Origin of the sequence: Pseudomonas sp. HD6515 (genome assembly GCF_024971855.1) — a bacterium.
Lineage (GTDB): Bacteria > Pseudomonadota > Gammaproteobacteria > Pseudomonadales > Pseudomonadaceae > Aquipseudomonas > Aquipseudomonas alloputida.
On record NZ_CP079827.1, the window covers coordinates 1 to 112,279 of the forward strand.

111 protein-coding genes are annotated in these 112,279 nt (G+C 61.5%); 58 read left to right on the forward strand and 53 right to left on the reverse strand.

The features are described 5' to 3' along the window. Genes dnaA through gyrB form a run of 4 tightly spaced genes read left to right on the forward strand, consistent with a single transcriptional unit; the run spans position 1 to position 6,206 of the window. A complete protein-coding gene (gene dnaA, locus KW568_RS00005) occupies positions 1–1,518 on the forward strand; it encodes a chromosomal replication initiator protein DnaA (RefSeq protein ID WP_003253158.1) in 1,518 nt (505 codons plus the stop codon). 40 nt (positions 1,519–1,558) lie between these two features. After that, complete coding sequence (dnaN, locus tag KW568_RS00010) at positions 1,559–2,662, forward strand: DNA polymerase III subunit beta (RefSeq protein ID WP_003253156.1); 1,104 nt, start codon at positions 1,559–1,561, stop codon at positions 2,660–2,662. A 15-nt stretch (positions 2,663–2,677) separates the two neighbouring features. Next, on the forward strand, positions 2,678–3,781 hold the full coding sequence (gene recF, locus KW568_RS00015) for a DNA replication/repair protein RecF (RefSeq protein WP_003253154.1): 1,104 nt from the start codon (positions 2,678–2,680) through the stop codon (positions 3,779–3,781). A gap of 4 nt (positions 3,782–3,785) precedes the next feature. After that, positions 3,786–6,206, forward strand: coding sequence for a DNA topoisomerase (ATP-hydrolyzing) subunit B (gene gyrB / locus KW568_RS00020; RefSeq protein WP_004575179.1), 2,421 nt, complete (start codon positions 3,786–3,788; stop codon positions 6,204–6,206). A gap of 64 nt (positions 6,207–6,270) precedes the next feature. Here gyrB and KW568_RS00025 read toward each other — a convergent pair whose 3' ends face one another. Then, entirely contained in the window at positions 6,271–6,678 is a 408-nt protein-coding gene (locus KW568_RS00025) for an RcnB family protein (RefSeq protein WP_003253149.1), read from the reverse strand. Positions 6,679–6,807: 129 nt separating this feature from the next. After that, positions 6,808–8,100 (reverse strand): sigma-54-dependent Fis family transcriptional regulator, encoded by a 1,293-nt coding sequence (locus KW568_RS00030; protein ID WP_004575178.1) that lies wholly within the window; start codon positions 8,098–8,100, stop codon positions 6,808–6,810. 222 nt (positions 8,101–8,322) lie between these two features. Here KW568_RS00030 and KW568_RS00035 point away from each other — a divergent pair, with 222 nt between their 5' ends. The 3 genes from KW568_RS00035 to KW568_RS00045 are packed head-to-tail and all read left to right on the forward strand — an operon-like array spanning position 8,323 to position 11,331. Beyond that, positions 8,323–9,207, forward strand: coding sequence for an MBL fold metallo-hydrolase (locus KW568_RS00035; RefSeq protein ID WP_003253146.1), 885 nt, complete (start codon positions 8,323–8,325; stop codon positions 9,205–9,207). Between the two features lie 40 nt (positions 9,208–9,247). Continuing rightward, positions 9,248–10,516, forward strand: coding sequence for an FAD/NAD(P)-binding oxidoreductase (locus KW568_RS00040; protein ID WP_004575177.1), 1,269 nt, complete (start codon positions 9,248–9,250; stop codon positions 10,514–10,516). Next, the gene (locus KW568_RS00045) at positions 10,513–11,331 is read left to right on the forward strand and encodes a sulfite exporter TauE/SafE family protein (protein ID WP_004575176.1); all 819 of its coding nucleotides are present in this window, start codon (positions 10,513–10,515) and stop codon (positions 11,329–11,331) included. Before KW568_RS00040 ends, KW568_RS00045 begins: the two co-directional genes overlap by 4 nt. On the opposite strand, the gene KW568_RS00050 is transcribed toward KW568_RS00045, so the two are convergent. After that, positions 11,320–12,207: a LysR family transcriptional regulator gene (locus KW568_RS00050; protein ID WP_003253138.1), complete on the reverse strand. Its 888-nt coding sequence runs from the start codon at positions 12,205–12,207 to the stop codon at positions 11,320–11,322. The genes KW568_RS00045 and KW568_RS00050 overlap by 12 nt on opposite strands. Before the next feature lie 234 nt (positions 12,208–12,441). Between KW568_RS00050 and KW568_RS00055 the strand changes: the two genes are divergently transcribed. Further along, positions 12,442–14,088 carry a GMC family oxidoreductase gene (locus KW568_RS00055; RefSeq protein ID WP_004575175.1) on the forward strand — a complete coding sequence of 549 codons (1,647 nt, stop codon included), beginning with the start codon at positions 12,442–12,444 and terminating at the stop codon, positions 14,086–14,088. Between the two features lie 97 nt (positions 14,089–14,185). Then, entirely contained in the window at positions 14,186–15,805 is a 1,620-nt protein-coding gene (locus tag KW568_RS00060; RefSeq protein ID WP_004575174.1) for an MFS transporter, read from the forward strand. Positions 15,806–15,979: 174 nt separating this feature from the next. On the opposite strand, the gene KW568_RS00065 is transcribed toward KW568_RS00060, so the two are convergent. Genes KW568_RS00065 through glyQ form a run of 4 tightly spaced genes read right to left on the reverse strand, consistent with a single transcriptional unit; the run spans position 15,980 to position 20,342 of the window. After that, on the reverse strand, positions 15,980–16,765 hold the full coding sequence (locus tag KW568_RS00065) for a 1-acyl-sn-glycerol-3-phosphate acyltransferase (RefSeq protein ID WP_010951467.1): 786 nt from the start codon (positions 16,763–16,765) through the stop codon (positions 15,980–15,982). A gap of 47 nt (positions 16,766–16,812) precedes the next feature. Beyond that, positions 16,813–17,340, reverse strand: coding sequence for a D-glycero-beta-D-manno-heptose 1,7-bisphosphate 7-phosphatase (gene gmhB, locus KW568_RS00070; RefSeq protein WP_003253129.1), 528 nt, complete (start codon positions 17,338–17,340; stop codon positions 16,813–16,815). 3 nt (positions 17,341–17,343) lie between these two features. Further along, positions 17,344–19,398, reverse strand: a complete 2,055-nt coding sequence (glyS, locus tag KW568_RS00075) for a glycine--tRNA ligase subunit beta (RefSeq protein WP_004575173.1) — start codon at positions 19,396–19,398, stop codon at positions 17,344–17,346. After that, positions 19,395–20,342, reverse strand: a complete 948-nt coding sequence (glyQ, locus tag KW568_RS00080) for a glycine--tRNA ligase subunit alpha (protein WP_003253126.1) — start codon at positions 20,340–20,342, stop codon at positions 19,395–19,397. Before glyQ ends, glyS begins: the two co-directional genes overlap by 4 nt. 83 nt (positions 20,343–20,425) lie before the next feature. Here glyQ and KW568_RS00085 point away from each other — a divergent pair, with 83 nt between their 5' ends. Both KW568_RS00085 and KW568_RS00090 read left to right on the forward strand, forming a co-directional pair. Further along, complete coding sequence (locus KW568_RS00085) at positions 20,426–20,977, forward strand: DNA-3-methyladenine glycosylase I (RefSeq protein ID WP_003253123.1); 552 nt, start codon at positions 20,426–20,428, stop codon at positions 20,975–20,977. Positions 20,978–21,018: 41 nt separating this feature from the next. After that, a complete protein-coding gene (locus tag KW568_RS00090) occupies positions 21,019–21,906 on the forward strand; it encodes a lysophospholipid acyltransferase (protein WP_003253121.1) in 888 nt (295 codons plus the stop codon). 97 nt (positions 21,907–22,003) lie between these two features. Here KW568_RS00090 and KW568_RS00095 read toward each other — a convergent pair whose 3' ends face one another. The 5 genes from KW568_RS00095 to def are packed head-to-tail and all read right to left on the reverse strand — an operon-like array spanning position 22,004 to position 26,533. Beyond that, positions 22,004–22,318 carry a tetratricopeptide repeat protein gene (locus tag KW568_RS00095; RefSeq protein WP_003253119.1) on the reverse strand — a complete coding sequence of 105 codons (315 nt, stop codon included), beginning with the start codon at positions 22,316–22,318 and terminating at the stop codon, positions 22,004–22,006. Between the two features lie 11 nt (positions 22,319–22,329). Then, positions 22,330–23,703, reverse strand: coding sequence for a Trk system potassium transporter TrkA (gene trkA, locus KW568_RS00100; RefSeq protein ID WP_003253117.1), 1,374 nt, complete (start codon positions 23,701–23,703; stop codon positions 22,330–22,332). 23 nt (positions 23,704–23,726) lie between these two features. After that, complete coding sequence (gene rsmB, locus KW568_RS00105) at positions 23,727–25,037, reverse strand: 16S rRNA (cytosine(967)-C(5))-methyltransferase RsmB (RefSeq protein ID WP_004575172.1); 1,311 nt, start codon at positions 25,035–25,037, stop codon at positions 23,727–23,729. Next, positions 25,034–25,966, reverse strand: a complete 933-nt coding sequence (fmt, locus tag KW568_RS00110) for a methionyl-tRNA formyltransferase (RefSeq protein ID WP_003253113.1) — start codon at positions 25,964–25,966, stop codon at positions 25,034–25,036. Before fmt ends, rsmB begins: the two co-directional genes overlap by 4 nt. Before the next feature lie 60 nt (positions 25,967–26,026). Continuing rightward, positions 26,027–26,533 (reverse strand): peptide deformylase, encoded by a 507-nt coding sequence (gene def, locus KW568_RS00115; protein ID WP_003253111.1) that lies wholly within the window; start codon positions 26,531–26,533, stop codon positions 26,027–26,029. A gap of 206 nt (positions 26,534–26,739) precedes the next feature. Between def and dprA the strand changes: the two genes are divergently transcribed. From dprA to KW568_RS00135, 4 genes are all read left to right on the forward strand, one after another. Next, a complete protein-coding gene (gene dprA, locus KW568_RS00120) occupies positions 26,740–27,837 on the forward strand; it encodes a DNA-processing protein DprA (RefSeq protein ID WP_004575171.1) in 1,098 nt (365 codons plus the stop codon). A 42-nt stretch (positions 27,838–27,879) separates the two neighbouring features. Next, the gene (locus KW568_RS00125) at positions 27,880–28,437 is read left to right on the forward strand and encodes an L-threonylcarbamoyladenylate synthase (protein WP_003253107.1); all 558 of its coding nucleotides are present in this window, start codon (positions 27,880–27,882) and stop codon (positions 28,435–28,437) included. A 133-nt stretch (positions 28,438–28,570) separates the two neighbouring features. After that, positions 28,571–28,771 (forward strand): hypothetical protein, encoded by a 201-nt coding sequence (locus tag KW568_RS00130; RefSeq protein WP_003253106.1) that lies wholly within the window; start codon positions 28,571–28,573, stop codon positions 28,769–28,771. A gap of 429 nt (positions 28,772–29,200) precedes the next feature. Beyond that, on the forward strand, positions 29,201–29,515 hold the full coding sequence (locus tag KW568_RS00135; protein WP_004575170.1) for a hypothetical protein: 315 nt from the start codon (positions 29,201–29,203) through the stop codon (positions 29,513–29,515). Positions 29,516–29,642: 127 nt separating this feature from the next. On the opposite strand, the gene KW568_RS00140 is transcribed toward KW568_RS00135, so the two are convergent. Further along, positions 29,643–30,620, reverse strand: coding sequence for an NADPH:quinone reductase (locus tag KW568_RS00140; protein ID WP_004574918.1), 978 nt, complete (start codon positions 30,618–30,620; stop codon positions 29,643–29,645). Between the two features lie 160 nt (positions 30,621–30,780). Here KW568_RS00140 and KW568_RS00145 point away from each other — a divergent pair, with 160 nt between their 5' ends. From KW568_RS00145 to aroE, 3 genes are all read left to right on the forward strand, one after another. Then, complete coding sequence (locus tag KW568_RS00145; RefSeq protein WP_004574917.1) at positions 30,781–31,014, forward strand: hypothetical protein; 234 nt, start codon at positions 30,781–30,783, stop codon at positions 31,012–31,014. Positions 31,015–31,449: 435 nt separating this feature from the next. Further along, a complete protein-coding gene (gene hemF / locus KW568_RS00150; RefSeq protein WP_003253100.1) occupies positions 31,450–32,361 on the forward strand; it encodes an oxygen-dependent coproporphyrinogen oxidase in 912 nt (303 codons plus the stop codon). A gap of 25 nt (positions 32,362–32,386) precedes the next feature. Next, a complete protein-coding gene (gene aroE, locus KW568_RS00155) occupies positions 32,387–33,211 on the forward strand; it encodes a shikimate dehydrogenase (RefSeq protein ID WP_004574916.1) in 825 nt (274 codons plus the stop codon). 128 nt (positions 33,212–33,339) lie between these two features. Here the strand turns inward: aroE and KW568_RS00160 are convergent, their stop codons facing one another. The 3 genes from KW568_RS00160 to betC all read right to left on the reverse strand — a co-directional run bounded on the left by KW568_RS00160 (position 33,340) and on the right by betC (position 37,489). Further along, positions 33,340–34,905, reverse strand: a complete 1,566-nt coding sequence (locus KW568_RS00160; protein WP_004574915.1) for a SulP family inorganic anion transporter — start codon at positions 34,903–34,905, stop codon at positions 33,340–33,342. Between the two features lie 128 nt (positions 34,906–35,033). Beyond that, positions 35,034–35,957: a choline ABC transporter substrate-binding protein gene (gene choX, locus KW568_RS00165; RefSeq protein WP_003253093.1), complete on the reverse strand. Its 924-nt coding sequence runs from the start codon at positions 35,955–35,957 to the stop codon at positions 35,034–35,036. A gap of 14 nt (positions 35,958–35,971) precedes the next feature. Further along, a complete protein-coding gene (betC, locus tag KW568_RS00170) occupies positions 35,972–37,489 on the reverse strand; it encodes a choline-sulfatase (RefSeq protein WP_004574914.1) in 1,518 nt (505 codons plus the stop codon). A gap of 108 nt (positions 37,490–37,597) precedes the next feature. On the opposite strand from betC, the gene KW568_RS00175 reads away from it, so the two are divergent. Beyond that, positions 37,598–38,497: a choline sulfate utilization transcriptional regulator gene (locus KW568_RS00175; RefSeq protein ID WP_003253089.1), complete on the forward strand. Its 900-nt coding sequence runs from the start codon at positions 37,598–37,600 to the stop codon at positions 38,495–38,497. A 121-nt stretch (positions 38,498–38,618) separates the two neighbouring features. Here the strand turns inward: KW568_RS00175 and KW568_RS00180 are convergent, their stop codons facing one another. Further along, the gene (locus KW568_RS00180) at positions 38,619–39,236 is read right to left on the reverse strand and encodes an NAD(P)H-binding protein (RefSeq protein ID WP_003253087.1); all 618 of its coding nucleotides are present in this window, start codon (positions 39,234–39,236) and stop codon (positions 38,619–38,621) included. Positions 39,237–39,288: 52 nt separating this feature from the next. Here KW568_RS00180 and KW568_RS00185 point away from each other — a divergent pair, with 52 nt between their 5' ends. Then, positions 39,289–39,621, forward strand: coding sequence for a DOPA 4,5-dioxygenase family protein (locus KW568_RS00185; RefSeq protein WP_003253084.1), 333 nt, complete (start codon positions 39,289–39,291; stop codon positions 39,619–39,621). 120 nt (positions 39,622–39,741) lie between these two features. Here KW568_RS00185 and trpA read toward each other — a convergent pair whose 3' ends face one another. Then, positions 39,742–40,551 carry a tryptophan synthase subunit alpha gene (gene trpA, locus KW568_RS00190; protein ID WP_004575269.1) on the reverse strand — a complete coding sequence of 270 codons (810 nt, stop codon included), beginning with the start codon at positions 40,549–40,551 and terminating at the stop codon, positions 39,742–39,744. After that, positions 40,548–41,765, reverse strand: a complete 1,218-nt coding sequence (trpB, locus tag KW568_RS00195; protein ID WP_004575268.1) for a tryptophan synthase subunit beta — start codon at positions 41,763–41,765, stop codon at positions 40,548–40,550. The genes trpA and trpB overlap by 4 nt, the downstream gene beginning before the upstream one ends. Positions 41,766–41,875: 110 nt before the next feature. On the opposite strand from trpB, the gene KW568_RS00200 reads away from it, so the two are divergent. Continuing rightward, positions 41,876–42,772, forward strand: coding sequence for a LysR family transcriptional regulator (locus tag KW568_RS00200; RefSeq protein ID WP_004575267.1), 897 nt, complete (start codon positions 41,876–41,878; stop codon positions 42,770–42,772). Here KW568_RS00200 and KW568_RS00205 read toward each other — a convergent pair. Further along, positions 42,769–43,092: a YqjD family protein gene (locus KW568_RS00205; RefSeq protein WP_004575266.1), complete on the reverse strand. Its 324-nt coding sequence runs from the start codon at positions 43,090–43,092 to the stop codon at positions 42,769–42,771. The genes KW568_RS00200 and KW568_RS00205 overlap by 4 nt on opposite strands. Positions 43,093–43,242: 150 nt before the next feature. Here KW568_RS00205 and KW568_RS00210 point away from each other — a divergent pair, with 150 nt between their 5' ends. Further along, on the forward strand, positions 43,243–43,458 hold the full coding sequence (locus KW568_RS00210) for a dodecin (protein WP_003253076.1): 216 nt from the start codon (positions 43,243–43,245) through the stop codon (positions 43,456–43,458). A gap of 100 nt (positions 43,459–43,558) precedes the next feature. After that, complete coding sequence (locus tag KW568_RS00215) at positions 43,559–43,780, forward strand: DUF1161 domain-containing protein (RefSeq protein ID WP_003253075.1); 222 nt, start codon at positions 43,559–43,561, stop codon at positions 43,778–43,780. A 72-nt stretch (positions 43,781–43,852) separates the two neighbouring features. Here KW568_RS00215 and KW568_RS00220 read toward each other — a convergent pair whose 3' ends face one another. Further along, positions 43,853–44,857, reverse strand: coding sequence for an LLM class flavin-dependent oxidoreductase (locus KW568_RS00220; RefSeq protein ID WP_003253072.1), 1,005 nt, complete (start codon positions 44,855–44,857; stop codon positions 43,853–43,855). Positions 44,858–45,009: 152 nt separating this feature from the next. Between KW568_RS00220 and KW568_RS00225 the strand changes: the two genes are divergently transcribed. Both KW568_RS00225 and KW568_RS00230 read left to right on the forward strand, forming a co-directional pair. After that, entirely contained in the window at positions 45,010–45,435 is a 426-nt protein-coding gene (locus tag KW568_RS00225; protein WP_003253070.1) for an OsmC family protein, read from the forward strand. Positions 45,436–45,510: 75 nt separating this feature from the next. Then, a complete protein-coding gene (locus tag KW568_RS00230; RefSeq protein WP_003253067.1) occupies positions 45,511–45,744 on the forward strand; it encodes a DUF1161 domain-containing protein in 234 nt (77 codons plus the stop codon). Between the two features lie 35 nt (positions 45,745–45,779). Here the strand turns inward: KW568_RS00230 and KW568_RS00235 are convergent, their stop codons facing one another. After that, a complete protein-coding gene (locus tag KW568_RS00235) occupies positions 45,780–46,193 on the reverse strand; it encodes a hypothetical protein (protein ID WP_003253065.1) in 414 nt (137 codons plus the stop codon). Between the two features lie 55 nt (positions 46,194–46,248). Then, positions 46,249–46,662 (reverse strand): hypothetical protein, encoded by a 414-nt coding sequence (locus KW568_RS00240; protein ID WP_003253063.1) that lies wholly within the window; start codon positions 46,660–46,662, stop codon positions 46,249–46,251. An 85-nt stretch (positions 46,663–46,747) separates the two neighbouring features. Here KW568_RS00240 and KW568_RS00245 point away from each other — a divergent pair, with 85 nt between their 5' ends. After that, positions 46,748–47,821 carry an aminopeptidase gene (locus KW568_RS00245; RefSeq protein WP_004575265.1) on the forward strand — a complete coding sequence of 358 codons (1,074 nt, stop codon included), beginning with the start codon at positions 46,748–46,750 and terminating at the stop codon, positions 47,819–47,821. Positions 47,822–47,926: 105 nt separating this feature from the next. On the opposite strand, the gene KW568_RS00250 is transcribed toward KW568_RS00245, so the two are convergent. Then, positions 47,927–48,577 (reverse strand): HAD family hydrolase, encoded by a 651-nt coding sequence (locus KW568_RS00250; RefSeq protein WP_004575264.1) that lies wholly within the window; start codon positions 48,575–48,577, stop codon positions 47,927–47,929. A 59-nt stretch (positions 48,578–48,636) separates the two neighbouring features. Further along, complete coding sequence (locus tag KW568_RS00255; protein ID WP_004575263.1) at positions 48,637–49,185, reverse strand: gamma carbonic anhydrase family protein; 549 nt, start codon at positions 49,183–49,185, stop codon at positions 48,637–48,639. A 66-nt stretch (positions 49,186–49,251) separates the two neighbouring features. Here KW568_RS00255 and prlC point away from each other — a divergent pair, with 66 nt between their 5' ends. The 6 genes from prlC to KW568_RS00285 all read left to right on the forward strand — a co-directional run bounded on the left by prlC (position 49,252) and on the right by KW568_RS00285 (position 57,613). After that, positions 49,252–51,339, forward strand: coding sequence for an oligopeptidase A (prlC, locus tag KW568_RS00260; protein WP_011953137.1), 2,088 nt, complete (start codon positions 49,252–49,254; stop codon positions 51,337–51,339). Continuing rightward, complete coding sequence (locus KW568_RS00265) at positions 51,336–51,617, forward strand: YheV family putative zinc ribbon protein (RefSeq protein WP_003253053.1); 282 nt, start codon at positions 51,336–51,338, stop codon at positions 51,615–51,617. The genes prlC and KW568_RS00265 overlap by 4 nt, the downstream gene beginning before the upstream one ends. Positions 51,618–51,741: 124 nt before the next feature. Continuing rightward, a complete protein-coding gene (locus KW568_RS00270) occupies positions 51,742–53,736 on the forward strand; it encodes a M3 family metallopeptidase (RefSeq protein WP_004575262.1) in 1,995 nt (664 codons plus the stop codon). 70 nt (positions 53,737–53,806) lie between these two features. After that, positions 53,807–54,865 (forward strand): PA0069 family radical SAM protein, encoded by a 1,059-nt coding sequence (locus KW568_RS00275; protein WP_003253048.1) that lies wholly within the window; start codon positions 53,807–53,809, stop codon positions 54,863–54,865. A 303-nt stretch (positions 54,866–55,168) separates the two neighbouring features. Next, positions 55,169–55,888, forward strand: coding sequence for a carbonic anhydrase (locus KW568_RS00280; RefSeq protein ID WP_003253046.1), 720 nt, complete (start codon positions 55,169–55,171; stop codon positions 55,886–55,888). Between the two features lie 192 nt (positions 55,889–56,080). Next, the gene (locus KW568_RS00285; protein ID WP_004575261.1) at positions 56,081–57,613 is read left to right on the forward strand and encodes a SulP family inorganic anion transporter; all 1,533 of its coding nucleotides are present in this window, start codon (positions 56,081–56,083) and stop codon (positions 57,611–57,613) included. Between the two features lie 147 nt (positions 57,614–57,760). Here KW568_RS00285 and KW568_RS00290 read toward each other — a convergent pair whose 3' ends face one another. Beyond that, positions 57,761–58,402 (reverse strand): hypothetical protein, encoded by a 642-nt coding sequence (locus KW568_RS00290; RefSeq protein WP_003253042.1) that lies wholly within the window; start codon positions 58,400–58,402, stop codon positions 57,761–57,763. A gap of 369 nt (positions 58,403–58,771) precedes the next feature. Here KW568_RS00290 and coxB point away from each other — a divergent pair, with 369 nt between their 5' ends. Genes coxB through KW568_RS00310 form a run of 4 tightly spaced genes read left to right on the forward strand, consistent with a single transcriptional unit; the run spans position 58,772 to position 63,012 of the window. Next, entirely contained in the window at positions 58,772–59,899 is a 1,128-nt protein-coding gene (coxB, locus tag KW568_RS00295; protein ID WP_003253039.1) for a cytochrome c oxidase subunit II, read from the forward strand. A gap of 43 nt (positions 59,900–59,942) precedes the next feature. Further along, the gene (gene ctaD, locus KW568_RS00300; protein ID WP_003253037.1) at positions 59,943–61,532 is read left to right on the forward strand and encodes a cytochrome c oxidase subunit I; all 1,590 of its coding nucleotides are present in this window, start codon (positions 59,943–59,945) and stop codon (positions 61,530–61,532) included. Between the two features lie 9 nt (positions 61,533–61,541). Next, entirely contained in the window at positions 61,542–62,108 is a 567-nt protein-coding gene (locus tag KW568_RS00305) for a cytochrome c oxidase assembly protein (RefSeq protein ID WP_003253035.1), read from the forward strand. 16 nt (positions 62,109–62,124) lie between these two features. Next, on the forward strand, positions 62,125–63,012 hold the full coding sequence (locus KW568_RS00310) for a cytochrome c oxidase subunit 3 (RefSeq protein ID WP_003253033.1): 888 nt from the start codon (positions 62,125–62,127) through the stop codon (positions 63,010–63,012). Between the two features lie 31 nt (positions 63,013–63,043). Here KW568_RS00310 and KW568_RS00315 read toward each other — a convergent pair whose 3' ends face one another. Beyond that, positions 63,044–63,247, reverse strand: coding sequence for a twin transmembrane helix small protein (locus KW568_RS00315; RefSeq protein ID WP_003253030.1), 204 nt, complete (start codon positions 63,245–63,247; stop codon positions 63,044–63,046). Positions 63,248–63,298: 51 nt separating this feature from the next. Between KW568_RS00315 and KW568_RS00320 the strand changes: the two genes are divergently transcribed. From KW568_RS00320 to KW568_RS00340, 5 genes are read left to right on the forward strand one after another with little or no spacing between them, the layout of a single operon-like run. Beyond that, positions 63,299–64,036 (forward strand): SURF1 family protein, encoded by a 738-nt coding sequence (locus tag KW568_RS00320; protein WP_003253028.1) that lies wholly within the window; start codon positions 63,299–63,301, stop codon positions 64,034–64,036. Then, a complete protein-coding gene (locus KW568_RS00325) occupies positions 64,005–64,586 on the forward strand; it encodes a hypothetical protein (RefSeq protein WP_003253026.1) in 582 nt (193 codons plus the stop codon). The genes KW568_RS00320 and KW568_RS00325 overlap by 32 nt, the downstream gene beginning before the upstream one ends. A 9-nt stretch (positions 64,587–64,595) precedes the next feature. Then, entirely contained in the window at positions 64,596–65,675 is a 1,080-nt protein-coding gene (locus tag KW568_RS00330; protein WP_004575260.1) for a heme A synthase, read from the forward strand. Beyond that, the gene (cyoE, locus tag KW568_RS00335; protein WP_004575259.1) at positions 65,660–66,553 is read left to right on the forward strand and encodes a heme o synthase; all 894 of its coding nucleotides are present in this window, start codon (positions 65,660–65,662) and stop codon (positions 66,551–66,553) included. Before KW568_RS00330 ends, cyoE begins: the two co-directional genes overlap by 16 nt. Next, positions 66,550–67,182, forward strand: a complete 633-nt coding sequence (locus tag KW568_RS00340) for an SCO family protein (RefSeq protein ID WP_004575258.1) — start codon at positions 66,550–66,552, stop codon at positions 67,180–67,182. Before cyoE ends, KW568_RS00340 begins: the two co-directional genes overlap by 4 nt. A 121-nt stretch (positions 67,183–67,303) precedes the next feature. Here the strand turns inward: KW568_RS00340 and KW568_RS00345 are convergent, their stop codons facing one another. The 3 genes from KW568_RS00345 to KW568_RS00355 form a co-directional block, all read right to left on the reverse strand. After that, the gene (locus tag KW568_RS00345) at positions 67,304–68,074 is read right to left on the reverse strand and encodes a MetQ/NlpA family ABC transporter substrate-binding protein (protein ID WP_003253017.1); all 771 of its coding nucleotides are present in this window, start codon (positions 68,072–68,074) and stop codon (positions 67,304–67,306) included. A 64-nt stretch (positions 68,075–68,138) separates the two neighbouring features. Beyond that, positions 68,139–68,810, reverse strand: a complete 672-nt coding sequence (locus tag KW568_RS00350; RefSeq protein WP_003253016.1) for a methionine ABC transporter permease — start codon at positions 68,808–68,810, stop codon at positions 68,139–68,141. Then, the gene (locus KW568_RS00355) at positions 68,810–69,817 is read right to left on the reverse strand and encodes a methionine ABC transporter ATP-binding protein (RefSeq protein WP_003253013.1); all 1,008 of its coding nucleotides are present in this window, start codon (positions 69,815–69,817) and stop codon (positions 68,810–68,812) included. Before KW568_RS00355 ends, KW568_RS00350 begins: the two co-directional genes overlap by 1 nt. Before the next feature lie 227 nt (positions 69,818–70,044). Here KW568_RS00355 and katE point away from each other — a divergent pair, with 227 nt between their 5' ends. Then, complete coding sequence (katE, locus tag KW568_RS00360; protein ID WP_004575257.1) at positions 70,045–72,180, forward strand: catalase HPII; 2,136 nt, start codon at positions 70,045–70,047, stop codon at positions 72,178–72,180. Positions 72,181–72,240: 60 nt separating this feature from the next. Here katE and KW568_RS00365 read toward each other — a convergent pair whose 3' ends face one another. The 4 genes from KW568_RS00365 to zur all read right to left on the reverse strand — a co-directional run bounded on the left by KW568_RS00365 (position 72,241) and on the right by zur (position 75,105). Further along, on the reverse strand, positions 72,241–72,948 hold the full coding sequence (locus tag KW568_RS00365) for a PA5502 family lipoprotein (RefSeq protein ID WP_004575256.1): 708 nt from the start codon (positions 72,946–72,948) through the stop codon (positions 72,241–72,243). Positions 72,949–73,074: 126 nt separating this feature from the next. Further along, positions 73,075–73,857 (reverse strand): zinc ABC transporter permease subunit ZnuB, encoded by a 783-nt coding sequence (gene znuB / locus KW568_RS00370; protein WP_004575255.1) that lies wholly within the window; start codon positions 73,855–73,857, stop codon positions 73,075–73,077. Beyond that, positions 73,850–74,623, reverse strand: a complete 774-nt coding sequence (znuC, locus tag KW568_RS00375) for a zinc ABC transporter ATP-binding protein ZnuC (protein ID WP_004575254.1) — start codon at positions 74,621–74,623, stop codon at positions 73,850–73,852. Before znuC ends, znuB begins: the two co-directional genes overlap by 8 nt. Beyond that, complete coding sequence (gene zur / locus KW568_RS00380) at positions 74,620–75,105, reverse strand: zinc uptake transcriptional repressor Zur (RefSeq protein ID WP_004575253.1); 486 nt, start codon at positions 75,103–75,105, stop codon at positions 74,620–74,622. The genes znuC and zur overlap by 4 nt, the downstream gene beginning before the upstream one ends. A 66-nt stretch (positions 75,106–75,171) precedes the next feature. Here zur and KW568_RS00385 point away from each other — a divergent pair, with 66 nt between their 5' ends. After that, positions 75,172–76,080, forward strand: coding sequence for a zinc ABC transporter substrate-binding protein (locus KW568_RS00385; RefSeq protein WP_003253000.1), 909 nt, complete (start codon positions 75,172–75,174; stop codon positions 76,078–76,080). A 111-nt stretch (positions 76,081–76,191) separates the two neighbouring features. On the opposite strand, the gene KW568_RS00390 is transcribed toward KW568_RS00385, so the two are convergent. Further along, positions 76,192–77,142 (reverse strand): homoserine kinase, encoded by a 951-nt coding sequence (locus tag KW568_RS00390; protein ID WP_003252998.1) that lies wholly within the window; start codon positions 77,140–77,142, stop codon positions 76,192–76,194. 69 nt (positions 77,143–77,211) lie between these two features. After that, a complete protein-coding gene (locus KW568_RS00395; protein WP_003252997.1) occupies positions 77,212–77,499 on the reverse strand; it encodes a DUF2782 domain-containing protein in 288 nt (95 codons plus the stop codon). 75 nt (positions 77,500–77,574) lie between these two features. Here KW568_RS00395 and polA point away from each other — a divergent pair, with 75 nt between their 5' ends. Then, entirely contained in the window at positions 77,575–80,322 is a 2,748-nt protein-coding gene (gene polA / locus KW568_RS00400) for a DNA polymerase I (protein ID WP_004575252.1), read from the forward strand. 545 nt (positions 80,323–80,867) lie between these two features. Here polA and yihA read toward each other — a convergent pair. Beyond that, positions 80,868–81,500, reverse strand: coding sequence for a ribosome biogenesis GTP-binding protein YihA/YsxC (gene yihA / locus KW568_RS00405; RefSeq protein ID WP_003252993.1), 633 nt, complete (start codon positions 81,498–81,500; stop codon positions 80,868–80,870). A gap of 201 nt (positions 81,501–81,701) precedes the next feature. Between yihA and KW568_RS00410 the strand changes: the two genes are divergently transcribed. The 7 genes from KW568_RS00410 to KW568_RS00440 all read left to right on the forward strand — a co-directional run bounded on the left by KW568_RS00410 (position 81,702) and on the right by KW568_RS00440 (position 88,933). Then, the gene (locus KW568_RS00410; protein WP_003252992.1) at positions 81,702–82,004 is read left to right on the forward strand and encodes a cytochrome c5 family protein; all 303 of its coding nucleotides are present in this window, start codon (positions 81,702–81,704) and stop codon (positions 82,002–82,004) included. 31 nt (positions 82,005–82,035) lie between these two features. Further along, positions 82,036–82,653, forward strand: coding sequence for a cytochrome c (locus tag KW568_RS00415; RefSeq protein WP_003252989.1), 618 nt, complete (start codon positions 82,036–82,038; stop codon positions 82,651–82,653). Positions 82,654–82,804: 151 nt separating this feature from the next. After that, entirely contained in the window at positions 82,805–83,437 is a 633-nt protein-coding gene (gene dsbA, locus KW568_RS00420; RefSeq protein WP_003252987.1) for a thiol:disulfide interchange protein DsbA, read from the forward strand. A gap of 12 nt (positions 83,438–83,449) precedes the next feature. Beyond that, a complete protein-coding gene (locus tag KW568_RS00425; protein ID WP_003252985.1) occupies positions 83,450–84,304 on the forward strand; it encodes an endonuclease/exonuclease/phosphatase family protein in 855 nt (284 codons plus the stop codon). Between the two features lie 27 nt (positions 84,305–84,331). Beyond that, a complete protein-coding gene (locus KW568_RS00430; RefSeq protein ID WP_003252982.1) occupies positions 84,332–86,269 on the forward strand; it encodes a GGDEF domain-containing protein in 1,938 nt (645 codons plus the stop codon). A 77-nt stretch (positions 86,270–86,346) separates the two neighbouring features. Next, positions 86,347–87,135 carry an N-acetylmuramoyl-L-alanine amidase gene (locus KW568_RS00435; RefSeq protein ID WP_014861523.1) on the forward strand — a complete coding sequence of 263 codons (789 nt, stop codon included), beginning with the start codon at positions 86,347–86,349 and terminating at the stop codon, positions 87,133–87,135. A 199-nt stretch (positions 87,136–87,334) separates the two neighbouring features. Then, positions 87,335–88,933, forward strand: a complete 1,599-nt coding sequence (locus KW568_RS00440) for an EAL domain-containing protein (protein WP_004575251.1) — start codon at positions 87,335–87,337, stop codon at positions 88,931–88,933. Between the two features lie 14 nt (positions 88,934–88,947). On the opposite strand, the gene KW568_RS00445 is transcribed toward KW568_RS00440, so the two are convergent. Beyond that, on the reverse strand, positions 88,948–90,729 hold the full coding sequence (locus KW568_RS00445; RefSeq protein WP_003252975.1) for a KinB sensor domain-containing domain: 1,782 nt from the start codon (positions 90,727–90,729) through the stop codon (positions 88,948–88,950). Continuing rightward, complete coding sequence (gene algB, locus KW568_RS00450; RefSeq protein ID WP_003252973.1) at positions 90,726–92,072, reverse strand: sigma-54-dependent response regulator transcription factor AlgB; 1,347 nt, start codon at positions 92,070–92,072, stop codon at positions 90,726–90,728. Before algB ends, KW568_RS00445 begins: the two co-directional genes overlap by 4 nt. A 210-nt stretch (positions 92,073–92,282) precedes the next feature. On the opposite strand from algB, the gene KW568_RS00455 reads away from it, so the two are divergent. The 6 genes from KW568_RS00455 to KW568_RS00480 all read left to right on the forward strand — a co-directional run bounded on the left by KW568_RS00455 (position 92,283) and on the right by KW568_RS00480 (position 97,694). Further along, entirely contained in the window at positions 92,283–93,104 is an 822-nt protein-coding gene (locus KW568_RS00455; protein WP_004575250.1) for a BON domain-containing protein, read from the forward strand. A 172-nt stretch (positions 93,105–93,276) separates the two neighbouring features. Continuing rightward, positions 93,277–93,567, forward strand: coding sequence for a hypothetical protein (locus KW568_RS00460; RefSeq protein ID WP_003252968.1), 291 nt, complete (start codon positions 93,277–93,279; stop codon positions 93,565–93,567). A gap of 43 nt (positions 93,568–93,610) precedes the next feature. Further along, positions 93,611–93,772, forward strand: coding sequence for a DUF1328 domain-containing protein (locus KW568_RS00465; protein ID WP_003252966.1), 162 nt, complete (start codon positions 93,611–93,613; stop codon positions 93,770–93,772). A 2-nt stretch (positions 93,773–93,774) separates the two neighbouring features. After that, positions 93,775–94,245, forward strand: coding sequence for an inhibitor of vertebrate lysozyme family protein (locus tag KW568_RS00470; protein ID WP_004575249.1), 471 nt, complete (start codon positions 93,775–93,777; stop codon positions 94,243–94,245). Between the two features lie 743 nt (positions 94,246–94,988). Then, positions 94,989–96,317, forward strand: coding sequence for a glutamate/aspartate:proton symporter GltP (gene gltP, locus KW568_RS00475; RefSeq protein ID WP_003252957.1), 1,329 nt, complete (start codon positions 94,989–94,991; stop codon positions 96,315–96,317). 147 nt (positions 96,318–96,464) lie between these two features. Further along, positions 96,465–97,694: a nucleoside recognition domain-containing protein gene (locus KW568_RS00480; protein WP_003252955.1), complete on the forward strand. Its 1,230-nt coding sequence runs from the start codon at positions 96,465–96,467 to the stop codon at positions 97,692–97,694. Here KW568_RS00480 and KW568_RS00485 read toward each other — a convergent pair. From KW568_RS00485 to KW568_RS00525, 9 genes are all read right to left on the reverse strand, one after another. Beyond that, positions 97,676–98,311 (reverse strand): ABC-type transport auxiliary lipoprotein family protein, encoded by a 636-nt coding sequence (locus tag KW568_RS00485; RefSeq protein WP_003252953.1) that lies wholly within the window; start codon positions 98,309–98,311, stop codon positions 97,676–97,678. The two genes, KW568_RS00480 and KW568_RS00485, sit on opposite strands and share 19 nt — an antisense overlap. Next, entirely contained in the window at positions 98,308–99,246 is a 939-nt protein-coding gene (locus KW568_RS00490; RefSeq protein ID WP_003252951.1) for an MlaD family protein, read from the reverse strand. Before KW568_RS00490 ends, KW568_RS00485 begins: the two co-directional genes overlap by 4 nt. A 3-nt stretch (positions 99,247–99,249) precedes the next feature. After that, a complete protein-coding gene (locus KW568_RS00495; protein WP_003252949.1) occupies positions 99,250–100,041 on the reverse strand; it encodes an ABC transporter ATP-binding protein in 792 nt (263 codons plus the stop codon). Next, positions 100,038–101,171: an ABC transporter permease gene (locus tag KW568_RS00500; protein ID WP_019750146.1), complete on the reverse strand. Its 1,134-nt coding sequence runs from the start codon at positions 101,169–101,171 to the stop codon at positions 100,038–100,040. Before KW568_RS00500 ends, KW568_RS00495 begins: the two co-directional genes overlap by 4 nt. Before the next feature lie 201 nt (positions 101,172–101,372). After that, complete coding sequence (locus tag KW568_RS00505) at positions 101,373–102,398, reverse strand: DUF5924 family protein (RefSeq protein WP_003252945.1); 1,026 nt, start codon at positions 102,396–102,398, stop codon at positions 101,373–101,375. Between the two features lie 93 nt (positions 102,399–102,491). Then, a complete protein-coding gene (locus KW568_RS00510; protein ID WP_004575248.1) occupies positions 102,492–103,898 on the reverse strand; it encodes a pitrilysin family protein in 1,407 nt (468 codons plus the stop codon). Between the two features lie 30 nt (positions 103,899–103,928). After that, a complete protein-coding gene (locus KW568_RS00515) occupies positions 103,929–105,587 on the reverse strand; it encodes a Na/Pi cotransporter family protein (RefSeq protein ID WP_003252941.1) in 1,659 nt (552 codons plus the stop codon). Positions 105,588–105,870: 283 nt separating this feature from the next. Continuing rightward, entirely contained in the window at positions 105,871–106,641 is a 771-nt protein-coding gene (locus tag KW568_RS00520) for a TerC family protein (RefSeq protein WP_003252940.1), read from the reverse strand. 69 nt (positions 106,642–106,710) lie between these two features. Continuing rightward, positions 106,711–108,018 (reverse strand): CitMHS family transporter, encoded by a 1,308-nt coding sequence (locus KW568_RS00525; protein ID WP_003252938.1) that lies wholly within the window; start codon positions 108,016–108,018, stop codon positions 106,711–106,713. Positions 108,019–108,285: 267 nt separating this feature from the next. Between KW568_RS00525 and KW568_RS00530 the strand changes: the two genes are divergently transcribed. After that, entirely contained in the window at positions 108,286–108,687 is a 402-nt protein-coding gene (locus KW568_RS00530) for a GFA family protein (RefSeq protein ID WP_004575247.1), read from the forward strand. A 43-nt stretch (positions 108,688–108,730) separates the two neighbouring features. Here KW568_RS00530 and KW568_RS00535 read toward each other — a convergent pair whose 3' ends face one another. From KW568_RS00535 to KW568_RS00555, 5 genes are all read right to left on the reverse strand, one after another. Beyond that, positions 108,731–110,686, reverse strand: coding sequence for a DUF4105 domain-containing protein (locus tag KW568_RS00535; RefSeq protein WP_004575246.1), 1,956 nt, complete (start codon positions 110,684–110,686; stop codon positions 108,731–108,733). Next, positions 110,683–111,003: a DUF2388 domain-containing protein gene (locus tag KW568_RS00540; RefSeq protein WP_003252932.1), complete on the reverse strand. Its 321-nt coding sequence runs from the start codon at positions 111,001–111,003 to the stop codon at positions 110,683–110,685. Before KW568_RS00540 ends, KW568_RS00535 begins: the two co-directional genes overlap by 4 nt. 36 nt (positions 111,004–111,039) lie before the next feature. Beyond that, positions 111,040–111,333, reverse strand: coding sequence for a DUF2388 domain-containing protein (locus tag KW568_RS00545; protein WP_003252930.1), 294 nt, complete (start codon positions 111,331–111,333; stop codon positions 111,040–111,042). Positions 111,334–111,422: 89 nt separating this feature from the next. After that, positions 111,423–111,740, reverse strand: a complete 318-nt coding sequence (locus KW568_RS00550) for a DUF2388 domain-containing protein (protein ID WP_003252928.1) — start codon at positions 111,738–111,740, stop codon at positions 111,423–111,425. 312 nt (positions 111,741–112,052) lie between these two features. Beyond that, entirely contained in the window at positions 112,053–112,268 is a 216-nt protein-coding gene (locus KW568_RS00555; RefSeq protein WP_003252924.1) for a DUF1127 domain-containing protein, read from the reverse strand. Positions 112,269–112,279: the final 11 nt, after the last annotated feature.

Consider the following 112,279-nt stretch of genomic DNA (forward strand, 5'->3'; position numbering starts at 1 on the left):
GTGTCAGTGGAACTTTGGCAGCAGTGCGTGGAGCTTCTGCGCGATGAACTGCCTGCCCAGCAATTCAACACCTGGATCCGTCCGCTACAGGTCGAAGCCGAAGGCGACGAGTTGCGCGTCTATGCGCCTAACCGTTTCGTTCTCGATTGGGTCAATGAAAAGTACCTGGGTCGTTTGCTCGAGCTGTTGGGTGAGAACGGTAGCGGCATTGCACCAGCCCTTTCCTTATTAATAGGTAGCCGCCGCAGCTCGGCCCCAAGGGCTGCGCCCAACGCGCCGGTCAGCGCTGCCGTTGCGGCTTCGCTGGCGCAGACTCAGGCGCACAAGACGGCCCCGGCAGCAGCGGTTGAACCCGTTGCCGTGGCCGCGGCCGAGCCTGTATTGGTCGAGACGTCTTCGCGTGACAGCTTTGATGCCATGGCCGAGCCTGCTGCTGCGCCGCCCAGTGGTGGCCGGGCTGAACAGCGCACCGTGCAGGTTGAAGGTGCGCTCAAGCACACCAGTTACCTGAACCGGACCTTTACCTTTGACACCTTCGTCGAAGGTAAGTCGAACCAGCTCGCCCGCGCGGCTGCCTGGCAGGTTGCGGACAACCCTAAGCATGGCTACAACCCACTGTTCCTTTATGGCGGTGTGGGTTTGGGTAAAACCCACCTTATGCATGCTGTGGGTAACCATCTGCTGAAGAAGAATCCGAACGCCAAGGTCGTGTACCTGCATTCGGAGCGTTTCGTCGCGGACATGGTCAAAGCGTTGCAACTCAACGCCATCAACGAATTCAAGCGCTTCTACCGCTCGGTGGACGCGTTGCTGATCGACGATATCCAGTTCTTCGCTCGCAAAGAGCGCTCGCAAGAAGAGTTTTTCCACACCTTCAACGCCTTGCTTGAGGGTGGCCAGCAGGTAATCCTTACCTCTGACCGCTATCCCAAGGAAATCGAAGGCCTGGAAGAGCGTCTGAAGTCGCGCTTTGGTTGGGGCCTGACGGTGGCTGTCGAGCCGCCAGAGCTGGAGACCCGCGTAGCGATCCTGATGAAGAAGGCCGACCAGGCCAAAGTCGAGCTCCCGCATGACGCAGCCTTTTTCATCGCTCAGCGCATTCGATCCAACGTCCGTGAGCTGGAAGGTGCACTGAAGCGGGTTATCGCTCACTCGCATTTCATGGGCCGTGACATCACCATCGAGCTGATTCGTGAATCGCTCAAGGATCTGTTGGCGCTGCAAGACAAACTGGTCAGTGTGGATAACATTCAGCGTACTGTCGCTGAGTACTACAAGATCAAGATCTCCGATCTGTTGTCCAAGCGTCGTTCGCGTTCTGTCGCGCGCCCGCGTCAGGTAGCCATGGCCCTGTCCAAGGAGTTGACCAACCACAGTCTGCCGGAAATCGGCGACATGTTCGGTGGTCGCGACCATACGACCGTGCTGCACGCCTGCCGCAAAATCAATGAACTGAAGGAATCCGACGCGGACATCCGCGAGGACTACAAGAACCTGCTGCGGACGCTGACGACCTGATGGCCGTCTGCGCAGCTAATTGAAGGCAAGGGACTAGACCATGCATTTCACCATTCAACGCGAAGCCCTGTTGAAACCCCTGCAACTGGTCGCCGGTGTCGTCGAGCGCCGTCAGACCTTGCCGGTCCTGTCCAACGTCTTGCTGGTCGTACAAGGCCAGCAACTGTCGTTGACCGGTACCGACCTGGAAGTCGAGCTGGTAGGCCGCGTGCAACTGGAAGAGCCGGCAGAGCCTGGCGAGATCACTGTTCCGGCGCGCAAGCTGATGGACATCTGCAAAAGCCTGCCTAACGACGCCCTGATCGATATCAAGGTCGATGAGCAGAAATTGTTGGTAAAGGCCGGCCGCAGCCGCTTCACCCTGTCGACCCTGCCTGCCAATGACTTCCCGACTGTGGAAGAAGGCCCGGGTTCGCTGACCTGCAACCTGGAGCAGAGCAAGCTGCGCCGCCTGATCGAGCGAACCAGCTTCGCCATGGCCCAGCAGGATGTGCGCTATTACCTCAATGGCATGCTGCTTGAGGTTTCCCGCAACACGTTGCGGGCCGTATCCACCGACGGTCACCGCCTGGCGCTTTGCTCGATGAGCGCGCCGATCGAGCAGGAGGATCGACACCAGGTCATCGTGCCGCGTAAAGGTATCCTGGAGTTGGCGCGCCTGCTGACCGATCCTGAAGGTATGGTCAGCATCGTGCTGGGCCAGCATCACATCCGCGCCACTACTGGCGAGTTCACCTTTACCTCCAAGCTGGTGGACGGCAAGTTCCCGGACTACGAGCGCGTACTGCCCAAAGGCGGTGACAAGCTGGTTGTCGGAGACCGCCAGGCGCTGCGTGAAGCTTTCAGCCGTACTGCGATTCTTTCCAACGAAAAGTACCGCGGTATTCGCCTGCAACTGGCTGCCGGTCAACTGAAGATCCAGGCTAACAACCCTGAGCAGGAAGAAGCTGAAGAAGAAATCAGCGTGGACTACGAAGGTAGCTCGCTGGAGATTGGTTTCAACGTCAGCTACTTGCTGGACGTGCTGGGCGTGATGACTACTGAGCAAGTTCGTCTGATCTTGTCCGATTCAAACAGCAGTGCGCTGCTGCAGGAAGCTGGCAATGACGATTCTTCCTACGTTGTCATGCCGATGCGCCTGTAACCTGTAGCAGGCGAAATGTCCCTTCGACGTATCATGGTCACCGCGGTGCGCAACTTGCACCCGGTGACACTCTTACCCTCCCCCCGCATCAACATCCTTTACGGCGCCAACGGCAGCGGCAAGACCAGCGTGCTAGAAGCCGTGCATTTGCTCGGGCTGGCCCGTTCATTTCGCAGCACCCGCCTGAATCCGGTTATTCAGTACGAACAGGCTGCCTGTACTGTGTTCGGCGAGGTTCAGCTGACGGAGGGTGGTACGAGTAACCTGGGTGTGTCCCGTGAGCGACAAGGGGAGTTTACTATCCGCATCGATGGGCAAAATGCGCGCAGCGCCGCGCAATTGGCTGAGTTACTGCCGCTTCAGCTCATCAACCCAGACAGTTTCCGGCTGCTTGAAGGCGCCCCCAAAATACGCCGCCAGTTTCTGGACTGGGGGGTGTTCCACGTGGAACCTCGTTTTCTGCCAGCCTGGCAACGCCTTCAGAAGGCGCTGCGGCAGCGGAACTCATGGTTGCGTCATGGTACACTTGACCCAGCTTCGCAAGCCGCCTGGGACCGGGAATTGTGCCTGGCTAGCGCGGAAATAGATGAATACCGTCGCAACTACATCAAGGCCTTGAAGCCCGTCTTCGAGCGAACCCTGAGCGAACTGGTCGAGCTGGACGGGTTGACCCTAAGCTACTACCGAGGCTGGGACAAGGACCGGGAACTGCAAGAAGTGCTCGCCTCCTCCCTCCTTCGCGATCAGCAGATGGGCCATACCCAAGCCGGTCCGCAGCGTGCTGATCTGCGTTTGCGGTTGGCTGGCAACAACGCAGCCGACATCCTGTCGCGTGGTCAGCAAAAGTTGGTGGTATGCGCATTGCGCATTGCCCAAGGCCACCTCGTTAGTCAGGCTCGCCGCGGTCACTGTATTTATCTCGTGGATGACTTGCCGTCCGAACTGGATGACCAGCATCGCCGCGCACTGTGCCGCTTGCTTGAAGAATTACGCTGCCAGGTGTTCATCACCTGTGTAGATCACGAATTACTGAGGGAAGGCTGGCAGACGGAAACGCCAGTTGCTTTGTTCCACGTGGAACAAGGCCGTATCACCCAGACCCACGACCATCGGGAGTGAAGGCATGAGCGAAAATCAAACGTACGACTCCTCCAGCATCAAGGTGCTGAAAGGTTTGGATGCCGTACGCAAGCGTCCCGGCATGTACATTGGCGACACCGATGATGGTAGTGGCCTGCACCACATGGTCTTCGAGGTGGTCGACAACTCGATCGACGAAGCCCTCGCCGGTCACTGCGATGACATCACTGTCATCATCCACCCGGACGAATCTATCAGTGTGCGCGACAACGGTCGCGGCATTCCGGTCGATGTGCATAAGGAAGAAGGCGTTTCCGCAGCCGAGGTCATCATGACTGTGCTGCACGCCGGCGGTAAGTTCGACGACAACTCCTACAAAGTATCCGGCGGTCTGCACGGTGTAGGTGTGTCGGTTGTGAACGCCCTGTCCGAGAAGCTGGTTCTGACCGTTCGCCGTAGCGGCAAGATCTGGGAACAGACTTACGTTCACGGTGTTCCACAAGCGCCTATGGCGGTTGTCGGTGACAGTGAAACCACGGGTACCCACATCCACTTCAAGCCATCGGCTGAAACCTTCAAGAACATTCACTTCAGCTGGGACATCCTGGCCAAGCGCATCCGCGAGCTGTCGTTCCTCAACTCGGGCGTTGGCATTCTGCTGAAGGACGAGCGCAGCGGTAAGGAAGAGTTCTTCAAGTACGAAGGCGGTCTGCGTGCGTTCGTCGAGTACTTGAACACCAACAAGACGCCGGTCAACTCCCAGGTGTTCCACTTCAACGTTCAGCGTGACGATGGCGTGGGTGTTGAAGTCGCCCTGCAATGGAACGACAGCTTCAACGAAAACCTGCTGTGCTTTACCAACAATATTCCGCAGCGTGATGGCGGTACCCACCTGGTGGGCTTCCGTTCCTCGCTGACCCGTAGCCTTAACAGCTACATCGAGCAGGAAGGCCTGGCCAAGAAGAACAAGGTGGCAACCACTGGCGACGACGCCCGTGAAGGCCTGACCGCAATCATCTCGGTGAAGGTACCGGACCCGAAGTTCAGCTCGCAGACCAAGGACAAGCTGGTCTCCTCGGAGGTGAAAACCGCCGTGGAACAGGAGATGAACAAGTACTTCGCCGATTTCCTCCTGGAAAACCCGAACGAGGCGAAGGCCGTCGTTGGCAAGATGATCGACGCGGCTCGCGCCCGTGAAGCCGCCCGTAAAGCCCGTGAGATGACCCGCCGTAAAGGTGCGCTGGATATCGCGGGTCTGCCGGGCAAGCTGGCCGACTGCCAAGAGAAGGATCCTGCTCTCTCCGAACTGTACCTGGTGGAGGGTGACTCTGCGGGTGGCTCGGCCAAGCAAGGCCGCAACCGTCGTACCCAGGCAATCTTGCCGCTGAAGGGTAAAATCCTCAACGTCGAGAAAGCGCGCTTCGACAAGATGATTTCGTCCCAGGAAGTGGGCACGCTGATCACTGCGCTGGGCTGTGGTATCGGCCGTGAAGAGTACAACATCGACAAACTGCGTTATCACAACATCATCATCATGACCGATGCTGACGTTGACGGTTCGCACATCCGTACGCTGCTGCTGACCTTCTTCTTCCGTCAGCTGCCGGAGCTGGTCGAGCGTGGCTACATCTATATTGCCCAGCCGCCGCTGTACAAGGTGAAACGAGGCAAGCAGGAGCAGTACATCAAGGACGATGAGGCCATGGAAGAGTACATGACCCAGTCGGCTCTGGAAGATGCCAGCCTGCACCTGGACGAATCGGCGCCAGCAGTTTCCGGCGTGCAGCTGGAAGCGCTGGTGAATGAGTTCCGTAGTGTCATGAAGACTCTCAAGCGCCTGTCGCGCTTGTACCCGGAAGAGCTGACCGAGCACTTCGTCTACCTGCCTGAGGTGACCCTGGAGCAGTTGGGTGACCACGCAGTGATGCAATCCTGGCTGGCCCAGTTCCAGGCGCGTCTGAACTCCAGCCAGAAGTCTGGCCTGGCTTACAACGCCAGCCTGCGTGAAGACAAAGAGCGCAACGTATGGCTGCCTGAAGTGGAAATTACCTCTCACGGTCTGGCCAGCTACATCACGTTCAACCGCGATTTCTTCGGCAGCAATGACTACCGTACCGTAGTCAACATTGGTGCCAAGCTTTCGAGCCTGTTGGGTGAAGGTGCGTACGTGCAGCGTGGTGAACGCCGCAAGGCAATCGTCGAGTTCAAAGAGGGCCTGGATTGGCTGATGAACGAGACCACCAAGCGCCATACGATTCAGCGATACAAAGGGCTGGGTGAGATGAACCCGGACCAACTGTGGGAAACCACCATGGACCCGACCGTTCGCCGTATGCTCAAGGTCACTATCGAAGATGCCATCGCCGCTGACCAGATCTTCAACACCCTGATGGGTGATGCAGTCGAGCCGCGTCGTGACTTCATCGAAAGTAACGCGCTGTCGGTGTCGAACCTGGACTTCTGATCAGGTGTAATTCGCCAGACACTAAAAAGCCCGCTGATGCGGGCTTTTTAGTGTCTGCAAACAATCAGTAGCCGGTGAGAATGTTCACGATCACACCGCTGGCAATGGCCACCAGCACATAGTCGCCATTCACATACAGCCAACGATGATCACGAGGTGGCGCATACAGGTGGCGCGCTTTCCAGTCAGTTACCCAGTAACGGTCACCACGGTAATGTGGATCAACGGCATGACCACGCTGCCACTGCTTATGAGGTATCGGCATGCCTTGTTGTGGGCGGAAGTTTGGATCACGGTAAGCAGGACCGCGGCCATTGTCATGTCGGCCCTGGTGCTGTGGTTGACCCTGTGGCGGGTTGCCTTGGTGCGATGGGCCGCCATCATGCCGATCAGGCGGGCCCGGTTGCGCGAAGCTTGCCAGCGGTGTGCTGAGCATGAGCGCGGCGCAGATCACGGTTAGGGTTTTCTTCATTTGATGCGGTCCTCTGCCTGTAATCGCCTGGCAAGTATTGATTGCCAGGTTCGGTTAACTGATCAGACCACGATTTTTCCCTTTCAATGTCAGGGCGCAGGTAAAGGTCCGGTAAAGTCTGGCGTTCTTTCAGTTCAGCCCGAGCGCTTTCAAGCGGCGATACAGCGTGCGTTCACTCATGCCAAGATGACTGGCCAGTTCACTGCGCGAGCCTTTGAACTGCTCCAGCGCCTGCGCCAGCTCACCCAGGTCATTGCGACGGCCGCTTCCTTTAGCCGCGCCAGCCAGCCCGGTGTCTTCCGGTAAATGCTCTGGCCTGATCAAACCGTCATCGGCAAACAAACGCGCGCGTTCCAGAATGTTGCGCAGTTCGCGGATATTGCCCGGAAACGGATGCAACGCAAGTTGCTGCAAGGCGTCTTCACTCAGCCTGGGCGTCGGCTGGCCGGCCATGCGCTGCAGCAGGCTCTGTGCGAGCAGCGGCAGATCTTCCACCCGTTCGCGCAATGCAGGCAGACGAATCGGGAAGCCGCTGATGCGGTAATACAGGTCTTCACGGAAGGAGCCATCCGCGACCATTTGTTTAAGTGGTTTATGGGTGGCCGATATCAGGCGGAAATCCGAATGCACAGTGCGCAGGCTGCCCACGGGACGGAAACTCCCGGACTCTATCAGGCGCAGCAACTTCACCTGCATCGCCAGCGGCACTTCACCAATTTCATCGAGGAACAGGGTGCCGCCATGCGCCGCCTCGGCCAAGCCGATCTTGCGCTGATTCGCCCCGGTGAACGCACCCTTCTCATAGCCGAACAGTTCACTCTCGAACAACGACTCGGTCAGGCCGGTGCAGTCGACCACCACCAGTGGGCCGTTGGCCCTGGGGCTGCCCATATGCACTGCGCGGGCGAACAGCTCTTTGCCGGTCCCCGACTCCCCCTGCAACAACACCGGGATCTGCGCCGGTGCCGCACGCTGCAGGCTGGCCAGCGCGGCCTTGAAGGTTGGCGCGCGGCCGACCAACCCTTGCTCCTGTGGCTGCGCCGAAGCGAGGGTGATGGTGGTGAGGCGTTCGACAAAGGCAACTACCTTGCCCTGCTCATCCAGGATCGGCCGCAACTCCACATCCACATGCTCCGGGCCGCGTGGTGTGTGATGAATGTGCAATACCCGCTCCGGTACCTTGCTGTCCCACGCCTTGCGCATCGGGCAATGTTCGCCAGCCTGGTCGCACGGCACAGCGTAGTGGTGCGAAACCCTGTGGCACTTCTCGCCCAGTGGGGCCTGATCATGCCGGCCAAACTGACGGCGATAGGCCGCATTGGCGGCGAGGATGTTGTAGTCGGTGTCCAACACGATGGTCGGAAGGGCATCGTGCTCGAGGTAGGAAACCAGAGCTAGGATGAGAGGATGGGCTTCAGGCATGTCGGCACCGTATGGATGACCGACGCAGGGTAACAAGGACTGCCAAACACTGCCATTGGCTGTCAGTCGACTGCCACCTGGGCTGCCAGTTTTGCCCGCAGCGGTCTGCAACTGGCCGGTTTTACTGGCCAGTGAGTGGCAAAAAGCCTGGCATGCATCTTGATAAAGCTCCTGTCACTGCCTACGCCTGTACAAGGCGGGGCGGATAAATTGGAGAACGTGATGATCATCGGCAACAACCTTCACGTGGACGCCTTCTATGACGAGGCGACCTCGACCATCAGCTACCTGGTCATGGACCGTGAAACCCGACAATGCGCATTGATCGACAGCGTGCTGGATTACGACCCCAAGTCCGGGCGCACCTGTAGCGCTTCGGCTGATCGCTTGGTCGAGCGTGTGAATGAACTGAATGCCAGCGTGCGGTGGGTGTTGGAAACCCATGTGCACGCTGACCACCTTTCAGCGGCTGCCTACCTGAAAGAAAAGCTGGGCGGCCATACCGCAATTGGCGCGCACATTACCCAGGTGCAGAAAGTGTTTGGCGCCTTGTTCAACGCAGAGCCCGGCTTCGCCCGTGATGGCAGCCAGTTCGATGTACTGCTCGAAGACGAGGAAGGTTTCCGTATTGGCAACCTGCAGGCCCGTGCGTTGCACACGCCTGGGCACACACCCGCGTGCATGAGTTTCATGATCGAAGATGCCGGCGAGATCGCGGTGTTCGTTGGAGACACCTTGTTCATGCCCGACTATGGCACCGCCCGCTGCGACTTCCCCGGGGCCGATGCCCGCACCTTGTACCGCTCAATCCGTCGCCTGCTGGCGTTTCCAGATCAGACTCGGTTGTTCATGTGCCACGACTACCTGCCGGGTGGCCGCGACATGCAGTACGTCACAACTGTCGCCGAGCAGCGCGCCAGCAACATTCACATCCATCAGGGTATCGATGAGGACAGCTTCGTTGCCATGCGCGAAGCCCGTGACAAGACGCTCGAAATGCCCGTACTGATCCTGCCTTCGGTGCAGGTGAACATGCGTAGCGGCCAGCTACCCCCTCCGGAGGCGAACGGCGTGAGCTATCTGAAGATCCCGCTGAACAAGCTGTAACCGCCCTGCCCCCATAATCAGATTTCCAGGATTTGCCGCCATGCCTGCCTTGTTGTCCCCTGCCAATACCGACCACCACAAGGTGGTCATCGTCGGTGCCGGTGCCGCCGGTATCGCCACTGCTTCCAGCCTGATCAGCCGCGACCCATCGTTGGACGTGGTCTTGATCGACCCTGCCGAAGTGCACTACTACCAACCCGGCTGGACCATGGTCGGTGCCGGTGTGTTCAAGGCACCCAGCACTGCTCGCACCATGGCGTCGACCATTCCTCGCGGTGTGCGCTGGGTCAAGGCGCGGGTAAAGGGATTCGACCCGTTGGGCCAGTTGGTCATCCTCGATGATGCTCGCGCCATCAGCTATGAACAGCTGATCGTCTGCCCCGGCCTCAAGCTGGACTGGGCGGCCATCGATGGGCTCAGCGAGACCCTGGGCCGCAACGGTGTCACCTCCAACTATCGCTACGACCTGGCGCCCTATACCTGGGAACTGGTGCAAAAGCTCAAGCAAGGACGCGCGCTGTTCAGCCAGCCGCCCATGCCGATCAAGTGCGCCGGTGCACCACAGAAGGCGCTGTATCTGTCTTGTGATCACTGGCTGCGCCATGGCCATTTGGGGGCGGTGAAAGCCAGCTTCTACAATGCGGGTGCCGTGCTGTTCGGTGTCGCGGACTACGTGCCCGCGCTGATGAAGTACATCGAAAAATACGCCGTCGATCTCAACTTCTCTCACAGGTTGGTTGCCGTAGACGGCCCGGGAAAGCGCGCTACATTCTTGCGTACCTTGCCCGATGGCAGCAGCGAGACGCGCATCGAGGTCTTCGACATGCTGCACGTGGTACCGCCACAGGTGGCGCCAGACTTCATTCGCGAAAGCCCCTTGGCTGATAGCTCCGGCTGGGTTGACGTCGATCCGCATACCCTGCGCCATCGCAAATACACTAACGTTCATGCCCTGGGTGACGTGGCTAACACCAGCAATGCCAAGACCGCCGCTGCGGCCCGCAAGCAGGCACCGGTGGTCGCCAACAATGTGCTGGTGGCGCTGGGCAGGCTGGCGACCCTGACCCAGTACGACGGCTATGGCTCGTGCCCGCTTACCGTCGAGCGCGGCAAGATTGTCCTGGCCGAGTTCACCTATGGCGGCAAGCTGGCACCTAGCTTCCCCAACTGGTTACTCGATGGCCGCAAGCCGACACGCCTGGCCTGGCTGCTCAAGGCACAGGCGCTGCCACCGTTGTACTGGCAAGGCATGCTCAAGGGGCGCGAGTGGTTGGCACGCCCGCAGCTGGTAGCCGAGGGTGGGCAGTGATCGAGCATCAACTGTTAGGGGCGGGCCTGGGCGCAATCATCGGCGCTGTGCTGGCGCTGACCGGAGCAGGCGGTGGCATTCTCGCTGTACCCTTACTGGTGTTCGGCCTGGGGTTATCGATGGTCGAAGCGGCACCGGTGGGCCTGTTGGCTGTAGGTTTGGCTGCAGCGGTTGGCGCAGTGCTGGGCTTGCGCCAAGGGCTGGTGCGTTATCGGGCTGCGCTGTTCATTGCGTTGGTTGGTGTGGCAGCAGCGCCGTTCGGGCTGATGCTGGCGCACCGCCTGCCGAATACACCGTTGCAGTTGGTATTCGCCGGCGTGCTGGTTTATGCCTGCCTGCGTATCTGGCGCAAGGCGGCCAAAGAACTGCGTGGCGAAGCCAATGAGGCTCATCGCTTTATCGAGCCGTGTGTGCTGAACCCGTTGCAGGGGCGTTTGCGCTGGACCCTGCCCTGCGCGCGCGCATTGGCATTCACGGGTGCCTTGTCCGGGTTGTTGTCCGGCCTGCTCGGCGTGGGTGGGGGGTTCGTCATCATCCCTGCCCTGAACCGCTACACCAACCTGCGCATGGCCAGCATCGTTTCCACTTCGCTGGCGGTGATTGCCTTGGTCTCTACCGGCAGTGTGGTCAGCGCCAGCCTTGCGGGCGTCATGCACTGGCAGGTTGGCGCCCCGTTTGCCGTCGGCGCGGTGCTTGGCCTGCTGCTGTCGCGACCCTTGGCAGCCAGGTTGGCCGGGCCGCGTCTGCAGCAGATGTTTGCCGTGGCAGGTTGGGCCGCTGCCCTGTTGTTGGCCGGCAAGGCACTACTCGGCTAGCAACTCGCTTTGTTCGGCCGCGCACAACGCCAGCAGGTAGTCCCACACCACCCGCAGGCGCACAGACTTGTGCAGCTCGCGGCGGGTGCAGATCCAGTAGCTGCGCTGGATGGTTTCTCCCGGCAGCACGCGCACCAGTGTCGGGTCGTGGCGGGCCATGTAGTTGGGCAGCACGGCGATGCCCAGCCCGGCGCGGGCGGCAGCTTGCTGGGCGATCACGCTCGTACTGCGAAACACCACGTTGGGTGCTCGGCAGAAACTGTTGAGAAACAGCAGTTCCTGGCTGAACAGCAAATCGTCGACGTAGCCGATCCAGCTGTGCCGGGCCAAGTCTTCGCGGTTGCGCAGTGGCGGTGCGCGGTCCAGGTAGTCCTGGCTGGCGTACAGTGCCAAGCGGTAGTCGGTGAGTTTGCGGGTGATCAGCAGATCGGCGTTGGGTCGCTCCAGATGGATGCTGATTTCTGCCTCGCGGTTGAGGATGCTGACGAAACGCGGCACCGCTACCAGTTCCACCTCCAGGCCGGGGTAGCGCTCGAACAACGCGTTCATGCGTGGGGTGAAGAACATGATGCCGATGCCTTCGGTTACCCCCAGGCGAATCTTGCCCAGTGGGGTGATGGCCTGGGTGATTTCCTCCTGTGCCAGCAAGGCGACGTTCTCCATGGCTTCGGCATGCTTGAGCAGGGCTTGGCCCGAGGGGGTCAGCTCGTAGCCCTGGGCATGCTGCACGAACAGCGCGGTCCCCAGGCTCTGCTCGATGCTCTCGATATGCCGGGCCACGGTGCTGTGGGTAGTGTTCAGGCGCTTGGCGGCGGTCAGCAGGCGGCCGCTGCGCTGCAACTCGAGGAAAAACCGCAGATCATTCCAGTCGAACATGCTTGTCCTTTATGGCAGTTCGTTCCGGCCTCTTCACGGGCATGCCCCACAGGTGCGGTGAACACCCTGAAGGTAACGTGATCCCTGAGGTGCGGGCGAGCCCGCGAAAAGGTCGGTACAGGCTTGCCACTGTGCTAAAACGCACAGCGGCTGCGCGAAATCTCGTGTTTCATCCACGAAATTACTCACTAAGATGGATCGGGACAAGAATAAAAAACAGGCGCGAGGTTGCACATGCCATCAGCCGATTCTGTCTTCGACTACGTGGTCGTAGGGGCCGGTCCTGCCGGATGCCTGCTGGCCAATCGTTTGTCCGCCGACCCTTCCTGCCGCGTGCTGCTGCTGGAGGCGGGTGGCCGCGACAATTATCCCTGGATCCACATCCCCGTCGGTTACCTCTACTGCATCGGCAACCCGCGCACAGACTGGTGCTTCAAGACCGAGGCACAGCCTGGCCTCGGCGGTCGCGCTTTGGGTTATCCAAGGGGCAAGGTGCTAGGTGGCTGTTCGTCGATCAACGGCATGATCTACATGCGGGGCCAAGCCGCCGACTATGACCATTGGGCCGCGCAAGGCAACGACGGCTGGGCGTGGAAAGATGTGTTACCGCTGTTCAAGGCCAGCGAAAACCACTTTGCCGGCGCCAGCGAGCACCACGGCGCGGAGGGCGAATGGCGGGTCGAGCGCCAACGCTACAGCTGGCCGATCCTTGATGCTTTCCGTGATGCCGCCGAGCAGAGTGGTATTGGCAAGATCGACGATTTCAACACCGGCGACAACCAGGGTTGTGGATATTTTCAGGTCAACCAGCGCAGTGGTGTGCGCTGGAACGCTTCCAAAGCTTTCCTGCGGCCGATCAAGGATCGCGCCAACCTCACTGTGCTGACCGGCGTGCAGGTTGACCAGGTACTGCTCGACAACACCCGCGCACGGGCGGTGAAGGCGCTCTGGCAAGGGACCTGGCATGAGTTTGCGGCGCGCCGCGAGATCATTCTCTGTGCTGGGGCGGTTGGTTCTCCGGGCATCCTCCAGCGCTCCGGCATCGGCCCGCGTCAGTTGCTGGAAAGCTTGGGTATTGGTGTTCGCCACGATATGCCAGGCGTTGGTGGCAACTTGCAGGACCACCTGCAACTGCGCCTGATTTACCAGATCCGTAACACCCGTACCTTGAACCAGATGGCCAACAGCCTGTGGGGCAAGATGGGCATGGGCCTGCGTTACCTCTACGACCGTAGCGGGCCGCTGGCCATGGCGCCGAGCCAGTTAGGCGCGTTCGTGCGTTCAAGCCCTGAACAGGCCACCGCCAACCTTCAGTATCACGTGCAGCCGCTGTCACTGGAACGCTTCGGTGAGCCGTTGCATCAGTTCCCGGCCTTTACGGCTTCGGTGTGCAACCTGCGCCCGGTCAGCCGCGGGCGCATCGACATCTGCAGCACCGACATGAACAGCACGCCGCTGATCGACCCCAATTACCTCAGTGCTCCGCAGGACTTGCGGGTTGCTGCCGATGCCATTCGCCTTACCCGGCGCATCGTCCAGGCCCCTGCCCTCGCCGCTTTCGAGCCCAAGGAATATTTGCCGGGCCCAGCGCTGCAAAGCGAGGAAGAACTGTTCGAGGCCGCTGGCAAGATCGGCACCACCATCTTCCACCCGGTCGGTACCTGTCGCATGGGCAACGGTGCCATGGACGTTGTGGATAACCAGCTGCGCGTGCATGGCATCCCCGGTCTTCGTGTGGCTGATGCTTCGATCATGCCGCAGATAACGTCCGGCAATACCTGTTCCCCCACCCTGATGATCGCCGAAAAGGCGGCGCAACTGATCCTCAAAGGAGCTGCTACCCAGACCTACCTGAACGAAGACGCGTTACCGACGCCCTGACCCGGGTGCGTGCAGTACCGGCGGCTTGCGGTCAGAAGTCGCCGACAGTGGAACAACAAGAATAATCACTGTGGCCTAAGGGCCGAGGACAGCAACGATGTCGGATTACATCCAAGAGCAGGGTGCGGCGGCCAGCAGCTCCAGCCGCCGTGAAGAACGCAAGATCATTTTCGCGTCATCCCTCGGGACGGTTTTCGAGTGGTATGACTTTTTTCTCTATGGTGCGCTGGCAGCGGTCATCAGCAAGCAGTTCTTCGCTGGCGTGAACGATACCACCGCTTTCATCTTCGCCCTGATGGCCTTTGCTGCGGGCTTTCTGGTGCGGCCGTTTGGCGCGCTGGTGTTCGGCCGCCTGGGTGACATGATCGGGCGCAAGTACACTTTCCTGGTCACCATCGTGCTGATGGGCCTGTCTACTTTCGCTGTGGGGTTGTTGCCCACCTACGCCAGCATCGGCATCGCCGCACCGATCATCCTGGTGATCCTGCGCATGCTTCAGGGGCTGGCGCTGGGCGGCGAGTATGGCGGTGCAGCCACTTACGTGGCCGAGCATGCGCCGCCCGGCAAGCGTGGCTTGCACACTGGTTTCATCCAGTCCACCGCAACGCTGGGCCTGTTGTTGTCGCTGTTGGTGGTGCTGGGTAGCCGGTATATCAGTGGCGACCAGTTCGAAACCTGGGGCTGGCGCTTGCCGTTCCTGCTGTCGATTGTGCTGCTGGCGATCTCCACCTGGATTCGCATGAGCATGCACGAGTCGCCGGCCTTTGTGAAAATGAAGGCTCAGGGCAAGGTCAGCAAGTCGCCCATCCGTGAGTCATTCACCTCCTGGTCAAACCTGAAAGTGGTGCTTACCGCCCTGTTCAGCATCAACGCGGGGCAGGCTGTGACCTTCTACACGGCGCAGTTCTACGTTCTGTTCTTCATGACACAGATGCTGAAAATGGACTCGGCTCAGGCCAACACCCTGCTCATCATCAGCGTTGTGATTGGCGCGCCGTTCTTCGTGTTTTTTGGCTGGTTGTCCGACCGTATCGGCCGCAAGCCGATCCTGATGCTCGGCCTGTTGCTGGCCACGGTACTGTACTTCCCACTGTTCAAGGCGCTGAGCCACTACGCCAACCCGCAGATCGACGCTGCCAGCCGTCAGGCGCCGATCGTGGTCACCGCCGACCCGCAAGGCTGCACATTCCAGTTCGACCCAGTGGGCAAGGCTCGTTTTGACAGCCCGTGCGACAAGGTCAAGACCTTCCTGGTCAAGCAGGGCCTGCCGTACAGCTCGGTTAGCGTGGCCGGCAGTGAAGTGGTGGTGAACATCGGTGACAAGACCATCAACGGCTTTGATGAAACCGCCATGCGCGCTGCAATCGAGCAGGCTGGTTACCCGGCCAAGGCCGACCCTGCGCAGGTCAACCAGGTAATGGTGGTGGTACTGATCGTGGCGATGATCCTGATCGCGACCATGACCTATGGTCCGTTGGCGGCGGTGATGGTCGAGCTGTTCCCGACCCGCATCCGCTACACCTCGATGTCGCTGCCCTACCACATTGGTAATGGCTGGTTCGGTGGTTTCCTGCCTACCGTATCGTTCGCGCTGGTGGTCTATACCGGGGATATCTTCTACGGGCTGTGGTACCCGGTGCTGGTGACCGGGATCAGCCTGGTGGTTGGGATCTTCTGTCTGAGAGAAACCAAGGATGTAGATATCGACAAAGTCTGATGTCCACATGCCATAAAAAAACCGGCTGTAAAAGCCGGTTTTCTTATGCTTCAAAAAAACTTATGCACGATTTTCAGAAAAAATTCATACAAAGAAATAACTAGAAAATTCATACACTTAGGTATCAATTAAAGCATTTAATCCAAAAACTGCACACAAGTTATCCACAGAAGGTCAAGCCATCTGCTCCTGAGGTTTTTCCGCAGCTGGCGGCAGCGATCCCATGGCCCGCTGGGTCGCTTCGTTCCAAGCTGCAGCGCGGTCGTTGAGTTCGGCAATGGCACGTGGCCCCGTGCCGTTGGCGTACATCGGCTCACCAATTACCACTTCGATTGTACCGGCACGCTTGCCCCAACCGGTCTTGGGCCAGAACTTCCCAGCGTTGTGGGCAATCGGCAGCACCGGCAGCCCGGCATTCACGGCCAGGGCGGTACCGCCGCGCGAGAACTTGCCGATGGTGCCGAACGGTACACGGGTGCCTTCTGGGAAAATCAGCACCCACGTCTTCTGCTTGAGCAGTTCGTCACCCTTGCTCGCCACCTGGCGCAACGCTTCCTTGGGGTTGTCGCGGTTGATCGCGATGGGCCGCAGCATGGCCATGGCCCAGCCGAAGAACGGTACATACAGCAGCTCGCGCTTGAGCACCTGGCTAAGCGGCGAGAAGTACTGGGACAGGAAGAAGGTTTCCCAGGTGCTCTGGTGATTGGACAGAATCACGCAAGGCTCAGCTGGCACGTTCTCGGCGCCAGTGATCTTGTAGTCGATGCCCAGGATGGTGCGCACCAGAAACAGCGCGCAGCGGCACCAGTACACGTTGATGAACTTGTAGCGCTTGGGGAACGACAGGAACGGCGCGACGAAGAAGCTCAGCGAGCACCACAGCAGCGAACTGGTGCCCAGCAGCAGGTAAAAAAGAAAGATTCTGATCGCCTGCAGGATCGACATAGTGGCTTGTACCATTGCGGGGCATGCCCGCCTGAAGAAAAATGCGCCAGAAGGCGCACTGTTTAAATTAGTTCTCTGGCGATAGCTGCCAGATCGTCGAAAATCAGTGTAGTTTCCGGGACGCCTTTTTCCAGGGTCCGCTCGCCCTTGCCGGTCTTCACCAGCACGGGTTGTGCACCGACGGCCAGGGCGGCCTCCAGGTCACCTTTGCTGTCGCCGACGAACCAGACGCCTTCAAGGCCGATCTGGTAATGCTCGGCGATCGCCCGCAGCATGCCGGGCTTGGGCTTGCGGCAATCGCACCCTTCGTCCGGCCCATGCGGGCAATACACGATGTGGCCCACCTCGCCGCCCTGCTCGGCCACCAGCGCGCGCAGGCGCGCGTGCATGGCCTCAAGGGTTGCCAGCGGGTAGTAGCCACGGGCAATGCCGGACTGGTTGGTGGCCACGGCCACCGTCCAGCCCGCCTTGCTCAACTGCGCGATCGCATCGACCGAACCGGGGATCGGCACCCATTCTTCCAGCGTCTTGATGTACGCATCGGAGTCGTAGTTGATCACCCCGTCACGGTCGAGAATCAGCAGTTTCAAGGCTTACCCCAGCAGCGAAATGTCAGCCACGCCCAGGAACAGGCCGCGCAGACGGCTGAGCAGGGCATAACGGTTGGCACGTACCTTGGCGTCTTCGGCGTTGACCATGACCGCCTCGAAGAAGGCATCGACCGGGTCACGCAGGGCCGCCAGGCGGGCCAGCGACTCGCTGTACTGACGTGCCGCAGCCATCGGTTGCACGGCCTGGTCGGCCTGCTGGATGGCCGAGTACAGGGAGAACTCGTTGGCATTGTCGAAGTACTTCGGCTCGACCTGCTCGGCGATGGCACCTTCGGCCTTGCTCAGCAGGTTCGACACGCGCTTGTTCACCGCAGCCAGGGCCTCGGCTTCCGGCAGTTTGCGGAACGCCTGCACGGCTTGTACGCGCTGGTCGAAGTCCAGGGCGGAGCCTGGCTGCAGTGCGCGTACCGACAGGTACGTGGCCACGTCGATGCCTTCGTCTTCGTAACGCGCGCGCAGGCGGTCGAAAATGAACTCCAGTACTTGCTCGGCCAGGCCGGGGGCCTTGACCTTGGCGCCGAACTGCTTGACCGCAAACTCGACTGCACCGGTCAGGTCCAGGTCCAGTTGCTTCTCGATCAGGATACGCAGCACGCCCAGAGCCGCACGGCGCAAGGCGTACGGGTCCTTGCTGCCGGTAGGCAGCATGCCGATGCCGAAGATACCCACCAGGGTGTCGAGCTTGTCGGCGATGGCCACGGCAGCACCGGTGAGGGTCTGCGGCAGCTCGGCGCCTGCACCGCGCGGCATGTACTGCTCGTTCAGGGCCAGGGCTACGTCTTCCGGCTCACCGTCGTTGAGCGCGTAGTAGTAACCGGCAACACCCTGCATTTCAGGGAATTCGCCGACCATCTCGGTGGCCAGGTCGCACTTCGACAGCAGGCCGGCACGGCCAGCGCGCTGGGCGTCGCCGCCGATCAGCGGAGCAATGAAGGCGGCCAGCCTGGAAACACGTTCGGCCTTGTCGTACACGGTGCCGAGCTGAGCCTGGAACACCACGTTCTTGAGGCGCTCGTTGAAGGTTTCCAGTGGCTGCTTCTTGTCCTGCTTGAAGAAGAACTCGGCGTCGGTCAGGCGCGGGCGCACGACTTTTTCGTTGCCTTGCACGATCTGCTTCGGGTCGCGGCTTTCGACGTTGGCCACGGTAATGAAGCGCGGCAGCAGCTTGCCTTCGCTGTCCAGCAGGCAGAAGTACTTCTGGTTGTCCTGCATGGTGGTGATCAGGGCTTCTTGCGGCACCTCAAGGAAACGCTCTTCGAACGAGCACACCAGCGGCACTGGCCATTCGACCAGAGCAGTCACTTCGTCCAGCAGCGCCGGCGGCACGATGGCCGTGCCTTCCTGCTGCATGGCAAGCTCAGCGGTACGCTTGCTGATCAGCTCGCGGCGTTCGGCGAAGTCGGCCAGCACGTGAGCTTTACGCAGGTCTTCGACATAGTTGGCCGGGGTAGTGATGACCACGGTTTCCGGATGATGGAAGCGGTGGCCACGGGATTCACGGCCGGCCTTCTGCGACAGAATGGTGCAGTCGACCACCTGGTCGCCCAGCAGCATTACCAGCCATTGGGTCGGGCGCACGAACTCTTCACGGCTGGCCGCCCAGCGCATGCGCTTGGGGATCGGCAGGTCGTTCAGCGAATCTTCGACGATGGTCGGCAGCAGGTCAGTGGTGGCCTTGCCCGGGATGTGCTGGGAGAAGCGCAGCTTGGGGCCGCTCTGGTCGATTTCGGCCAGTTCCACACCGCACTTCTTGGCGAAGCCCAGCGCAGCCTGGGTCGGCTCGCCTTCGGCGTTGAAGGCAGCCTGCAGGGGCGGGCCGTCGATGTTGATGCTGCGGTCAGGCTGCTGCACGTCCAGCTGGCGAATCAGCACGGCCAGACGACGCGGCGCGGCGTACACCTGCTTGCCGGCGTAGTTCAGGCCAGCAGCCTGCAGGCCTTTTTCGATACCGGCCAGGAAGGCGTCGCCGAGGCTGGCGAGGGCCTTGGGTGGCAGCTCTTCGGTGCCCAGTTCTACCAGAAAATCTTGAGCACTCATTGTGCAGCCTCCAGCTTAGCCAACACTTCGTCACGCAGTTCAGGGGTGGCCATCGGGAAGCCCAGGCGTGCGCGGGCTTGCAGATAGCTTTGCGCCACGTCCCGGGCCAGGGTACGTACACGCAGGATGTAACGCTGGCGCTCGGTTACCGAGATGGCGCGGCGGGCGTCCAGCAGGTTGAAGGTATGCGATGCCTTCAGGACCATTTCATAGGTCGGCAGCGGCAGCTCCAGCTTGATCAGGCGGTTGGCTTCGCTTTCGTAGAAATCGAACAGCTCGAACAGTTTGTCGACGTTTGCATGTTCAAAGTTGTAGGTCGACTGCTCCACCTCGTTCTGGTGGAACACGTCGCCATAGGTGACCTTGCCGAACGGGCCGTCGGCCCACACCAGGTCGTACACCGAATCGACGCCCTGGATGTACATGGCCAGGCGCTCCAGGCCGTAGGTGATTTCACCGGTGACCGGGTAGCACTCGATGCCGCCAACCTGCTGGAAGTAGGTGAACTGGGTCACTTCCATGCCGTTGAGCCAGATTTCCCAGCCCAGACCCCAGGCGCCGAGTGTCGGCGATTCCCAGTTGTCTTCGACGAAACGAATGTCGTGCACCAACGGATCCAGGCCGATGGCTTTCAGCGAGCCGAGGTACAGCTCCTGGAAGTTGGCCGGGTTCGGTTTGAGCACCACCTGGAACTGGTAGTAGTGCTGCAGGCGGTTGGGGTTTTCGCCATACCGCCCGTCGGCAGGACGACGGCTCGGCTGCACATAGGCGGCGTTCCAGGTTTCTGGACCCACGGCGCGCAGGAATGTAGCGGTGTGGAAAGTGCCGGCGCCTACTTCCATATCGTAGGGCTGAAGTACCACACAACCTTGAGCTGCCCAGTAGTTCTGCAGGGCGAGGATCAGGTCTTGGAAGGTACGCACGGCTGGCGTAGGCTGGCTCACGAAATTCACCTGTATCTGGGGATGCGGATGTAAAGAGCGGGAGTATAACCTGATTCGCCTCGCCCTCTACTCATTGGAGCCTTATGCCACGCTGCTTTTGGTGTACCGACGATCCGTTGTACCAGGCCTACCACGACCAGGAATGGGGGATGCCACAGCGCGACCCGGCGTTGCTCTTCGAGATGCTTTTGCTCGAAGGGTTCCAGGCAGGGCTTTCATGGATTACCGTTTTGCGCAAACGCGAGCGTTATCGCCAGGTGATGTACGGCTTCGACCCCGTAAAGCTGGCGGCCATGGGCGACGAACGCATCGAAGAATTGATGCAGGATGCAGGCATCATCCGCAATCGCCTCAAGCTCAAGGCTGCGCGGCGCAACGCCCAGGCCTGGCTGGCTGTGGATAACCCCGCCGAATGGCTGTGGTCGTTCGTCGGCGGCTCGCCAAAGATCAACCACTTCAAGGCGCGCGGCGACGTGCCAGCTGTTACCGATGAAGCCAAGGCAATGAGCAAGGCCTTGCAGAAAGCTGGCTTCACGTTCGTCGGTCCGACCATCTGCTACGCCTTCATGCAGGCCACCGGCATGGTCATGGACCACACCACCGACTGCGATCGCTACGCCGCCTTGTTGCGCTGAGGGGTTACAATGCGCGCCTTGCTGAAATAAGGAATTCGCCTGTGGAAAAGTTCAAGGGCGCCCTGATGGTCGGGGTGCTGCGCCTGTTTGCCAAGCTGCCCTGGGGCGCTGTGCAGCGTGTCGGCGCCGGTATTGGCTGGCTGATGTGGAAAATCCCCAACAGTTCGCGCAACGTGGTACGGATCAACCTGGCCAAGTGCTTCCCGGAGATGGACCCGGTTGCCCGTGAGCAACTGGTGGGCCAGGCGCTGCGGGATATCGGTAAATCCTTTGTCGAAAGTGCCTGTGCCTGGATCTGGCCGCCACAACGCTCGCTGGAGCTGGTCAAGGAAGTGCATGGCCTGGAAGTGCTGGAGCAGGCTTTGGCCTCAGGTAAAGGGGTGGTCGGCATCACCAGCCACCTGGGCAACTGGGAAGTGTTGAACCACTTCTACTGCAACCAGTGCAAACCGATCATCTTCTACCGCCCGCCGAAGCTGAAGGCGGTGGATGATCTGCTGCGCGAGCAGCGCGTGCAGATGGGCAATCGCGTGGCACCGTCGACCAAGGAAGGCATCCTCAGCGTGATCAAGGAAGTGCGCCGTGGTGGCCAGGTGGGTATTCCTGCCGACCCGGAGCCGGCGGAATCGGCGGGCGTGTTCGTGCCGTTCCTCGGCACCCAGGCGCTGACCAGCAAGTTCGTGCCGAACATGCTGGCCGGTGGCAAGGCGGTAGGTGTGTTCCTGCATGCGCTGCGGTTGCCGGATGGCTCGGGCTTCAAGGTGTTCCTGGAGGCGGCGCCAGAGGAGATGTACAGCACCGACGTGAATGTGTCGGCGGCGGCGATGAGCAAGGTGGTCGAGCGCTATGTACGCGAGTACCCCAGCCAGTACATGTGGAGCATGAAGCGCTTCAAGAAGCGCCCGGCTGGCGAGCCGCGCTGGTATTAAGCCATTCACCGTCCTCTGTAGGAACGGGTTTACCCGCGAATGCGATGTTGGATTCACCGACGCATTCGCGGGTAAACCCGCTCCTACAGGGGCCGCGTCAACCCGCTGCTCTGTTGAGCTTCTTCAGGAATACGGTCATTTCTTTTTCGGCCTGCTTGTCACCATGGGCCTGCGCCGCCACGATCCCGTCTTCCCACGCCTTGCGCGCCGCCGCCAGGTCGCCCTGCAACTGATAGGCCTTGCCCAGCAGCTTCCACGCTGCCGAGTATTTCGGATCCTGCTCTACACAGCGCGCCAGGTGCACCGCTGCTTCAGCGCCGTTGCCTTCATCCAGCCAGGCCTTGCCCAGGCCAAACCTCAGCAGCGGGTTATCCACACCTTTGGCCAGCATCTTCTCCAGCGATTCGCGCATGCCCTCTTCTCCTAGAAGAAACTCAAGCCGACGTGGAACAGCTTCTCCACATCACGAATGTGCTTTTTATCCACAACGAACAGGATCACATGGTCACCCGATTCGATCACGGTGTCGTCGTGGGCAATCATCACCTCTTCGTCACGGATGATCGCGCCGATGGTGGTTCCCGGTGGCAGGGCAATGTTCTCGATCGCCTTGCCGACCACCTTGCTCGACTTCGAATCGCCATGTGCCACCGCCTCGATCGCTTCGGCCGCACCGCGGCGCAGCGAGTGCACGCTGACAATGTCGCCCCGGCGCACGTGCGCCAGCAGGGTACCGATGGTGGCCAGCTGCGGGCTGATGGCAATGTCGATATCACCGCCCTGCACCAGGTCGACATAAGCCGGGTTGTTGATGATGGTCATCACCTTGCCTGCGCCCAGGCGCTTGGCCAGCAGCGACGACATGATGTTGGCTTCGTCATCGTTGGTCAGGGCCAGGAAAATATCGGCGTCGGCGATGTTCTCTTCGAGCATCAGGTCTTTGTCCGAAGCGCTGCCCTGCAGCACCACAGTGCTTTCGAGGGTATCGGAGAGGTGCCGACAACGCGCCGGGCTCATCTCGATGATCTTCACCTGATATCGGCTTTCGATGGCTTCCGCCAGGCGCTCGCCGATCTGCCCGCCGCCCGCGATGACAATGCGTTTATTGGTCTCGTCGATGCGGCGCAGTTCGCCCATCACCGCACGGATATCCTTTTTCGCGGCAATGAAGAACACCTCGTCGTCGGCTTCGATCACCGTGTCGCCACGCGGGGTGATCGGCCGGTCGCGACGGAAGATGGCTGCCACGCGGGTGTCGACGTTGGGCATATGCGCACGGATCTGGCGCAATTGCTGGCCGACCAGCGGGCCGCCATAGTAGGCCTTCACTGCCACGAGCTGGGCCTTGCCCTCGGCGAAGTCGATCACCTGCAGCGAGCCTGGGTGTTCGATCAGGCGCTTGATGTAATTGGTCACCACCTGCTCGGGGCTGATCAGAACGTCGACCGGGATATGGTCGTTGTCGAACAGCTCTTCGCGGGTCAGGTAGGACGATTCGCGCACCCGTGCAATCTTGGTCGGAGTATGGAACAGCGAATAGGCCACCTGGCAGGCAACCATGTTGGTCTCGTCACTGTTGGTTACCGCCACCAGCATGTCGGCGTCGTCGGCACCGGCCTGGCGCAGCACTGTCGGCAGTGAGCCGCGGCCCTGGACGGTGCGGATGTCCAGGCGGTCGCCGAGGTCGCGCAGGCGGTCGCCGTCGGTGTCGACCACGGTAATGTCGTTGGCTTCGCTGGCCAGGTGTTCAGCCAGCGTACCGCCTACCTGCCCTGCGCCGAGGATGATGATCTTCATGCGCTACTCCCTATCCTTTGTTCTTATCCGCGCGAGGCGGCGATCTTGATCAGCTTGGCATAGTAGAAACCGTCGTGGCCGCCTTCCTGGGCCAGCAGCTGACGGCCGTGGGGCTGGCGCAGGCCGGCTTCGGTCGCCAGGTCCAGCTCACGGGCGCCCGGGGTGCGGGCGAGGAAGGCTTTGATCACTTCAGTGTTTTCGGTCGGCAAGCTGGAGCAGGTGGCGTATAGCAGCATGCCGCCCACTTCCAAGGTCGGCCACAGGGCATCGAGCAGCTCGCCTTGCAGCGTGGCCAAAGCCGGGATGTCGTCGGCTTGGCGGGTCAGCTTGATGTCCGGGTGGCGGCGAATCACGCCGGTGGCCGAGCACGGCGCGTCGAGCAGAATGCGCTGGAATGGCTTGCCGTCCCACCAGCTGGCAGTGTCGCGGGCATCGCAGGCGATCAGCTCGGCGTCCAGCTGCAGGCGGTCGAGGTTTTCTCGCACGCGGGTCAGCCGCTTGGCTTCGAGATCGATGGCCACCATGTGCGCCAGGCCAGCCTCGGCCTCCAGCAGGTGGCAGGTTTTGCCGCCCGGTGCGCAGCAAGCATCGAGCACGCGTTGACCGGGGGCCAGTTCCAGCAGGTCGGCAGATAGCTGCGCAGCTTCGTCCTGGACGCTCACCCAGCCTTCGGCGAAGCCTGGCAGGCCGCGCACGTCGAAGGCTTCGGCCAGCACGATGCCATCCCGGCTGTACTGGCATGCGCTGGCGCCGATGCCGGCTTCGGCCAGCAGTGCCAGGTAGGCATCGCGGCTATGGTGACGGCGATTGACCCGCAGAATCATCGGTGGGTGGGCATTGTTGGCGGCGCAGATGGCTTCCCACTGCTCTGGCCAGAAAGCTTTCAGCGCTTTTTGCAGCCAGCGCGGGTGCGCGGTACGCACCACCGGGTCGCGCTCCATGCCGGCGAGCAGCTCCTCGCCTTCGCGCTGTGCACGGCGCAGTACGGCATTGAGCAGGCCCTTGGCCCACGGCTTCTTCAGTTTGTCGGCACAGCCCACGGTCTCGCCGATGGCGGCATGGGCCGGAATGCGCGTGTAGAACAGCTGGTACAGGCCGACCAGCAGCAGCGCCTGAACATCGGCATCGGCTGCTTTGAAGGGTTTTTGCAGCAGCTGTGCGGCCAGCAGGTCGAGGCGTGGCTGCCAGCGTGCGGTGCCGAACGCCAGGTCTTGGGTCAGGCCGCGGTCGCGTTCATCTACCTTGTCCAGTTGCGCCGGCAGCGAGCTGTTCAGCGAAGCCTTGCCGCTGAGCACAGCAGCAAGCGCACGGGCGGCGGCGAGGCGTGGGTTCATTGGCCCAGCACCTTGCCGGCGGCGAACTTCTCGCGGCGGCTGTTGAACAGGTCACTGAAGCTCAATGCCTTGCCGCCAGGCAGTTGCAGGCGGGTCAGGCTCAGGGCTTGGTCACCGCACGCAACTACGAGGCCGTCCTTGCTGGCGGAAAGTATCTCGCCCGGGGCGCCTTGGCCTGTGGACAGGTTGGCGGCCAGCACCTTGACGCTTTCACCGTCCAGCATGCTGTGGCACACCGGCCATGGGTTGAAGGCGCGGATCAGGCGTTCCAGCTCGACGGCCGGGCGGGTCCAGTCGATACGCGCTTCGTCCTTGTTCAGTTTGTGCGCGTAGGTGGCCAGCGCATCGTCCTGTATTTCGCCTTGCAGCGAACCGTCAGCCAGGCCGGCGATGGCCTGAACGACTGCGGGCGGGCCCATTTCGGCCAGGCGATCGTGCAAGGTGCCGCCGGTGTCCTCGGCGCTGATCGGGGTGACGACCTTGAGCAGCATCGGGCCGGTGTCCAGGCCGGCCTCCATGCGCATCACGGTCACGCCGCTTTCGGCGTCGCCGGCTTCCACGGCACGCTGGATCGGCGCGGCACCGCGCCAGCGTGGCAGCAGGGAAGCGTGGCTGTTGATGCAACCCAGGCGCGGGATATCCAGCACCACCTGCGGCAGGATCAGGCCGTAGGCGACCACTACCATCAGGTCTGGTTTGAGTGCGGCCAGTTCGGCCTGCGCATCGGCATTGCGCAGGGTCTGCGGCTGGAACACCGGGATGTCATGGGCCACGGCCAGTGCCTTGACCGCACTTGGCATCAGCTTTTGGCCACGGCCGGCCGGGCGGTCGGGCTGGGTGTAGACGGCCACGATCTCGTAGGGGCTGTCGAGCAGGGCCTTGAGGTGTTCGGCGGCAAACTCTGGAGTGCCTGCAAAGACGATGCGCATGGAGTTCTCGCTTCAAAAAAGAAAAAGGCTTGCCGGAGCAAGCCTTCAGGAAGGTGGGGATCAGGCTTGCTGGCGATGCTGCTTTTCCAGCTTCTTCTTGATCCGGTCGCGCTTGAGCTGCGACAGGTAGTCGACGAACAGCTTGCCGTTGAGGTGATCGAATTCGTGCTGTACGCACACCGCCAGCAGGCCTTCGCATTCCAGTTCGAACGGCTTGCCGTCGCGGTCCTGGGCCTTGACCCGGACACGCAGCGGACGGTCGACGTTCTCGTAGAAGCCCGGTACCGACAGGCAGCCCTCCTGGTACTGGCCCATGTCATGGGTCAGCTCTTCGACCGACGGGTTGATGAAGACGCGCGGTTCGCTGCGGTCTTCGCTGAGGTCCATGACCACAACCTGCTTGTGCACGTTCACCTGGGTAGCGGCCAGGCCGATGCCAGGGGCTTCGTACATGGTTTCAAACATGTCGTCGATCAGCTGACGCAGGGCGTCGTCGAACTCCGTCACCGGTTTGGCGAGGGTGCGCAGGCGCGGGTCCGGGAATTCGAGAATGTTCAAGATGGCCATAAGGTCAGGCAGTCACTGTGCGTTCGGTTGAAAACTGAGCACACATAATAAAGGGAAACGGGGATTTCGGCACCTGGCAAGCTCGTCTAGGGTGACTATGGGCTTGATAGCCCCCAATCAATGGACAGCTTTTCAAAGTGTTACTCACAGAGTTATCCACAGGTTGTGCCACGTAGATGGCCCTGTTTCGATCAAGGACGATCCCCATGCCCAGTTACCATTCGTCGCTCTGCCCGCCTGCTGAACTGGAGGCCCGATTACGCCTGCATCGCTTGCCCGAGACAGGATTGCGACGTTTTCGCACCTTGCTGGATGCGTTCGGCAGCGCCTCTAGTGCGCTTAGCGCTCCCGGTTCGGCCTGGCGAGCGTTGGGCATCCCCCAGGCTACCATCGATGCCCGGCGCAGTGCCGAGGTACGCGAGGGCGCGCTCGCCGCAATGGCCTGGTTAGAGCGCTCTGGCCAGCATTTGCTGATGTGGGACGGCCCAGACTACCCAGCCTTGCTGGCAGAAATCGACGATGCCCCGCCGCTGCTTTTTGTCGCTGGCGAACCTGCCTTGCTCGATCGTCCTCAGCTGGCGATCGTGGGCAGCAGACGTGCCACACCCCCGGCGCTCGACACCGCCCGGGCATTTTCCCGCTACCTCGCGCAGGCTGGTTTCACCATTACCAGCGGGCTGGCGGTAGGTGTCGACGGTGCCGCTCATCGGGCCGCGTTGCAGGCTGGCGGCGGCACGATTGCCGTGCTCGGTACGGGGTTGCAAAAACTTTATCCACAGCGCCATCGGGACCTTGCGCAGGCGATGATCGAAAACGGCAGCGCGCTGGTTTCCGAGTATCCCCTGGATGCCGGGCCGCTGCCTGGCAACTTCCCACGGCGCAACCGCATCATCAGTGGCCTGTCGCTAGGTGTACTGGTGGTTGAGGCGAGCCTCGCCAGCGGCTCGCTGATCACGGCGCGCCTGGCCGCAGAGCAAGGCCGTGAGGTGTACGCCATTCCGGGCTCCATTCATCACCCGGGGGCCAAGGGCTGCCACCAGCTGATTCGTGATGGGGCGCTGCTGGTGGAAACTGTGGAGCAGATCCTGGAAAGCTTGCAGGGTTGGCAGAACCTGCCGCCTGCGGTTGTGGACAGATTCGACCACCCCCTGCTCGCCCTGCTGCATGCCGCACCCCAGACCAGTGAAAGCCTGGCCCACTGCAGCGAGCAGCCGCTGGCCGACGTGCTGGCGCAGTTGACCGAGCTGGAGCTGGAAGGCCGGGTCAGCAATGAAGCCGGGCGTTGGTTTGCCCGCGCGGGCTAAGTACACTGCGCACAAGCAAGGTATTCAGGCGGAGAAACAGCAATGGTGAGCAGTTTTCGTGTGCAACAAGCCGCACGTGAGATCCGGGCAGGCGCGGTGATTGCCTACCCGACGGAAGCGGTCTGGGGCCTGGGCTGCGACCCATGGAACGAGGACGCGGTGTATCGCCTGCTGGCGCTGAAGTCGCGTCCTGTGGATAAAGGGCTGATTCTGATCGCTGACAACATCCGTCAGTTCGACTTCCTGTTCGAGGACTTCCCCGAGGACTGGATCGACCGCATGGGCAGCACCTGGCCGGGGCCGAACACCTGGCTGGTGCCGCACCAGGACCTGTTGCCCGAGTGGGTGACCGGGCAGCATGACACGGTGGCGCTGCGGGTCAGTGATCACCCGGTGGTGCGTGAGCTGTGCGCGCTGGTGGGGCCGCTGATTTCCACCTCGTGCAACCCCGGCGGGCGCCCAGCGGCGAAGACCCGCTTGCGGGTTGAGCAGTACTTCCATGGCCAGTTGGATCTGGTGCTTGGCGGTGCGCTGGGCGGGCGGAAAAACCCGAGTGTGATTCGCGACCTGGCAACCGGCGAAGTCGTTCGCCCGGGTTGATACCAATCCACAGGCCTGGCTAGGGTCTTGGGCCCCTGTGGGAGCGGGCGCGCCCGCGAAGAATACAACTCGGTGCCTGGCACGGGCTTCGCCCGTGTTCGTGGGCATGCCCGCTCCCGAAAGTGTCACGCACATGACTGCCCTTCGCAGCACGTTTGGTCGCGATGATGGCTATGGTAACGAGGTCTTCGATGAGGCGATTTTTGAACTGACGGCCCGCAAGCCCAAGGCAGAGCTCTATTCCATCATCCCGAAAGGGGATAGAAACAAGCCAAAAAATAAAGGCCGCTTAAGCGGCCTAAATGGCGGGGATGCACTCGCCCGGATAACTTGAAACTCAACCGGCGCACCAGCACTTCCTCAAGCAGAAATGCTACGTTTCCGAATCTGTACGGTCAAGCCGGGATCTTTTTCTCGCGTGCTGTAGATGGGCCTTCTGTGGCTTTCTAGGTGATCAGGGTTTTCTGATTATTGCCAAAATGTCTGTCCAGCTGGGCACTTCGGAAATATCCTACGACCCGCGTCCTCTGCCATCACCTTCTCAGTGGGAACCTCTGCCCCTAGGCTCAAACCGTCGCCGAACAACTTGGCGATCGGGTGTGGTAACCCGGGTTCTGGGTGATCTTGGCAGTCCATGGCGGCTGTTCGCAGGAGGCTTCGTGCCTGCTGGGTTTTAGATCTCCCACCCGGTTTACCACCCTGCGTACAGCTGCCACCCATTCGTGTGGTAACGACTGGGTGGGCCATGAAGCGAGATCTAGTGATGAAGAAGATTGTTCCTGATCCACCCCTACCCTGCACCTCCACCCGCCCCTTCGGCCGCTGCGATGCCGGCCACGATCCACTCTTCACCGTCAACCCAAACATTTCTGCCGAGGACGCTCTGGTCCACGTAGCCCTGTACCTGCGCAGCGCTTACGAAACCGGCTACAAAGCTTTGGACTACATGCGTGAAGAAGGCCGTGGCATGTTCTGGTCGAACCTGCATGCGATTGAGATGGCAGAGGGTGTGATCGAGGCGATACTCGATGGCATCGAGTCGACGCCATCGCCGTCACGCCCAGGCTCCAAGGCATAGTGCTGCTATCGAGGCCGACGCAGTACCTGTGGGAGCGGGCTTGCCCGCGAACACCGGCAAAGCCGGTGCCATCCATTGCGGTGGCTTCTTCGCGGGTAAACCCGCTCCTACAGGGAATGTGTGTGGCTCAGGGGATTAGTACAGTCGATCCTACAGTCCGCCGCGCCGACAGCTCTGCCTGCGCTTTGGCCGCCTCGCTCAGTGGATACCGCTGCTGGATATCCACAACCAGCTTCCCGCTCGCAATCATCGCAAACAGGTCATCGGCCATGGCCTGGGTGTTCTCGGCATTGTTGGCATAGGTGGCCAAGGTCGGCCGGGTGACATACAGCGAGCCCTTCTGCGCCAGGATCCCCAGGTTCACCCCGCTCACCGCACCGGAAGCGTTGCCAAAGCTCACCATCAACCCGCGCGGGCGCAGGCAGTCCAGCGAGGTCAGCCAGGTGTCGGCACCCACGCCGTCATACACCACCGGGCATTTCTTGCCGTCGGTCAGCTCCAGTACGCGCTTGGCCACATCTTCATGGCTGTAGTCGATGGTGGCCCAAGCCCCCAGCGCTTTAGCCCGTTCGGCCTTCTCGGCAGAGCTCACGGTGCCGATCAGCTTGGCGCCCAGGGCCTTGGCCCACTGGCACGCCAGCGAACCCACGCCGCCAGCCGCCGCGTGGAACAGAATCACATCACCCGGTTTCACCTCATAGGTCTGCTTCAGCAGATACTGCACGGTCAAACCCTTGAGCATCACCGCCGCCGCTTGCTCGAAACTGATGTTGTCGGGCAGCTTGACCAGGTTGGCCTCCGGCAGCGTATGCACTTCGCTGTACGCCCCCAGAGGGCCGCCGGCATGGGCCACGCGGTCGCCGACCTTGAGCCGGGTCACACCCTCGCCCACCGCCTCGACCACGCCCGCAGCTTCAGTACCCAGGCCAGAAGGCAGGGACGGCGGCGCATACAGCCCGCTGCGGAAGTAGGTATCGATGAAGTTCAAGCCGATTGCATGGTTACGCACACGCACCTGCTGTGGGCCGAGCGGGGTCGGGGCGAATTCCACCAGCTGCAATACTTCCGGGCCGCCATGCTGAGTGAACTGGATACGCTTTGCCATCACACGCTCCTTTAGTTGGATCGAAATCTGTAGATACTAAATAGTAGCCCCTTAACACAGCTGCTTGGTTGTAGTCAACTGAGTTTTCTGTCAGTTGTTATAAGAAAAATGAAGGTTCAAGATCTTATTCGCAAGACAACTAATTAAGAGGGAGTTGAAAATGGATATTGAGTATACTATGACTATGATCCTAGAAAGCGGTGAACCTGAGAGGGTGTACCTACCGCAAGAACAATTGAAATACATTTTTGAGCATATGGAAATAGGCACCCATGTTTGGACAACGAATAGTTATTATCAAACTGGAAAACTTATTTACAAGGATTTTCGTGGGGAGCAAGCTCATCTGCTGATTTCAGTTCCCGACCAAGATTCAAAAAAATCATATTTCTAAATCAACGGCTGTTTTTGCATTGATCTGGAAGTTTGGAAAGGCTACATCTTCTTAACTTCCAGATTTTTTTGTTAGATGCAATGTTTTTCGATATATTCACGGCGTTAGAAACTTTAGGCTCTGTACTAAACGCCTTTACACTTAGTCATGCTGTGTTGAAAATAGCTTAGGAATACTCATTTACTCCAGTAAAACTCCGCTTCCTCGGCTGTTTTCGCCATGCCTGAGCGGCCTCTCAAGACGTTTCATACAGAGCTTGGGTCGTAATGATCGGATCGGTAAGCATGTACCCATAAGCAAAATGACATCATTTTGAGTTTAGTGTGCCTCAAGATAACTCAATGCCCTCTTTGCTTGACCATCGTCAACTACGACGCGGCGTCGGCCGGTGTTATGCTACGTGGCGAATTTTCCTCGCTCCTTCCTGGTGACCCGATGACTAGCCGCACCGAGGCCGTGAAAGCCTACCTGCTCGACCTGCAAGACCGCATCTGCTCTGCCCTCGAAACAGAAGACGGCGGTGCCCGCTTCGTCGAGGACGCCTGGGTGCGCGAAGCCGGTGGCGGGGGCCGCACGCGGGTTATCGGTGAGGGCAACGTGATCGAAAAAGGCGGGGTCAACTTCTCCCATGTGTTTGGTGCCGGCCTGCCGCCGTCGGCCAGTGCCCACCGCCCCGAGCTGGCAGGCCGTGGCTTCGAAGCCTTGGGCGTGTCGCTGGTGATACACCCGCACAACCCGCATGTGCCGACTTCCCACGCCAACGTTCGCTTCTTCATCGCCGAAAAGGAAGGTGAAGAGGCCGTATGGTGGTTCGGCGGCGGCTTTGACCTGACGCCATACTATGGCAACGAAGAAGACTGCGTTCACTGGCACCGAGTGGCCGAGCAGGCCTGCGCGCCGTTTGGCGCCGATGTGTACCCACGCTACAAGGCCTGGTGCGACCGCTACTTCCACCTCAAGCACCGTGGTGAGCCACGTGGTATCGGCGGCTTGTTCTTCGATGACCTGAACGAGTGGGACTTCGACACGTGCTTCGCCTTCATCCGCGCCATCGGCGATGCCTACATCAACGCCTACCTGCCGATCGTCCAGCGCCGCAAAGACACGCCTTACACCCCGCAACAGCGCGAGTTCCAGGAATACCGCCGCGGCCGCTACGTGGAGTTCAATCTGGTCTACGACCGTGGCACCCTGTTCGGCCTGCAATCCGGTGGCCGCACCGAGTCCATCCTCATGTCGCTGCCGCCTCAGGTGCGCTGGGGCTACGACTGGAAGGCTGCACCCGGCAGCGAAGAAGCGCGCCTGACCGAGTATTTCCTGCAGGACCGCGACTGGCTCGGCCAGTAAGCCTGTGGATAACCAAGGAGCCGTCATGGACCAGTACGTCGTTTTTGGTAACCCCATTGGCCACAGCAAGTCGCCGCTGATCCACCGCCTGTTCGCCGAGCAGACCGGTCAGGACCTGGAATATGCCACTTTGCTGGCGCCGTTGGACGAGTTCAGCGACTGCGCGCGCGGCTTCTTCAAGCAAGGCAATGGCGGCAATGTCACCGTGCCGTTCAAGGAAGAGGCCTACCGCCTGTGCGACAGCCTGACCCCGCGTGCCCGGCGCGCAGGCGCAGTGAACACGCTGAGCAAGCTGGCTGATGGCACCCTGCAGGGCGATAACACCGACGGCGCTGGCCTGGTGCGCGACCTGACGGTGAATGCCGGGGTCGAGCTGGCGGGCAAGCGCATTCTCATCCTCGGTGCCGGTGGCGCCGTGCGCGGCGTGCTGGAGCCTATTCTGGCGCACAAGCCGCAGTCGCTGGTGATTGCCAACCGTACCGTGGAAAAGGCCGAGCAGCTGGCGCGCGAGTTCGATGAACTGGGGCCGGTGGTGGCCAGCGGGTTTGCCTGGTTGCAGGAGCCTGTGGATGTAATCATCAACGCCACCTCGGCGAGCCTGGCCGGGGAGTTGCCGCCTATTGCCGACAGTCTGGTCGAGGCGGGTCGTACGGTTTGCTACGACATGATGTATGGCAAGGAGCCGACGCCGTTTTGCCAGTGGGCTACCAAGCTGGGGGCTGCCAAGGTATTGGATGGGCTGGGGATGCTGGCTGAGCAGGCGGCTGAGGCCTTCTTTATCTGGCGTGGCGTGAGGCCGGATACGGCGCCGGTGTTGGCTGAACTGCGCCGGCAACTCGCTCGGGGCTGAGATGGCCGGGGCCGCTTTGCGGCCCTATCGCGACGCAAGGCCGCTCCCACAAAGTAAGTCGTACGCCGCTCTCTGTGGGAGCGGCCTTGCGTCGCGATAGGGCTGCAAAGCAGCCCCAGGACCCAACCTCATTCCTCAAACCGGATCGGGCACAACTCCACCCCTTCCAGCTTCTGCAACTCCTCGATCACTTGGGGCCTGGCCCGGTGCAAGGTCAAACTCCCCCCCAATCGCCGCAACCTTCGTGCCTCACGGTGCAACATATCCACACCCGAGTAATCGATGAAATTCACCTGCCGGGCATCGATCACTACATGCGGCCCTTGGCAGCGCTGCAAGCGCACCTGCAGGTAATGCGCCGCACCAAAGAAAATCGACCCACCTACCCGCAAGACATCCGCGTCCCCTTCACGGCTTTGTTGGATCCGTGGTCGTGAGGTGCGCTTCAAATAGAAGAACAGCGAAGCCAGCACCCCGGCATAGATGGCCGTCTGCAGCTCCAGCAGCAATGTCGCTGCAGCCGTCAGCGCCATCACCAGAAACTCCGAGCGGCTGACCCGGAACAATGCACGGATCCCTCGGTGGTCCACCAACCCCCAGCAGATCAGCAAAATGCTGCCGGCCATGGCCGGTATCGGCAGGTGCGCGATCAGGCCGGCGCCGGTCACGGCGAACAACGCCACCCACAGCGCAGAAAACACCCCGGCCATCGGTGAGCGGGCGCCCGCCTCGTAGCTCAGGCCCGAGCGGGTGAAGGAGCCGGCAGACAGGTAACCAGAGAAAAATGCACCGGCAATGTTCGACAGGCCCTGTGCGCGTATTTCCTGGTCCGGGTCGATCAGCTGTTCTGAACGTGCCGATAGCGAGCGGGCAATCGACAGGCTGGTGACCAACCCCAGCATGCCTACCGCAACGGCGCTGGGCAGCAGACGCAACATAAGCTCCACGTCTAGCAAAGGCAGCGGGCTGAAAGGCGGGAGTTGCCCGGTGAACGCTGCCACCCGCGGCACATGGCCAAAGAAGCCCGGCAACAGCCAGGGCAGCAAGCTGACCAGAATCAGGCTTATCAACAGGCTCGGCCAGCGTGGGCGCCAAAGCTTGAAGGCCACGCCGATCACTACGGTGGCCAGGCCCAGCAGCAAGGACGGCAGGTCGACCTCGCCTGCGTGGCTGGCCAGGTCTTGCACGGTCTTCAGCGCTGTGGCCTGGCTGGGCAGTGCCATGCCCAGCAGGTTGGGTAGCTGGCCCAAGGCAATGACGATGGCGGCACCCAGCGTGAAGCCGAGCACAACGGAATGGGAGACGAAGTTGACCAGCGCGCCGAAGCGCAACAGCCCGAGCAGCAGCTGGAAAATGCCGCCAAGGAAGGTCAGCAGCAACACCAGCGTGATGTAGTCAGCGCTACCGGCCACGGCCAGCGGGCTGATGCTGGCGTAGAGCACGATGGAAATGGCGGCTGTCGGGCCGCAGATCAGGTGCCAGGAAGAGCCCCACAGGCAGGCGATCAGTACCGGCACGATGGCGGCGTAAAGCCCGTATTCGGCGGGCAGGCCGGCGATCAGGGCGTAGGCGATGGATTGCGGCAGGGCGAGGATGGCGCCGCTCAGGCCTACCAGCAGGTCCTGGCGCAGGCTGCGGCCCGATTGGCGGGGAAGCCAGCTGAGGAAGGGCAGCAGGTGGATGATGCGATGCATGAGATATTCACATTTCCGAAGGTCCACTGTCCCCTTGTAGGCGCGGGTTTACCTGCGAATACGGCGGTACATTCACTGCAGCATTCGCGGGTAAACCCGCTCCTACAAGGGGCGCGTCGTGTCTGAGATTACAGTTTGGCTTTGACGGCCTCCAGGGCATCACCATCGGCCTTGGTGGTAACCCCGGCCAACCACCCATCCAACCGTTCAGGGTGCGCTTTCACCCAGGCCTTGGCCGCTTCATCGAAGCTGATCTTCTTGTCCACAACCTCTGCCATGATGCTGTTTTCCATGTCCAGTGTGAACTTGAGGTTACCTAGCAGCTTCGCCGCATTCGGGCAGGCTTGTGGATAACCCTTGCGGGTCAGCGTGTATACCTCGCCCTTGCTGCCGAACCATTTTTCACCACCGGTCAGGTAATGCATTTTCAGTTTCACGTTCATCGGGTGCGGGGTCCAGCCAAGGAAGGTGATGAATTGCTGCTTCTTCACCGCCCGGTCGACCTGGGCCAGCATCGCCTGCTCGCTGGACTCCACCAGCTTCCACTGGCCGAGGTTGAATTCATTCTTGTCGATGATTGCCTTGAGCGATAGGTTGGCCGGGGCGCCGGAGCCGATTCCGTACAGCTTTTTGTCGAACTGCCCGGCGTGTTTTTGCAGGTCAGCGAAGTCCTTCACCCCGGCATTCCACACATAGTCGGGCACTGCGAGGGTGAACTCGGTTCCCTCCAGGTTGCGCGACAGCTGCTGCACGTCGCCGTTGGCGATGAACTTGTCATGGAAGCCTTGCTGCGCCGGCATCCAGTTGCCGAGGAAGGCGTCAACCTGGCCGTCCTTGAGGCCGCCGTAGATGATCGGTACGGCCAGGCTGTCGATCTTCACCTGGTAACCCAGGCTTTCCAGTAACAGGCGTGCCACGGCATTGGTCGAGGCAATATCACTCCAGCCGGGGTCGGCCATTTTCACGGTACTGCATTGCGCATCGCTGTCTGCGGCGTGGGCCGTGGTGGCGCTCAGGGCCAGGACGAACACGGCGGCGGAGAACTTGTGCATGGCGGCCTCTCTTCTCAATCCAGGGGGGCGGGCTGTGGATAACGTGCCTTGCGCTCGAGGTCATCGAGATCGATGTGGTTGCGCATGTACTGTTGGCTGGCGTCCACCAGTGGTTGGTGATCCCAGCTTTTCAGCTTGCCGATGGCCAGCGCTTCGGCCACCAGCCGGCGGCGGCGCTGGCTGGCCAGCACCTGCTGGCGCAGGCTGGGGATGTCCCAGCGCTGTTGTGCTTCATCGACAAATGCCTGCAGCAGCACCTGGTGGTCCGGGCTGCCGGTGAGGTTCTCCCGCTCGTGCGGGTCGCGGCTCAGGTCATAGAGTAGGCATGGGTCGTCTTCGCTGTACACGAACTTGTAGGGCCCGCGGCGGATCATCATCAGCGGGCCGACGGTGCCTTCGGCCATATACTCGCCGATCACCTCGTCGTGACCGCCCTGCCCTTGCAGGTGGCCCAGCAGTGAGCGGCCGTCCAGCTGCAGGTCTTTATCCACAGCGCCGCCAGCCAGTTCGACCAAGGTTGGCAACAGGTCGCAGGTCGACACCGAGGCAGTGACCCGGCCCGCTGCGAAGCGCTTCGGCGAATGGATCAGCAGCGGCACCCGCGCCGACATTTCGAACCAGTGCATTTTGTACCAGAGGCCACGCTCGCCAAGCATGTCGCCGTGGTCGCCGGAAAACACGATCAGTGTGTCATCGGCCAGGTTGCATTCCTCCAGGGTCTGCAGCAATTGGCCAATATTGTCATCGATATAGCTGCAAGCGCCGAAGTAGGCGCGGCGGGCGTCGCGGACCTTGTCCACAGGCAGCGGCTTGTTCCACAGGTCGTAGACTTTCAGCAGGCGCTGGGAGTGCGGGTCGAGTGCTGCCTGGCTGAACTCGGCACGGGGCATGGGGATATCCACACCTTCGTAGCGGTCCCAGTAGCGTTTGGCAATGGTGTAGGGGTCGTGCGGGTGCGTCATCGAAACGGTCAGGCAAAATGGCCGGCCATCGTTTTCGCGCACATGGTCGTACAGGTACTGGCGCGCCTTGAACACCACCTCCTCGTCGAAATCCAGCTGATTGGTGCGCACGCACGGACCGGCCTGCAGCACCGAGGACATGTTGTGGTACCAGCTTGGACGCACATCGGGTTCGTCCCAGTTCACCGCCCAACCGTAGTCGGCCGGGTAGATGTCGCTGGTCAGGCGTTCTTCGTAGCCGTGCAACTGGTCCGGGCCGCAGAAGTGCATCTTGCCCGACAGCGCGGTGCGGTAGCCCAGGCGACGCAGGTAATGGGCGTAGGTCGGCACATCGGCAGGGAAGTCGGCCGCGTTGTCGTAGGCGCCAATGCGGCTGGGCAACTGACCGCTGACCAGGGTGAAGCGTGATGGCGCGCACAGTGGGCTGTTGCAGTAGGCCGAGTCGAACACCACGGCTTGCTCGGCCAGGCGGCCGAGGTGCGGCATCTGGATGGGCGAAGGGCCGTAGATGGGTAGCAAGGGCGCGGCCATCTGGTCGGCCATGATGAACAGGATATTCGGACGCGTCATGGTGGCTCCCATCGTTGAGGGTTATGCGAACTGCTTGCCTACCAAGATGCGACTGTGGATAACATGGGTAAAGCCCATGGCGGGCAATGACTGGGATTAGCCAAGCTTATGTTTGACCACCTTGCCGGATTGTCGCTGGATACCCTGCGCGTATTCGAGGCTGCTGCACGCCTGCGTGGCTTTACCGCTGCGGCGCTGGAGTTGGGTACCACGCAGCCGGCAGTGAGCCAGCAGGTGAAGCGCTTGGAGGCACAGTTGGGCACGCGCCTGTTTGACCGCATTTACCGGGGCATCGAGCTGACCGAGGCTGGCCAGGTGCTGTTCGAACAGGTGCATCAGGGGCTGCAGACCATGGATGACGGTATTGCCCAGGCCAGCGGGCGCGGCCAGCGCGAAGTGCTGCAGGTCGCCACCGACTTTGCCTTTGCGGCGTTCTGGCTGATGCCAAGGCTGCAGCGCTTTCATCAGGCTTATCCACAGGTGGATGTGAGCCTGGTGACGGGTGAGCGCAGCCAGGGCATGTTGCGCCCGGACATCGATGTGGCGGTGCTGTTTGGCGATGGACGCTTTCACCAAGGAGAAAGCCGCTGGCTATTCGATGAGGAAGTGTTCCCGGTGTGCAGCCCCCATTTGATTCATGGCAAAGCCTTGTCAGCTGTGGCTTTGCAACGATTGCCGCTGCTGCATCTGAAGGGCGAGCAGGCCAGCCGCTGGTTTGACTGGGCGGGGGTATTTCGTGGGTTTGGTGTGGACAGCCCACCGCCGGCGGGGCAGTTGCGGTTTGATAACTATACCTTGCTGATTCAGGCAGCGATTGCCGGGCAAGGGGTGGCGATTGGCTGGGCTCACCTGGTGGATGGATTGGTGGAGCAAGGGTTGCTGTGTCGGCCGCTGGAGGGGAGTTTGCGCTCGGAACGCGGCTATTACGCAGTTTTGCCGCCGCGCAAGCGGCGTGGGGCGTTGATCGAGCGGTTCGTGGATTGGTTGGAGCAGGAGCGCAGCCTTTGAGATTTTGGGGCCGCTTTGCGGCCCATCGCGACACAAGGCCGCTCCCAAAAAGACACTGCGCACGCCGGCCCATGTGGGAGCGGCCTTGCGTCGCGATGGGCTGCGCAGCCGCCCCGGCAATCTAGACCACGAAGTTCAGATGCTCGCCCCGGTGCAAGTCCAGCTCCAGCATGTCCACCATCCCCGCTGCGATCCTGGCCAAGCGCCGCAACGGCTCAGCCAGCCCAGGCTCCAGCGTCCCTTCGGTATTGCGAAAATGCTCCATGCCCAACCCGGCCAGTTCCTGCGGTGCATTGATCAGCGTCCAGTGCAATGCACTGCGCTGCAACCCATCAACCACTTGGGCCACGCAATCCCGTTCCATCTCGCTGTACTTGCTCGGCTCATCCAGCACATCGAAATCGCCCACAAGCAGCAGCCGGCGTATAGTCGTATGCGCAAGCCCCGCCACCAGCGCCTCGCTCAAGCGTGCCTGCCCCGGCAGGTCACCCGGCGCCAGCGCTGGTAACAGGGCGATCACCGCCGAGCCGCCCGCTGCGCCCTGCTCCGCCTGGTGGGCATCACCCAGCCCCCCTATCTTGAAGTGCAGGCCCGGGCGCGGTGAATGGCGGTTGAGGTCGTCCACCACGGCGATGACTTCGTGCTGGCGCGACAGCAGCTCGACCATCAGGGCATTGCCCAGGCTGCTTTCAGGCCCGAACAGGACCAGTTTGAACACTGGGGTTTCGGCGTTTTTCACTGCATCACTCCCGTTGCAGGTGGTGATGGTTGGACCGCAATCAGGAGTTATCGTGCAGAGGATCAAGGGTTACCACGCCCACGTTTATTACGACGCAGCCACCATGGAGCAGGCCCGGGAACTGTGCGAGGAGGCGGCGCGGCTGTTCCCCGTGACCATGGGGCGCATGCACCAGAAACCGGTTGGGCCGCATCCGGACTGGAGTTGCCAGCTGGCGTTCGGGCCCGAAGTGGTGGGGGTGGTATTGCCTTGGTTGGCGCTGTACCGCAAGGGCCTGGTGGTATTCATGCATCCGGAAACCGGGGATGAACTGGCGGATCACCGGGATCATGCGATCTGGATGGGGGCCGTGCGGCCCTTGAATCTGTCGATTTTTGGGGGCTAGGCGGGGGTAGCCTGTGCTGGCCTCTTCGCGGGTGAACCCGCTCCTACAACGATATCGCAGAGCCAGAGGGTGGCGCTGGCCCCGTAGGAGCGGGTTTACTCGCGAAGCAGACGACGCGGTTTAGCGGCGTGCGCCACGCACCCCTTCAGCCAATGCCGAGCACAGGCTCAATACATCGGTCACCGCCTGATCGGCGCTTTGGGCTTGGGCGATCTTGTCGACCAGTGCCGAGCCCACCACCACGCCATCGGCCAGGCGGGCAATGTTCGCAGCCTGTTCCGGCGTGCGAATGCCGAAGCCAACGCTGATCGGCAGATCGGTATGCCGGCGCAGGCGGGCAATGGCTTCGGTCACATGCTCGGTGGTCGCCGAACCTGCACCGGTTACACCAGCCACCGACACGTAGTAGACGAACCCGGAGCTGCGCTCCAGCACGCGCGGCAGGCGCGCGTCGTCGGTGGTCGGGGTGGTCAGGCGGATGAAGTCGATGCCTGCAGCCTGGGCCGGGGTAGCCAGTTCGGCGTCGTGCTCTGGCGGAAGGTCGACGATGATCAGGCCATCGACGCCCGCGGCCTTGGCTTCAGCCACGAACGTGTCCACACCAAAGCGGTGGATAGGGTTGTAGTAGCCCATCAGCACGATCGGCGTGGTCTGGTTATCCACACGGAATTCGCGAACCATCTGCAGGGTCTTGGCCAAGGTCTGACCAGCCTCAAGGGCGCGCAGGGTGGCCAGCTGGATGGCCACGCCATCGGCCATCGGGTCGGTGAACGGCATGCCCAGCTCGATCACGTCGGCGCCAGCAGCCGGCAGGCCCTTGAGGATCTGCAACGAGGCGTCGTAGCCCGGGTCGCCAGCTGTGACGAAGGTGACCAGTGCCGAGCGGCCTTCGGCCTTCAGCTCGGCGAAGCATTGTTCAAGACGGCTCATGCGTGTTTCTCCTGGGCGGCCATGTGGTTCATGACGGTTTGCATGTCTTTGTCGCCGCGGCCCGACAGGCACACGACCATCAGGTGGTCCTTGGGCAGCTTCGGTGCGCGCTTGATCGCTTCGGCCAAGGCGTGGGAGCTTTCCAGGGCTGGAATGATGCCTTCCAGACGGCAGGTTGCGTGGAATGCATCCAATGCTTCGTCATCGGTGATGCTGACGTACTCGACGCGCTTCACCTCATGCAGATAGGCGTGCTCCGGGCCGATGCCCGGGTAGTCCAGGCCTGCGGAAATCGAGTGGGCATCGGTGATCTGGCCGTCTTGGTCCTGCAGCAGGTAGGTGCGGTTGCCGTGCAATACGCCCGGTACGCCGCCGTTCAGGCTGGCGGCATGCTTGTCGGTGTGTACGCCGTGGCCACCGGCTTCAACGCCGATGATCTGCACGCTCGGCTCTTCGAGGAATTCATGGAACAGGCCCATGGCATTGGAACCGCCGCCGACGCAGGCAACCAGGCTGTCTGGCAGACGGCCTTCCTTCTCTTGCAACTGGGCACGGGTCTCTTTGCCGATGATTGACTGGAAATCGCGGACCATGGCGGGGTACGGGTGTGGGCCAGCCACGGTGCCGATCAGGTAGAAGGTGTCTTCGACGTTGGTAACCCAGTCACGCAGGGCTTCGTTCATGGCGTCTTTCAGGGTGCCGGTGCCGGCGGTAACCGGCACGATCTCGGCGCCCAGCAGCTTCATGCGGAACACGTTCGCCTGCTGGCGCTCGATGTCGGTGGCGCCCATGTAGATCACGCAAGGCAGGCCGAAGCGCGCGGCGACTGTGGCGGTGGCGACACCGTGCATGCCGGCGCCGGTTTCGGCGATCAGGCGCTTTTTGCCCATGCGCTTGGCCAGCAGCACTTGGCCGATGCAGTTGTTCACCTTGTGCGCGCCGGTATGGTTGAGCTCTTCACGCTTGAAGAAAATCTTCGCCCCGCCGCAATGCTCGGTCAGGCGCTCGGCGAAGTACAGCGGGTTGGGGCGGCCGATGTAGTCGCGCTGAAAATAAGCCAGCTCTTCAAGGAACTTGGGGTCTGCCTTGGCCGCTTCGTATTCGCGGGCCAGGTCCAGCACCAGTGGCATCAGGGTTTCGGCCACGTAGCGGCCGCCGAACGAGCCGAACAGGCCATTGGCGTCGGGGCCGGGGCGGTATTGGGACTGGGTCATGGGGCGCTCCAAGGCGTAGTGAATGAGTGATGGGCTTTACTCTAACCACGGCAAGCTCGGCTGAAAACCGATAAGATTGCGTAAACTTGTCAGAAAAACTCACAGGTAAAATGGCCCACGACCTCCCTCCCCTCAATGCCCTGCGCGCCTTCGAGGCTACAGCCAGGCTCAACAGCGTCAGCCAGGCGGCGGAAGCGCTGCACGTGACCCACGGCGCTGTCAGCCGGCAGATCAAGGTGCTTGAGGAGCATCTGGGCGTAGCCCTGTTCGTCAAGGACGGGCGTGGCATCAAACTCACAGATGCCGGTGTGCGTCTGCGCGATGCCAGCGGTGAGGCCTTCGACCGGCTGCGCAGCGTGTGTTCCGAGCTCAGCCGTGATGTGAGCGAGGCGCCATTCGTGCTGGGCTGCTCGGGCAGCCTGCTGGCGCGGTGGTTTATCCCGCGGCTGGGGCGGTTGCAGGCGGATTTGCCTGAGCTGCGCTTGCACCTGTCGGCGGGTGAGGGCGACTTGGACCCGCGGCGGCCCGGGCTGGATGCGTTGCTGGTGTATGCCGAGCCACCGTGGCCGGCGGACATGCAGGTGCACGTGCTGGCCGAAGAATGCATCGGGCCGGTGCTCAGCCCACATTTCACAGGTTTCCAGCGCTTGCAGGGGGCGCCCGCCAAGGCATTGTTGGGCGAAGCCTTGCTGCACACCACTTCACGCCCGCAAGCGTGGCCTACCTGGGCGGTGCAACAGGGCCTGGACCCGACGGCCATTCACTATGGTCAGGCTTTCGAGCACCTGTATTACCTGCTGGAGGCTGCCGTGGCCGGATTGGGCGTGGCGATTGCACCGCAGCCACTGGTCGCCGATGACCTGCGGGCGGGCCGTTTGAGTGCGCCTTGGGGCTTCTCACCTACCCAGGCGGCGCTGGCATTGTGGGTGCCACGGCGCGCCGCAGACGGGCGCGCCGAGCAGTTGGCGCAGTGGTTACGGGCGGAACTTGCGCGGCAGAGCGCTTAGTTTCGCTTGCATATCAGGTAGGCCGCCAGCAGGCCCAGCGCACCAATGGCCACACCGGCGGTGGTGTAGGGGTGTTCCTGGGCGTAGTCCCGGGTGGCTTTGCCGGTCTGGCGGGTGCGCTGCTTCACTTCCTCGTACGCATCGCTGAGTAGGCTGCGCGAATGACGCAGTGCGCTTTCAGCGTTGCTGCGGATTGCCTTCACCGACTTCTGGGACTCTTCCGACGCATCATGCTTGAGGTGTTCCAAGCTTTTCAGAAGGCTCTCGATCTCCGCTTCCATGCTTTCCAGGGATGTTTTACGCAGCGAGTTGCGGTGCATGTTGACTCTCCTTTGCAGTATGGGCTGTAAGGATTGCGACCCTTGGGCTGCGTGAAAGTGCGATCGAACTTTCGCTGACAGTGACTGCTCGCAGGTAAACCAGGCCTGCGCTGCTAGGCTGAATCTCACTGTCAACCATGGAGAGCACTCATGACCGATCATCACACCTACAAGAAAATCGAACTGGTCGGGTCTTCGCCCACCAGTATCGAAGAGGCGATAAACAATGCTTTGGCCGAAGCCGGTAAAAGCATCAAGCACCTGGAATGGTTCGAAGTGGTCGATACCCGCGGCCATATCCGCGACAACAAAGCGGCGCATTTCCAGGTCACGCTGAAGGTCGGCTTCCGTATCGCCAATAGCTGAAACAACGTTGGGTTGTATGATCCCGGCGTGATGAGGTATTCAGAAAAGGGGCGCCTTGGTGGGGCCCCTTCTGATTTCATCTGCACAAGGAACGCGAGTGATGAACAAACTGATTCTGGCGCTGGGCCTGATGACCCTGGCCGGTGGTGCGCTGGCAGCGGGCAAACCGTGCGAGGAACTGAAGGCGGAAATTGCGGCCAAGCTGGATGCCAAGGGCGTCACTGGCTACAAGCTGGAGATCGTCAAGAAAGGCGACCCGGCGGGCAAGGTCATTGGTAGCTGTGAGGCCGGGACCAAGGAGATTGTTTACCGCCGCGGCTGATGCGTTTGCCCTTTCGCGGACTTGCCCGCTTCCACAGTCAACCTATGGGAGCGGGCGAGCCCGTGTCGAGGGTCACTCGGCCTTGAGGGCCTGCGCCATCAGCTCATATGACCGAATGCGGTCCGCATGCTCATACAGGTCACAGGTAAAGATCAGCTCATCCGCACCCGTCTGTTCCAGCAGCACTTCTACCTTGGCCTTTACCTTCTGCGGGCTGCCGATCATGGCCAGCCCCAGGAAGCTGGCCACCGTCTCCCGTTCATGGGGCAACCACAGCCCATCCATGCTTTCCACGGGTGGCTTCTGCATCAGGCTCTGTCCACGAATCAGCGCCAGGATGCGCTGGTAAACCGAGGTGGCCAGGTATTCGGCCTTCTCGTCGGTCTGCGCCACCACCATGGGGATGCCCAGCATCACATACGGCTTGTCCAGCGTGGTCGAGGGCCTGAAGTGGTTGCGGTACACGCGAATGGCCTCGTGCATGTAGCGTGGCGCGAAATGCGAGGCGAAGGCGTAGGGCATGCCGCGCATACCCGCCAGCTGGGCACTGAACAGGCTGGATCCCAGCAACCACATCGGCACGTCGGTGTCGTGCCCCGGCACGGCGATCACTTTTTGATCATCAGTGCGTGGCCCGAGGTAGCGCGAAAGCTCCTCGACATCGTCCGGGAAGTCATCTGGGCCGCCAGCGCGGTCGCGTCGCAGGGCATAGGCCGTCATCTGGTCCGAACCCGGCGCACGCCCCAGACCAAGGTCGATACGCCCCGGATACAGGCTGGCCAAGGTGCCGAACTGCTCGGCGATCACCAGTGGCGCATGGTTGGGCAGCATCACCCCGCCAGAGCCCACGCGAATACGTGAGGTGCCACCGGCCAGGTAGCCGATCAGCACCGACGTCGCCGAACTGGCGATGCCGTCCATGTTGTGGTGCTCGGCCACCCAGAAGCGGTTATAGCCAAAGCGCTCGACATGCTGCGCCAGGTCCAGCGAGTTGCGCAGCGATTGCGCGGGGCCAGCGTCGGCGCGTACGGGCACCAGGTCCAGGGTGGAAATCTTCAGGTCACGCAGCTGCGTCATGGGGCCTCCGCAAGAATGATTGGCCAGAGGCCTTTTTGATTCTGTATGGGCGCATTCGTTGGATTCAATGCCTGCAAGCATATTGCTCTGAACTTGCGGCAGGCGGCAGGCCTCTGAACCCTAGGTAAGCAACCCAGTGACCAGGAGGCATCATGAAAAAGACAGCATCGGCGATCTGGCAAGGTGGCCTGAAGGATGGAAAAGGTCTGCTTTCTACCGAAAGCGGCGCACTCAAGCAGAACCCTTATGGCTTCAACACACGTTTCGAGGGCACGCCCGGTACCAACCCGGAGGAACTGATCGGCGCGGCCCATGCCGGTTGTTTCTCGATGGCACTATCCATGATGCTCGGCGAGGCGGGGCTGACTGCGGAGCGGATCGACACGGCTGCAGAGGTGACGCTCGACAAGCAAGCTGACGGTTTTGCCATTACCGCTGTGCACTTGGTGCTCAGGGCCAAGGTACCGGGGGCCAGCGAGGCTCAATTCCTGGAGATTGCCAACAAGGCGAAGGAAGGCTGCCCGGTGTCCAAGGTTTTGAATGCGAAGATCAGCCTGGATGCGGCGTTGGTGGGGTGAAACGGTGCAACGGTGGTGGTTTGCTGTAGTCTAAAGAACGTCGGCAGCGCCACTGCCCTTTCCAGGAGCCGTTCCATGATTCGCGTAGCTATCGCTGTGTTGGCTTCCCTTGTCGCCACGTCTGCGCTGGCGGCCGTCAAGCCTTGCGAGGAGCTGAAAACCGAGATCGAGGCCAAGATCCAGGCCCAAGGGGTTTCGTCCTATACGCTGGAGATCGTGCCCAACAGCGAGGTCAAGGACCAGAACATGGTCGTCGGGACCTGCGATGGCGGGACGAAGAAGATCATTTATCAAAAGAATGATCGATAAGCACCAAGGCCCGGGGTTGCTAGGCAGCCCCACATTCACGGTATGCAGAACACTTCGCTAGGCTCGTTCACCACCACCTTGCGGTCGGCGTCATACAGCAGCACCTGCGGCTCCATTACCGGCGCCCGCGCTTCCAGGCGATAGCGTTCGCCGGCCTTGAAGTTGTCAAAGCGTACGGTCAGGTAGCAGGTTCGGTCCCTGGGCTCGGACATGATGCCGCCCGAGTAGATTTCATAATCGAAGCGCACCACCAGTTCGTGCTTGCCCGGCGTCACCTGAAAATATCGGCCATCGTCCAGACGCTTGCCGTCGAGGCGGTCGGCCATGATCACCCGGCCGGGGGTCATGGTGTACAGATCGACCCAGGCCTGCTTGGGGTCGACGGGCGGCAAGGGGCTGGCGCAAGCCCCCAGTGCACTGAGGGCGATCAGCATCATGGGCTGGCGCATGGCAAAACTCCCACTTGCGATTTACAAGTAACAAGCATAGCGCCGTTTGTGCGGTTCAGGTGCGCTGACAACCCGCCGGCAGCCCTTGACCCAGCAGTTTTTGCTGGTGGTCGTAGAGTTTGATCCAAGGGCGGAAGCCAATGCTGCCGGCTTGCAGCTGATAACGCTGCCCGGCGCTGAAGTCCTTGAAGGTCAGCTTGACCTGGCAATCGCGCCACAATGGCTCCTCGACGGGGCCGATATTGCTGGGGTTAACCGGAAACTGATAGCGCACGGTCAGTTCGTGGCTGCCGGGTTGAACCTCGAAATAGCGGCTGTCAGCCCAGTCACGCTCATCTACCTGCACGGCGTCCAGCGACGTATTGTCGTAACGGGTGAGGTCGATCCAGGCCTGGTTCGGGTCTGGGTCTGGCAAGGTTGAACAGGCAGAGATCAACAACAGTGAGCCGGCGACCAACAATGCACGCATGGCGAAACTCCCCCTTGGCGAGATAGTCTTGGAGCGAAATGGTGTTGAGCGAGTCAGACAGTCCCGGATGCTTCGACTTTTTCTTATGCAGCGCTCAGGCCTTGGGGCACTCGACCGCATTTTCACCCGTTTGGTTCCGCTGCTTGCGGCGCTCCTGCTGAACGGTTGCAGCAATGCCGCCTACTACGGGCAGCTGGCGCAGGGCCAGTGGCAGTTGCTGCGGGCGCGGCAGCCTGTAGCGCAGGTATTGGCCGACCCTGCTACCCCCGCACCCTTGCGCGCGCACCTGCAACAGGCCGAACAGGCGCGGCTGTTTGCCAGCCAGCAATTGAAACTGCCAGACAACCGCAGCTACCGGGTATACGCCGACCTTGGACGCCCCTACGTGGTGTGGAATGTGTTCGCCACGCCCGAGTTGTCGTTGCAACCGGTAACGCACTGCTTTCCGATTGCCGGGTGCGTGGCGTACCGCGGCTACTACCAGCAAGGCGCGGCGCGAGGCGCGGCGGCGTTGATGCGTCAGGATGGCCTGGATGTGTACGTGGGCGGCGTGGAAGCTTATTCGACCCTGGGTTGGTTCGATGACCCGATTTTGTCGTCGATGGTGGGCTGGGGCGATGAGCGCCTGGCTACGTTGATCTTTCATGAATTGGCCCACCAGCGCTTCTATGTGCAGGACGATACCGAGTTCAATGAGTCGTTTGCCTCGTTCGTCGAGCAGGAAGGCACGCGGCAATGGCGTGCAGCGCGTGGGCTGGCGGCGGTTGGCGGGGATCAGGGAAAGCAGCGCGACCAGTTTATCCGCCTGGTGTTGGCCAGCCGTGAGCGATTGCAGGCGATTTATGCGGGGCCGTTGGATGATGCACACAAGCGCCGGGCCAAGCAGGCCGAGTTTGAGCGTTTGAGGCGTGAATACCGGCAGGTGCGTGATGGCCAGGGGGGCGGTGACAAGCGCTATGACGCCTGGATGTATGGGCCGATGAATAATGCCAAGTTGTTGCCGTTCGGGCTATATGACCAGTGGGTGCCGGCGTTTGCGGCGCTGTTTCGTGAGGTGGGTGGGGATTGGGTTCGGTTTTACGCGCGGGTCGAGCATTTGGGGCGGTTGCCGATTGAAGCAAGGAAAGCGGCGCTGCAGCGTCTGATGGTTAGCCGTTGAGATTTTTGGGCCGCTTTTGCGGCCCATCGCGCCACAAGGCCCACAAAGGCCCTGCGGACGCCGATCGATGTGGGAGGACCGGCTGCAAAGCAGCCCTGCTGGCCCTCAAGCCTTGCTAAAAGCCTGATGCAAATCGGCTACCGTGGCGAAGTGGAAAGCGGGTTCTTCTGCCATCAGCTCTTCCCGGCTGCCAAACCCGTACCCCACCGCGACGGCCTGCAGCCCGTTGCTGCGCGCGCCGATCAGGTCATGCTTGCGGTCCCCGATCATCAGGGTGTGCGCCGGGTCCAGCCCTTCTTCATCCAGCAAATGGCGAATCAGCTCGACCTTGTTGGTGCGCGTGCCGTCCAGCTCACTGCCGTAGATCACCTTGAAGTGATGATCGAAAGCAAAGTGCCGAGCGATTTCGCGGGCGAACTCCCATGGTTTGGAGGTGGCAATGTACAGCGTGCGGCCCTGCCCGTTCAGGGCCTCAAGCAACTCCGGCACACCTTCGAACACGAGGTTTTCGTAAAGACCGGTCACGCGGAAGCGCTCGCGGTAGAAGTTCACCGCATCCCAGGCCTTGGCTTCGTCGAAGCTGTAGAACTGCATGAAAGCCTGCAGCAGGGGTGGGCCGATGAAGTGTTCGAGGCGGGCCAGGTCCGGTTCGTCGATGCCCAGCTTGGCCAGGGCGTACTGGATCGAGCGAGTGATGCCCAGGCGTGGGTCGGTCAGGGTGCCGTCGAGGTCGAAGAGGATGTTTTGCTGATGCATGTACAGGGTTCCACTTGAGTGCTGCGTGGCCTTCTTCGCGGGCGTGCCCGTGAATGCGGTCATTCAGGTTGATCGTAGCCTTCGGCCAGGTGCTGGTCCTTGAGCTTCACGTAGTTGCCGGCGCTGTAGGAGAAAAATGCGCGCTCCTTGTCGTTCAGCAGCCGGGCCTGTTTTACCGGGCTGCCCATGTACAGGTAGCCACTGACCAGGCGTTTGCCCGGCGGCACCAGGCTGCCGGCGCCAATGATCACTTCGTCCTCGACGATGGCACCATCCATGATGGTGCTGCCCATACCCACCAGGATACGGTTGCCCAGGGTGCAGCCATGCAGCATCACCTTGTGCCCGATGGTCACTTCGTCGCCGATGATCAGCGGGAAACCGTCCGGGTTGAAAGGCCCGGCGTGGGTAATGTGCAGCACGCTGCCGTCCTGCACGCTGGTGCGCGCGCCAATGCGGATGCGGTGCATGTCGCCGCGCACCACGGTCAACGGCCAGACCGAACTGTCTTCACCGATCTCCACGTCGCCCAGCACCACCGCCGAACGGTCGACGAAGGCCCTGGGCCCAACTTTCGGAGTGTGTTGCTGGAAGCTGCGAATGGCCATGATAGCGTCTCTCATCTGTGCCGATAGGCAGGCTGCCTGCTGCGGTCGGCGTCGATTGTAATTAAGATGGGGCAGTGTTTCTTCTGCCAAGGTATCCAAACCGTGACTGCGAACAACCCGCTTCTGCAATCCCACGATCTGCCGCCCTTCTCGCAAATTCGTGCCGAACACGTGTTGCCGGCGATCGAAGCGATCCTGGCCGACAACCGTAAAGCCATTGCCGAGATCCTCGAAAAGCAGGGCAAGAACCCTACATGGGCCGGCCTGGTGCTGGCCATGGACGAACTGAACGACCGCCTGGGCGCCGCCTGGAGCCCGGTCAGCCACCTCAATGCGGTGTGCAACAGCGCCGAGCTGCGCGAGGCTTACGAGTCTTGCCTGCCAGCCCTGAGTGCCTACTCTACCGAACTGGGCCAGAACCGCGCGCTGTTCGAAGCCTACCAGGCGCTGATCAACAGCCCTGAGGCTGCCGGCTTCGACGTGGCGCAAAAGACTATCCTCGAGCACGCCTTGCGTGACTTCCGCTTGTCGGGTATCGACCTGCCGGCGGACAAGCAGCAGCGTTACGCCGAAGTGCAGAGCAAGCTCAGCGAGCTGGGCAGCCGTTTCTCCAATCAGCTGCTCGACGCCACCCAGGCATGGACCAAGCATGTTACCGACGAAGCTGCGCTGGCCGGCCTGACCGATTCGGCCAAGGCGCAGATGGCCGCTGCAGCCCAGGCCAAGGGCCTGGACGGCTGGCTGATCACCCTCGAGTTCCCCAGCTACTATGCGGTGATGACCTACGCCAGCGACCGCGCCCTGCGCGAAGAGCTATACGCCGCCTACTGCACCCGCGCCTCCGACCAGGGCCCGAATGCCGGCCAGTTCGACAATGGCCCGGTGATGCGCGAAATCCTCGACCTGCGCCAGGAGCTGGCCGAACTGCTGGGCTACAAGAACTACGCCGAGCTGAGCCTGGCCACCAAGATGGCCGAGTCCAGCGACCAGGTGCTGAGCTTCCTGCGTGACTTGGCCAAGCGTTCCAAGCCGTTCGCCGCCCAGGACCTGCAACAGCTCAAGGCCTACGCTGCCGAACAAGGCTGCCCCGAGCTGGCCAGCTGGGATGCCGGCTACTTTGGCGAGAAGCTGCGCGAGCAGCGCTACAGTGTGTCGCAGGAAGCCCTGCGCGCCTACTTCCCGATCGACAAGGTGCTGGGCGGCCTGTTCAGCATCGTGCAGCGCCTGTACGGCATCGAAATCGCCGAGCTCAAGGGCTTCGACAGCTGGCACCCGGACGTACGCCTGTTCGAGATCAAGGAAAATGGTCAGCACGTTGGCCGTTTCTTCTTCGACCTGTACGCCCGCGCCAACAAGCGTGGCGGCGCCTGGATGGACGGCGCCCGTGACCGTCGCCGCACTGCCGGCGGCCAGCTGCAGAGCCCGGTGGCCAACCTGGTGTGCAACTTCACCCCGGCCGCGCCCGGCAAGCCCGCCTTGCTGACCCATGATGAAGTCACCACCCTGTTCCACGAATTCGGTCACGGCCTGCACCACATGCTGACCCGCATCGAGCATGCCGGCGTGTCCGGCATCAACGGCGTGGCCTGGGATGCGGTCGAGCTGCCAAGCCAGTTCATGGAAAACTGGTGCTGGGAGCCGGAAGGCCTGGCACTGATTTCTGGTCACTACGAAACCGGCGCCGCCCTGCCCCAGGACCTGCTGGACAAGATGCTGGCCGCGAAAAACTTCCAGTCGGGCATGATGATGGTGCGCCAGCTGGAGTTCTCGCTGTTCGATTTCGAGCTGCACGCCAGCCATGGCGACGGCCGCAGCGTATTGCAGGTGCTCGAAGGTGTGCGTGACGAGGTGTCGGTCATGCGCCCGCCGGCTTACAACCGCTTCCCCAACAGCTTTGCGCACATTTTCGCGGGCGGTTACGCGGCGGGCTACTACAGCTACAAGTGGGCCGAAGTGCTGTCGGCTGACGCCTTCTCGCGCTTCGAGGAAGAAGGCGTGCTGAACGCCGAGACCGGCCGCGCCTTCCGCGAGGCGATCCTGGCCCGTGGTGGTTCGCGCGAGCCGATGGAGCTGTTCGTCGACTTCCGTGGCCGTGAGCCTTCCATCGATGCATTGCTGCGCCACAGTGGTCTCACCGAGGACGCTGCAGCATGAGTGAGGTAGCTGTGAACAAGACCAAGAAGCGCTTCATTGCCGGTGCCGTGTGCCCGGCGTGCAGCGAGCCCGACAAGCTGATGATGTGGAACGACGACGGCGTACCGCATCGCGAGTGCGTGGCTTGCGGCTTTACCGACACCCTCAACGAGCAGGGCTTGTCGGTGCCGAAGGAACTCGGCACCCGGGTCAACCACCTGGCGCCGAAAGCGGCGCCGGCCAAGGTGCAGACCGTGCAGTTCTTCCCAAATCCGAAGCTGAAAAAGCCGGCTGAGTGATCCTGTCGTGCCGCCCGGGTGCAATGCCCGGGCAGGCATGGACAGGTGTTAGATAGTCAGGCCACCTGGCGCACGCGGGCCATGCAAGCTCTCTTGCTCATATCTATCAGCAAGGTGATGCACCATGGCCAACCCTCTTCTGCAAGATAGCCATATCCCCGTCGATTACTCTTCCATCACCCTCGAAAACATGCAGGCGGCGTTCGCTGCCGTGCTGTTGGCGCACGAGCAAGGTGTCGAACGCATCATCCTGGACCAGCGGGCCATGCCCACCTGGGATGACATGGTGCTGGCGTTGGATGGGCTGGATAGCCGGCTGCTGGCAGTGTTGTATGCCGCCTCACCACTGGTCGGCCGGGATACGGCGTGGGCCAACGCCATCATTGATTTCTACGGGAAAGTGACGGCGCGCTTCGAGCAAAAATTCGCCAACACGGTTTTGCATGATCTGTATGCACGCTTGGCCGGCAGTGACATCGGCAAGCAACTGGATGTCGGGAAGCGTGCCACTTTGCGTTGGCACCTGGACAAGTTCGTCGCTAGCGGGGCGTTACTCGACACCGCAGGCAAAGCGCATCTGGCAGACCTTCAAACGCAGATTGGCACTGCACGCGAGGCGTTCCGCAGCAACATCGACCGGCCTGGGTTGAACATCACCGATGAAGCGGAGCTGAGCGGCATCCCGCAGCGGGTACGTGACGAATTGGCTGCAAGCGCACAGCAAGCAGGTAAGCAGGGGTGGTTGATTGCGTGTGACACGGTGACTACGCGTGAGGTGCTCAAACATGCTGCCAACCGCCAGCTCCGTGAGCGTGTGTACCGGGCTTTTCACGCCCGTGGCGTCAGCCATGATCGGCAACAGGACAACCGCATGTATCTGCAGCAACAGGCGCAATTGCTTGAGGAGAAGGCCCTCCTGCTCGGTTATTCCGGCCATCTGGAGCAGAGCCTGCAGGTGAAGAGTGCGGGTTCGGTAGCCCAGGTGCGCGGCTTTCTCCACGATCTGGCCGATCATGTGCGACCTGCCATGTTGCGGTGGCGTTCGCAGGTGGAGTGTTGGGCTGCCGAGCAGGGCCTGGGCAAACCCCAACCCTGGGATTTCGAGTACCTGCGGTGTGCTTCGCGCAGCGAGTTTCCTGCCGAAGCGCTGCGCGATTATTTCCCGCTGAATACCGTTGTCAGTGCGTTGCAGCAATTGGCGCAGACGTTGTTTGGTGCAGTGCTGCAGCCCAAAGCGCTGCCTGTCTGGGATGACAGCGTGCAGCCGTTCGAGGTGTGGCAGGACAGCGCTTTCATTGGCTTTCTGTATCTGGATGCCGTGCAACACGCAGGCAAGCAGCCAGACGCGGTGTTCACCACCTATGTAAGGCATCGCCGGGTCGATGCAGAGGGTATCTGCCAGGCAGCCTCGGTGGTGGTGTTCAGTGATGTGCCGCAAGCGCTGTCAGGTTCGCAGCCGTTGCTCGATCATTTGTCACTGCGCAAGCTGTTCCATGAATTCGGCCATGCCCTGCACCACCTGCTGGTACGTACGACGAACCACGTCATGTCCAATGTGACCGAGCTGGGCACCGATGGTGTGGAGTTGTTCGGCAAGCTGTTCGAACGTTGGGTCTGGGACGCGGACTACCTGCTGGCGATCTCGGCGCGCACGCACGACGGCCACCAACTATCCCGCGAGCAAGCCGATGAGTGCCTGCGGCAGCTACGGCAGCAGGGCGTGGAGGAGATCGCGGGTGATCTGTGCCTGGCGCTGTTCGACATGGACCTGCATGGCACACCAAACGATGGCAGGACCTTTGAACAGCGACTGGGTGATGCCCGCGCGCGTTGCGGTTACTGGCCACTCGCTGACTTTGAACATCCGGCGCATGCCTTCGACCACCTTGTGAACGGCTACGATGCGGGTTACTACGCCTATCTGTGGTCGGATGTGCATGCCTTCGATGTGTTCACCCGCTTCGAAGCCGAGGGCCTGTTGAACGGAGCCACGGGGCGGGCACTGCAGGAAGCACTGTTCGCCCCAGGGGCATCGCGCCCATTGCGTGAAGGCATCGAGGCGTTTCTCGGGCGGCAATCGAGCCAGGCAGCGTATCTCAGCTGGCATGGCCTGAAGTAGTCAGACCAGAGGTGCTGGAAAGATCCCGGCATGCGCGATACTGTATATGAATACAGTATTCAGGTGAGCCATGATTCCTCCAGCACCGCAAAAGGGCCGTGGCACGGCGCACAATCCACACAACCGCTTTGCCCCTGGTCATTCGGTGGCGGAAGATGATGGCTGGTACCAGGAAGTGCCGCAAACCCAGGGTACCGAGGTGCGGATCGAGACAGCCAAGTCGGTGATCAGCCGCAACACTTCACCCGACCTCCCTTTCGATCGCTCCATCAACCCCTACCGTGGCTGCGAACATGGCTGTATCTACTGCTATGCCCGCCCCTCACACGCCTACTGGGACCTTTCTCCCGGCCTGGATTTCGAGACCAAACTGATTGCCAAGACCAACGCCGCCGAGGTGCTGGCACAGCAATTGAGCAAACCGGGCTACGTGTGCGCGCCGATCAATCTGGGCTCCAACACCGACCCGTACCAGCCGATTGAGCGCGAACAGTTACTGACTCGGCGCTTGCTCGAAGTGTTACTGCGTTTTCGTCACCCGGTGACCATTGTCACCAAGGGTTCACTGGTGCTGCGCGACCTCGACCTGCTGGCCGAGATGGCCCGCCAGCGCCTGGCACGGGTGATGATCAGCCTGACCACGCTGGACGACGGCCTCAAGCGCGTGCTCGAACCCCGAGCGGCCTCACCCGGTGCGAGGTTGAGGGCCATCCGGGTATTGCGTGAAGCGGGCGTACCGGTGGGTGTTTTGTGTTCGCCGATGATTCCGATGATCAACGACAGTGAGCTGGAACGCCTGCTGGAGGCGGCGAAGGAGGCCGGTGCGCAAAGTGCGGCGTACATGATGCTGCGCCTGCCGCTGGAGGTGGCGCCGTTGTTTGAGCAGTGGTTGCAGGATCATTACCCGCAGCGGGCAGCGCATGTGTTGAGCCTGATCCGCCAGAGCCGTGGTGGCGAGCTGTATGACAGCCGGTTCGGTGTGCGCATGCGTGGTGAAGGGGTGTTTGCCGAGTTGCTGGCGCAGCGCTTTGCCAAGGCAATGAAACGGCTGGACTTCGAAGGGCGCGAGGCGCAGGCGCTGGATTGCTCGGCGTTCTGCCCGCCGGGTGGGCAGATGGCGCTGTTCTGACATGAACCCGCCCCACCAAGGGCTGCGCATTGCTCACAACGCAACTAATAACAACCAATAATTGCGCTAATACATATTGGCAGCTGATGTTTTTTTGCTATTATCCAGTTCCCGCCTTTTTCATCTGGAACGCCCGTTCTAGAGCCTTCGAATTAAGTTTCAGTTAAGTTTTCCCCGCTAGCGTAGGTAATAAGTCCACAGCGACTGTGATCTATGGCCCGTGCGTGTCATCTAAAACCCTGCATAGCCTGAATCTTTCACCGGTAAAATGGATTTACCTACACACCGTCAAGAGGATGAATCATGCCCGTCAAGGACCCATCCAAGGTCGTACCGCAGGTCCCCGCGGAAAGCGCCGATGCTGCCCTTAAGCACATCGTCGACGGCTTCCTGCGCTTTCACCATGATGTTTTCCCAGATCAGCAAGAGCTGTTCAAGAAGCTCGCCACCGCGCAAACACCACGCGCCATGTTCATCACCTGTGCCGATTCGCGCATCGTTCCCGAGCTGATCACCCAGAGCTCGCCAGGCGACCTGTTCGTGACCCGTAACGTGGGTAACGTGGTACCGCCTTATGGCCAGATGAACGGCGGCGTTTCCAGCGCCATCGAGTACGCCGTAATGGCGCTTAAAGTTCACCACATCATCATCTGTGGCCACTCTGACTGTGGCGCCATGCGTGCGGTACTCAACCCGCAGTCGCTGACCAAGATGCCTACCGTTGGCGCCTGGTTGCGCCACGCTGAAGTGGCCCGCACCGTGGTCGAGAACAACTGCTCCTGCGGCAGCGAACACGAGACGATGCAAGTGCTGACCAAAGAGAACGTCATCGCCCAGCTGCATCACTTGCGCACCCATCCTTCGGTGGCTTCGCGCCTGGCAGCCGGTGAGCTGTTCATTCATGGTTGGGTGTACGACATCGAGACCAGCAAGATCGAAGCCTACGACGCCGCCAGCGACAGCTTCCTGCCCTTGGCCGCGGGTGAACCCGTTCCCTGCGCCACTCCGAGAGGCCGCTACTAAGCGACCCGTCCGCCGCTAGAACCTTGATAGCCGGCTGCACCCTGCAGGGGTGTGGCACGGCATTCGGCTGCCTTGAATTCCCTGACTGCCCTGCCGGCGTGCTCGCTGGCGGCCCGCGCCTGCGCGCTTGTCAGGGGCAAACGTGCCCACGGCCAGGGGAATGGCCGTGCGACTAGAGAAAGGAGAAACACGGTGAACATTACACAGTTGAAAGCGGCCCTGCCGCGTGAGTTGCTGGCGTCGGTGGTGGTCTTCCTGGTGGCCCTGCCGTTGTGCATGGGCATTGCGATCGCTTCTGGCATGCCGCCGGCAAAAGGCCTGATTACTGGGATTATCGGCGGCATTGTCGTCGGTTTCCTTGCTGGGTCGCCGCTACAGGTCAGCGGCCCCGCTGCCGGTCTGGCGGTACTGGTGTTCGAGCTGGTACGCCAGCACGGCATGGCCATGCTCGGGCCAATCCTGTTGCTGGCCGGCCTGTTGCAGTTGCTGGCCGGTCGCTTGCGCCTGGGCTGCTGGTTCCGCGTGACCGCGCCGGCGGTGGTTTACGGCATGCTCGCCGGGATTGGCGTGTTGATCGTGCTTTCGCAGGTGCATGTGATGTTCGACACCGCGCCGCAACCGTCGGGCCTGCAGAACCTGCTGGCGTTCCCGGCAACGTTGTCGGCAGCCCTGCCACAGGAGAGCACCGGCGCCGGCTGGATGGCCGGGGCGCTGGGCCTGGGGACCATCGCCATCATGTGGGGCTGGGAGCGCTTGCGGCCGCAGCGGCTGCGTTTCGTGCCGGGTGCATTACTCGGCGTGGCCAGCATGACCGCTATCAGCCTGTGGCTGGCCTTGCCGGTGAACCGCGTGCAAGTCCCGGCCGACCTGTCCGAGGCCATCGACTGGCTTCGTCCGGCGGACCTGATGCAGCTGGCCGACCCTGCCCTGTTGGTCGCCGCTTTTGCCCTGGCGTTCATTGCCAGCGCCGAAACCTTGCTGTCGGCCGCAGCAGTGGACCGCATGCACAGCGGCCAGCGCTCGGACTTCGACCGCGAACTGTCGGCTCAGGGCATCGGCAACATGCTGTGCGGGGTGCTGGGTGCCCTGCCGATGACCGGGGTAATCGTGCGCAGCTCGGCCAACGTCCAGGCCGGGGCGCAAACCCGGGCCTCGGCAATCTTCCATGGCTTGTGGTTGCTGGCCTTCGTGGTGGCGCTGAGCAGCGTGCTGCAGCAGATCCCGGTGGCGAGCTTGGCGGGGGTGTTGGTGTTTACCGGGGTCAAACTGGTCGACTTCAAGGCGTTTCGCGGGCTGGGCCGTTATGGGCGCATGCCGATGTTCACCTACGCGGCGACTGCGCTGGCGATCATCTTTACCGACCTGCTGACCGGTGTGCTGCTGGGCTTTGCCCTGACCTTGCTGAAGCTGGCGTTCAAGGCGGCGCGGCTGAAGATCAACCTGGTGAGCCTGGCCAAGGATGGGCACATGGAACTGCGCCTCAGTGGCGCGGCGACCTTCCTGAAGGTGCCGGCGCTGACCCAGGTGCTGGATACCGTACCGGCGGGCACCACGCTGCATGTGCCGCTGGGGAACTTGAGCTATATCGACCACTCGTGCCTTGAGTTGCTGGAGGACTGGAGCCGCAGCAATTCTGCCAATGGGTCACGGTTGCTGATAGAGCAGCGGCGCCTGAAGCGTCGGATCGAGGGGCGGTTGCGGACTACGGCGGGGGTTGGGGCGTAGGAGCGGGTTTACCCGCGAATACGGTAGCGGCGGCAACGGTGATCGGCGGGTGGAGATAGGCCAGCAGGGCCGGCCCTTTCGCGGGTGAACCTGCTCCTACGACGGCCTGCGCCGAACCACCGATGCACCTAGGCCGTTACAGGTCTATCAGGCCGGCTGACCCAGCTCGACACCCAGTTGGCGCGAAAGGCACGGCCAGCGCTTCCACGCCTCGCCAGTTGCCGGGCTGCTCAGCTTCTCTCGATAGGCCTCCACCGATTCAACCGCAAAGCTCTCGTCATTGAGCATTTCGTCGACCGAGTGGTGCACCACTTCATCCAGCTGGTTGGCAAAGCTTTCGCCAATCAACTGGTGGGCAATCAGGTTGGCGACCGTGGTGTCGACCGGAATCAACGGCTGCTGGAAGTGGCGAATGTACAAGTCATTCACCTCTTCCACCAGGCGGTGCGCCAGGTAGGCTTCATCCAGCAGGCAGTCCAGGCCTACATGCCCTTGCATCACGCTGGGCGGCTGCAGGAAATAGGCTTCGGCAATTTTCAGTACAGGTTTGATCTGCGATTCGATCCCGGCTTCGCGGGCGACCTCGTGGGCGGCCTCCAGCAGTTCCGGAACCTGATCGATGTAGGCGCTGACGAAGCGCGCCAAAGTACCCTGGGCGTCCTGCTCAGGCAGTTGGATCGAGGGGTGCAGATGGGGCAGTTGCAGCTCGAGACGCTGTTTCAATTGGCCGGTCTGGCCTTCATGTTGATGGGCTTGGCTTACCTGCTCGCGTACAGCAGCGATGTTCATGACAACTCCAGGGACATTACGTTTCAAACGGAAGACACTAAATTAGCTCGGTATACAGAATACCTAAGACGTATTTGTTATAAACCGCGCAAACGTGTGCTATGTCTGGCATAACCAGATGCCATTATTTAGCCATGACCTCTCAAGCGCGCGGTTTTCAGGCTATCTGGCTATTTCGTGAAGTTCATTTCACAGGCTTCATTGCGTGCCATTGGTCGCTGTCTATACTCCCGGTGAACGTGATTCGTTGATGAGGCCCGACTGCTTTTAGCAGGGGCTCGGTCGTCGAAGCCATGCAGTCTTGACCGCCGTTCCCTCTTGCCGCAGGCCACGCCTCCGGGACAACAAGAATTAGAAGGGGAACCCGCAATGATGCGACATCCACATGTCTGGATGGGCCTCCTGTTGTGGTCGGTTTTTGGCCAGGCAAACGCCGCCTGGACCGTGAACATGCACCCAGGGGCGACGGAAGTCTCCAACGCCGTCTTCGACCTGCACATGACCATCTTCTGGATCTGCGTGATCATTGGCATCGTGGTGTTTGGCGCGATGTTCTGGTCAATGGTCATCCACCGCCGCTCCACCGGCCAGCAGGCTGCGCATTTCCACGAGCACACCTGGGTGGAAATCCTCTGGACGGTAGTTCCCTTCCTGATCCTGGTGGCCATGGCCATCCCGGCCACCAAGACGCTGATCGACATCTACGATGCCAGCGATTCGGACATCGACATCCAGGTCACGGGGTACCAGTGGAAATGGCACTACAAGTACCTGGGCCAGGACGTGGAGTTCTTCAGCAATCTGGCCACCCCCACCGACCAGATCCACAACAAGGCGCCCAAGGATGAGCATTACCTGCTGGAAGTCGACCAGCCGCTGGTGCTGCCGGTGGGCGCGAAAGTGCGCTTTCTGGTCACTGCTGCCGACGTGATCCACTCCTGGTGGGTGCCAGCCTTCGCGGTCAAGCGCGACGCCATCCCAGGCTTTGTCAACGAAGCCTGGACCCGGATCGAAAAGCCAGGCATCTACCGCGGCCAGTGTACCGAGCTGTGCGGCAAAGACCACGGCTTCATGCCGGTGGTGGTCGAGGTCAAGTCCAAGGCCGATTACGACACCTGGCTTGGCGAGCGCAAGGCTGAAGCCGCCAAGCTCAAGGAGCTGACCAGCAAGGAATGGACCCTGGAAGAGCTGGTGGCGCGAGGCGACAAGGTCTACCACACCACCTGCGTGGCCTGTCACCAGGCCGAAGGCCAGGGCCTGCCGCCAATGTTCCCGGCGCTCAAAGGCTCGAAGATTGCCACCGGGCCGAAGGAAGGCCACCTGAGCATTGTCTTCCATGGCAAGCCCGGCACGGCCATGGCCGCTTTCGGCAAGCAGCTGTCGGAAGTCGACATCGCTGCTGTGGTCACCTACGAGCGCAATGCCTGGGGCAACAACAAAGGCGACATGGTGACGCCGAAGGACGTGCTGGCGCTGAAGCAGGCAGAAGCCAAGTGAACCGGGTTACTCGCGGCAATCAATGGATTGCAGGAGACAGGACATGAGTGCAGTGATCGACGACCACGCCCACGGCCATGACCATGCGCACGGCCCGGCCAAGGGCCTGATGCGCTGGGTGCTGACCACCAACCATAAAGACATCGGCACGATGTACCTGTGGTTCAGTTTCATCATGTTCCTGCTCGGTGGCTCGTTTGCCATGGTGATCCGCGCTGAGCTGTTCCAGCCGGGTTTGCAGATCGTGGAGCCGGCGTTCTTCAACCAGATGACCACCATGCATGGCCTGATCATGGTGTTTGGCGCGGTGATGCCGGCCTTCGTCGGCCTGGCCAACTGGATGATTCCGCTGATGATCGGCGCGCCCGACATGGCCCTGCCACGGATGAACAACTTCAGCTTCTGGCTGCTGCCGGCGGCCTTCCTGCTGCTGGTATCGACCCTGTTCAGCCCGGGCGGAGGGCCGAACTTTGGCTGGACGTTCTACGCACCGCTTTCCACCACCTATGCGCCAGCCAGCGTCACCTTCTTCATCTTCGCCATCCACCTGATGGGTATCAGCTCGATCATGGGGGCGATCAACGTGATTGCCACCATCCTCAACCTGCGTGCCCCCGGCATGACGCTGATGAAAATGCCGCTGTTCGTCTGGACCTGGCTGATTACCGCGTTCCTGCTGATTGCGGTGATGCCAGTACTGGCCGGCGTGGTAACCATGATGCTGATGGATATCCACTTCGGTACCAGCTTTTTCAGTGCCGCAGGTGGCGGTGACCCGGTGCTGTTCCAGCATGTGTTCTGGTTCTTCGGTCACCCTGAGGTTTACATCATGATCCTGCCCGCCTTCGGTGCGGTCAGCTCGATCATCCCGGCGTTCTCGCGCAAGCCGCTGTTCGGTTATACCTCGATGGTGTATGCCACCGGCGCCATTGCCTTCCTGTCATTCATCGTCTGGGCCCACCATATGTTCGTGGTCGGCATCCCGGTGGTCGGCGAGTTGTTCTTCATGTACGCCACCATGCTGATTGCCGTGCCCACCGGGGTGAAGGTATTCAACTGGGTCAGCACCATGTGGGAAGGTTCGCTCACCTTCGAAACGCCGATGCTGTTCGCCATCGCCTTTGTCATCCTGTTCACCATCGGTGGTTTCTCCGGGTTGATGCTGGCGATCGCCCCGGCGGACTTCCAGTACCACGACACTTACTTCGTGGTGGCGCATTTCCATTACGTACTGGTGCCTGGTGCAATTTTCGGCATCTTTGCCTCGGCCTACTACTGGCTGCCGAAATGGACTGGCCACATGTACGACGAAACCCTCGGCAAACTGCACTTCTGGCTGTCGTTCATCGGCATGAACATGGCCTTCTTCCCCATGCACTTCGTAGGCTTGGCCGGCATGCCACGGCGCATCCCCGACTACAACCTGCAGTTCGCCGATTTCAACATGGTGTCGTCGATCGGCGCGTTCATGTTCGGCGCCACGCAGATCTTCTTCCTGTTCATTGTCATCAAGTGCATCCGCGGTGGCGCGCCGGCACCGGCCAAACCCTGGGATGGCGCCGAGGGCCTTGAGTGGTCGATACCCTCGCCTGCGCCCTACCACACCTTCCAGACACCCCCGGAAGTGAAATAGGAACCCGCCATGAACGGCCTGTCGGTGAAACGCCTGGTAACGCGCCTGTTGATGCTGACGGTGGTGATGTTCGCCTTCGGCTTCGCGCTGGTGCCGATCTACGACGTCATGTGCAAAGCGTTCGGTATCAACGGCAAGACCGGCGGCCAATACGAAGGTAGCCAGGTCAGTGACCCGACGCGTGCTGTGCGGGTGCAGTTCATGTCGACCAATGCCAGCGACATGGTCTGGGACTTCTACTCCACTGCCGACCAGCTGGAGGTCAACCCGGGGGCGGTGAACCAGATGATCTTCATTGCCCACAACCCGACCGACCGGCCGATGAGTGCGCAGGCAATACCCAGCATTACCCCGGCCGAGGCCGCGGCCTACTTCCACAAGACCGAGTGCTTCTGCTTTACCCAGCAGGTGCTGCAGCCCGGCGAACGCATCGAGATGCCGGTGCGCTTCATCGTCGACCGCGACCTGCCGGCCAGCGTGAAGCACCTGACACTGGCCTACACCTTGTTCGACATCACCGCTCGCCACCCGCCGGTCGCGCACGTTGCGGCGCAGGACGTCCAGGGCGCCCGTTAAGGGAAGGAGAACAGCAATGGCAAGTCATGAGCACTACTACGTTCCGGCGCAGAGCAAATGGCCGATCATCGCCACCATCGGCATGTTCATCACGGTATTCGGCCTGGGCACCTGGTTCAACGACATGAAGGCGGGCCACCCGGATTCGCACGGGCCGCTGATCTTCTTCGTGGGTGCGTTGTTTCTGGCCTACATGCTGTTCGGCTGGTTTGGGTCAGTGGTCAAGGAGAGCCGCGCCGGGTTGTACAGCCCGCAGCTGGATCGCTCGTTCCGCTGGGGCATGAGCTGGTTCATCTTCTCTGAAGTGATGTTCTTCCTGGCGTTCTTCGGCGCGCTGTTCTATGTCCGCGTACTGGCGGGGCCGTGGCTGGGAGGCGAAGGGGCCAAAGGTGTTGCGCACATGCTGTGGCCAACGTTCGAATTCACCTGGCCGCTACTGCACACCCCCGACCCCAAGCTGTTCCCGCCGCCCAAGGAAGTGATCGACCCGTGGCATCTGCCGCTGATCAACACCATCCTGCTGGTCAGTTCCAGTGTGACAATCACCATTGCCCACCACGCCTTGCGCCGTGACCACCGCGGGCCGCTGAAATTCTGGATGGCGCTGACCATTGTTCTGGGCATCAGCTTTATCGCGCTGCAGGCCTTCGAGTACCACGAGGCCTATACCAAGCTGGGGCTGACACTGGGCTCAGGGATCTACGGTGCGACGTTCTTCATGCTTACCGGGTTTCACGGTGCCCACGTGACATTGGGCACGATCATTCTGATTGTGATGTTCGTGCGTATTCTGCGCGGGCATTTCAACCCAGAAAAACACTTCGGCTTCGAGGCAGCCAGTTGGTACTGGCACTTCGTCGATGTGGTGTGGGTGGGGTTGTTCATCTTTGTCTATGTGTTGTGAATACGAAACCCTGTAGGGGTGGGTGAGCGCTTCAGAAAGGGGCGTGGGAGACCAGCTGACCGCTGATCAAGCCCCAGGCGACCAGGCCTATGGTCAAGGCTGCCAGGGTGACCCGTACGGTCAGGGCCTTGAGCAGGCGGGTCGAGTTTTCATCATCCTTGACCAGAAACACCAGGCCACTGAACAGGCTGGCAATCGTGGCCAACAGCATCAGGACAATCGCGGCCTTGAGCATGGCGTTACTCCGGGGGGGTGCGGTGATGTGGATAAGTATAGCGAGGCGCCCGTGAGGCCGTTTCGCCCAGGCTGGGTACCGACGCTGGTGGTGCTTGCACTGCTGCCGGGGCTGATTGCGCTTGGTTGCTGGCAACTCGGCCGTGCCGAGGAAAAGCGCGTGCTGCTGGCCACCTATGCAGAACGGCGGGTTGAAGCGCCGATCGCCACCGCCCAGCTCCTCTCGAAAGAAGACAACGCCTTCCGCCGCGTGCACCTGTATGGCCGCTTCGACGCCGAGCACAGCGTGCTGCTGGACAACCGCATGCGCGACGGCAAACCCGGTGTCGAGCTGCTGCAGCCCTTCCACGACCAAGCCAGCGGCCTGTGGTTGCTGATCAATCGTGGCTGGTTGCCATGGCTAGACCGCCGGGTGCCGGTGCCCTTCGAAACCCCTGCCCAGGCCTTGGCGCTGGATGCCTCTGTGTATGTCGCGCCCGGTAGCACCTTCCAGCTGCACCCGGACCCCATCGGTGGGCAATGGCCGCATCTGTTGACCGCTATCGATGCTGCGCTGCTATGGCAACAGCTTGATCGCGAAGGCTTCGCTCAGGAATTGCGCCTGGAGCCGGGCCCTGCGAGCTATCGCCTGGACTGGCCGGTTGTGGCCATGAGCCCCGAAAAACACGTGGGCTACGCCGTGCAGTGGTTTGCCCTGGCTACCGCTCTGGTTCTGCTCTACCTCTACTTCGGCTGGCACCAAAACAAGGAGAAACGCCATGGCCACCGCCACTCCACTGGACGTGCCTGAACGTAGCAAGCCCAGAGCCCGTGGGCGTTTGCAGCTGTTACTGATCCTGCTGGTGGTGCTTGGGCCGATGGTTCTGGCCACCAGTATGTACAAGCTCAAATTCTGGGTGCCGGAAGGCCGCAGCTACCATGGCGCCATGATTGGCAATGGGGAAAGCCGTGCTGATCTCGGCGTGGCGGGCCAGGACGAGCGCTGGCAGTTGCTGGTCAGCGCGCCCCAGGCCTGCACCGAAGACTGTCAGCGCCTGGTGTACCTGGCTCGGCAGATTCAGGTCGGGCTGGGGCGTGATGCCAGCCGCGCCAGCCATGCGCTGGCCGCCGCCCAGCCGCTGAGCGCCGACTATCAGGCACTGCTTGGCCGCGAGTACCCGCAGTTGCAGCGCTACCCGCTGGATGCGCAACGTTATCAGCAGAAGGTTGTCGAGCCCGGCCCGCAGCTGTGGATCGTCGACCCGCACGGCAACCTGGTGCTGCGCTACGACGGCAAGGTCAACGGCAAGCATGTGCTGGATGACCTGCGCCACCTGCTCAAGCTGTCCAACATCGGCTAGGAGCCTGCCATGGCCAGACCTGGATTTCGCCTTGCTGTGTTCGCCACCCTGCTGGCACTGCTGGTCGTCCTGCTTGGTGCCTATACCCGCCTGACCCACGCAGGCCTCGGTTGCCCCGACTGGCCCGGGTGCTATGGCTTTATCAGCGTGCCCAAGACTGACGCGCAGTTGGCCCATGCCGAGCTGCACTTTCCTGAGCACCCGGTGGAAGCTGCCAAGGGCTGGGCCGAGATGGTCCACCGGTACTTTGCCGGTAGCCTGGCCGTGGTGATCGCCCTGCTTGCGTTCGAGGCAATGCGCCGGCATGCCCGCGATGGGCAGCCTTATCGCCTGCCGATGCTGCTACTGGGTGTGGTGCTGGCCCAGGCAGCCTTCGGTATGTGGACGGTCACCCTGAAGCTATGGCCGCAGGTGGTCACGGCGCACTTGCTGGGTGGCTTTACCACGTTGAGCTTGCTGTTCCTGTTGTCTCTGCGTCTGTCCCGGGCCTTTGCGCCCTTGCCGAAACTGCCGCTGAGCCTGCGCCGGATCGCTGCGCTGGCGCTGCTGGTGGTAATCGGCCAGATCGCCCTGGGCGGTTGGGTCAGCGCCAACTACGCAGCCGTGGCCTGCATCGACCTGCCGACCTGCCATGGCCAGTGGTGGCCAGCGGCGGACTTCAGCAACGGCTTCCACCTGACCCAGCACGTCGGCCCCAATTACCTTGGCGGGCAGTTGGACAGTGATGCGCGCACGGCCATCCACATCAGCCACAGGTTGGGCGCGCTACTGGTGACCTGTGTGCTGTTGATGCTCAGCTGGAAGCTGCACCGCTGTGGTCTCCCCGGCCTGGCGCGGCTGGTGCTGCTGGCGCTGGCCTTGCAAGTGGGCCTGGGCATCAGCAACGTGGTGTTCCACCTGCCGCTGGCGGTGGCTGTTGCGCACAATGCCGGCGGGGCGATGCTGCTGCTGAGCATGGTGCTGGTGAACTACCGCATTCGAGTGGTCGACAAGGTTCGTATGGGTGTCGGCCATGGTTGGCGTCTGCGGCCGGTGGTCGGGGTGGGCATTTCCCATCACATGAGGAACGACTCGTGGCGACGCTTCTAAGCGTACGACGGGCCCGCTGGCGCGATTACCTTGAGCTGACCAAGCCCAAGGTGGTGGTGCTGATGCTGATCACTTCGCTGGCGGGCATGTTCCTGGCCACCCGGGCGGGCGTCAGCTGGAGCGTGCTGTTGTTCGGCAACCTGGGCATCGGCCTGTGCGCGGGTGGTGCAGCGGTGGTCAATCATGTGGTGGATCGGCGCATCGATGCGCTGATGGCACGCACCCACAAACGGCCTTTGGCCCAAGGCCGAGTCGAGCCCCTGCCGGCGCTGTTGTTCGCTTTGGCCCTGGCGCTGCTGGGCATGGTCCTGCTGCTGGTGTTCACCAACGCCCTCACCGCCTGGCTGACCCTGGCCTCATTACTCGGTTATGCGGTGCTCTACACCGGCTTTCTCAAGCGCGCCACGCCACAGAACATCGTCATCGGTGGCCTGGCCGGTGCCGCTCCGCCGTTGCTCGGCTGGGTGGCGGTAAGCGGCCATGTCAGCGCCGAACCCTTGCTGCTTGTGCTGATCATTTTCGCCTGGACCCCGCCGCATTTCTGGGCGCTGGCCATCCACCGCAAGGAGGAATACGCCAAGGCCGATATCCCGATGTTGCCGGTGACCCACGGCGAGCGCTACACCAAACTGCATATCCTGCTGTACACCCTGATCCTGCTGGCGGTGAGCCTGCTCCCGTATGCCATCCACATGAGTGGCCCGCTGTACCTGGCCTGTGCCCTGGGCTTGGGCCTGCGCTTCCTGCATTGGGCCTGGGTGTTGTACCGTAGCAGCCGGCCGCACGCGGCGATCGGCACCTTCAAGTACTCTATCGGCTACCTGTTCGCGCTGTTCATCGCGTTGCTCCTTGACCACTACCTGTTGCTGAGCCTATGACCCGAACCCAGAAAACCGTCTTCATCCTCGTTGCCCTGGTCGCGTTGATCCTGGGCCTGACCGTCAACAAGGTGCTTAATGGTCGTGACCAGCCCAACCCTGCCGAGCTGATTGATGCAGGCATCATCCTGCTGCCGCAGAGCCGTGCCGTGGCTGATGTCACCATGACCAATCAGGACGGCCAGCCGGTGCAGATGGATGACCTCAAGGGCAAATGGTCGCTGCTGTTCTTTGGCTACACCTACTGCCCGGACATCTGCCCGACCACCCTGGCCCAGTTGCGCCAGGTGAAGAGCGAGCTGCCCAAGGATGCCGTCGACCGGCTGCAGGTGGTGTTGGTGAGCGTGGACCCTCACCGCGACACGCCGAACCAGCTGAAGCAGTATCTGGGCTATTTCGACAAGGACTTTGTCGGCGTGGCGGGGTCGATCGAGGATACCCAGAAGCTGGCCAATGCCTTGAGCATTCCGTTCATTCCGGCGGATACCAGCAAGCCGGGGTATACCGTGGATCACAGCGGTAACCTGGCGATTGTCGGGCCGGATGGGCGACAGCGTGGGTTCATTCGGGCGCCGTTCAACAACCAGAAGCTGGGGGCGCAGTTGCCGGGGCTGGTCAAGCGGGATTGAGAGTGCTGGGCCTGCTGCGCAGGCCTTTCGCGACACAAGGCCACGGATCGGCGTACGCCTTACTTTGTGGGAGCGGCCTTGCGTCGCGAAAGGGCCGCAAAGCGGCCCCGGGGATGTTGGCTCAGAACGCCGGAACCACAGCGCCTTTGTACTTCTCGATGATGAACTGCTTCACCTCAGGCGAGTGCAGTGCAGCCGCCAGTTTCTTCATGTCGTCCGAGTCCTTGTTGTCCGGGCGGGCAACCAGGATGTTCACGTAAGGCGAGTCGCTGCCCTCGATGGCCAGCGCGTCTTTTTCCGGGTTCAGCTTGGCTTCCAGCGCGTAGTTGGTGTTGATCAGGGCAGCATCTACCTGGGTCAGCACACGCGGGATGGTGGCGGCTTCCAGCTCACGGAACTTCACGTTTTTCGGGTTTTCGGCAACATCCTTCACGGTCGACAGGATGTTCTTGTTGTCCTTGAGCTTGATCACGCCAGCCTTGTCCAGCAGCAACAAGGCGCGGCCGCCGTTGGTGGCGTCGTTGGGGATGACCACGGTGGCGCCGGAGGACAGCTCGTCCAGCTTCTTGATCTTGGACGAATACACGCCCAGTGGCTCGATGTGCACGCCTGCCACGCTCACCAGCTGGGTACCCTTGGCCTTGTTGAACTCATCCAGGTAAGGCTGGTGCTGGAAGAAGTTGGCGTCCAGGCGCTTTTCGGCCACCTGCACGTTCGGCTGGATGTAGTCGGTGAATTCCTTGACCTTCAGCTCTACGCCTTCTTTCGCCAGTTGTGGTTTGACGAAGTTGAGGATCTCGGCGTGCGGCACCGGGGTGGCGGCGACGGTAAGGGTATCGGCCTGGGCCGAGAAGGCCGCGACAGCGGCAGCGACAGCAAGCAGCTTCTTCATTGATCACTCCTTGTGAGGGCCGCGACGGCCCCCGAACGGGTCGGCCTGGCCGACCCCATTGGGGTTATTTACGGGAAAAATGCACGACCAGTTTGTCGCCCACGCTCTGCAGTACTTGAACCAGTATCAGCAGCAGTACCACAGTCACTACCATCACATCGGTCTGGAAACGCTGGTAACCGAAGCGGATAGCCAGGTCACCAAGGCCACCGGCACCCACCACACCGGCCATGGCGGTGTAAGAAACCAGGGTGATGGCGGTTACGGTAATGGCCGCGAAGATGCCCGGACGGGCCTCCGGCAGCAGCGCACTGGTGATGATCTGGCGGGTGGTGGCGCCCATCGACTGGGTGGCTTCGATGATGCCGCGGTCCACTTCACGCAAGGCGGTTTCAACCAGGCGTGCAAAGAACGGCGTGGCACCCACTACCAGCGGCGGGATGGCGCCTGCAACGCCCAGCGAGGTACCGGTGATCAGCACGGTGAACGGGATCATCACGATCAGCAAAATGATGAATGGCAGCGAGCGCAGGATGTTGACCACCAGCGACAGCAGCGCATAGACGCCTTTCTGTTCGAACATCTGCTTTGGCCCGCAGAGGAACAGCAACACGCCCAGTGGCAGGCCCAGCAGCACGGTGAAGAACAGCGAGCCGAACAGCATGATCATGGTATCGACGGTGGCCAGCCAGATTTCGGCCCAGTCGACGTTGGCAAAGAAATTCAGGGCGTCCATCAACGCAGTACCTCCATATGTACGTCAGCTGCCTTGAAGCGGGCGAACGCCGCTTCCATGTCTCCGCCGATCAGGGCGAGAGTGAGCTGGCCATAGGGGACATCCTTGATGCGGTCGATACGCCCGGCGAGGATGCTGTAGTCGACACCGGTTTCGCGGGCCACGGTGCCCAGCAGCGGCGCGTAGGTGGCGTCGCCCTGGAAGGTCAGGCGTACGATGCGGCCTGGCACGTGGGCAAAGTCGTCGCGCTGCTCGCCTTCGTCGACCTGCTCGTCTTCCTGGACGAAGCGCTTGGTGGTGGGGTGCTGCGGGTGCAGAAACACCTCGGCCACCGAGCCTTGCTCGACGATCTGACCGGCGTCCATCACGGCCACGCGGTCGCAGACACGGCGGATCACGTCCATCTCGTGGGTAATCAGCACGATGGTCAGCTTCAGTTCACGGTTGATCTCGGCCAGCAGTTGCAGGACCGAGGCCGTGGTTTGCGGGTCGAGGGCACTGGTGGCCTCGTCGCATAGCAGAATCTTTGGGTTGGTGGACAGGGCGCGGGCGATGCCGACGCGCTGCTTCTGGCCGCCGGACAGCTGCGCCGGGTACTTCTTGGCGTGGTCCGACAGGCCAACGCGAGCCAGTAGCTCGGTGACGCGCTTGTCGATTTCGCTGCGCGACAGCTCACCGGCCAGGGCCAGTGGCAGGGCGACGTTGTCGGCGACGGTCTTGGAAGCCAGCAGGTTGAAGTGCTGGAAAATCATCCCGACTTGCTGGCGGAAGCCGCGCAACTGGCTGGCGTTGAACGCGGTGACATCTTCGCCGTCGACGATGATCGTGCCGCCGGAGGGCTCCTCCAGGCGGTTGATCAGGCGCAGCATGGTGCTTTTGCCAGCGCCGGAATGGCCGATCAGGCCGAACACCTGGCCATCTTCGATGGTCAGGCTGGTCGGATTCAGTGCGGGGATTTCCCTACCGGCAACGCGGTAGGTTTTATGTACCTGTTGGAACTCGATCACGTAGCGAACCTTGTGGGGCGCATTGAAATTTGGGTCAGCGGTTAGCTGGGGTCGCGCATTTTAGCCTTTTCCCATAGCTGTTCTTAGCATTTATTTCGTCATGCACCAATCCATCGGGCATATCGCGACAACCGGTAATCCTGATTGAACGCTCGGCAACGCCCTCCAGTCACTACTTGCACAAGCCCTGAACGGGCACGCCTTAAGACTGATGAGGAGAGCCGATCATGCCCAGCAAGAAAACGGATGCGCCCAAGCACAGCGAGGCCGCCGGCACCCAGACCCCCGACAGGGCCAACACCAATGCCAAGCTGCAGAGCCTGGAGGCCGACCGTAGCGATGCGACCGGGCATGCGCTGCGGACCAACCAAGGCGTGCGCATTGCTGACAACCAGAACTCCCTCAAGGCGGGTGATCGCGGACCTTCGCTGCTTGAAGACTTCATCATGCGCGAGAAAATCACCCACTTCGACCATGAGCGTATCCCCGAGCGCATCGTGCACGCACGCGGTACCGGGGCACACGGGTTCTTCCAGAGCTACGGCAACCACGCTGAGCTGACCAAGGCGGGCTTCCTGCAAGATCCGGAAAAGATCACCCCGGTTTTTGTCCGTTTCTCGACGGTTCAGGGCCCACGCGGGTCTGGTGACACGGTGCGAGATGTACGGGGCTTTGCCGTCAAGTTCTATACAGATGAAGGCAATTTCGACTTGGTCGGCAACAACATGCCGGTGTTTTTCATCCAGGATGCCATCAAGTTCCCCGATTTTGTCCACGCGGTGAAGCCAGAGCCCCACAACGAGATACCGACCGGCGGTTCGGCTCACGACACCTTCTGGGATTTCGTCTCGCTGGTGCCGGAGTCGGCCCATATGGTCATGTGGGCCATGTCTGACCGCGCCATCCCGCGCAGCCTTCGAATGATGGAAGGCTTTGGCGTGCATACTTTCCGTCTGATCAATGCCAAGGGCGTGGCCAGCTTCGTCAAGTTTCATTGGAAACCACGCCAGGGCGTGCATTCCCTGCTGTGGGACGAAGCCCAGAAGCTGGCGGGCAAGGACACCGACTTCCAGCGCCGTGACCTATGGGAAGCCATCGAAACCGGTGACTACCCGGAATGGGAACTGGGCGTGCAGATTGTGCCTGAGGCTGACGAACACAAATTCGACTTCGACCTGTTGGACCCGACCAAGATCATCCCGGAGGAACTGGTACCCGTCACGCCGCTGGGCAAGATGGTGCTCAACCGCAACCCGGACAATTTCTTTGCCGAGGTCGAACAGGTGGCGTTCTGCCCGGGCCATATCGTACCGGGTATCGACTTTACCAACGACCCGCTGCTGCAGGGCCGGCTGTTCTCGTACACCGATACCCAGATCAGCCGACTGGGTGGGCCGAACTTCCACCAGATCCCGATCAACCGGCCGGTAGCGCCGAACCACAACAACCAGCGTGATGCCCTGCACCAGCACGTCGTGCACAAGGGCCGGGCTTCCTACGAGCCCAACTCGATTGACGGCGGCTGGCCGAAGGAAACCCCGCCTGCGGCGCAGGACGGCGGCTTCGAGAGCTATCAGGAGCGTATCGATGCGCACAAGATTCGCCAGCGCAGTGAGTCGTTCGGCGATCACTTCTCGCAGGCTCGGCTGTTCTTCCAGAGCATGAGCCCGACCGAGCAACAGCACATCATCAAGGCTTACAGCTTCGAGTTGGGCAAAGTGGAGCGTGAACATATCCGCGCCCGGGAAGTGAATGAAATTCTCGCCAACATCGACCTGAAGCTGGCGGCGGCGGTTGCGGCCAACCTGGGCCTTCCTGCGCCGAAAGCGGGTACGGTGAAGGTGAAGGGTAGCCAGCTGACGCAATCGCCTGCGTTGAGCCAGATGAACCACCCAGGTTCGGTGGGTATCAAGGGGCGCAAGATTGCTGTGCTGGTGGCAGATGGCGTGGACGCTGCCAGCGTGGACAAACTGGTCAAGGCCCTGGAAGCGCACAGTGCCCGGCCGATGCTGCTGGGGCCGACCTCGGCGCCGGTGAAGGCGGCGGATGGAAAACAACTGCCGGTAGCGGCGTCGATGGAGGGGATGCCTTCGATCATGTTCGACGGGATTGTCGTGCCTGCGGGCAAGGCCTCTACGGATGCGCTGGCGGCTAGCGGATTGGCCAAGCACTTCGTGCTGGAGGGCTACAAGCACCTGAAGGCGCTGGTGCTGACCAAGGAATTGGCGAAAGCGTTGGGGCTCAAGGAGGACAAGGGGCTGCTGCTCGGGGATGAGCAGAAGGCAGTGGATGCCTTTGTCAAAGCGGTTGAAGGCCACCGGGTGTGGGAGCGGGAGGCGGCAGCTGAAGCTGTTCCTGCCTGATAAGGCCTTTTCGCGGGTAAACCCGCTCCTGATAGAGGAGCGGGTTTACCCGCGAAGCGTTTACTGCTGATGCGGGACCAGCACCACCTGTGCCGGCAGCGAGCGCTGAATCTCATGCTTCTGCTTCAGCTCGAACCCACTGTCAATCTTGCGCACGCGCTTTTCCAGCAAGGTCTTCAGCCAAGGTGCATCCTCGGTGCGCGGTACCTGGAATACCACTTCGCACTGGTAACTCACCACATCGGCGGCAATGTCGTCCAGTTGGCGGCGCAGCGCGCGGCTGTCAGTGGTTTTCAAGGCCACCACAGTACTGGGCGCTGTCGGGTCGATGATGCGTGCCTTGGGCTTGGCTTCGGCGGCTTTCAGCGCAGCTTCAGCCTTTTCCAGTTCGGCCTTGCGGGCCTGGGTCACGGCATCCCCGCCGGTCACCGCTGGCGCCTGCGGCATCAGTGCCCGGGCACGAGCCAGCGCGGTAGCTGCCGCGTTTACATCGCCCTTCTGCAGAACGATCTGGCTACGTTGCAGGTAAGCTTCGGCCAGTTGGCGCTGGTATTGCTCCAGGCGTGCATCATCCGGCGACTGGGCCTGCAGTGCAGCAAGCTGGTCTTCGGCGGTAGCCAGCTCATTGCTGGCGATGTTCTGTTGCAACTGCTGCCAGGCATCTGCTTGAACAGGTGCGGTGGCCTGTTCGACCGGCGCATTGGAACAGGCAGCCAGGATCAGGGAAAACGCGGCAACAAGCAGATAACGGGAGGCGAACGGCTTCATTCCTGCGACTCTCTATTTGCGCAAAAAGCGAGCAAGTCTACACCCAGGTGCGCACGCTCGAAAATAGGCCTTACAGACCCTTTACGGGCCGAAGGTTGCAAGGCGTGCCTGCACACGCCTTGCTTTTCAGCGTTTTGGCAGAGCCAGGCTCAGCAAGAATAGCACCGCGGCGCAGACCACGATCGAGGGCCCGGCGGGGGTGTCCTTGAACCAGGACATGGCCAGGCCGCCGCACACTGCGGTGACACCCAGCAGGCTGGCACCCAAGGCCATCTGCTCTGGTGAGCGGGCGTGACGCTGTGCCGCAGCGGCAGGAATGATCAGCAGTGAGGTAATCAGCAACACGCCAACGATTTTCATGGCAACCGCAATCACCACCGCGATCAGCAGCATCAGCGCCATGCGCAAGCCGGCCACGGGCAGGCCTTCAACCATGGCCAGTTCTTCGTGCACGGTAACCGCCAGCAGCGGCCGCCACAGCACAGCGAGCAGCAGCAGAACCAGTGCACTGCCGCCGAGGATCCAGGCCAGGTCGGTGGTGCTGATGGCCAGCAGATCGCCGAACAGGTAAGCCATCAGGTCAATGCGCACATCGTGCATGAAGCTCAGCACCACCAGGCCCAGCGACAAGGTGCTGGGGGCCAGGATACCCAGGAGGGTGTCGGAGGCCAGCGGCTGGCGTTGCTGCAATGTCACCAGCAGGATCGCCAGCAACAGGCAGCCCACGGTTACCGCCAGCGCCGGGCTGACATCCAGGGCAAAGCCCAGGGCCACACCGAGCAGCGCGGCGTGAGACAGGGTGTCGCCAAAATAGGCCATGCGCCGCCATACCACGAAGGAGCCCAGTGGGCCTGCAACCAGTGCCAGGGACAAGCCGGCAAGCAAGGCGTAGAGAAGAAAATCAGCCATGCTTGCAGTGCTCTCCGTGAACATGGGTGCCAGGGGCGACCACCGAGCCATGCAGGTCGTGGCTGTGGTCGTGATGGTGGTGGTAGATGGCCAGGCTCGGTGCGGTCTTGCCGAACAGCTCGACGAACGCCGGATCACCGCTGACTTGCTCAGGGTGACCCGAGCAGCACACGTGGCGGTTCAGGCACACCACCTGGTCGGTAGCGCTCATGACCAGGTGCAGGTCGTGGGACACCATCAGTACGCCGCAGCCGTGGCGGTCGCGCAGGCGGGTGATGAGGTTGTAAAGCTCGGTCTGGCCGACCACGTCCACACCTTGTACCGGTTCGTCGAGCACCAGCAACTGGGGTTCGCGCAGCAAGGCGCGGGCCAGCAGCACGCGTTGCATTTCGCCGCCGGAAATAGTCTGGATCGGGCTGTCGATGACGTGCTCGGCGCCCACTTCCTGCAGCGCCGACAAGGCTGCCGCGCGGTCTACGCCGGGCACCAGGCGCAAGAAGCGCAGCACCGACAGCGGCAGCGTGGCATCAACCTGAATTTTCTGCGGCATGTAGCCAATGCGCAGCTTGGGTTTGCGCCATACCTTGCCGCGATGTGGCTTGAGCAGGCCAAGTACGGCGCGCACCAGGGTCGTCTTGCCCGCCCCGTTAGGGCCAATCAGGGTGACGATCTGGCCTGGGGCGACCGACAGGTCGATGCTGTCGAGCACTGCCTCTCCGCCAAAGGTGACGCCGACCTGCTCCAGGCGAATCAGGGCGTCGCTCATGCCGCACTCCGGCAGTTACCGCACAGGCCGACCACTTCCACGGTCTGGGTCTCGACCGTGAAACTCACGCCTTTGGCGCTGTTGATGATGGCCTCGCTGATGCTGCTCTGCTCGAGCTCGATGGCCACATGGCAGGCCCGACAGATCAGGAACTGGCCTTGGTGCACGTGCTCGGGGTGGCTGCAGCCGATGAAGGCGTTGAGCGATGCGATGCGATGTACCAGGCCGTTTTCCAGCAGGAAGTCCAGCGCACGGTACACCGTGGGCGGCGCGGCGCGGCGGCCGTCCTGCTCACTGAGCACAGCGAGGATGTCGTAGGCACCCAGTGGCTTGTGGCTCTGCCACACCAGCTCCAGCACACGGCGGCGCAGGGCTGTCAGGCGCAGGCCCTGGCGGGTGCACAAGGCGTCGGCTTCAGCCAGTGCGCTGTGTACGCAATGGGAGTGGTCGTGAGGACGGTTGGCCAGCGGTGTGATGGACATGGGCAGCGACGGTTCTGGACAGAGACGTTATTATGTTACCTGTTTCTGAAGATTCGAGTATCCACCGTGTCCCGATTCCTGGCTCTGTTTGTCGCTTTCATCGCATTATCCGCGCAGGCCGACGTGCGTGTGCTCACCAGTATCAAGCCCCTGCAGCAGATTGCCGCTGCCGTGCAGGAGGGTGTTGGCAGCCCTGACGTGCTGCTGCCGCCCGGCGCTTCACCCCACCACTATGCGCTGCGCCCCTCGGACGTGCGGCGGGTAGGCGATGCCGACCTGCTTTACTGGATCGGCCCTGACATGGAGAACTTCCTTCCGCGTGTGCTGGGAAGCCGCAGCAAGGCCACAGTGGCTGTGCAGTCGCTGCCGGGCATGAAGCTGCGCCACTTTGGCGAGGACAGCCATTCCCATGAGGAAGCAGACCATGACGATCATGACCACGATCACCGCCCAGGCAGCCTGGATGCGCATTTGTGGCTATCGTCGGTCAATGCGCGAGTAATCGCGGCAAAAATGGCAGCTGACCTGGCCCAGGTCGACCCGGCTAATGCGGCTCGCTATCAGAGCAACCTGAAGGCCTTCGATGAACGCCTGGATGCGTTGGATGGGCGTATCAAGGCGCGCGTGGCCGGTATTGCCGGCAAGCCGTACTTCGTCTTCCACGAAGCCTTCGACTATTTTGAAGCTGAATATGGCTTGAAGCACGCGGGCGTGTTCAGCGTGGCATCCGAGGTGCAGCCTGGGGCGCAACATGTGGCGGCCATGCGCAAGCGTCTTCAGGAAGTGGGCAAGACCTGCGTGTTCAGCGAGCCGCCACTGCGGCCGCGATTGGCCGAGACGCTGACTGCCGGGTTGCCGGTGCGCCTGGCCGAGCTGGATGCCTTGGGTGGCACCGATCCGGTGGATGGCAAAGGGTATGAACGCTTGCTGGAGAAGCTGGGCGGTGACCTGGCAGGCTGCCTGGAACAGTTGTAAGCCTGTACCGGCCCCTTCGCGGGTGAATCCGTGCCCACAGTTACTGCGCAGGCCTCAAGGCTGTCGCTATCCCTGTGGGAGCGGGTTCACCCGCGAAGAAGCAGACGTGGTCTACAGCGCGAACGGCAGGTGCAACGCCACCTGCTGGCGCTGCGCCAGACGTACTTCAAACTCGCTCGGATCGTGGATCATCACATCCATCCCGGCAAACGATTCGGCGGCAATCAGGCGCGACAGCCAGAAACGTACGCAGCCTACCCTCAACATTTCCGGCCACAGCTCGGCTTCGGCTGCAGTGAACGGCCGCAGCGCCGCATAGGCTGCCAGCAGTGCCTGGGCGCGTGGTACATCCACCGCTCCCTGCTCATCCAGGCACCAGTCGTTCACGGTGATGGCAATGTCATACAGCATCGGCCCGGAGCAGGCATTGTAGAAGTCGATCACACCGGTCAGGTGGGTGCCTTCGAACATCACGTTGTCGCGGAACAGGTCGGCATGCAGGTTGGCCCGCGGCAAGGCCAGGATCTGCGCCTTATGTGCGCTGATTTCGTCCAGCGCCGGCTGCAGCAATGCGGCTTGCTCCGCAGTCAGGCGTGGCAGTAGCTCGGCACCCGAGGCCAGCATCCAGTCCAGGCCGCGGTCGGTGCGGCGCTCGATGATGTGCTCTCGGGTGGCCAGGTGAATGTGTGCCAGTAGCTCGCCGACCTGGGCGCAGTGCTGGTTGTTGGGTGCCTTGATGTGTTTGCCCGACAGCCTGGGCTGCAGCAATGCCGGCTTGCCGCACAGCTCGCGCAGGCCGTTGCCGTCGCGATCACGAATGGCATAGGGCACCGGCATGTCGGCACCGTGCAGGGTATCGAGCAGCTCGATGAAGAACGGCATGTCCTCGCTGGGCCCACGCTCGATCAGCGTCAGGACGAACTCCCCCTGTTCGAGGCTGACGAAGAAATTGCTGTTCTCGGTACCGGCGGCAATGCCCTGGAAGTCGAGCAGACGGCCCAGCTCGTACGGCGCCAGAAAGGTTTCCAGCTCAGGCCGGGTCACGGGGGTGAAGACTGACATGATGAAAAAATGCCCATACGGGCACTTCCGCCGGGAAGTGCCGGGTTGATGTGAACGGTGCGCGTCAGCTTACCACTCGAAGATCTTCCAGGACGGAATCAGCATGTCCGGCTGGTCGGATCGAATGAAATTGGCATCAGTGCCATCAGCGCGTACCAGAAAGTAAGGCTTGCCGTTTTTCGGCGTGATCTTGATCGCATACAGGAAGCCGTTTTGCCGGTATTCCTGGATGGTTTTATCGCCTTCCGTGCGAATGGTCACCTCGGGATCGGCCGAGGGGGCGTCGTCCGCCGCCAGGGTGACGACAGGCGTGGTTGCCAACAGGCCGAGCAGTAACAGGCGATTGAGTGTGCGCATGATAACCTAGTCCCTTTGTCGTCAATGATTCTGGCTATTCTAGCGCCGGACCCGTCGAAAAGGTTGATTCTGCTCATGAGCCAAGCGCCCCTCGTCCTGGTGGACGGTTCCTCCTACCTTTATCGCGCCTTCCACGCGCTGCCACCGCTGACCACGTCCAAGGGCATGCCGACCGGTGCGGTGAAGGGTGTGCTGAACATGCTCAAGAGCCTGCGCAAGCAATATCCCGACAGCCTGTTCGCCGTGGTGTTCGACGCCAAGGGCGGCACTTTCCGCGATGCCATGTTCGCTGAGTACAAGGCCAACCGCCCCAGCATGCCGGATGACCTGCGGGTACAGATCGAACCGCTGCACGCCAGCGTCAAGGCGCTGGGCTACCCGCTGCTGTGCGTGGAGGGTGTCGAGGCTGACGACGTGATCGGCACCTTGGCGCGCAGCAGCGCCGCCCTGGGTCGCCCGGTGATCATCTCGACCGGTGACAAGGACATGGCGCAGCTGGTGGACGGGCACATTACCTTGGTCAACACCATGACCGGAAGCGTGCTGGACGTGGCTGGCGTGCACGAGAAGTTCGGCGTCGGCCCGGAACACATGATCGACTTCCTGGCCCTGATGGGTGACAAGGTCGACAACATCCCGGGCGTGCCGGGCGTGGGCGAAAAAACGGCGGTGGGGCTGCTGACCGGCATCGGCGGCGGTCTCAGCGACCTTTACGCCAACCTGGACAAGGTACCAACGCTGGCCATTCGCGGCGCCAAGACCTTGCCGGCCAAACTGGAGGAGCACCGCGACGCGGCATTCCTGTCCTACGAGCTGGCCACCATCAAGGTTGACGTGCCGCTGGATGTCGAGGTCGAGGCGCTGGTGTGCGGTGAACCTGACCGCGAGGCGTTGCTGGCGTTGTACACCGAGATGGAGTTCAAGAGCTGGGTCGCCGAAGTGCAGCGCGATGCCGCCAAGGCCGGTGATGATGTTGCCCCGGCCGTGGAGCCTGCGGCCAAGGTCGAGCCCAAATACGAAACCATTCTCGACCAGGCCCGTTTCGACGCCTGGCTGGAGAAGCTGCGCCAGGCACCGCTGTTCGCCTTCGACACCGAGACCACCGGCCTGGACGCCCAGCAGGCGCAGTTGGTCGGCCTGTCCTTCGCTGTCGAGCCGCACGAAGCGGCCTATGTGCCGCTGGCCCACGATTATGAAGGCGCGCCGGTCCAGCTGGATCGCGAGGCCGTGCTGTTGGCGCTGAAGCCCTTGCTGGAGGACCCGGCCAAGGCCAAGGTCGGGCAGAACGCCAAGTACGACATCAACATCCTCGCCAATGGCTCCCCCGCCATCGAGATGCGCGGCGTGGCCTATGACACCATGCTCGAGTCGTACGTGCTGAACTCCACGGCCACCCGTCATGACATGGACAGCCTGGCGCAGAAGTACCTCGACCACACCACGATCGCCTTCGAGGACATCGCCGGCAAGGGTGCCAAGCAGCTTACCTTCAACCAGATCACCCTGGACAAGGCCGGCCCGTACGCCGCCGAAGACGCCGACATCACGCTGCGCCTGCACCATGCATTGCAGGCCCGCCTGGCACAGACGCCGAGCGTGCAACCGGTGCTGACGGATATCGAGATGCCGCTGGTGCCGGTGCTGGCCAGGATCGAGCGCCAGGGTGCGCTGGTCGATGCCGAGCTGTTGAAGGTACAGAGCGGTGAGCTGGGCGTGAAGATGGCTGAGCTGGAGCTGCGTGCCTACGAGCTCGCCGGTGAGACGTTCAACCTCGGCTCGCCCAAGCAGCTGGGCACGATTCTTTACGACAAGCTGGGCATGCCGGTGCTGAGCAAGACCGCCAAGGGCCAGCCATCCACCGCCGAAGCAGTGCTCGACGAACTGGCCGAACAAGGCTACCCGCTGCCAGAGGTGCTGATGCAGTACCGCAGCCTGAGTAAGCTCAAGAGCACCTACACCGACAAGTTACCGGGGCAGATCAACCCGCGCACCGGGCGCATCCACACATCCTACCAGCAGGCGGTGGCGGCCACCGGCCGGTTGTCGTCGAGCGACCCGAACCTGCAGAACATTCCGATCCGCACCGCTGAAGGGCGGCGTATTCGCCAGGCGTTCGTCGCCAGTCCGGGTTACAAGCTTCTGGCGGCGGACTATTCACAGATCGAGCTGCGCATCATGGCCCACCTGGCCAAGGACGAAGGCTTGCTGCATGCCTTCCGCAATGACCTGGACGTGCACCGCGCCACGGCAGCCGAAGTGTTCGGTGTGGCTCTGGAAGACGTGACCACCGACCAGCGCCGCAGCGCCAAGGCCATCAACTTCGGCCTGATTTACGGCATGAGCGCCTTTGGCCTGGCCAAGCAGATCGGCGTCGACCGCAAGCAGTCACAGGACTACATCGACCGTTATTTCGCCCGCTACCCGGGCGTGCTGGCCTATATGGAGCGCACCCGCGCCCAGGCGGCCGAGCAAGGCTTTGTCGAAACCCTGTTTGGCCGCCGGCTGTACTTGCCAGACATCAATGCCAAGAACCCTGCCCTGCGCAAGGGCGCCGAGCGCACGGCGATCAACGCCCCGATGCAGGGTACTGCTGCCGACATCATCAAGCGGGCCATGGTCAAAGTAGATAACTGGTTGAGCGAGAGCGGGCTGGATGCCCGGGTGATCCTTCAGGTGCACGACGAACTGGTGCTTGAGGTACGCGAGGACCTGGTGGAGCAGGTGAAAGATGAAATTCGCCAGCACATGAGCCAGGCCGCGCAGCTGGATGTGCCGCTGCTTGTCGAAGCAGGCGTTGGTGCGAATTGGGACGAAGCTCACTGATTGAGCAGGTAAAACTGTGTAGGATCTGCGGCGTAGTGACGCGGATCCGAGCACCGCTCAGTGCTGTGGGTGCTTAAGTTTCATGAAACTATCGCAAATAGTTTTGTGGGCTTCGGAACTAAACCGGTGAAGCGGAACTCAGAGTAACTGAATGGCTGGTGAAGCCCTTCGATGCTCCTATGTTGTGTTAAGTGTTGGCAGATATCTGGACCCCGCCCTAGCGGTCCGGACTTGGACCCCGAACTTCCCCCTCCCCATACGAAGTCCGGGGTTTTTTTTGCCCGGAATTTGCCGGATGGCTTGTACTGAGCCTCCGTAGGCGCGGGTTTACCCGCGAATGCGCTGTCGAATTCACCGCTGCATTCGCGGGTAAGCCCGCGCCTACAAGGGCCTGCGCCCAATCACCAAAGCGTGTCCAACCCCGATCAGGTGTAGGAGCGGGTTTACCCGCGAATACGGTAGTGGCGGCAACGGTGAACGGCGGGTGGAGAGCAGGCCCGGCCCTTTTGCGGGCAAACCCGCTCCTACGGGTCAGGCGCAAAGCATTAAATGACCGGCTTGTCTTCCAGTTCCATCCAGTCTGCCAGCACTCGGTAGGCGTCTTCCACGCCCAGGCGCTTGGGTGCCGAGAACAGCTGGATGGTCACGCCATCCCCCCAGCCCTTGCGGATTTCCGACTGTACTTTCAGCAGTGTGTTCTTGCCCGCGCCGTGGGTCAGCTTGTCGGCCTTGGTCAGCAGGATGTGCATCGGCATGCTGCTGGCCTTGGCCCAGTCGAGCATCATCTTGTCGAAGTCGGTCATCGGGTGACGCACGTCCATCATCAGGATCACGCCACGCAGGCACTCACGGCTGCCCAGGTAGGCTTCCAGGTGTTTCTGCCAGTGCTGCTTGAGCGGAATCGGGACTTTTGCATAACCATAGCCCGGCAGGTCGACCAAACGCCGTTCATCGTCCAGACTGAAGAAATTCAACAGCTGGGTGCGTCCGGGAGTTTTCGAGGTACGCGCCAGGCTGGCATGAGTCAGGGTATTGAGGGCGCTGGATTTGCCGGCGTTGGAACGGCCGGCAAAAGCCACCTCGTAGCCCTGGTCGTCCGGGCATTGTTCGACCTTGGCTGCGCTGAGGGCGAATTTGGCTTTCTGGCAGAGGCCGAGGATGGGGTTCTTGACTTGCATGGGATATCCGATGTGGGTGTTGCCTGACTTTGTAGAGCCAAGCCTGGCAAGCGGTGTCGTTTCCGTTTGGATGGCGGAAGTATATAATGCCCCAGTTTTTGTGTGCTCATTCTCCCAGCGAAGGAGAACGGGCATGGGGTGTCGAACAATAGCTCGCGCAACAGAACGCAGCGCGGCCCCCAACCCTGAAGGTCGTTCCGCATGGCGAAATGGCTGCTTGCTGTCGGTATGTTCCTGCCGTTTTTCAGCGCACAGGCTACACAGGATCCCGAGGTGTTGTACAACCGCACGTGTGCGGCCTGCCACACCGGGCAGTTGCCACAGGCACCCAGACGGGGTGACCGGGCAGCATGGGAGCCAAGGCTGGCGCAAGGCATGGATGTACTGGTGAAGCACGTGACCCAGGGTTTCAAGGCTATGCCGCCGCGTGGATTGTGCATGGACTGCAGTGCCGAGGACTACCGTTTGGTCATCCTTTGGATGAGCGGCAGTCCCGATACATAACATTTCACCCTTAGCCGTGTTGGATTAGCTGATGAACAAACTAGTCGTGAGTCTGCTGTTGACCTTGGGTGTCGCTGGTGCGGCCACTGCTGCGCAACCTATCAAAGGCGATGCCGCCGCTGGCCAGGCCAAGACCGCCGTCTGTGGCGCCTGCCACAATCCTGACGGCAACAGCCTGGCACCGAACTTCCCGAAACTGGCCGGCCAAGGCCAGCGCTATCTCGAAAAACAACTGCACGATATCAAGTCGGGCAAGCGTACCGTGCTGGAAATGACCGGCATGCTGGCCGCATTCAGCGACCAGGATCTGGCCGATATCGCCGCCTACTTCTCCAGCCAGAAAGGCAGCGTGGGTGCCGCCGATCCCAAACTGGTCGAGCGCGGCCGTGCGCTGTTCAATGGTGGCGACCTGGAAAAGGGCATGCCGGCCTGCACTGGCTGCCACTCGCCTAACGGCGCGGGCATCGCCCTGGCCGGCTTCCCGCACCTGGGCGGGCAGCACTCGCAGTACGTGGCCAAGCAGCTCACTGATTTCCGCGAAGGCAACCGTACCAACGATGGCGATGCCATGACCATGCGCACCATCGCTGGCAAGCTGAGCAACCATGACATCGAAGCGTTGGCCAGCTACATCCAGGGCCTGCATTAACTTTCGGTTAATGTTGTAGGTCAATGATGAAAGGGCGGCCGGGCTGCCCTTTTTTCCGTCCGCAGCCGTTACACTACAGAACTCGAGCCCTTCCCGGCCTGTCTCAGTGCAGGTCGCGTCGTGGCGACCCATGACTGCTCAGGAGTAAAGCATGCGTAAACTGATTCTCAGCGCTGCGCTGGTCGCCGCCAGCGTATTCGGTATGACTGCCGTTCAGGCCGCCGAGCCTGTCGCCGGCAAGGAATACATCGAGCTGAGCAACCCTGTTCCGGTTTCCGTGCCTGGCAAGATCGAAGTCGTCGAGCTGTTCTGGTACGGCTGCCCACATTGCTACCACTTCGAGCCGACCATCAACCCTTGGGCTGAGAAGCTGCCCAAGGACGTCAACTTCAAGCGCGTACCGGCCATGTTCGGTGGCCCGTGGGATGCACACGGCCAGATGTTCCTGACCCTCGAAGCCATGGGCGTCGAGCACAAGGTGCACGCGGCGGTGTTCGATGCCATTCAGAACCAGCACAAGCGCCTGACCGACAAGAACGACATGGCCGACTTCCTCGCCACTCAAGGTGTGGACAAGGACAAGTTCCTCGCCACCTTCGACTCGTTCGCCATCAAGGGCCAGGTCAAACAGGCCAAGGAATTGGCGAAGAAGTATGAAATCACCGGCGTACCGAGCATGGTCGTCAACGGCAAGTACCGCTTCGACCTGGGGACTGCCGGCGGACCGGAAGGCGTGCTGAATGTCGCCGACCAGCTGATCGACAAGGAGCGCGCTGCCAAGTAGGCGGCGTCACCCATGCCCCGCTTCAGAGCTACGCGTGGCATTGGCCTGCACGAGCCGCAGGTCAACGAGCATCACCTGCAGGCCCCGGGCCTGCCCGAGGATGGTCGTCTGCGGCTGCTCAGTTTCAACATCCAGGTGGGCATAAGCACCGAGCGCTACCGCCATTACCTGACGCGTAGCTGGCAGCACCTGCTGCCGCATAACGGCCGTGCCGGTAACCTGCAGAAGATCGGCAGGTTGCTGGGCGACTTCGACCTGGTGGCCCTGCAGGAAGCCGATGGTGGCAGCCTGCGCTCGGGCTACGTCAACCAGGTCGAACACCTGGCCCACTTGGGGGCCTTCCCCTATTGGTACCAGCAGCTCAACCGCAACCTTGGGCGTTTTGCCCAGCACAGCAACGGTGTGCTCAGCCGCCTGAAGCCGCAACTGCTCGAAGACCATCCGTTGCCTGGCCCGGCCGGGCGAGGTGCGATTCTGGTGCGGTTTGGCGAAGGCGAAGATGCGCTGATAGTGGTGATGATGCACCTGGCATTGGGGGCCAAGACCCGCGCCCTGCAGTTGGGTTATATCCGCGAGCTGATAGGCGGTTACCGTCACCAGGTGCTGATGGGTGACATGAACACCCATGCCACCGACCTGCTGGAGCATTCGCCACTGCGCGACCTGGGCCTGGTCGCCCCGCAAGTCGAGGCCACCTTCCCCAGCTGGCGACCGCAGCGTTGCCTTGATCATATTTTGCTCAGTTCAAGCCTCACGCTGGAGCGTGTCGAGGTGCTGGCGCAGCCAATTTCGGACCACCTTCCCGTTGCTGTCGAGATTCGATTGCCTGATGCATTGACTGTGGATACGCTGCCGGTTTTGAGCTAATTGCCATCACCGTTTGCGGACCCGGGCATGACTGAAGACGCTGAGCGCTGGAAAGAAAAATACCTTAAAAGCATCGAGCAGCAAGAAAAGCTCGAACGCCGTTGGGATGCCCGTCTTGACCTGCTGCGTCGAGGCCTGGTGCGCAGCACCCTGGCTGCTGAAGGCAGTGACAAGGTGGTAGACGAGTGCATGAAGGAAATGCGCGATGTCATTCGCAGCGACAACATGGACGCCGGCCTCGCCGGCTTGATTCCGCGCCTTGAGAAAGCGGTACTGGATTCCGAACAGCGTCGCGAAACCCGCATGAACCAAGTCAGCGATGCGCTGACCGCACTGGTTGGCCAACTGCAAGGCCTGCCCCTGCCCAGTGATATCTCGCGGCCATTGAAAAAACTGGCGAAGAAGCTCGACGGCGGGGTTGCCCAGTCACGCGAGCTGCCGCCGCTGTTGGGCGAGTTGAGCGGCTTGCAGGGGCGCGCGCTGTCGGCCCTTGGCAAGCCGGGTGAAGAAGCCCGACCCGGGTTTCTGCAGCGGTTGTTCGGAAGCCGCGAGGAAGATGCACAGGCAGGAGCAGAGCTTGCGCCGGTGGCGTTGCCTGCTGCCGAGGTTGTGCCCCAGGCAGCCGGCAGTGCCGAGCCCTCGCGGCCCGATGACGTCGATGCGCTACAACCGTTGCCGGCCCCTGCTGCTCCGACTGCCGAGGTGGCCGAAGCGCCCGAGCTTGAGCTGGAGGCATTTGGCCCAGCGCTGATCGAAACGGCCGAAATGGCGCCAGCCCCGTTGCCAAGGGACAAGGCGCTATTGCCGGAAGCTGCAGTTTCCGCCAGCGAGCCATTGGCTGAGGCAGAACCCTTACAAGCCCTTGAAGAAACCTTTGGTGAAGACGGCCCCTATGCCCTGCCCTACGCAGTGGAGCCGCCTTACAGCCAGGTTGCCGCGCACATCGAGCAGACCCTGATCGGTCTGCTCGATGACCTTAGCCTGCCCGAGCGCCACAAGGCTCAGGCGTTGGAAATGCGCGAGCGGGTTGCTCGCGGCTTGAACTGGTATGAGCTGATCCCAGTGCTGGATGACTTGGCAGTACTCATGCTGGCGATCACCGACAGCGGCCAGCACGAATTCGAAACCTACCTGCAGCAGCTCAATGAACGCCTGGAAGGTTTCCAGAGCCACCTGCACGAGGCCAGTGCCGGTCACGCGGACAACAGCACCGCTGCCCGCGAGCTGGATAGCCAACTGCGTGAGCACGTCGACGGCCTGCAAAGCAGCGTGCAAGGTGCCGCCGATGTAGACAGCCTCAAGCACATTCTGGAAAACCGCCTGGAAGGCTTGCTGCTGACCATGGACGAGCACAAGCACGAGCGTGATCGCCGCGAGCAGGAACTGGCCGGTCGCCTGCAGGGCTTGTCGGAGCGGGTGGCGAGCATGGAGCATGAGGCGCTTGGCTATCGCGAGCACCTGGAAGAACAGCGCCAGAAAGCGCTGCTGGACCCGCTCACCGGCCTGCCCAACCGTGCGGCCTGGAGCGAGCAAGTCGAACGCGAAATGCTTGACTGGCAGGAAAACGGCGGTCATCTGGCGATGGCGATTCTTGACCTGGACCATTTCAAACGCATCAACGACAACTATGGTCATCTGGCTGGGGACAAGGTCCTCAAGATCGTGGCCGACCAGTTGCGCAAGCGTCTGCGGGGCCGGGATTTCATCGCCCGTTTTGGCGGCGAGGAATTCGTCTTGCTGCTGCCGCAGACTACGCCCGCAGTCGCTGCGCAAATGGCCGAGGTGTTGCGCGCCACAGTCGAAGCCTGCCCATTCCACTTCAAGGGTGAGCGGGTAGTGATCACCACCTCCATCGGCCTGGGTGCATTCCGTTCTGGCGAACGCAGCGACCAGGTGCTCAAACGAGCCGATGCAGCGCTGTACCGGGCAAAGGATCAGGGGCGTAATCGCGTCGAGCAAGGCTAGCCAGCCGCCGTTTCCTCGGCAGGCACAGCGCAGGTGAGCACGTTATACTGTAGCGCTCATACGCTGAGGCCACTGACGTGCTTTCCACGCTTAAAAAAACCTTGATTTCCTTTTTGCTATTGTCTGTCGCCGGTTGCTCGACGGGCCTGCGCATCGACCGCAGTCACCCTTCGGTCAATCAGGACAACCGCATCCAGTTCGTTGTCCTGCATTACACCAATGCTTCGCTGGAGCGCTCCCTGGCGCTGCTTACCCAGGGTGAAGTCAGCAGCCATTACCTGATCGGCGATGGCCCGGCTACGGTGTATCAACTGGTGGATGAAAACCGTCGTGCCTGGCATGCCGGTGATAGCCAGTGGCAGGGGCGCACCTGGCTGAACTCCTCGTCCATTGGTATCGAGATCGTCAACCCGGGCTTTACCGACACCCCGAACGGCCGGGTCTGGCACCCTTACAGCGAGGCGCAGATCCAGTCGCTGATCGCGCTGCTCAAGGACATTGTCAAACGCAACAACATCGAACCACGCCATATCATCGGCCACAGTGACATCGCCCCGCTGCGCAAGCTGGACCCGGGGCCATTGTTCCCGTGGAAGCGCCTGGCCGATGCCGGGCTGGGTATCTGGCCGGATGCTAACGCCGTGGCACGGCAGCAAGCCTACTTCAGCGTCAACCCGCCAAGCGTTGGCTGGTACCAGCAGGAGCTGGCACGGTTTGGCTATCAGATCGAGCAGACCGGCGTGCTGGATGTCGCCACACGTCATGTGATTGCCGCCTTCCAGATGCGCTTCCGCCCGCAGCGCTTCGACGGCATGCCGGATGCACAGACAGCAGCGATGCTGCAGGTACTTAACCGCATGCGTTGAGTCGTGGCGGGCGAGGTACTTGTTGCAGCAGCCTTGCGCTACGAAGAGGCGGGTTTGGTCGACGCGGTTTATTAACGTTCTCATCGCAGCCACAAGGCTGCCTCTACAAAGAGCGTGGGTGGATTGCAGCGAAGCGCCAAACGGTGAGGGTGATTATTGATTCCGTTGCTATACCTTGGTTATCAACTGGATGCCTTCGATGTCAGCCTTCATTGCCTTGCTGCGCCAAATTTTTTACCGCCCCTGGATGCTGGCCACTTTGGCAGCGCTGGCCAGCGCCGCCGTGTTGCTCTCTGCCAGCATTGGCATTGCCCTGCACCAAATGAAGCAAAGCGAAAGCGAACAGATGAATGCCCAGGGCGAGCGTTTTCTGGACCGGCTCGAACAGGTGTTCGGCCAGTTGCGCGAAGGGGTAGACCTGCTGCAGGCCCAACCCTTGCGCGGCTGCAGCCCGGCGATGCTGGCAGCCCTGCAACAGGTTGGCCTGAGCTCGCGGTTCATCTATGAAGCGGCTTATGTAGATGACAATGTTGCCTGCTCCAACCGCGGTGATGAGCGAGCGTTCGTTCCCTTGCGGGCGCCAGATATCCAGGGGCCGACGTACAGCTACTGGCTTAACACAACCACCGAGCCGAACGAGAACCTGGCAGCACTGATGCTGGGCCGGGGCAAGTTTCTGGTGTCCACCTCCCGTGGGCATTTGACCGATGTGGTGGACCTGCCTCCGGGCGGCAGCCTGGTCGTGGTGCTGGATAACGGCGCCCGGGCCATTCCGGTGCTTGGCCCGCCACAGGTATGGCCTCCGCCCTCGGCCTGGTCGACCAGCCACAAGTCGCTGCTGGAACTCAGTGATCGGCTGATCTACCGAATGCCGACCAAGTCGCCGGATTACCAGTTGGTGCTGATTGCCCCGAGGGCCAGTCTGCCGCTGAGGATGAACGGCATGCTCTGGTTGCTGTTCCCCGGCAGCGTGCTGGCGGCCTGCTGCATCGGTTGGTTGGTACTGCAGTTGATTCTGCAACGACGGTCGATGAGTTCAGAGTTGCAGAATGCCTTGCGTCGTGGAGAGCTGCAGGTGCTCTACCAACCCATCATCGAGCTCGACAGCCGGCGCTGTGTGGGCGCCGAGGCCTTGGTGCGCTGGCGCCGCCCGGACGGCACCCTGACCAGCCCGGACCTTTTCATTCCGCTGGCGGAGAATACCGGGCAGATTCGCCAGATCACCGACTTTGTCCTGCAGCGTGTGCTTGAACAGCTAGGTCAGCTACTGCGCTCGCACCCCAAGCTATACATATCGATAAACCTGGCGGCCTGCGATGTGATGGTGCCACGTATTGGCCGGGTGGCGGCGCGCTTGTTGGCTTTGCATCGAGTGGCGCCCAGCCAGATTGCCTTCGAGGTGACCGAGCGCGGCCTGATCGACGTGGTGGTCGCCCGTGACAATCTGCAGGCGCTACGCGCCGTGGGGCACCAGGTGCTGATCGACGACTTTGGTACCGGTTATTGCAGCCTGGCCTACCTGCAAACCCTGCCAGTGGACTGCCTGAAGATCGACAAGGCATTCATCGACGCTCTGGGCCACGATGCCGCCAGTAGCGGCGTGGCCCCGCATATCATCCGCATGGCCCATGACTTGCACTTGCGGGTAATTGCCGAAGGTATCGAGTTCGAGGACCAGGCAGTGCTGCTGAACAGCGAGGGGGTCAATTATGGCCAGGGCTGGTTGTTCGCCCGCCCGCTGAACGCCCGGCAGTTTGCCGAGTTGGTGACTCGCGGGCACCTGCCGCGGCGGGTGTAGGCGCGTTTAAGCAATCAGACCGGCAACGCCATGTAGAACTGTGTCCCCTGCCCCGGCCGGGAAAACACGCCCATACGCCCTCCGTGCAGCTGCACAATCTCCTTGCACAGCGCGAGCCCCAGCCCAGCACCGCCTTTCTTGCGACCTACCTGCACGAAAGGCTCGAAGATGCGCGCTTGCTGCCCATAGGAAATGCCCTCTCCATTGTCCTCGACGCTGATGATCACCCGTTCCGCATGCCGTCGGGCATGCAGGCGAATGCGCCCACCGTTGGCGGTATGGCGGATGGCGTTGTGCAGCAGGTTGTCCAGCACTCGATCCAACTGGGCGACGTCGGCCTGGATGCGCGGTAGCGGCGGGTCCAGTTCTTTGATCAACTCGATCTGCTTGTGCGCAGCGTGTTCGGCAAAGCGCAATTGCGCATGCTCCAGCAGGTCGTCGATGGCACAGGGGGCCAGCTCGAGCTTTTGCAAACCGCTCTGATAACGGGAGAAGTTGAGCAGGTCGTTGATCAGTTGGGTCAGACGCTGCATTTCTTCGCCGATGGTTTCCAGCAGGTCGTTCTCGCGGGCTTCGGGCGGGAACTTGACCCGCTCGCGCAGCAGGCCGAAGGCCATGTGCATGCCGGTCACCGGGGTGCGCAGTTCATGGGAGGCGCGCAGCACGAATTCGCTGCGCACTCGCTCGAAGGCCCTTTGCTCGGTTACATCGTGCAGCACCATCACTGCGCCGAGGATTGGCCCCTGCGGGTGGCTGACCGGGGTCAGGCTGTAGGTGAGCAGACGTGATTCGTCATCGACCTCCATGTTCAGGTCGTCCGGTGGGCGGTCGAGGCTGCCCCCGCGCAGAACCTGGCGCAGTTGTTGCTCAAGCTCGGGTCGCTGCAGGGCTTCGACCAGGCTGCTGCCCACGCGGCTATCGTTCCAGCCCAGCTGGCGCTGCGCCACCGGGTTGAGGTGCTCGAGGCGGCCCTGGCGGTCGATGATCAGCAGGCCGTCGTCGATGCTGTCGAGTACGGCCTGTAAACGCTGCTGGCCGGCCAGCAGCTCGTCAACGTTGGTGGCCTGGTGCTTGCGCAAGGCATCGGCCATCAGACCAAAACGGCGGGTCAGCTGGTTAAGCTCGGCGGCCTGGGTAACCGGCAACGTAACGTCGAAATTGCCCTTGCCTAGCTGGTCGGCCGCCTTGGCCAAGGCTTCGATCGGCTGGCCGAAACGCCGGGCGATATTGTGAGCGGTGATAAACCCCAGTACCAACACCACCAACCCCATCAGGCCGAGTACACCACTGACCAGCAAGGCGCGGTCACGGGTGCGCTCCTCGCTATGGGTAATCAGGTCCAATGCCTGCTTGTGGGAATCGATCAGGTCGGTGCGCACCTGATTGAACGCGGCCCCAAGCGGCTGATCGGCACCCATGCTGCGAGCGGGTGTGGCGCTGTCGCGATAGGTTTGGAGGAAGGCCTGGTAGTTGCTGCTGGCCTTGCTGAAACCGGTGCGCTCACCGCCTTGCTCCAGCCCTTGGTTGAGCAAGTCCTGGAAGTTTTCCTGCAGCAGCCGCAGGCTTTCCGGGGCGGTGTCTTCATCGAGAATCAGCATCAGCTGTTCGCCCAGGTTCTGGCGCAACTTCAGCCCCACTTCCAGGACATGGGTGGTATCGCGCACCAGTTGCTGTTGCACTGTAGCCATCTGCAGCATGCTGACCAGACCCAGCAGCAGCCCCAGCAACGCCACCGTGACGAGCGTCGAGATGCTGAGGAAAAGCCGCGTACGCAGCTTCATGGGCGGCCATTTCATAGGTTGTACTGCTTGCGCTTGCGGTACAGGGTAGAAGCATCGATGCCCAAGGTCTTGGCGGCTTGATCGAGGGTATCGCTGGCGGCCAGTACGGCACCGATATGGGCACGTTCCAGCTCATCCAGGCTAAGCGCGGCACCTACGCGTGGGGCATTGCCGGCGGGTTGTTCACCCATGCCCAGGTGGCTGATTTCCACTCTTTCCTGCGGGCAGATGATGCTGGCCCGTTCCACTACGTTGCGCAGTTCGCGAATGTTGCCAGGCCAGCGGTAGTTGAGCAGGGCGGTGCGCGCCTCGTCACTGAAACCGCGGGCGGGGCGGGAGTATTCCTTGACGAAGCGGGCAAGGAAGCGGTCGGCCAGGATGAGGATGTCTTCACTGCGCTCGCGGAGCGGGGGCAGGTGCAGGGTAATCACGTTCAAGCGATACAGCAGGTCTTCGCGAAAGCGGCTTTCGCGCACCATCTCTTCAAGGTTGAGGTTGGTGGCAGCCAGGATACGTACATCGGCACGTCGGGTAACCGGGTCGCCGACGCGTTCATATTCCTTGTCCTGGATGAAACGCAGCAGTTTGGGCTGCAAGGTCAGCGGGAAATCGCCGATCTCGTCGAGGAACAATGTGCCCCCGTCAGCCTGGCTGACCCGCCCCAGGGTGCTTTCGCTGGCGCCGGTGAAGGCGCCGCGGGTGTGGCCGAATAGCTCGCTTTCCATCAGCTCGGCGTTAAGCGACGGGCAGTTGATGGTCACGCAGGCTTTACGAGCACGCTTGCTCCAGCCATGGATGGCCCGTGCCAGTTCGCCCTTGCCGGTACCAGATTCGCCAAGGATGAGGATGTTGGCGTCCGTGATGGCGACTTGGCGGGCGGTTTCCAGCACCGCCATCATGGCCGGGCTATGGGAATCGAGGCCGTCCTTGGGTTTGCGTACTTCACCTTCCAGGGCTTCCAGGCGCGCAGAAAGCTGGCGCACCTCCAGTTGCTTGGCAGTGGCCAGGCGCAACTGGTCTGGGCTGCACGGCTTGACCAGGTAGTCGGCAGCGCCGGCCTGGATGGCATCCACTGCGGTGTCGATCGCTGAGTGCGCGGTGACGATCACCACCCGCATCCACGGGGCCTGGATACGCATCTGTGCCAGCACGTCGAGGCCGTTGTCTTCACCCAGGCGCAAATCGAGGAAGCATAGGTCGAACACCTGGCGCTGCAGTAGGGTTTCGGCCTGGGCGGCGCTGTTGGCCGTAGCCACGCTGTAGCCCTCGTCTTCCAGGCAGTAGCGGAACGTGCGCAGGATCGCGGACTCGTCATCCACCAGTAGAATGCGGCCTTGGTTGTCCTGGGCTGATTCCATTTCCTGTGCTCCTTAGGGAAAGATCTTTATTTAGTGTGGGAAAAATCGGGCAAGTTGCATGGTCAATTCTGAAGGATTCTGTCCTTTGCATGCTAGCCAGTGGCCAAACGATGTCTACAAGCCGTGATTCTTCAATGATTTGCTTAGAGGCACGCGCTGGCACATTGGTTGCGATGTTTTTCAGATTTTGCCCACGAAGGAGGCGCTGTCATGCCCTTTTCCCTGCGTACAGCCGTTTTGGCCGCCACCCTGCTGCCAATCTTTACCCCCGCATTCGCCGACCCTGTGCAGGACGCGCGCCTGGAAGGCGCCCTGCAAACCGCTTTGTCACTGAACCGCATGCTTGATTCATTTCGTATCAAGGTTGAAGTGGACGGCAAGCAGGCGCGGCTTTCCGGTGAGGTGGAGAACGAGGTCGAGCGGCAGCTGGCCGAGGACGTGGCCCGCGCTACCCGGGGCATCGAACAGGTGGAGAACCTGCTGCAGGTCAATACCCAACTGGTGGAGCGTCCACTGGAGTTGCGTGCCTACGCCCAGCGCCTGGAGGATGTGACCCTGGCGGCGGTGATCCGTGCTCGGCTGTTGTGGAGCCGTACCACCGAAAAGGCCCCTATAGAAGTACAAAGCAGTGAAGGTGTGGTGACGTTGCGTGGCAAGGTCGACAGTGCCGAAGCCAAGGAGTTGGCGGGCGTGGTAGCGCGTACTACCGACGGCGTGTACCTGGTCAACAACCTGGTCAGCCTCGATACCGCTGCCATGGCCAAAGCGCGGGAAACACCAGCGGGTGCGCCAACCGGGCCGCAGCCAAGCGACAGCTGGATCGTCGACAAGATCCAGAGCAGCTATCGCTTCAGTCGCAACCTCGATGGCCTGAACCTGAAGGTGGCCGGCGAAGCAGGCATGGTGCGGCTCTCGGGCGAAGTGGTTAGCGCGGAGCAGAAAACCATCGCCGTGGAGATCGCCCGGCAGATCATCGGCGTACGGGGCGTGGATGCTGACCTGCTGAAGGTGGCGACCAAGGTTGAAGGCTGATCGTGCAATTCGCACGACCGTACAGGCGCCATCGTGCAGGATACGTCCTCATGATGCATTCGTGTATTGGTTAACTCATTGATTTATAACGATTTTATTTAAATCAAAAGGCTGGCATGCAGGCTGCAATTACCTGTTCAGGTTGAACAAAAATTACAGCAGGAGAGCCAGCATGAACCGCCAATCCGTCAACCGCTCGCAGAGCGCCGCACTGCCTTTGCGCCAGATGCTGACACTCGGCATGGCGATGCTGCTGACCTTGGCCGCTGGCCTCTTCTATTACAGCTTGCAGACGGCGCGTCTGGCTGAGCAGGTGGCAGCTCAGACTGCCCTGTTGACGCAGATTCAGGCAACCCGTGCCAACACCTTGGTCAAGGCCGCTGACTGGCAGCCAGCTGGCCAGGCCATTGCCTCACCGGCCACTGTGGAAAAAGTTGTTCCCCAGGAACGCTGGGTTTTCTGACCAAGCGGCCGGATCGATTCCGCAAAAAGAAAGGAGAACTACCATGCTGAGTTGGGCTATCACTTTCCTCATCATCGCCATTGTCGCCGCCGTATTGGGCTTCGGTGGTATCGCGGGCGCTGCTACAGGTATCGCCAAGATCCTGTTCATTGTCTTCCTGGTGTTGTTTGTAGCCTCCTTCTTCTTTGGACGCGGACGAGGTTGAAGATGAGCAGGAAGCTTCGTTCAGCCGTGGTCGCCGCCCTGTTGCTGGGCGGCAGCGCGGCGGCCATGGCGGCCAATGACGGCCAAGTTCGGGTCGACCAGCTGCTCGGCTCGGACCCGGAGTACCGGGAAACCTGGCAGGACACCCTCGAAGGCGAGGAACGCCTGCCCGATTGGGTGGTCAATCTGACCGGCAGTGCCCAGGAGCAGATGTCTGCCGTTACGGAAGACGGCGACAAATACCTGGTCGGCCCGCTGTGCGAAAAACAGGACAACTGTACCTACAAGCGGCTGATCGTGGCGTTCAGTTGGGACAAGGATGATGCCTACGGGATGCTCGTGGAGGTACCCGAAGGTTTGCCGAGCGACAAGTCGCCCACCCGTCATGCGCAGTACCGCTGGCTGGGCAAACCTGACGACGGCATGAAGGCAATGCTGCAGGAGCAGCTCAAACGTGACCCGAACTGGTACTGAGCATTATTGCCGGCACGGATAAAAGGTCACTCACTGTCACGTAATAGAAGCTGAAGCTTTCTATAGTTCAGCCTTCTATGATGCGCCGCCCCGAGGAGGGGTAGCACATGACCAAGGGGTCGGGCTGTTCTGATTGTTTCAGGATCGGAGTGGCCTAGGGGTACAGGGAGTGCCTCCAGTAATGGGCCGGGTCAGGAAAGGCGGAATCGGAAGCCTCAGGTCGGCGGTGTCACAGGGATGCCTTGCCAGACCTGACTTCCGAGGAGCCATGTAGGAAACGTCGCTTCCCTTGCGCGTTTTTTCCCGTGGGACACATTTTGTCTCGACCGTACATCAAATTTTTTTCGACCTTCTTGGTGCTGCTACAAGTGGCATTTACGCCATTCGGATTGTCGAACAGGCCATCTTTCATGTCCTACCTGTCCCGCCAAATCTGCCGAAATATGGCGGTTTGGTCTTGTTCGGGATTCCGAATGTTATAAATCAAGCACTTGCGAAGCTGCCGGCTAGGTCGAAAACAGTATGCATAAACGGCATGGGCTATGCGTTTCAGGCATTAGCTTTCGCCCCTTGCCGTCGCAATAGTTGCCGCCTTTTTCGCTGGCCAGAGCGCCCGGTCGCTCGCCTGCGGTGTCCTTACATGACGTCGCCTGACGGAACCCTTACTGCCCGTGACCTTGCCTATGGCGCTGTTACGCGTGTTTCCGCCAGGTGCCATGACCACTAAAACAAAGGGTAAAGACATGAAGAAGGCAAAACTGAGCCTCGCCTGGCAGATCGTCATCGGTCTGGTCCTGGGTGTTGCAATCGGCGCGCTACTGAATCATTTCAGTGCAGAAAAGGCATGGTGGATCAGCAACGTCCTTCAGCCCGCTGGTGACATCTTCATCCGCCTGATCAAGATGATCGTCGTCCCGATCGTGATTTCGTCGCTGATCGTGGGTATCGCCGGTGTTGGCGACGCGAAGAAACTGGGCAGCATCGGCCTGAAGACCATCATCTACTTCGAAGTGGTGACCACGATCGCCATCGTCGTAGGCCTGGTGCTGGCCAACCTGTTCCATCCAGGTGCCGGCATCGACATGAGCACCCTGGGCACGGTGGACATCTCCAAGTACCAGGCGACAGCGGCCGAAGTGCAGCATGAGCACGCGTTCATCGAAACCCTGCTCAACCTGATTCCGTCGAACATCTTCGCAGCGCTGATGCGTGGCGAAATGCTGCCGATCATCTTCTTCTCGGTGATGTTCGGCCTGGGTCTGTCGAGCCTGCAGTCAGAGCTGCGTGACCCGTTGGTTCGTACCTTCCAGGCTGTTTCGGAAACCATGTTCAAGGTCACTCACATGATCATGAACTATGCCCCGATCGGCGTGTTCGCCCTGATTGCCGTGACCGTGGCCAACTTCGGTTTCAGCTCGCTGCTGCCGCTGGCCAAGCTGGTGCTGCTGGTGTACTTCGCCATCGCTTTCTTCGCCTTCATGGTGCTGGGCCTGGTTGCCCGCCTGTTCGGCTTCTCGGTGATCAAGATCATGCGCATCATGAAAGATGAGCTGATCCTGGCCTACTCCACCTCCAGCTCGGAAACCGTGCTGCCGCGGGTGATCGAGAAGATGGAGAAGTACGGTGCGCCAAAGTCGATCTGCTCGTTCGTGGTACCGACCGGCTACTCGTTCAACCTCGACGGTTCGACCCTGTACCAGAGCATCGCGGCGATCTTCATTGCCCAGTTGTACGGTATCGACCTGTCGTGGAGCCAGCAGCTGCTGCTGGTACTGACCCTGATGGTCACTTCCAAAGGTATCGCGGGTGTGCCGGGCGTATCGTTCGTGGTACTGCTGGCCACCTTGGGCAGCGTGGGCATTCCGCTGGAAGGCCTGGCCTTCATCGCTGGCGTGGACCGCATCATGGACATGGCCCGAACTGCGCTGAACGTTGTGGGCAACGCCTTGGCTGCATTGGTCATTGCTCGCTGGGAAGGCATGTACGACGCGGTCAAGGGCGAGCAGTACTACGCCTCGCTGCTGGCCGAGAAGCAGGAAGCTGCAGTGGTTGGAGAAACCGCCAAGCGCTGAGCCTGATGGCTGTTTGACCAAGAGCCCCGACTTGTCGGGGCTTTTTGTTATCTGCGAGATCTTGAGCCGCGCCTACAAAGGCTCGCGATCGCCAGTCACAGGCTGCGATACGCTATTATTCGGGCACTTTTCAGGGGGAACATACGGATGCTCAACGGCCTTTGGCTCGGCTTTTTCCTGGTGGCGGCGGTGTCCGCCATGGCCCAATGGCTGGTGGGTGGCAACGCAGGCATCTTCGCGGCAATGGTCGAAAGCATCTTCGCCATGGCCAAGCTGTCGGTCGAGGTGATGGTGCTGCTGTTCGGCACACTGACCCTGTGGCTGGGCTTTCTCAAGATCGCCGAAAAGGCCGGCATCGTCGAATGGTTGGCCAGGGTGCTGGGCCCGTTGTTCGCCCGCCTGATGCCGGAGGTGCCGCCCGGCCACCCGGCCCTGGGCCTGATTACCATGAACTTCGCCGCCAACGGCCTGGGACTCGACAACGCCGCTACGCCGATTGGCCTGAAGGCCATGCGCGCGCTGCAGGAGCTGAACCCTGGCAGCACCACCGCGAGCAACGCGCAGATCCTGTTCCTGGTGCTCAACGCCTCGTCGCTGACCCTGCTGCCGGTAACCGTCTTCATGTACCGGGCGCAGCAAGGCGCACCAGACCCGACCATGGTGTTTCTGCCAATCCTGCTAGCGACCAGCGTCTCGACCCTGGTAGGTCTGCTGTCGGTGGCAGTGATGCAGCGTTTGCGTCTGTGGGACCCGGTGGTGCTTGCCTACTTCATCCCCGGCGCTTTGCTGCTGGGAGGCTTCATGGCTTTTCTTGGCACCCTGTCGGCCGCCGCGCTGGCCAGCCTGTCGTCGCTCATGGGCAACCTCACGCTGTTTGGCGTGATCATGCTGTTCCTGGTGGTGGGCGCCCTGAAACGGGTGAAGGTGTATGAAGCCTTTGTCGAAGGCGCCACGGAAGGCTTCGATGTGGCCAAGAGCCTGCTGCCCTACCTGGTGGCGATGCTGGTGGCGGTGGGTGTGCTGCGCGCCTCTGGTGCCCTGGAGCTGGCCCTGGACGGTATCCGCCATGCGGTGAACTGGATGGGCCTGGACACGCGCTTCGTCGAGGGCTTGCCCACCGCGCTGGTCAAGCCGTTCTCTGGCAGCGCAGCGCGGGCAATGCTGATCGAGACCATGCAGACCCAAGGCGTGGACAGTTTCCCTGCCTTGGTGGCAGCGACGATTCAGGGCAGCACCGAAACCACCTTCTACGTACTGGCCGTGTACTTTGGTGCCGTGGGCATCCAGCGCGTGCGCCATGCGGTCGGTTGCGCACTGCTGGCCGAGTTTTCAGGGGTGGTCGCGGCGATCTTCGTCTGCTACTGGTTCTTCGCCTGAACCTTCAGCTGTGCCTGGTTGGCCTGGGCAATGGTCCAGCTCACCACCTGCCCCACCAGCTGGTCGCTGGCCAGACCAAAGCCGGCGACTACCGCTGACACTTGCTTGTCGGCAAGCGGCTGGCGAATCTCGAAGCGCTTGCTGGCCTGGATGCGCTGGTCGCGCCCCTTAACCAGACGCGCATCGTAGCGGATCACCACCTCCACCGCCCCGCCCGGGCGGTACTCACTCTGAAACGCCTGCAGCTCGCCAGCCAGCTCGTAGTCGGCTTGCAGGTTACTGTCGTCAGCGCTCAGGCGCTGCACCTGGCCGTCACGCTGGAATCCATCAAGCAGGCGGTTGCGCAGCAGCACCGGAGCCGCATCGCTCCAGCGTGCGCCCTTGTAACTGCTTATCACATCGCCTTGGGGAATGACGGCAATGCGCGGCCCGGCCAACACTTCACTGGCCAGCGGCTTGTTCAGGCGCAATGACCACTCCAGCGGCGGCGCTGTGCGGCTGGGCTGGTTTACTGGCAGGCGATAAAGGTCCACAGGTTCGCTCTTCGGCAGGATCGAGCAGGCACTGACCAGGCTCATCGAGGCCGTCAGGGTCAGCAGGCGCAGCGACAGATTCATGGCTGGAACTCCTTGTTGTTGTCGCGGCCAAGCAGGTAGCCGCTCGGGTCGGCCTCCAGTTGCCGGGAAATGCCTTTAAGCGCGTTAAGGGTTTCGCGCAGTTCACGAATGGCCGGGGCGAGCTGGTTCAGGCTCTGGGCGCCGTCACCGATAGCCTCGCTGTTGTTCTTGAGCAGGTTATTGATGGTTGCCGTGCTTTGGGCCAGTGACTGCATGGCCTGTTCGGCGCTACCGATCGCCTGTTTGCCTTCGCTACCCAGCAGGCCGTTGGCATTGCGCATCAGCGCCTGGGTTTCGGCCAGGGTGGCGCTGGCCTGATTACCCACCTTTACCAGCTGTTCGATGGCCTCGGCGATGCTGCCGTGCTGGCCGGCAAAGGCGCCGGTGGTCTTGTCGAGGTTGGCCAGCGTGTTGCTGAGGTGGCCTATGTTGTCCTCAGAGAACATCTGGTTGGCGTTATGGAGCAGCATGTTGATGTTGGTCACCAGGTCGCTGCTGTCGTTGAGCAGGCGCGAGATTGGCGATGGCGAAGCGATGATCACCGGCAGCTTGCCATCCTTGCCTTTAAGCTCGGGGCTTTGCGGCGTGCCGCCACTGAGCTGGATGAATGAGTTGCCGGTGACGCCGGCCAGGGTCAGCTTGGCCTGGGTGTCTTCCTTCACCGGGGTATCGGCGCTCAGGCGCACCCGTGCCAATACCCGGCGCGGGTCTTTCGGGTCCAGACGCAGGGTCGACACGTCGCCCACCTTGATGCCGTTGTACTGCACCGTGCTGCCTCGGGAAAGGCCAGACACGGCTTCGTTGAACACTACTTCGTAATCCTTGAAGGCGTCGTCGACACTGGACTTGGCCAGCCACAGGCCGAACAGCATGGCCCCGGCCACCACCAGAACGGTGACCAGGCCGATGAGGACGTGATGGGCTCGGGTTTCCATTGCTCAGCGCTCCTGCCCGGCACGGGTGGCAGCCTGTTCGGCGGCGCGCCCGCGAGGGCCGTGAAAGTATTCTTGGATCCAGGTGTCGTTGGTCTTCTCGACCTCGGCCAGCGGGCCGGCCACCAGGACTTTCTTTTGCGACAGCACCGCGATGCGGTCGGTGATGGTGTACAGGGTGTCGAGGTCGTGGGTGATCAGGAACACCGACAGCCCCAGAGCATCGCGCAGGGTAAGGATCAACTGGTCAAATGCCGCGGCACCGATCGGGTCCAGGCCAGCCGTGGGTTCGTCGAGGAACAGGATGTCCGGGTCCAGGGCCAGGGCGCGGGCCAGCGCTGCGCGCTTGATCATGCCCCCCGACAACGAGGCCGGGTACTTGTCGGCAGCCGAGATCGGCAACCCGGCAAGGGCCAATTTCACCCCGGCCAAGTGCTCGGCATCATTGCGCGACAGCCCGGCGTGCTCGATTAGCGGCAAGGCCACGTTTTCGGTCACCGTCAGCGAAGAGAACAGCGCCCCCTTCTGGAACAGCACGCCAAAGCGCCGCTCGACCAGTGAACGCTGTTCTTCGCGCAGGCCGGTCAGGTCCTGGCCGAACACCTTGATCTGCCCTTCATTGGGCCGGCGCAGGCCAATGATGCTGCGCAGAAGCACCGACTTGCCGCTGCCTGAGCCGCCTACCACGGCGAGGATTTCGCCGCGGTACAGGTCAAGGTCAAGGTTTTCATGTACCACCTGGCGGCCGAAGCGGTTGCAGATGCCGCGGGCTTCGATTACGCAATCCTGGCCACTCACCAGCCCATCTCCATGAAGAACAGCGCTGCCACCGCATCCAGCACGATGACCACAAAAATCGACTGCACCACTGCCGAGGTGGTGTGTGCCCCCACCGACTCGGCGCTGCCGCTGACCTTGAAGCCTTCCAGGCAGCCGATGGCGGCGATCAGGAAGGCGAAGAACGGTGCCTTGGCCAGGCCTACCAGGAAGTGCTGCACGCCAATGTCGCTTTGCAGCAGCGACAGGAACATGGCCGGCGAAATATCCAGCGTCAGGGCGCATACCACCGCACCGCCAACGATGCCGCAGATCATCGCGACAAAGGTGAGCAACGGCAGCGAAATCAGCAGGGCCAGTACCCGCGGCACCACCAGCAGTTCCATGGGGTTGAGGCCCAGCGTGCGGATGGCGTCAATTTCTTCGTTGGCCTTCATCGAGCCGATCTGCGCGGTGAACGCGCTGGCAGTGCGGCCGGCCATGAGAATGGCGGTCAGCAGCACGGCGAACTCGCGCAGGAACGAGAACGCAACCAGGTCGACGGTGAAAATGGTCGCGCCGAAGTCGGCCAGCACCGTGGCGCCGAGAAAAGCGACTACGGCGCCCACCAGAAAGGTCAGCAACGCAACGATGGGCGCGGCATCCAGGCCGGTCTGTTCAATGTGTGCCACCACAGGAGTGAAGCGCCAGCGATGTGGCTGGAAGGCGCGGCGCAGCAGGGTTTCTAGAATCACACCAACGAAACCAAGCAGTTGCATGCTGTCCTGCCACAGCGTGCCGACGGCGCAGCCGATGCGCTCCAGCAGCAACAACAGCACATTGCGCTCGGGCTCCTTGACCGGGATGCAGTAATCCTGGACCGAACAGTAGACATTCTTCAGCAGCGCCTGGCTGGCTTCAGGCAGCACGTGGGTGCAGCGCGACAGGCGCTCGGAGCCTAGCAGTTCGGCCAGCAGCGAAGCACCGGCGGTGTCCAGGCGGCCCAGCTGGCTGAGGTCGGCGATCGTGTTGGCAGCGCACTGCGTGCGCAGGCGCTCGCTCTCGCGCTTGAGGTTGGCGTAGTGTGCCAGGGTCCAGTCACCGGTAATACGCAGGCAGGCCGGTTGGCAGCTGGTGTCCAGGGTGGCGCTAGGGGTGGTCATAGGCTCCATGCAATTGACTCGGCGCTAAGGCTTAGGGGCTGATCATAGCGCAGGGGGCATGGGCTGTTTGGTGATTATGTGCTGTGTGTGCGCTTGGTAGCAGTGCCATGGCGCAGGCTTGTGCTGCGAAGAGCTCGTAAGCGCACACGGAAGTGGTGTGCTGTACCGGCCCTTTCGCAGCACAAGGCTGCTCATGCGCAAGGCAGGGGGTCAACTACCCGCGGGTGCATCATTGACCACCTTGAAGCGCAGCACGCCAATCACTTGCCCATCCTCGGTCAGCACCCTCACCTGCCACTTGCCTACCGGGTTGGGTGGGAAGTTCTGCTTGTGGGTCCAGGCCCGATAGCCTTCCTTGCGCCCGCCGTGGATGTCCAGGGCAATGCGGTCGACCTCTTGGCCGTCCTTCTGCCACACGTGGTAGATCCGCTCGTTCAGGCCGCGTGGCGCGTTGATGGCGGTGTAGGCATACAGGCCACTGCTGCGAATGCGGCTGGCGGCAATTTCGTCCAGCGAGTCGCCCGGTTGGCGGTTCATGACTTCGGTACTCACCGCCACCTCGGTCATCCACAGGGTTGCCGGCGGTACCCAGGAGCGCAGCAGCCAGCCACCGGCACCGACCGACAGGGTAACCAGCACCAGAGCCACGGCGCGGCGCCAGTTGTTGATCGGGAAGCTGCTGGCCAGGCTGGGGAATGACAGGGCCATGGCTGCGATCAGGGCCAGCTTGAAGCTTTGTGCGGTGGTCAGGTGCAGGATGATCGGTAGCGCGGTCAGCAGAGCGGCAAACAACGTCAGGGTATGCAGCGCCAGGAACAGCCAGCGCCGTGGTGCCAGCCACTTGTAGTACAGCGGGTCGGTGATCGAAACCAGGCCGGCGGCGCCGAGCAAGCCGGTGAAGACCAGCTGACCGCTGTTCCAGGTGGTGGTGATGAAAAAGAACGGCAGCACGAAGAACAGCGTTTCCTGGTGGATCATCTGCGTTGCATAGCGCAGCAGCGGCTGAGGGATCTCGCGGTTGAACGTGCGCGCGAACAGCCCGGTGAGGGTGTTCTCCAGCATCAGCCAGACCCAGCTGACCAGCATGAGCACGGCGACCCAGCTGGCCAGGCCAGCCTGGCGGTCGACCAGGATGAAGCTGCCGATACCGGAGAGGAAACCGCCGAGCGCAATGATGCCGGGGTAGCGCTTGAGGAGTTCGATGACGCGCTGGACGATATGGGGGATTTGGGGCATTGGGGGCTACAACAGAAAAGTGAGGTGGCTGTGCCAGCCTCTTCGCGGGCAAGCCTGCGAAAGGGTCGGTACTGGCAAAAGGATACCGCCGATTTACCGCTGCCGTGTAGCACCACTGGGCCGTTCAGGCCCATGCCGCCGCCAGCGCAACAGCCCCGCCGTCAGGCACAGCCCCGCAAGCAAGGCCATCAGCCCGTAAAGCTCGTCATAGCCTAGCAACGGCTTTTCGATGCGCACATAGCCATCTTCCTTGAGCAGATCCTTCAGTGCCTCGTTGGCCTGTTCCAGGCTGACTTGGCGCAGCTTGCGCACCGGGCTGGCAAAGCGCCCGTCGGTATAGTCGTTCAGCGCCCCCCAGTAGTAGTCGGCCAAGGCGCTGTTGCCTTGGGTGCTCCAGCTTTCCTTGGCGATGCTGGCTTCCTTGATGCGGGCGAAGGTGTCCGGGTCCAGGCCTTCCTTGCGCAGGTGGTCGAACAGGGCCTGCATCACCTTGACAGCCTTGTCGATGTCATCGCGCTCAAGGTCCGCATTGAGGCTGAGCAGGCCGGTGTCGCCAAAGCTTTCACGTTGCACGGAGGGGCCGTAGGACAGCCCGTTGCGCAGACGTAGCTGGTCGTACAGCGCCCAGTCCAGGTAGCGCGAAAGCAGGTCGAGGGTGGCTTGATGGTCGTTGTCCAGCACCGGCTCGATGAACAGCCAGTGCAATTTGACGCTATCACCCAGCCAGCCGCGGGTCAGGTTGCGACGCTGTTCGGCCTGTTGGCTGATGCTTTCAAGGTTGCGGCGCTCTTCGGGTTCAGTGGCGGGCAGTTCGCCGAAGGACCGCTCCAGATAAGCCGGAAGCAGGCGATCGAGGCCTCCGACCATGATCAGGGTCATGTTGTTGGCCGCGTACCAGCGGTCACGCAACGCCTGAACTTGCTCCAAGGTCATGTCGTCGAGGTTGGAGCGCTCCGGGCATTTCAGACCCAGCTCGGTGGCCAGCTGGTCGTTGGCGGGGTGGCCGATATCCTGGCGGTCGAGCCAGCGCTGCAGGTGGCCATAGTGGCCGCCATCCTCGCGCTCTATGATGCGCTTGGCGGTGGTCAAGGCCTTGGCGTCGATGGTGGTATCGCGGATGACTGCCAACAGCAGGTCGAGGACCTTGCGCTGGTTGCGCGCCGGGGCCTCGATGACAAAGGTGGTGTCGGCACTGCTGGTATAGGCGTTCCACTCGCCGCCGAGTGCTTGCAGGCGCTCTTCCAGCCCGCCTTCGCCTGTTTCGTCGATGCCACTGAACAACAGGTGCTCAAGCAGGTGTGGCAGCTCTTTCTGCTCGCAGTCGAAATCATCCAGGCCCACGCCGACCACTAGACGAATCGCCACATGGTCCCGTTCGTAGCCGTTTTTCAGGATGACCTGCAGACCATTAGGCAACAGGTAGCCTTCAACCCGCGAGCGGTCGAGGGCAAACGAGGGCAGGCTGCAGATCAGCAGGCAAACGAACATCAGGCAACGCATGGGCGAGCGAGGGTCCTCAGCTAGGAGAAATCACGGCTGGCGGGCTTCATCGGGCACACTGTCGAGCATCAGCCCTCCGGTGTCCGAGCCGCCCAGTACCACATAGGCACTGCTACAGAACAAAGAGTTCAACCGCTTCATGTCGGCGATCAGTTCCAAGTGTAGCGAACTGGTCTCGATACTTTGCACGACCTTGCGCTGCAGGCGGCTGACATGGGCGTGTGCGAGGCGCCGCTCCTGGGCACGGAACCGGCGTTTTTCCCGCAGCAGCAAGCGGGCGCTTTCCGGGTCGGCACTGAGGAACACCGACAGGCCCAGGCGCAGATTGGCCAGCAATTGCTCCTGCAGGCCGGTCAGCTCTTCCAGGCCTACCTGGGAAAATTCCCGACGCTGGCTGGTTTTCTGCTGCTGGACCTTGCGCAGCATGCGTTCGATCAGGTCACAGGCGAGTTTGAGGTTAATTGCCAGCTCGATGATTTCGGCCCAGCGGCGGTTGTCCTGTTCGCTGAGGTCTTCCCGTGACATCTGCGCCAGGTACAGCTTGATTGCACTGTACAGGGCTTCGGCGTCTTCGCCCAAGGCGCGAACTTGCTGTGGCAAGGCGGTCTGGGTGCCACGCAGGGCTCCAAGCATGGCTTCGAGCAGGCTGTCGACGATATCCCCCAGGCGCAAAGTCTCGCGGGCGGCGTTGGCCAGGGCCAGGCTGGGCGTTTCCAGGGCCGAGGTGTCAAGGTGACGGGGGCGCACCTGACCATTGCCGATTTCCCGTTCAGGCAGCAGGGCGTTGCACAGTCGACCCATCGGTTTGACCGTGGGCAGCATGATCAGACAGCGCAGCGTGTTGTAGAGCAGGTGAAAGCCAATGACCAGCTCCTGAGGGCTGAAACTCAGCGAGTCCATCCATGCCACCAGCGGGTGCAGCACAGGGATGATCAGCACCAGGCCGATCAGCTTGTACAGCAGGCTGCCCAAGGCCACCCGACGCCCGGCGGCGTTCTGCATGCTGGTACTGATGAAGGCCAGCAGCCCGCTGCCGATGTTGGCGCCGACCACCAGCCCGATGGCTACCGGCAAGCTGATCAGTTCGGCGCCGGCCAGTGTCGCTGTGAGCAGAACGGCGGCCAGGCTGGAATAGGAAATCATGGCGAACATTGCCCCGACCAGAGCGTCGAGCATGATGTCGCCGGTCAGTGAGGCAAACAGCACTTTCACGCCCTGGGCATGGGTGATCGGCGCAGCTGCCTGCACGATAAGCTCAAGTGCCAGGATGATCAGGCCAAGCCCGATGCCTACTCGGCCCAGTTGGCCGGCCCGTGTCTGCTTGCGCGAAAGGAAGAAGATCACGCCAAGGAAGATCAGCAGCGGCGACAGCCAGGACAGGTCGAAGGTCAGTACCCGGGCCATCAGTGCGGTGCCCACGTCGGCACCCAGCATGATTGCCAAGGCCGGGGTCATGGCCATCAGGCCTTGGCCGACGAAAGAGGTGACCAGCATGGCCGTGGCGTTACTGCTTTGAACCATGGCCGTGACCAGAATACCGGCGATGAATGCCAGCGGGCGCTTGTCCATGTTCTGGCTGATGATGCGTCGCAGGTTCGAGCCGAATACCCGAAGGATGCCGGTACGCACAATGTGGGTACCCCAGACCAGAAGCGTCACGGCCGAGAGCAGGTTGAGCAGGGTCAGCATGGCGAAGGCCCCCTGTTGCATAGGCCCATCGGGCCAAGAAAAGAAACGTGAGCGTTTGAAGAATTTTCGGTGCTCACTCAAAGCTTTAGCTGTTTTGCCAAGCTGTCGCCAGCTTCGCATGGCAGTCATTTATTTGAAACAGATCTTGAAACGAATGACGGCCTGTCGGGGCTGCTTCGCGGGCAAGCCTCCACAGTGACAACGCGCAGGAAAAAACGCACAGAAAAAACGCATGAAAAAGGGCCCTGCGAAGGGCCCTTGTTGTGCAGCACTTTCCTTGGCCTTATTGACCCGGAATGTCCTTGCGCAGTTTCACCGGTTCATGATCTTTGCCTTCCTTGCGGGCCATGGCGGTGCGCATGCGTATGTTGATGGCTTCCACCCCCAGCGAGAAGGCCATGGCGAAGTAGACATAGCCCTTCGGTACATGCACATCGAACGCTTCAGCGATCAGTACAGTACCGACCACGATCAGGAACGACAGCGCGAGCATCTTCAGCGACGGGTGCTTGTCGATGAAATTGCTGATGGCGCCGGCGCACAGCATCATCACCAGCACGGCCACGACGATGGCGGCGATCATCACCGGTACGTGGGAAACCATGCCCACAGCGGTGATCACCGAGTCCAGCGAGAACACGATGTCGATGATGGCGATCTGGATGATGGTGTAGAAGAACTTGCCACCTGCGCCTTTGGGCTCCTCTGCATTCTCGTCCTCGCCTTCCAGGCCGTGGTAGATCTCTTGCGAGCTCTTCCATAGCAGGAACAGGCCACCGAAGAACAGGATCAGGTCACGCCCGGAGATGCCTTGGCCAAATACCACGAACAGGTCGGCGGTAAGGCGCATCACCCAGGTAATCGACAGCAGCAGCATGATACGGGTGACCATGGCCAGGGCCAGGCCGAAGATCCGGGTGCGTGGCTGCATGTGCTTGGGCATGCGGCTGACCAGAATCGAGATCATGATGATGTTGTCGATACCGAGGACGATCTCAAGCGCGGTAAGGGTGAAAAAGGCAACCCAGATTTCCGGGCTGGTCAGCCATTCCATGTATTTTCCTTCGAGCGGTAATGGCAACGCGCCCCGGTCAGGGCGCGTCGCGTGCGTGATACGGATGTATTAAAGACTACTGAACAGCGGGAAAATCCCCATCAGCAGTGCGCCGAGCATTATGCACAGGCATACCAGCACTGCCCACTTGAGCGTGAAGCGCTGATGATCGCCGAACTCGATACCGGCCAGGGCCACCAGCAGGTAGGTGGAGGGTACCAGCGGGCTGAGCAGGTGTACCGGCTGCCCGACGATCGACGCACGGGCCATTTCCACCGGGGTGATGCCATAGTGGCTGGCGGCCTCGGCCAGCACCGGCAGCACGCCGTAGTAGAACGCGTCGTTGGACATGAAGAAGGTGAACGGCATGCTCACGATCGCGGTGATGACGGCCAGGTATGGGCCCAGTGCCTCGGGGATGACCGCCAGCAGGCTCTTGGACATGGCGTCGACCATGCCGGTGCCGGACAGGATGCCGGTGAAGATGCCGGCGGCGAAGATCAGCCCGGTCACGGCCAGTACACTGCCGGCGTGGGCGGCGATGCGGTCCTTCTGCTGTTGCAGGCACGGGTAGTTGACGATCATGGCGATACTGAAGGCAATCATGAACAGCACTGGCAGCGGCAGCACGCCGGCGATCAGCGCGACCATCAGGGTGGCGGTCAGGGCACCGTTGAAGTACAGCAGCTTGGGCCGGCGTGCGTCCGGGTACTGCGAGACGGTGATTTCGCTGTGGTCGATGTCGTCGGTAGGCAGATGCAGTTCGCCCAGTCGGGCGCGTTCACGCTTGCCATACATGTAGGCAATGGCCAGGATCGCCAACACACCGAACAGCATGGCCGGGATCATCGGCACGAAGATGTCTGACGGGTCTACGTGCAGGGCGCTGGCAGCACGCGCGGTCGGCCCACCCCAGGGGGTCATGTTCATCACGCCGCCGGCGAGGATGATCAGGCCGGCCATGATCCGCGGGCTCATGCCCAGGCGGCTGTACATCGGCAGCATGGCGGCGCAGCAGATCATGTAGGTGGTGGCTCCGTCACCGTCGAGCGAGACCACCAGGGCCAGTACAGCGGTACCGACCGAGACTTTCAGCGGATCGCCCTTGACCAGCTTGAGGATCTTGCGAACGGCCGGGTCGAACAGGCCGGAATCGATCATCAGGGCGAAATAGAGGATGGCGAACATCAGCATCACGCCGGTAGGTGCGAGCTTGCTGATGCCCTCTAGCATCATGGGGCCGATCTTGGCGGAAAAACCACCGAACAGGGCGAACAGGATCGGTACCAGAATCAGCGCGATCAAGGCCGAAAGGCGCTTGGTCATGATCAGGTACATGAACGTGATGACCATGGCAAAGCCGAGGAAGGTCAGCATGGCAATACTCCAGGCGGGGCGCGGCGAAAGGGCAGTCGATTCGGGCGTATCAGCGCGTAGGGCGCTGTGCGGGGAGCATGCGGAGGGGGACTACGAAAAGGCGGGCACAGGAATACATCAGAATCACCATTGTTGTTGTTGATTGGGCCGGGCGCGGTATTGACCGGGTGCCCTGGCTGACCGGTCTTGTGCCGGTAGTGGGCGCTATCCTAAAAGGGCAAGCTTTCAGCCAGCTTTCGCTGAGGCAAAGGTGACGAGAGGTAGGTGATGCAGGATGTAACCGAAGGTGGCTGCCATTGTGGCGCCCTGCGTTATCGGCTGGAGGGCAACTTGACGGACATTGCCCACTGTCATTGTTCGATCTGCAGGCGGGTCAGCGGTGGACTGGTGGTCACCTGGCTTACCCTACCCCGTTCTGGGTTCCAGTGGTTAACGGGCGAGCCGAACTGCTATGTGGCGCCTGCCAGTTGCAGCCGCTACTTCTGTGGGCAGTGTGGGGCGCATGTGGCGCTGGTGACCACGCATAGCCCGCAGACGATCGATGTGACGGTGGCCACGCTGGATCACCCTGAGTGGGTGCGAGCCAACCGGCATATCTGGGTGGGCAGCCGGTTGCCCTGGTTGCATCTGGATGAGGATTTGCCCTCGGAAGATGAGGAGCGCCTGTAGGCGCGGCGCGGGCTTGCCCGCGAAAGGGCCAGCCCGTCATCCATCACAACTGCAGGCCACCAGCAGCCTTGTGCAACGCCCGCAAATGCTCACCGATTTGCTTCACGTTGGCCTCGATCGCTGCAATTTCCTTGGCTCGCGACGGCTCCAGCAGCGCCCTCACCTCTTTGTCCAGGCTGGTGCTCAAGCGCAACAGCTGTGCCTGCCGCTCGCTGCTCACCTGCTCCAGGTGCTTGCGCTCTTCTGGCTGCGGCAGCCCGTAGCCTTTGGAATCGAGCAACTCTGCCGGGCGGCTGAGAAAACCGCTGTTGGCAAGCATTTGCTTGAGCGTGGCATCGGCTTTGTTGATGCTGCCATCCTTCAAGGCTGCGGCATTCAGGTAACGCTGCTTGACCTCGTCCTGGGCCAGCAGAAGCTGCCGGCGCAGGCTGGCCTGCTCAAGCAGAAGCAGTGCCGCGCTGGTGCGCAGGTCAGCCTTGGCGAACCAGCTACGGCGCTGCTCGGCATTGAGGGCCAGCCAGTCTTCAACCAGAGCTTGCTTGATTGGCAACTGTTTTCTCAGCACCTCGAACATGGCCTGGTACCGGTCGCGGTAAGAATCGAAGCGGTAGCCCAGGCGTAACGCTTCGCGCGGGTTATCAAGCACGCTGGTATCAGCCAGCCCCCTGCCCTTGAGCACGGCCAGCAAACCGTTGGGCATGATGCTGTCCAGGTCGTTGAGGCGCGCATTGGCGGTGCCGCTGCGCAGCAGCTTCAATGACTCCACGGCACAGTTGTTGGACAGGAACCAGTAGTTGCCGTCATAGCTCCAGTGCATCTCGGCGGCCTGGCGCACCAGGCTCTCGATCTCGTCGCGGTTGAGTTTCAAGGGCACCGAGGCCAGGCTGCGCAGCTCGGTCTTGGTGTATTCGTCGATCACCTGGCCCAGCGGAAGCACGAATAGCCGCGACGGGTAGTTGCCGACCAGGCCGTCCCAGCTGGAGAGTTGCACGTCGTTGACGAAGGCGCGGTACGAAAGCACCAGGCTTTGATCAAGGTCCAGGCGGCAGTCTGGGCCGCGCGGTCGGCCCGGCTTGCAGATCACCAGGCGCAGCATGCTGTGCCCCCAGCGGCTGACCAGGTTCTGATTGGCTTCAGCCAGCAGATAGTCCACTTCGTAGACCCGCTCTGGGTCGATTTCACCTAGCGGTTGGCGGGCGAAGTCGCTGCCGGCATTGATGAATGGCAGGCCTTTGGCACAGGTGTCCTGTTGGGGTGCCCAGCCGAAGTGTTCGCGGAGGTACTGATACAGCGCCGGGCGACGGCAGCTGTAGCTCGGGTCGAGGAGGAAATACTCCATGTTGACCGCGATGTATTCCTTGGGGCTGCTCAACTCATAGCTGTCGGGGCTGCGCACGAATTGGCCATTGTGCTGTTCGCGCTCGCCTCGTCGGCCCACGTACTGCTGCCACCCGGCCAAGTCGAGCAGGCGTGGGTCGTCGCTCAGGGTGAAGCGGCGCTCTGCCTGCCCGCGGCATTCTTCCGGCAGGCCGACCTTGCCCAGCGTGCCTTGCTGGCGCTTGCAGCGTGCAATCAGCGAATTCTCGACGCTGGGCCACAAGCGGGCACGGTCGTAGAGATGGGTGAGCTCGTGCAGCACGGTGGCCAGCAGCTCTTCACGCACCGTGCCATGTGGGCGGTCGGTGCGCTCAGTGGCGGCGCTGCCATCGGTGAGGCTGGGCAGCAAGCTGCGGTTGAGCTCGAGGGTGGATATCAGTGAAGCCTGCCCATAGGCGTCGGCAGGCATGTTGTCGCTCCAACTGACCCGCACGCGACGGTCCAGCTGTTGCTTGAAGCGCGGTGGCAGCTTACCCATGGTCTCGTTGAGCAGGGCTTGGGAAGCTTGTGCTTGTTGCGGGTCCAGGCCGGACGACTGCAGCTCAAGCTGCAGGTCGGCCAAGGCGGGCGTGCCGAGCAGCGTCAGGGCGCAGCCGAGCAGCCAGGCGCGCACGCGCGTCACAGTGCGAGTATGGCTTCAGCCAGCACCTGGTCGCTGGCGCCTCGCGCTTCCGGTACGCGCTCGCGCAGGGTATTGAAGGCTGCCTCGAGTTGGACGCCGCGGATGTCACCGTTGCTGGCGACAAAGCTTGCAGCGTCGTCGTGGGCTTCGCGCACCACTTTGGAGTCGCGGATCGAGGTGGTGGTGTCTGAGGTGAAGTCGATCGAACGGCCAAAGGCACGCACGATGATGTTGCTGGTGGCCACCAGGGTCTGTGCCTGGGCCAGGTCGGCCAGCAGCAGCATGCCGAGGGAAGCGGCAATCAGCGGTTTACGCATGGAGCATCTCCGAAAAATACAGGGAGTCAGATGTAGTTATTGGACGAGAATTGCCTGCGCCAGTTCCAGATCGCCGACGGCGTGCCGTGCGCAATTGTGGCGTAATGATTCAAGGGCGGCTTCCAGGCGTGCACCACGGATCAGGCCGTCGCTGGCAACGAATGCGGCGGCATCGTCGCGGGCCTGTGTGACCAATTTGCGATCGAATGGTGCGGCTGTGACCTGGCTGGTGACATAGCCGGTGATGACCAGGCTTTGTGTGGTCGTATCCATGGCATGGGCGCTGGCCATGCCTGCGGCGGCGAACAGCAACGGCAACAGATAACGCATGAGCTTTCTTGAAGGCTGGAAAAGTGAACGGCGAAGCCTACCTCAGGTGCGAGGGCCGAAGCCAACGCACCTGTCTCGCATGGCGTGTATCAGAGTGCCAGGATGGCCTGGGCCAGTTGTGCATCGCTGGCTTGCAGGGTAGGCATGTTCGAACGGATGTGTACAAAGGCGCTTTCCAGTCGGGCGCCGCGGATAGCGCCCTGAGTGCCGACGAAAGTGGCTGCGTCATCGCGGGCTGCCTGGACGATCTTGTCGTCGCGGAACGAAGAGCTCAGATCGGAAGTGGCGTCGGTGGAGGCGGCAACGGCGCGTACTACCGTATCGGTGGTGACAACGAAGCTGGTGGCGTTGGCAGTGCCAGCCAGGCCAAGCAGCAGGGCGGCGCCAAGCAGGTGTTTACGGGACATGATCGTGGACTCCTGGGGTAGGGTCAGGTTGGTTCTGCTTTATCGGACGTTTGCAGGGATCGTCACGGTACGTTTCAACAACGGGGTTCTAGCAGACGGTTATGCCAAGCGTATCACGCAGTGCTACGTAGCGATGATAACGAGTGCTGCGCCAGGCAACTGTTAAGGTGTTTTTTTGTACCTATAAAACTGTACTGGTCGTGATCTCAAGTGCTCTACAGCGCGTCTCTCGGGCAATAAAAAACCCGCTGCAGTCACCTGCAACGGGTTTGGGGAATTCACGGTGCCGGTCAAAGCCGGCAAGCCGGGAGCTTAGCGCCAGAAAGGCTTGCTCAGCTCTTCGTAACGCTGCGACTCGCTGATACCGGCGTCTGCCAGCAGGCGGGAGTCCAGGCGAGCCAGTTGACGACGGCTGGTCATACGGCGCTGCCACAGCAGCAGGGTCGACAATGCGCGCAGCGGCAGCGAGGTGTTGGATTGCTGGGCGTTGCTTTCAAAAACCAGACCGGAACTGAGGGTACGTTCCATGATGCTTCATC

Excerpts from the sequence above, each read along its gene's own strand:
- dnaN (WP_003253156.1), top strand. The coding sequence starts at position 1,559 with ATGCATTTCACCATTCAACGCGAAGCCCTGTTGAAACCCCTGCAACTG.
- recF (WP_003253154.1), top strand. The coding sequence starts at position 2,678 with ATGTCCCTTCGACGTATCATGGTCACCGCGGTGCGCAACTTGCACCCG.
- gyrB (WP_004575179.1), top strand. The coding sequence starts at position 3,786 with ATGAGCGAAAATCAAACGTACGACTCCTCCAGCATCAAGGTGCTGAAA.
- KW568_RS00025 (WP_003253149.1), bottom strand. The coding sequence starts at position 6,678 with ATGAAGAAAACCCTAACCGTGATCTGCGCCGCGCTCATGCTCAGCACA.
- KW568_RS00030 (WP_004575178.1), bottom strand. The coding sequence starts at position 8,100 with ATGCCTGAAGCCCATCCTCTCATCCTAGCTCTGGTTTCCTACCTCGAG.
- KW568_RS00035 (WP_003253146.1), top strand. The coding sequence starts at position 8,323 with ATGATCATCGGCAACAACCTTCACGTGGACGCCTTCTATGACGAGGCG.
- KW568_RS00040 (WP_004575177.1), top strand. The coding sequence starts at position 9,248 with ATGCCTGCCTTGTTGTCCCCTGCCAATACCGACCACCACAAGGTGGTC.
- KW568_RS00050 (WP_003253138.1), bottom strand. The coding sequence starts at position 12,207 with ATGTTCGACTGGAATGATCTGCGGTTTTTCCTCGAGTTGCAGCGCAGC.
- KW568_RS00055 (WP_004575175.1), top strand. The coding sequence starts at position 12,442 with ATGCCATCAGCCGATTCTGTCTTCGACTACGTGGTCGTAGGGGCCGGT.
- KW568_RS00060 (WP_004575174.1), top strand. The coding sequence starts at position 14,186 with ATGTCGGATTACATCCAAGAGCAGGGTGCGGCGGCCAGCAGCTCCAGC.
- KW568_RS00065 (WP_010951467.1), bottom strand. The coding sequence starts at position 16,765 with ATGGTACAAGCCACTATGTCGATCCTGCAGGCGATCAGAATCTTTCTT.
- glyS (WP_004575173.1), bottom strand. The coding sequence starts at position 19,398 with ATGAGTGCTCAAGATTTTCTGGTAGAACTGGGCACCGAAGAGCTGCCA.
- KW568_RS00085 (WP_003253123.1), top strand. The coding sequence starts at position 20,426 with ATGCCACGCTGCTTTTGGTGTACCGACGATCCGTTGTACCAGGCCTAC.
- KW568_RS00095 (WP_003253119.1), bottom strand. The coding sequence starts at position 22,318 with ATGCGCGAATCGCTGGAGAAGATGCTGGCCAAAGGTGTGGATAACCCG.
- trkA (WP_003253117.1), bottom strand. The coding sequence starts at position 23,703 with ATGAAGATCATCATCCTCGGCGCAGGGCAGGTAGGCGGTACGCTGGCT.
- rsmB (WP_004575172.1), bottom strand. The coding sequence starts at position 25,037 with ATGAACCCACGCCTCGCCGCCGCCCGTGCGCTTGCTGCTGTGCTCAGC.
- fmt (WP_003253113.1), bottom strand. The coding sequence starts at position 25,966 with ATGCGCATCGTCTTTGCAGGCACTCCAGAGTTTGCCGCCGAACACCTC.
- def (WP_003253111.1), bottom strand. The coding sequence starts at position 26,533 with ATGGCCATCTTGAACATTCTCGAATTCCCGGACCCGCGCCTGCGCACC.
- dprA (WP_004575171.1), top strand. The coding sequence starts at position 26,740 with ATGCCCAGTTACCATTCGTCGCTCTGCCCGCCTGCTGAACTGGAGGCC.
- KW568_RS00125 (WP_003253107.1), top strand. The coding sequence starts at position 27,880 with ATGGTGAGCAGTTTTCGTGTGCAACAAGCCGCACGTGAGATCCGGGCA.
- KW568_RS00130 (WP_003253106.1), top strand. The coding sequence starts at position 28,571 with ATGACTGCCCTTCGCAGCACGTTTGGTCGCGATGATGGCTATGGTAAC.
- KW568_RS00135 (WP_004575170.1), top strand. The coding sequence starts at position 29,201 with ATGAAGAAGATTGTTCCTGATCCACCCCTACCCTGCACCTCCACCCGC.
- KW568_RS00140 (WP_004574918.1), bottom strand. The coding sequence starts at position 30,620 with ATGGCAAAGCGTATCCAGTTCACTCAGCATGGCGGCCCGGAAGTATTG.
- KW568_RS00145 (WP_004574917.1), top strand. The coding sequence starts at position 30,781 with ATGGATATTGAGTATACTATGACTATGATCCTAGAAAGCGGTGAACCT.
- hemF (WP_003253100.1), top strand. The coding sequence starts at position 31,450 with ATGACTAGCCGCACCGAGGCCGTGAAAGCCTACCTGCTCGACCTGCAA.
- aroE (WP_004574916.1), top strand. The coding sequence starts at position 32,387 with ATGGACCAGTACGTCGTTTTTGGTAACCCCATTGGCCACAGCAAGTCG.
- KW568_RS00160 (WP_004574915.1), bottom strand. The coding sequence starts at position 34,905 with ATGCATCGCATCATCCACCTGCTGCCCTTCCTCAGCTGGCTTCCCCGC.
- choX (WP_003253093.1), bottom strand. The coding sequence starts at position 35,957 with ATGCACAAGTTCTCCGCCGCCGTGTTCGTCCTGGCCCTGAGCGCCACC.
- betC (WP_004574914.1), bottom strand. The coding sequence starts at position 37,489 with ATGACGCGTCCGAATATCCTGTTCATCATGGCCGACCAGATGGCCGCG.
- KW568_RS00175 (WP_003253089.1), top strand. The coding sequence starts at position 37,598 with ATGTTTGACCACCTTGCCGGATTGTCGCTGGATACCCTGCGCGTATTC.
- trpA (WP_004575269.1), bottom strand. The coding sequence starts at position 40,551 with ATGAGCCGTCTTGAACAATGCTTCGCCGAGCTGAAGGCCGAAGGCCGC.
- trpB (WP_004575268.1), bottom strand. The coding sequence starts at position 41,765 with ATGACCCAGTCCCAATACCGCCCCGGCCCCGACGCCAATGGCCTGTTC.
- KW568_RS00200 (WP_004575267.1), top strand. The coding sequence starts at position 41,876 with ATGGCCCACGACCTCCCTCCCCTCAATGCCCTGCGCGCCTTCGAGGCT.
- KW568_RS00205 (WP_004575266.1), bottom strand. The coding sequence starts at position 43,092 with ATGCACCGCAACTCGCTGCGTAAAACATCCCTGGAAAGCATGGAAGCG.
- KW568_RS00210 (WP_003253076.1), top strand. The coding sequence starts at position 43,243 with ATGACCGATCATCACACCTACAAGAAAATCGAACTGGTCGGGTCTTCG.
- KW568_RS00215 (WP_003253075.1), top strand. The coding sequence starts at position 43,559 with ATGAACAAACTGATTCTGGCGCTGGGCCTGATGACCCTGGCCGGTGGT.
- KW568_RS00220 (WP_003253072.1), bottom strand. The coding sequence starts at position 44,857 with ATGACGCAGCTGCGTGACCTGAAGATTTCCACCCTGGACCTGGTGCCC.
- KW568_RS00225 (WP_003253070.1), top strand. The coding sequence starts at position 45,010 with ATGAAAAAGACAGCATCGGCGATCTGGCAAGGTGGCCTGAAGGATGGA.
- KW568_RS00230 (WP_003253067.1), top strand. The coding sequence starts at position 45,511 with ATGATTCGCGTAGCTATCGCTGTGTTGGCTTCCCTTGTCGCCACGTCT.
- KW568_RS00235 (WP_003253065.1), bottom strand. The coding sequence starts at position 46,193 with ATGCGCCAGCCCATGATGCTGATCGCCCTCAGTGCACTGGGGGCTTGC.
- KW568_RS00240 (WP_003253063.1), bottom strand. The coding sequence starts at position 46,662 with ATGCGTGCATTGTTGGTCGCCGGCTCACTGTTGTTGATCTCTGCCTGT.
- KW568_RS00245 (WP_004575265.1), top strand. The coding sequence starts at position 46,748 with ATGCAGCGCTCAGGCCTTGGGGCACTCGACCGCATTTTCACCCGTTTG.
- KW568_RS00250 (WP_004575264.1), bottom strand. The coding sequence starts at position 48,577 with ATGCATCAGCAAAACATCCTCTTCGACCTCGACGGCACCCTGACCGAC.
- KW568_RS00255 (WP_004575263.1), bottom strand. The coding sequence starts at position 49,185 with ATGGCCATTCGCAGCTTCCAGCAACACACTCCGAAAGTTGGGCCCAGG.
- prlC (WP_011953137.1), top strand. The coding sequence starts at position 49,252 with ATGGGGCAGTGTTTCTTCTGCCAAGGTATCCAAACCGTGACTGCGAAC.
- KW568_RS00265 (WP_003253053.1), top strand. The coding sequence starts at position 51,336 with ATGAGTGAGGTAGCTGTGAACAAGACCAAGAAGCGCTTCATTGCCGGT.
- KW568_RS00270 (WP_004575262.1), top strand. The coding sequence starts at position 51,742 with ATGGCCAACCCTCTTCTGCAAGATAGCCATATCCCCGTCGATTACTCT.
- KW568_RS00275 (WP_003253048.1), top strand. The coding sequence starts at position 53,807 with ATGATTCCTCCAGCACCGCAAAAGGGCCGTGGCACGGCGCACAATCCA.
- KW568_RS00280 (WP_003253046.1), top strand. The coding sequence starts at position 55,169 with ATGCCCGTCAAGGACCCATCCAAGGTCGTACCGCAGGTCCCCGCGGAA.
- KW568_RS00290 (WP_003253042.1), bottom strand. The coding sequence starts at position 58,402 with ATGAACATCGCTGCTGTACGCGAGCAGGTAAGCCAAGCCCATCAACAT.
- coxB (WP_003253039.1), top strand. The coding sequence starts at position 58,772 with ATGATGCGACATCCACATGTCTGGATGGGCCTCCTGTTGTGGTCGGTT.
- ctaD (WP_003253037.1), top strand. The coding sequence starts at position 59,943 with ATGAGTGCAGTGATCGACGACCACGCCCACGGCCATGACCATGCGCAC.
- KW568_RS00305 (WP_003253035.1), top strand. The coding sequence starts at position 61,542 with ATGAACGGCCTGTCGGTGAAACGCCTGGTAACGCGCCTGTTGATGCTG.
- KW568_RS00310 (WP_003253033.1), top strand. The coding sequence starts at position 62,125 with ATGGCAAGTCATGAGCACTACTACGTTCCGGCGCAGAGCAAATGGCCG.
- KW568_RS00315 (WP_003253030.1), bottom strand. The coding sequence starts at position 63,247 with ATGCTCAAGGCCGCGATTGTCCTGATGCTGTTGGCCACGATTGCCAGC.
- KW568_RS00325 (WP_003253026.1), top strand. The coding sequence starts at position 64,005 with ATGGCCACCGCCACTCCACTGGACGTGCCTGAACGTAGCAAGCCCAGA.
- KW568_RS00330 (WP_004575260.1), top strand. The coding sequence starts at position 64,596 with ATGGCCAGACCTGGATTTCGCCTTGCTGTGTTCGCCACCCTGCTGGCA.
- KW568_RS00340 (WP_004575258.1), top strand. The coding sequence starts at position 66,550 with ATGACCCGAACCCAGAAAACCGTCTTCATCCTCGTTGCCCTGGTCGCG.
- KW568_RS00345 (WP_003253017.1), bottom strand. The coding sequence starts at position 68,074 with ATGAAGAAGCTGCTTGCTGTCGCTGCCGCTGTCGCGGCCTTCTCGGCC.
- KW568_RS00350 (WP_003253016.1), bottom strand. The coding sequence starts at position 68,810 with ATGGACGCCCTGAATTTCTTTGCCAACGTCGACTGGGCCGAAATCTGG.
- katE (WP_004575257.1), top strand. The coding sequence starts at position 70,045 with ATGCCCAGCAAGAAAACGGATGCGCCCAAGCACAGCGAGGCCGCCGGC.
- KW568_RS00365 (WP_004575256.1), bottom strand. The coding sequence starts at position 72,948 with ATGAAGCCGTTCGCCTCCCGTTATCTGCTTGTTGCCGCGTTTTCCCTG.
- znuB (WP_004575255.1), bottom strand. The coding sequence starts at position 73,857 with ATGGCTGATTTTCTTCTCTACGCCTTGCTTGCCGGCTTGTCCCTGGCA.
- znuC (WP_004575254.1), bottom strand. The coding sequence starts at position 74,623 with ATGAGCGACGCCCTGATTCGCCTGGAGCAGGTCGGCGTCACCTTTGGC.
- zur (WP_004575253.1), bottom strand. The coding sequence starts at position 75,105 with ATGTCCATCACACCGCTGGCCAACCGTCCTCACGACCACTCCCATTGC.
- KW568_RS00390 (WP_003252998.1), bottom strand. The coding sequence starts at position 77,142 with ATGTCAGTCTTCACCCCCGTGACCCGGCCTGAGCTGGAAACCTTTCTG.
- KW568_RS00395 (WP_003252997.1), bottom strand. The coding sequence starts at position 77,499 with ATGCGCACACTCAATCGCCTGTTACTGCTCGGCCTGTTGGCAACCACG.
- polA (WP_004575252.1), top strand. The coding sequence starts at position 77,575 with ATGAGCCAAGCGCCCCTCGTCCTGGTGGACGGTTCCTCCTACCTTTAT.
- yihA (WP_003252993.1), bottom strand. The coding sequence starts at position 81,500 with ATGCAAGTCAAGAACCCCATCCTCGGCCTCTGCCAGAAAGCCAAATTC.
- KW568_RS00410 (WP_003252992.1), top strand. The coding sequence starts at position 81,702 with ATGGCGAAATGGCTGCTTGCTGTCGGTATGTTCCTGCCGTTTTTCAGC.
- KW568_RS00415 (WP_003252989.1), top strand. The coding sequence starts at position 82,036 with ATGAACAAACTAGTCGTGAGTCTGCTGTTGACCTTGGGTGTCGCTGGT.
- dsbA (WP_003252987.1), top strand. The coding sequence starts at position 82,805 with ATGCGTAAACTGATTCTCAGCGCTGCGCTGGTCGCCGCCAGCGTATTC.
- KW568_RS00425 (WP_003252985.1), top strand. The coding sequence starts at position 83,450 with ATGCCCCGCTTCAGAGCTACGCGTGGCATTGGCCTGCACGAGCCGCAG.
- KW568_RS00430 (WP_003252982.1), top strand. The coding sequence starts at position 84,332 with ATGACTGAAGACGCTGAGCGCTGGAAAGAAAAATACCTTAAAAGCATC.
- KW568_RS00440 (WP_004575251.1), top strand. The coding sequence starts at position 87,335 with ATGTCAGCCTTCATTGCCTTGCTGCGCCAAATTTTTTACCGCCCCTGG.
- KW568_RS00445 (WP_003252975.1), bottom strand. The coding sequence starts at position 90,729 with ATGAAATGGCCGCCCATGAAGCTGCGTACGCGGCTTTTCCTCAGCATC.
- algB (WP_003252973.1), bottom strand. The coding sequence starts at position 92,072 with ATGGAATCAGCCCAGGACAACCAAGGCCGCATTCTACTGGTGGATGAC.
- KW568_RS00455 (WP_004575250.1), top strand. The coding sequence starts at position 92,283 with ATGCCCTTTTCCCTGCGTACAGCCGTTTTGGCCGCCACCCTGCTGCCA.
- KW568_RS00460 (WP_003252968.1), top strand. The coding sequence starts at position 93,277 with ATGAACCGCCAATCCGTCAACCGCTCGCAGAGCGCCGCACTGCCTTTG.
- KW568_RS00465 (WP_003252966.1), top strand. The coding sequence starts at position 93,611 with ATGCTGAGTTGGGCTATCACTTTCCTCATCATCGCCATTGTCGCCGCC.
- KW568_RS00470 (WP_004575249.1), top strand. The coding sequence starts at position 93,775 with ATGAGCAGGAAGCTTCGTTCAGCCGTGGTCGCCGCCCTGTTGCTGGGC.
- gltP (WP_003252957.1), top strand. The coding sequence starts at position 94,989 with ATGAAGAAGGCAAAACTGAGCCTCGCCTGGCAGATCGTCATCGGTCTG.
- KW568_RS00480 (WP_003252955.1), top strand. The coding sequence starts at position 96,465 with ATGCTCAACGGCCTTTGGCTCGGCTTTTTCCTGGTGGCGGCGGTGTCC.
- KW568_RS00485 (WP_003252953.1), bottom strand. The coding sequence starts at position 98,311 with ATGAATCTGTCGCTGCGCCTGCTGACCCTGACGGCCTCGATGAGCCTG.
- KW568_RS00490 (WP_003252951.1), bottom strand. The coding sequence starts at position 99,246 with ATGGAAACCCGAGCCCATCACGTCCTCATCGGCCTGGTCACCGTTCTG.
- KW568_RS00500 (WP_019750146.1), bottom strand. The coding sequence starts at position 101,171 with ATGGAGCCTATGACCACCCCTAGCGCCACCCTGGACACCAGCTGCCAA.
- KW568_RS00505 (WP_003252945.1), bottom strand. The coding sequence starts at position 102,398 with ATGCCCCAAATCCCCCATATCGTCCAGCGCGTCATCGAACTCCTCAAG.
- KW568_RS00510 (WP_004575248.1), bottom strand. The coding sequence starts at position 103,898 with ATGCGTTGCCTGATGTTCGTTTGCCTGCTGATCTGCAGCCTGCCCTCG.
- KW568_RS00515 (WP_003252941.1), bottom strand. The coding sequence starts at position 105,587 with ATGCTGACCCTGCTCAACCTGCTCTCGGCCGTGACGCTTCTGGTCTGG.
- KW568_RS00520 (WP_003252940.1), bottom strand. The coding sequence starts at position 106,641 with ATGGAATGGCTGACCAGCCCGGAAATCTGGGTTGCCTTTTTCACCCTT.
- KW568_RS00525 (WP_003252938.1), bottom strand. The coding sequence starts at position 108,018 with ATGCTGACCTTCCTCGGCTTTGCCATGGTCATCACGTTCATGTACCTG.
- KW568_RS00530 (WP_004575247.1), top strand. The coding sequence starts at position 108,286 with ATGCAGGATGTAACCGAAGGTGGCTGCCATTGTGGCGCCCTGCGTTAT.
- KW568_RS00540 (WP_003252932.1), bottom strand. The coding sequence starts at position 111,003 with ATGCGTAAACCGCTGATTGCCGCTTCCCTCGGCATGCTGCTGCTGGCC.
- KW568_RS00545 (WP_003252930.1), bottom strand. The coding sequence starts at position 111,333 with ATGCGTTATCTGTTGCCGTTGCTGTTCGCCGCCGCAGGCATGGCCAGC.
- KW568_RS00550 (WP_003252928.1), bottom strand. The coding sequence starts at position 111,740 with ATGTCCCGTAAACACCTGCTTGGCGCCGCCCTGCTGCTTGGCCTGGCT.
- KW568_RS00555 (WP_003252924.1), bottom strand. The coding sequence starts at position 112,268 with ATGGAACGTACCCTCAGTTCCGGTCTGGTTTTTGAAAGCAACGCCCAG.